The sequence below is a fragment of the Streptomyces sp. NPDC093510 genome, assembly GCF_040683555.1.
Lineage (GTDB): Bacteria > Actinomycetota > Actinomycetes > Streptomycetales > Streptomycetaceae > Streptomyces.
Genome location: NZ_JBFBEE010000001.1, coordinates 1 through 115343, shown reverse-complemented (window position 1 = coordinate 115343; position 115343 = coordinate 1). Strand labels below are relative to the sequence as shown.

The window sequence follows — 115343 nt, the reverse complement described above, 5'->3', positions numbered from 1 at the left end:
TGACCGCGACCTGGGGCGAACCGGTGCCCGACCCCCTGCTCCCCCCGGGGATCGCGCCGCCCTCGCACATCACGGGCAGGACCGGAACCCGGCAGGGGTGAGGCGGGTCAGGCGGGTCAGGGCAGTTTCGGGGTCTCGCAGCCGTGTGTCCGCGCCGAGCGGCGGGCGAACTCCGCCAGCGCGGCCCGCTCGTACGCCGGGTCGGCCGCGGCCGGCTTGGTGCGGCGCCTCTTGTACGCACCGGATCGCTCCGCCTCCCACGCCTCCCCGTCCCGCACCGTGAACAGTGCGGGGCCGCTCCCGTCCCGGCACGCCGCGCTCGCCCAGTGCCCGCCGCCCGCCAGGCGGCCCGCCGGGGCCTCGCCGGGGCCAGGCTTGTCGGTGTACTCACCGTGGCGGCGTTCGTAGGCGAGGCGCTCGATCTCCGCGTACGGGCCGTAGGACGCGACGAGGTGGTAGCGGCGCCCCCCGTCCGAAGGCTTCTTGTCCGGCAGCTCTGGCTGCTCGCCCGCCACGACGCACACTTCGACGGGAGCGTCGGAGCTCGCGCTCTCCCACACGCGGGACAGCCGCCCGCCCCGGCCGGGGCCCCGGCCGGGGACGCCCCGGCAGGTCCCGGCCGCGTCGGCGAGCCGCACGCTTTCGTCGGCGTTGACGGGGAGCGCCACCGCACGCGGCGGCTCGCCCGGTTCGGCGTCGCAGCCCCACTTCGCCGACGCCTTCGCGGCCGTCGCGGTGGCGATGCGCGCGAAGGCGGTGCGGCGGTGCGGGTCGTCCAGTGTGACGTCCTCGTCCTTCGCGGCGACGGTGACGAGGAGACTGCCGCGGTCCCGGGCGCAGTCGAGGAGCGTCACCGCGGTCGCCCCGCTGCCGTCGGAATCGCCGGAGAAGCCCTCGTCGGTCGTGAACATGCCCCGCCGGCCGCCGCCGAGCCCGACGGGCGGCAGCTCGGCCGAAAGGCGCGGGTACAGCGGGCCGTCGTCGTAGCCGCGGCCGGCCGCGCGGTCCACGTCGGCGCCGGTGTCGTCATCGCGCCGCTGCGGCACGCTCTGCACGGTCACCGTGACCTCGGCCTCGTTCGTGTTGCCGCCCGCCATGCGCACACCGTCGCCACTGACGCTGCACGTGACCCCGCGCACCTCGTCGCCCCCGTGTTCCTCGTCGCCCCCGTGGTCCCCGTGGTCCGAGGACCCGTCGTCGTCCGAGGCCCCGCCTGCCATGAGCACGTCCACTCGGCCGGGCCCCGTCTCGAACGGCCCCTCCCCGAGCACGTCCCGCATCTCGCGCGAGGGCAGCACGCCTTCGCACGCCTCGTCGAGCACCCGCTGTGCCACGCGGCGCTCGTGCGGGCCGCCCCACCAGTAGTAGCCGCCCGCGACGAGGGCCAGGGCGACGAGCGCCCCGCAGGACGACAGGATCACGCGTCCCGTCCTCGTCCGCCAGGTCAGTCCCGCTCGCGCCACTCCGCCACCTCTCCCACGATCTTCGTACTGCCGCAGTGCGAACGGCGGGGCCACCCGTCGGGCGCCGCCAGATAGCGGTCGAGCACAGCCCGTGCCTGCCGCGAGAGACGCCGCTGATCCTTCGGTTCGAGGACCACCTCGCCCTCCTCGGGCCCGTAGTCGAAGTCGAACTCGGGCGTCACCGTCACGCGGTGGTACGTCGGACCCGCGACGCACTCGGACCGGGCCCACAGGGCGAGCTGCGGGTCGTCACCCGACCGCTCGACCGTCACGGGCTCGTCGTACCGGGCCGGGGCCTCGGGATCGGGCACCAGCGACGTGTCCGCGTAGTCGTCGTAGGCGCCGCGGGCGAGGACGCCCGACCAGCTCTCCGCGCCCGCCGCCGTGACCGTGAGGTGGCCGGGGGAGCCCGCGCTGTCGTCCCGCCGACCGCCGCACGCGCCGCCGCGCCGGTTGTACGCCGAGTCGTTCCCGTCGAAGGTCCACTCGCCCGTCGACAGCCGCAGCGCCTCGGGGGAGAGCCACGCGCAGAGCTTCGGCGCCTTCTCCCGGGTGCCGCCGGGCTCGGTGGGCAGCGGCTCGCCGCCGCAGCCCTCCTTGCGGGACACCCAGTTGGTGACCTTCGCCGCCGTCCGCGCGGCGGCGATCCGGTCGGCCTCGGAGACGTCGTACTCGTCGGCCCCCTCGGACGGCAGCTCCACCGACACGCGCAGGTCCCGCGTCGTCGGGCCCCGCCCGTGCAGCCCCTTCGGGCAGTCGACGAGCAGCGCGGCCACCACGGCGCCGCCGTCCCAGCGGTCCGCGGAGCCCACGCCGCCCGTCGCGCCCGGCGGAAGGGGCAGGCCGAAGTCGCCGGTCACCGCCTCCGGCGACGTACGCCCCCGGACCGCCTCGGCCCGCACACGCACATCCGCTTCCGAGGTCTTGCCGCCGCCCCAGGCCAGCGTGCAGTCGAGCAGCGCGCGGCTCTCCTGCCGGGGCTGCAGCAGCGTCCCGTACTCGTCCAGCACACCCCGCTCGTCATCGGGCACGGAGGAGTACAGCTCCTCCCGGAGCAGGCCCGCGCAGCCCTGCGCCACCAGATTCCGGTTGGCGTCGAGACGGTCCTCCCGCTCCTCGGCCCGGGACACGGCGATCCAGGTCACCGAAGAGGCGGCCAGCAGGGTCACCACCACTGCGGCCGCCGGCCAGGTGCGCCCCCGCACCCTGCGCGGCGAGCCTCCCTCGGGCATGGTGCTCCCCCTTCCCCCGTGAACGGCACCAAGATCGGGAGGGACGCTATCAACCGCCCGGGGCACCACAGCGGCCCGGACCCTTGTAGGAGGTGGGGGCGTCTGCTTGACTCCGCACGCCCCCGCAACGCTTCCCTGTACGCCCCGCCGTCGTTGGAGGCCGCCATGGAGATCACCCGTAGACGCCTGCTGACCGCCCTGTCGGCCGCCGGTCTCCTGACGGTGGTCCCCGTGGACCGGATGTCCGCGGCCGCGAGCGAGGCGGGCCGCGCCCGGCTCCTCGCCAACACCGTCGCGGTCTTCGCCGGGACCGCCGCGTCCAACGCGCGACCCGAGACGGCCGCGAAGCTCGCCGCCGTCGAGCGGACCGCGCGGGCCCACCTGAAGGCGATGGACGAGGCGGGGGAGGGTGAGCTCTTCGCGGGCCTGGTGCTCGGCACCGACGAGACCAACCTGAACACCGCCTACCGCAAGCTGTACGAGACCGCCCTCGCCACCCGCACGCCGGGCCTCCCCGAGGACCTGTACGGCAGTGCGGCCGTGCGCCGCCGGGTCGTCGACGGCCTGGCCTGGCTGCACGAGCGCTACTACAGGGACCAGTCCAAGGGCTACTACGGCAACTGGTTCCACTGGGAGATCGGCATCTCCCAGCACATCAGCAAGACGCTCGTCCTGCTCGCCGACGAGGTGGCCGCCCAGCGCCCCGGCCTTCTGCCCGCCTACGTCGCCTCGATGGACGCCTATCTGCGCAACGGCACCGACGGCGACGTGGACCTCGACTCCCGCTTCCACACCGGGGCCAACCTCGCCGACATCACCACCAACCGCATTCTCCAGGGTGCCCTCCTGGGCGAGCCGGGCGAGGCCCGCATCCGGAAGGCCCTCACCGATCAGCTGACGGTGTTCCTCACCATCGACCCCTACCGGCTGCGGCACGGCGTGACCGACGGCCACTACGCGGACGGCTCCTTCATCCAGCACTCGTCCGTCGCGTACACCGGCTCGTACGGAAAGGGCCTGCTCACCCGCGTCGTACAGACCCTCAAGATCCTCGAAGGCACCGGCTTCGCACACGGTGAGGAACTCGTGCCGACCGTGTACGGCTGGGTGAAGAACGGTTTCGCCCCGCTGATCTTCGAGGGCTGGATGATGGAGATCGTCAAGGGCCGGGCGGTGTCGCGCCCCGACTCGGGGTACACCGACGTGGCGGTGGTCGTCGAGGCGGTCGTCGACCTCTCCTCGCTCGCCGCGGGCGACGAGGCGACCGCCCTCAAGAGCTACGTCAAATACCTCAGGGCCACCTCGCGCGCCGCCCTGGACCCGGCCCGCTTCGTCTCACCGGTCAGCGTCATGCGCTACGCCGACATCCTCGGCGACGCCGCCGTCCCGTCCGCCGACCTCAGCCCCGCCGCGCGCAGCGTCGCGTTCAACGCCATGGACAAGACGGTGCACCGCAGACCGGGCTACGCCTTCGCGCTCGCGCGAAGCTCCGACCGGATCAGCAAGTACGAGTACATGAGCGGCGAGAACCTCATGCCGTGGTTCCAGGGCGACGGCGCGCACTACCTCTACCTCGCCGGGCAGGACCAGACCCGGGCGTACGGCGTGGACTACTACACCACGGTCTCGCCGTACGGCCTCGCGGGCGTCACCGCGCCGGTGGAACAGCGGCGCACCGTACCGGAGTTGTACGGCAAGCCGTACTACGACAACCCCGGCCACCCACTCAATTTCACGCCGTCGTCCGAGTCGCAGAACAAGTACGTCTACTTCCCGCGCGGCACAAACCGGTACTCGGGCGGCGCCGTCCTCGGGGCGTACGGCGCCGCGGGCATGGTGCAGTCCAGCGACGCCGCGTACCACGACCGGGCGCTGCTGCCCGACGACTTCGTGGTGTACCGGGGGCCGACGGCCACGAAGTCGTGGTTCCTGCTGGACGAGGAGATCGTGGTGCTCGCCGCGGACGTCGGCGATGCAGCGCGGCGGGCCGTCACCACGACCGTCGACGCCCGCACCGCGGCCCCTGACGACCGGATCACGCTCACCGGCGTGCTCCGCGACGGCCGCCCCTGGACCGGCCCGGGCACTGCCGACCTGCGCCGGCTGCGCTACGCCAACGCCACGGAGGGCACCGCGGTCGGCTACGTCTTCCTCGACACGCCAAGGGTGCGCGTCTCTTTGGACGAGGTCACCCGCAGCCGCCGGGCCGTCCGCACCGCCAACCCCGATACGAAGGTGACGCGTTCGGTGTTCGGCGTCACCGTCGACGGGGCGGCGGGCGCCCCACCGGCCCGGCTGGCCTACGCGCTGGTGCCGAACGCCGACGACGACCACCTGCGGGCCCACCGCTACGGACCGCTCAAGGTCCTCGCCAACTCCCGCCACCTCCAAGCCATTTCACACACCGGTCTCGGCATCACGGCCGCCAACGCCTTCACGCGGGGGTGGCACGAGACCGTCGGCCTGCGCGTGCACGGGCCCGCCTCGGTCATCGTGCGCCGCCAGGCCGCGAAGGGGCGCCGCGGAACCGTCTCCGTCGCGGTGTCCGACCCGACGACGGACCGGGACACCGTGACGGTCCTGCTCCGCGGCCGCACCCTGCGGAAGGTCACCGCGGACCCGGAGGTCCGGGTGAGCAGGGCTTCCGGCGGCACCCGCGTCGAGGTCGACACGCACCACGCGTACGGCAGAAGCTTCACGGTCGAGCTGGCCGAATGAAGTTCCGTACGCAGAAGGCCGGGTGACGCCTGCTCACCTCTCCTCGACGCTGATGGCTTGTACCGGGCAAGTCCGCGCGGCCTCACGCACCAGCGGATCACCGCCGCCGTCCTGACGGCCGGGCAGCACCTCGCTGAGACCGTCGTCGTCCTGGGTGAAGACGCCCGGCGCGGTGAGCGCGCACATGCCCGCGCCCACGCACCGCTCCTTGTCGACGTGGATCGTCACGTGTTCCAGCTCCATGGCGCCCCTTACCAGGCGACGGGGAGTTCGAGCATCCCCTGGATCGTGTCGCCCGGCTTGAAGGGGATGTCCTCCGGGGGTGCCGCGAGGCGCAGCCCCGGCAGCCGCTCGAAGAGGGTTCCCAGCGCGACCTCCATCTCGGCGCGGGCGAGGTTCTGGCCCAGGCACTGGTGGATGCCGAAGCCGAAGGCCAGGTGGTGCCGGTCGGCGCGGTGCCAGTCCAGCTCCTGGGGCTCGTCGTAGACCGTGCCGTCGCGGTTGATGAGGGACGTGGCGAAGACGACGCCGTCGTGGGCGCGGATGGTGCCGCCCGGGATCTCGATGTCCGCCTCGGCCACCCGCAGCAGTCCGTCCGCGATGGACAGGAAGCGGAGCAGCTCCTCGACCGCGGCCGGCATCAGCGGCGGATCGGCGCGCAGTCCGGCCCGCAGCTCGTCGAGACGCCCGGGGTGCCGGAGCAGCGTGAACGTACCGAGGGAGATCATGTTGGCCGTGGTCTCGTGCCCGGCGATCAAGAGGATCGTCGCCAGCCTGACCAGTTCCTCCCTGTCCAGCGCGCCCGAGGCGAGCTGCTGGTGGATCAGCTCGTCGAGGAGCCCGTCGCCCGGGTGCTCCCGCTTGTGGTCGATCAACTCGTGGAAATACGCGTCCATCTCCTCCCGGGCCGCCCGGGTGTCGTCGGCGGTGGGTCCGCGCAGCAGCCGCCGCGACTGCTCCTCGAAGAACTCGTGGTCGCCGTAGGGCACGCCCAGCAGGGCGCAGATCACCATCGAGGGGAGGGGCAGCGCGAACGCGCTCACCAGTTCGGCGGGCGGTCCCTGTTCGACCATGGCGTCCAGGAGCAGGTCGACCGTCGCCTGGATCTGCGGTCGGAGGGCCGCGATGCGCTTGACGGAGAAGCTGGGGATCAGCATCCGGCGCTGCGTGTTGTGCTCCGGGTCGTCGACGCCGAGCAGGGCGATGCGGCGGTCGCGGAGTCCGGCGAAGCGTTCGGTGGGGATGGGGAAGGCGTCGTTCTCGCGGTCGGCGGAGAGCCGGGGGTCGACGAGCAGTTCCCGTGCCGCGGCCCGGCCGGTGACCAGCCACACGGAGCGGCCGTCGTACAGGCTGACGCGGGAGAACGGCGGGGCCTCGCCGAGCGGTGCGTAGCCGGTGGGCGGGTGGTACGGGCAGGTGCGGTCCTGGGGGAAGGTGATGGATTCGATCGGATTCGTTGTCTCCGCCATGTTCGTTGTCTCCGTCATGGAAGTACCTCGCAAGCGCAGTTCGTCCCTGATCTGCCCCCATTGGATGGCTGAGGCAACTAATTCGTCCACGACAAGACCGGCCACTTCCCCGGGGCGTCACATCTGTCCGGAACAGCCCCCTCCGCTCAACCCGCCTGCGTCCGGGTCGCCATGGGGCGCGTTCCGGCCGACCTGTGCGGCGTGCCCGGCATGCCTCCGTGCGAGGATCTGGGGAAACCGGGCGGCCACTGTGGAGGACGGGAATGTTCGCGATACCCCTGGGTGACGGAGCCGAACTGTGCCCGCTGGAGCCGTGGCAGGCCGAGGAGTTCCTCGCGCACATGGACCGCGGCCGCGACTTCATCGGCCGCTACGTCGGCCTCCCCGACATCACGGCCGACCTCGACTCCGCACGCGCCTGGCTCCAGGTGTACGCAGACAAGGCCGCCGCCGACACCGGCCGGCTGTACGGCATCCGGCTCGACGGACGACTCGTCGGCGGTGTCCTCCTGCGCGCTTTCGACGCGGCGGCGGGCACCTGCGAGGCCGGTTGCTGGCTGGAACCGGACGCCTCGGGCCGCGGCCTCGTCACCCGCGCGGTGCGCGTGATCGTCGACTGGGCGGTCGAGGCACGCGGCATCCACCGGGTGGAGTGGCTCGTGGCACCCGAGAACCGGCCGAGCGTCAACGTGGCCGTACGACTCGGCATGAGCCGAGAGGGCCTCCGGCGCGAGAACGATCCCTACCGGGGGGTGCGGCAGGACACCGAGGTCTGGTCGGTGCTGAGCCGCGCCGCGGGGGCCGGGGCCAGTCCAGCCGGACCGTGCGCTCAAATTCGGCCGAGGTCGGCGTAGAGAGCTATCTGGATCCCCAGGCCCACGAGAGCCGCACTCTCGACGAGGGAGAGAGTGATCAGCGGCCACGTGAGATGTCCATGGACCCAGAAGACCGTCAGGGCGGCCGCGGGGCTGACGCAGAAGGCCAGCAGGTCCACGGCCAGCTGAAGTCTTTTGCGGGTCCCGCGTCGGCGGTCACGGCGATGGGCGGATTCCCAGGCGAAGACGCCGTCGCCCGGGGCCACGGCGGCGGCCAGACGGGGGCCCAGCCCGGTCCGGATGTACTGCCCGATGGCCGAGATCTTCTCGTCGTTCACCAGATAGGTCCAGCCGAGCAGCACGGACAGGGGTGGCAGGAGCAGTAGCAGGGCCGTCCGGCTCGGGGACGGAATCGTGGCGGCGATCACCGCCGCGGTCGCGGCGAGCATCGCGTAGATGAGGTTGTCCCGGAGGGTGATGCGGCTCTTCTGCTCGGCCTTCAGCTGCTCGTACTCCACGAGGAGCACGCGCCCCAGAGTCACTTCTTCCGGCTCCGCCATCCCTCTCCCTCACGCGTGAGATGAGGCAGCAGCGAACTGAACACGTACGCCGCGTTCCGGCTGGCGATCTCATGGTGGCCGTCGTTCTTGCGCGAGTCTGCCGCGTCGGAGATACCGCGAACCACGAGCCAGGCCAGTGGGGCGTCGGATTCGCCAAGGGACGCGTGGACGGCCGTCGCCAGGCCCGCGCCCTCCGTCTCCACTGCCAGGACCTTCTCGTTGTACTCGCGCAGATAGCGGCGTTCGTCGGCGCTCACGTCCGCGAGTACGGCCTCACCGGAACCGATCAGGCCGCGCAGCGCGCGGTGGCCGGGGGACTCGGGCAGCTCCCAGGGTTCGCCGTGAGCCGTGAAGAAGCTGTTGACGGCGTGTTGAACCCCGGCCGTGACGGTGTGGCTGCGGCCGCGGCGTCTGGTGCCCTCCGGCGTCACCTTGCGCGGTTCGTAATGGATGACCTCCTGCGCGACGACGACGTCGCCCAGGCGCACATCCGGATGGATGGCCCCGGCGATTCCCACCAGGACGACCATGCGAGGGGCGTACTCCCTGCGCAGCTGCTCCACCGCGATGCCCGTCGAATGCTGCCCCGGGAGCAGTGACTGGGTGACGGTCACGCGCTCGGTCCGCGCGTCGGCTTCGCGGGCGAACTCGTGGAAGAGCACACCGTGCCGGGTCCGTGTTCCGGCGTGGCCGGCCCACTTCGAGAGTTCGTCGATCACGGCGCGGGTCTCCACGCTGAGTACAGTGACCACGCCCACGCCCCGGGCCGGCTCCGTGGTGCTCTGCTCTTCGGCCGGGGCCGGCGCCCGCACGGTTTCCTCCGCGCCGGAGCGGACTTCGTTGCTGTGCTGCGTCACGCGGGTTCCTTGGCCCATGGCGACCGGGCCGTTGAAGCTGACGTTCCCGGAGCCGCTGTTCTCGATCCCGTAATTGCTCATCCGGAATCTCTCCCCATGTCGCTCATGTCACTCGGGAATCCTGGTGTGTCATTTGGAGACGCTGGTCTGCTGCCCCATTGCCGTGTCGCCCAACTCGACATTTCCGGAGCCGGTGTTGATGATTCCATTGTTGAGGATGGCGGTCGCCCGCTGCAGGAATTCTGTGGTGTCGACGCCGTGTTCTTTGAGGAATTCCCCGACCGTGGCCAGCAGGCGCCGTTCGATGACCTTTGAATGCTTGGCGACATCGAATGTCTGGAAATAGCTTTCGTCCGCCTCGATGGAGGCGATTTCCCTGGCGCTGAGAGCGGCGCCGATGTTGTTCCCCCGCTTGAGGCTCGACGCCGTCGCGTCGGCAGCCGCGCCTACGGACCCGAGCAGCAGGGCGGCGGCACCGAGCAGACGGACAGGGGCCAGGGCGGCCGCCGGGAGACCCAGGAGACTGGTGAAGGCGGCCCGGACCACCGCCTTCCGCCCCGTTCTGCCCACGACATCGACCGCGTGATACTCCAGCCGGGTCGGAGCGAGCCCGCAGGTGGTGAACTCGATGTAGAGCGTGCGGCCCTGAAGGGACACATGGACGAAAATGGTCGTCACCAGGTCCCCGCCCCACGACTCCACCCGGCAGGTCAGATAGTGGCGCGCTGTCTCTGTGGGGCGGTCGAGCATGCGCCGCACGAGGTCGGCGTCCGGCGCGGCAGCCAGCTCACTCGCGTAACTCTGCGCGTAACGGCCCTCCACGAAAAGAGAATCGTTGACCAGGAGGCCGGGCAGCCGGGTCTCCGGATCGTCCTCCGTGCCCAACGCGGTGATGGCCCGCCGCAGTTCCTCCACGAGCTCCCAAGTCGGGAACGGCTTCTTCTCGAACTCGACGTCCTTCTCGACGCCGATACCTTTGGTCACCACGAGGCGTTGGGCGAAGGACCAGGTGCTCAGGCGCCTGCCGCTGCCTATGAACGGCTCGTCCGCCCCGTAGACCACCATCGGATGCCGCTGCTGGCCGTCGATGACGGACATCCGGCGACTGGTCCGCATGGGCCGGTTCGCCTCCAGGTGAGGACGTAGTCGGTTCAGGGCGAGCTGGCGCACTACCCCCGTCGTCGAGAGGACGACGCAGGGGGCCGCCCCGATCAGGGCGGCCGCCAAAAATCCTCCCGACCCGTCGTTCGTGAACAGCACGGCAAACGCGACGACGGTGGTCAGCGCCGCCAGGATTATCCCTCTCTCCCAGGACCTGGACCGGTCGGAGAAGTGTGCGACGAACATGCTCAGGAGCGCGAGGTCAATGAGCACCACCGTGGCGAAGAAGGCGGCGGCAGGGTGAATGACGTAGGCCGCACAGAAGACCACGAGGATCAGTGCGTCCGCGACCGTCGACAGCCACCAGGCGCGCCAGGCGTGCGCGAGTACGGGAACGAGGTCGTAGCCGTAGGAGGGGGCCACGCGGCGTTTGCGTGCGTTGTAGACATCCTGGATGACGGCGGTGCGGTATTGGGCGTCCAGATAGACGCCAGCGCACAAGCGTCGCGTCGCGGCTTGATCCTGTTTCCTCAACAGCCCCACGGGTGTCTCGGGTATCGCCATGTGATCCCCCATTGGGTTCCCGTTGTGCCCCCGTCCGGGAACGTGGCAGGCAGCGTAGCCATCTCCGGGGCGGGGTAACAGCTCAATGCCGGACTAATGCGCGGTGCCCGGTCGTCATTTCTATGAACAGGCACGCCGCATGTTGCGGCCGGGGCCTAGGACGCGGTCCGCCTCCTGGAAGTCGCGGCAGACCAGGATGTTGGCCCATACCGATTCGACGGCGAAATCCCCGGGTGACCAGGCCGAGCTGCCCGTCCAGTCGGGTGGCCAGGCGGAGTTGGGCCAGCACCTCGGCGGATACCGCGACGTGCATGAGTACTCGGCCGATCTCGGATCGATCCACGCTGCCGGGTGCGACAGGCAGGTCGGCGCCCGGACCGCACCCCGCGTCGAGCGCAGTCTGCCCCTGGCGCACCTCAAGCCGGTCGAGCAACTCCCGCTTGTGCGTGCGGCTCGCGGGGCCGGCTGTGGGGCGCAACATGTAGTCGGCCGGGTCGGATCGGGGCACACCGAAAGAAGTTGGCATGCGGGACAGCCAAACTTTCCGGTCGCCCGTGCCCGGGGTAGCGGAAAAGCAGTGGTGGCCAGGGCGGACGCACGGCTACTCTCTGCGTGTTGCCAGGTGGCCGGTCGGCTGTCCGGGACCGTTGAGCCGAGCAGGATTTGGAGGTGTAGACCGATGGCTGTCGTTGCGATGGGCGCTGCCCGCATCCGGAAGTTCGTCAAGTCCACCTCCGTGGCCGCCGGCTGACCTCAATCCTTCCGCGCCGACCGTGCGCGTGTGTGCCGGGGCCACCCCTGTGAAGGGTCACCCCTTGTCTTCCTCGTCTCCTTCTCCGACTTCTCCTTCTTCTTCTCCCTCCTCTCCTTCTCTTCCGTCCTCCTCTTCTGAGGGGGCGTCTCTTGAGGGAGCGAACCCCCTTGTCCCGTACGGCTGGGACGCCGGCTGGGAGGCCGAGTTCGCGCCGTACGCGGCGCGGGGTCTCGTGCCCGGGCGCGTCGTCCGCGTCGACCGTGGGCAGTGCGACGTCGTCACCGTCGACGGAACCGTGCGGGCCGACACCGAGTTCGTCACCCCGCGCGATCCGCTGAAGGTCGTGTGCACCGGTGACTGGGTCGCCGTGGACGCGGACGGCGGCGACCCCCGTTACGTACAGGCGTATCTGCCACGCCGTACGGCGTTCGTGCGCTCCACCTCGTCCAAGCGGTCCGAGGGGCAGGTCCTCGCGGCCAACGTCGACCACTCGATCATCGCCGTGCCGCTCGCCGTGGAGCTCGACCTCGCGCGGATCGAACGGTTCCTCGCGCTCGGCTGGGAGTCGGGCGGGCAGCCCGTGGTCGTGCTCACCAAGGCCGACCTCGTGCCGGACGCCGCCACCCTCGGCCATCTCGTCGAGGACGTGGAGACCGCGGCGCCCGGCGTGCAGGTCCTCACGGTCAGCTCCGCCACCGGTGACGGCGTCGACGTACTCGCCGCCGTCGTCTCCGGCGGTACGTCGGTCCTGCTCGGCCAGTCCGGCGCAGGCAAGTCGACGCTGGCCAACGCGCTCGCCGGGGCCGACATCATGGAGGTCCGGGCGATCAGGGACGTCGACGGCAAGGGCCGTCACACCACGACGACCCGCAACCTCATCCCGCTGCCCGGCGGCGGGGTCCTCATCGACACGCCGGGACTGCGCGGAGTGGGCCTGTGGGACGCCGAGAGTGGCGTCGGGCAGGTCTTCTCCGAGATCGAGGAACTGTCGGCCGACTGCCGGTTCCACGACTGCGCCCACGCCGCGGAGCCCGGCTGCGCGGTGCTCGCCGCCGTCGAGGACGGCACCCTGCCCGAACGCCGCCTCGACAGCTACCGCAAGCTGATCCGCGAGAACCAGCGCATCGTCGCCAAGACGGACGTGCGGGCCCGCGCGGAGATGCGGCGCCAGTGGCGGCTGCGGGGAGCGGAGGGGCGCGCGGCGCTGGACGCCAAGCGGGGGCGCTTGCGCTGAGCTTGGGCGGGGCGGGCCTCGCGGGGCGGGCCTCGCGGGGCGGGGCGGGTGGCTCGGGTTGCTCGGGCCGTGGGGAGCTGCGGGTGCGTCGTGGCCGGGCGCGCAGTTCCCCGCGCCCCTGGGGCTGCGCCCCTGGCCCCCCCGCCCCCGCGGCAGCCTCATGTCCGAATTCCGCCAGCCCACCCCGGCCCCACCGCTCCACAATGGACCTGTGATCGATGAAGAGACCAGGTACGAGGCCGTGCGCAGCAGGGACGCCCGCTTCGACGGGGAGTTCTTCTTCGCCGTCGAGACGACCGGCATCTACTGCCGTCCCAGCTGCCCCGCCGTCACCCCCAAGCGGCAGAACGTCCGCTACTACACCACCGCGGCCGCGGCCCAGACCTCCGGCTTCCGTGCCTGCCGCCGGTGCAGGCCGGACGCCGTGCCCGGCTCCGCCGACTGGAACGTGCGCGCCGACGTCGTGGGCCGCGCCATGCGCATGATCGGTGACGGCGTCGTCGACCGCGAGGGCGTCCCTGGACTCGCCGGACGTCTGGGCTACAGCGCCCGGCAGGTGCAGCGCCAGCTCACCGCCGAGCTGGGCGCGGGCCCCGTCGCCCTCGCGCGGGCGCAGCGCGCGCACACCGCCCGCGTGCTGCTCCAGACGACGGACCTGCCGATCACGGAGATCGCGTTCGCGGCCGGATTCGCCAGCGTCCGCCAGTTCAACGACACGATCAAGGCGGTGTACGCGCTGACGCCGACCGCCCTGCGAGCCGCCGCCCCCCGCCGCGGCACGGCCCGCGCCACACCCGCCGCCGGCATCCCGCTGCGCCTCGCCCACCGCGGCCCCTACCGCGCAGGCGCCGTCTTCGACCTGCTCGCCGACGAGGCGGTCACCGGGATCGAGGAGGTCACCGGCGAACGGGGCGCCCGCACCTACCGGCGTACGCTCCGGCTGCCGTACGGCACGGGCATCGTGGCCGTCGAGGAGGCGCACCACGACTCCACGACCGCCGTCGGCGGCGGGTCGGCCACCGGGGCCGTGCACCGGGGCGGCTGGCTCGACGCCCGGCTGCACCTGACCGACCTGCGCGACCTCACCACGGCCGTCCAGCGCCTGCGCCGCCTCTTCGACCTGGACGCCGACCCGTACGCCGTGGACGAGCGGCTCGGCGCCGATCCCCGGCTCGCCCCGCTCGTTGCGGCCCGCCCCGGACTGCGGTCGCCCGGCGCCGCCGACCCCGACGAGTTCGCCGTGCGCGCACTGGTGGGGCGGGCGGGGGCCGAGCGGCTCGTGGCCCGGTACGGCAAGGTGCTCGACGCGGCGTGCGGGCGGCTCACCCACGTCTTCCCCGTGCCGGCCGAGCTGGCCGCCGAGCCGGGCCCCTTGGGCGCGCTGGCCACCGCGCTCGCCGACGGCTCGCTACGCCTGGACGCGGGCGCCGACCGCGACGACGCCGAGGCGGCCCTGCGCGCCCTGCCCGGCCTGGGCGCGCGGACGGCCGCGCTCATCCGGATGCGGGCGCTCGGCGACCCCGACGTGGCCCTGCCCGGCGAACCGGAACCGGCCCTCGACGCCTGGCGCCCCTGGCGCTCCTACGCCCTGCGCCACCTGTCCCTCGCCGCTTCGTGAGAGAGACGCGGGAGAGGCGTGGGAGAGGCGTGGGAGAGACGTGAAAGAGGCGTGAGAGAGGGCGGGCGCAGTCAGCCCCAGATGAGCGCCCCGAGCCACGCCCCCAGGATCAGCAGGCACGCGAACAGCTCGGTCAGAACGCTGCTCCCGCCGCCCCGCATGGCCGTCCGCGTCGCCGTCACCGCCTCGCCGTGGCCGCCGAGCCGCAGCCGCTCACCGGCGTAGATCCCGCCGATGAAGCCGGGGATCGCCCCGATCACCGGCAGCACGCAGAATCCGAGCAGCGCGCCGGCCCCGGCGAAGACCCCCATCCGAGGGGTGGCGCCGCTCTCGCGCAGCCGTCGGGGCGGCAGCTGCCAGCGCACGGCCTGCGAAGCGAGCAGCACGAGCGTCGCGCCGACGAGGATGCCCCAGGCGAGGCGGTCCGGGTCCTGCAGCGTCCACCAGAGGACGGCCGCCCACACCAGCCACGACCCCGGCACTCCGGGCACCAGTACTCCGCACAGGCCGAGCAGCATGACCACGCCGACCAGCAGGAGTTCCCACGCTCCCATCTGCCCAGAGTGCAGGAGATCCGGCGAAACCGCAGGTCAGGTTTGCCCCGGGGGCCGGTTCGCGGGCGGCTGCGGGTGCCGCGCCACCCAGTCGCGCTCGTACGCGTGCCAGCCGAGCTGCAGCCGCGTCGTGACGCCCGCGAGCTCCATCAGGCGCTTCACACGGCGCTGCACCGTGCGCAGCCCGAGGTCCAGCTGCTTGGCGACGCTCGCGTCCGTCAGGCCGGCGAGGAGCAGCGACAGGATCTCCAGGTCGGTGCCGTCCGGGCCCTCGGGGGCGTCCTCGGTGAGCGTGCTGCCGTCCTCGCCGATGCGCAGCGGCAGCGCCTCCCGCCACACCGCTTCGAAGAGGCCCGTCAGCGACTCGAGGAGCCCGCTGGCGTGCACGACGAGCGCGGCGGGCTCCGAGGTGCGCGAGGTCAGCGGGACCATCGCGAGCGAGCCGTCGGCGATCACCAGTTTGGTGGGGACGCGGTCCACCACCCGTACCCGCTCGTCGCGGCCGATCGCCGTCGACAGCTCGACGAGCCCGGTCGGCAGGTCGAGGACCGTGCGCTCGACCACCACGCGGTAGCGCACGCCGCGGCCCGCGGCCTGTTCCTCGGCGCTGTTCTCCATGCCGGTGACGGCGACGGGGGTGCCGGTCACCAGCGCGCACACCTCGTGCGACGCGCCCAGTTGCAGCTGGAGGAAGCGCTGTGAGACGGCGGCCGCCCCGGTGACCACCTCCACCAGGTCGTGGACGGTCGGCTCGGTGGCCTGCGCGCGGTACTCCTCGGCGAGCAGGGTCGCCGCGAGCTCGGCCTTCTCCAGCTCGTGCCGCTGTTGCGTGAGGAGCGCGCCGAGCGCGACGCCGGGCGGTGCGGCCACCCAGCGGCCCGCCCTGCCGGACGCCTGCGCGGCGAGACCGTGCCGCTCCAGGCGGCGCAGGGCCCGCTCGGTCTCCGGCTCACCGAGCGTGAGCCTTCGCGCGAGATCCGCCACGTCGGCGGCGCCCACCGACACCAGCGCCCGGTACGCCGACTCGTGTGTCTCGTCCAGCCCGATCGCTGCCAGCATGCGGCGACGTCCCTCCCCAGAGCTCCGTTCCGACGGCGTCGTGGCGGGAAACAGCCACGGCGTAAACCCGCCCCAGGACATCATCCCCGCCCCACCCGTCTCTCTGCCAAGGTCACGGGAGGACGGACTCAAGACCCTGGCGGCGAAGGGCGGTCGGCGGATTGAACTCGCCGCGACCGGGAACGCGGGTTACGAGCCCGGTTCGCTCACAAAAGCGAATCTCTCGTACCCGTACTCGTAGTCGTACTCAGAAGCCAACTGACGGACGCTCACGGCAACTCCGTCACACAGACCGTGGCCCGCGCCAACGACGTGCGCCGGCCACACCGGCCCCGCCGGGCGGTCCTCCTGTGGGGGGTGGGTCCGCCCGGCGGTCTCCACAGTCCCCGGAATGGCCGGAATTTCCGGATGCACCGTTTTCGTACGGCCCCAGCGGTGGAAAATAAGGGCATGAGCCAGCAGGGGGACACACCCACCGGCCGCGACGACGACTGGTGGGGACAGCTGTACGACGACTCCGCGCCGGACACGGGCCCGGCGCCCGCGCCGGACACCCTGGACGACAGATTCGCGTCGGCGGCCGGCGCCCTGAAGGAGGGGGTCCCCGCCCCACGCGCCCCCACCGTCCCGGGCGGCTACTCCGCCCCGTCGACCGAGGAGCCCCGCGCCGGTGAGCCCGCCTCGCCCAGGCCGGAACCCCGCGACCCGTCCGCCCGCCCCGATGGGCTCCCTCCCGTCCCGGACGGGCTCCCCGTATCCGACCTGCCCTCCGCCCCCGACACGGGCGTCGGCCATGTGGGGGACGGGCCTCCCACCTACGAGGCCGAACCCACCGCCCTGCCCGCCGCGGACCCGGACGACCTCGGTGAACTCGTCGCCGACACCGTGCTCGACGGCGCGCGGTACGGGGCCAGTACGCTGCGCGCCGCCTCCGTGCGCGGTGACTCCGCGCGGTACAGGGGGGAGCCGCGCCGCGACGCCCTGCTCACCGCACGCTTCGGCACCGGCGAGGACGCCCTGGTGCTCGTCGCCATGGCCACCGGCGCCCGCGCCACCCCGGGCGCGCACCGCGCCGCCGCCGAGGCCTGCGAGTGGATCGGCAGGGCCGTGGGCCGCAGCCACCGGCGCCTCGCGGAGGACATCAGGGCCGCCCGGCGCGGCGACCTGAAGTCGGGCCTGCACCGCCTCACCGACCGCAGCCTCGGCAAGCTCCGCGCGCACGCCACCGACCTCGGCATGGAGCCGGAGGAGTACGCGGCATCCCTGCGCTGTCTCCTCCTGCCGGCCGACCCCCACTGCCGTACGCGCGTCTTCTTCGGTGTCGGTGGCGGCGGCCTCTTCCGGCTGCGCGACGGCGAGTGGCAGGACATCGAGCCCCGCGTCGCCGACGCCACCGGCGAGCCCGTCGTCGGCTTCGGCTCGCCCCCCGCACAGACCCCCGAGGGCGACCACCTCACCATGGACCTCGGCATCACCACCCCGCCCAGCCCCTACGAACCGGCCCCCGAACCGCCCCGCGACCCCTTCCGTTTCCGCGCCTCCGTCGCCCGCCCGGGTGACACGCTCGTCCTGTGCAGCGGAGGCCTCGCCGAGCCGCTGCGCGGCGAGCCCGAGCTGGCCGAACACCTCACCCGCAGATGGGAGAAGACAGGCCCGCCGGGCCTCGCCGCCTTCCTGGCCGACATCCAGGTCAGGGTCAAGGGGTACGCCGACGACCGGACGGCCGCCGCGGTCTGGGAGGCATGACCGCCGCACCTGTGACTTCATGGACCCGAGGAACCGGGACACCGTGTCGAGAGGTGCGTACAGCATGGCCAAGCAGAACGTCGCCGAGCAGTTCGTCGACATCCTCGTCCGCGCGGGCGTGCAGCGCCTGTACGGGGTCGTCGGCGACAGCCTCAACCCGGTCGTGGACGCCATCCGCCGCACCAAGGAGATCGACTGGGTCCAGGTGCGGCACGAGGAGACCGCGGCCTTCGCGGCCGGCGCCGAGGCCCAGATCACCGGAAGACTGGCGGCCTGCGCGGGCTCCTGCGGTCCCGGCAACCTCCACCTGATCAACGGCCTGTACGACGCGCACCGCTCCATGGCCCCGGTCCTCGCCCTCGCCTCACAGATCCCCTCCAGCGAGATCGGCCTGGGCTTCTTCCAGGAGACCCACCCCGACCGGCTCTTCCAGGAGTGCAGCCACTACAGCGAGCTGATCTCCAGCCCCAAGCAGATGCCCCGACTGCTCCAGACCGCCATCCAGCACGCCGTCGGGCAGAGCGGCGTCAGCGTCGTGTCGCTGCCCGGAGACGTGGCGTCCGAGGCCGCCCCGGAGAAGGCCGCGGAGACCGCGCTCGTGACGTCCCGCCCGACCGTGCGCCCCGGCGACGCGGAGATCGAGCGGCTCGCCGCGATGATCGACGAGGCCGACAAGGTCACCCTCTTCTGCGGCAGCGGCACGGCGGGCGCGCACGCCGAGGTGATGGAGTTCGCCGAGAAGATCAAGTCGCCGGTGGGCCACGCCCTGCGCGGCAAGGAGTGGATCCAGTACGACAACCCGTACGACGTCGGCATGAGCGGCCTGCTCGGCTACGGCGCCGCGTACGAGGCCACCCACGAGTGCGATCTGCTGATCCTGCTCGGCACGGACTTCCCGTACAACGCCTTCCTGCCGGACGACGTCAAGATCGCCCAGGTCGACGTGCGCCCCGAGAACCTCGGCCGCCGCTCGAAGCTGGACCTCGCCGTCTGGGGCGACGTGCGCGAGACCCTGCGCTGTCTGACCCCCCGCGTCTCGCCGAAGACGAACCGCAAGTTCCTCGACAAGATGCTCAAGAAGCACGCGGACGCCCTCGAAGGCGTCGTGAAGGCGTACACCCGCAAGGTCGACAAGCACATCCCGATCCACCCCGAGTACGTGGCCTCGGTCCTCGACGAGATCGCCGCCGACGACGCGGTGTTCACCGTCGACACCGGCATGTGCAACGTATGGGCGGCCCGCTACCTCACCCCGAACGGCAGGCGCCGCATCATCGGCTCCTTCAGCCACGGCTCGATGGCGAACGCCCTGCCGCAGGCGATCGGCGCCCAGTTCACCGACCGGAAGCGGCAGGTCGTCTCGATGTCCGGCGACGGCGGCTTCTCGATGCTGATGGGCGACTTCCTCAGCCTCGTCCAGCACGATCTGCCGGTGAAGGTCGTCCTGTTCAACAACTCCTCCCTGGGCATGGTGGAGTTGGAGATGCTGGTCGCGGGCCTCCCGTCGTACGGCACGGACAACCACAACCCCGACTTCGCCGCCGTCGCCCGCGCCTGCGGTGCCTACGGTGTCCGCGTGGAGAAGCCCAAGCAGCTCGCGGGCGCACTCAAGGACGCCTTCGCGCACAAGGGCCCCGCCCTCGTCGACATCGTGACCGACCCGAACGCCCTCTCCATCCCGCCCAAGATCAGTTCGGACATGGTGACCGGCTTCGCCCTCTCCGCCAGCAAGATCGTCCTGGACGGCGGCGTGGGCCGCATGCTGCAGATGGCCCGGTCCAACCTGCGGAACGTGCCGAGGCCGTGAGCGCCTGTGTCATGACCCCGGCCCCGGCACGCGGAAGCGTCAGGCAGGACGCAGCCGCAGCGTGACGATCTGGAACGGCCGCAGCGCGAGGGCCAGTCCCGCCTCGTCCGTCGCGGCCTCGTGCAGCGGCCGCTCCAGCAGATCCGTCACCTCGGCCCGCGCCACGGGGAACGACGTGCTGAGCGTGGCCGCGGCACGCCCGCCGCGCGACTCGTAGAGCCGTACGACGACATCGCCGCTACGGTCGTCCGCGAGCTTCACCGACTCGACGGTGACCGCCGGGTGGTCGACGCTCACCAGCGACGGCAGTACCGGCGCGTCGGCCACCCGCAGGGGCAGATTGAGGGCGAGCCCTTCCGCGACCGCGTCGCCGGTGTCCGCCCCGGGCAGCAGCGCGTACGTGAACCGGTGCGTGCCCTGGTCCGTCTCCGGGTCCGGACTGTGCGGGGCCCGCAGCAGCGTCAGCCGCACCGTGGTGCCGAGCGTGCCGTCGTGCTCCGCGCGCGTCACGTCGTGGCCGTACGTCGAGTCGTTGAGCACCGCGACGCCGTACCCCTCCTCGGCCACCCGCAGCCAGCGGTGCGCACAGATCTCGTAACGTGCCGCGTCCCAGCCGGTGTTGGCGTGGGTGGGCCGGTGCACGTGGCCGAACTGGATCTCGGCGGCGGACCGTTCGGCGTGCACGTCCAGCGGGAAGGCGGCCTTGAGCACCTTCTCCGACTCCCGCCAGTCGACGTCCGTGACGATCTCCAGACGCCGGCTGCCCGCCGCGAGCCGGATCTCCTGCGTGATCCGGGAGTCCCCGAAGGCCCGAACCACCCGCACCGCCACCCGCAGCGGCCCGTCCTCGACGAGTTCGACGGACTCGGCGTCCGTGAGGTCGGTGTGCCGGTTCCGGTAGTGCTTGTCGAGGTCCCAGGCGTCGTAGTGCGTGGGGTGGTCGGGGTGCAGCTGGAGGAGGTTTCCGGGGGCGGCGAGGACCTCGCGGGCCGCGTCCAGGTCCGTCACGGAGGTCAGCAGACCGGCCGCGTCGACGGTGACGCTCAGATGCTCGTTGGTGAGCAGGATCGTGTCGCCGGTCGTGTGCGCGACCGCTCCGGGCCCGGGGTCCCGCGCGGCGTCCAGACCCTGCGTGCCGAGTGCGGGGACGTCGACGCGCGCCAGGGTGCCGTCGCCCGGGTCGACGACCTCGCTGCGGGCGTACGGTGACGCGTTGAGCACTGTGGGCCCGCCCGCGCCGAGGGAACGCACGGCCGACGCCGTGATCTCGGCGAGCTCCGCAAGGACCCGCTCATAGGTGTCGCGCGCCTCCCTGTGCACCCAGGCGATCGACGAGCCCGGCAGGATGTCGTGGAACTGGTGCAGCAGCACGGTCTTCCACAGACGGTCGAGCGTGTCGTACGGATAGACGTACGCGGGATCGCGCACCGCGGCGACCGTGCACCACAACTCCGCCTCGCGCAAAGCGTGTTCACTGCGCCGATTGCCGCGCTTGGTGGCCGCCTGGGTGGTGTACGTGGCGCGGTGCAGCTCCAGATAGAGCTCGCCGGACCAGACGGGGGCCCGCGCGCCGTACTCCTCCTCGGCCGCCGCGAAGAACGCCGACGGCTTCTCGATCTCGACGCGCGGCGAGCCCTCCAGGGAACGCAGCCGACGGGCCCGCTCCATCATCTCGCGGGTGGGCCCGCCCCCGCCGTCGCCCCAGCCGAACGGCACCAGGGAGCGGGACGCGCGGCCCTTGTCGGCGAAGTTCCGCTCCGCGTGGGCCAGTTCGGCGCCGTGGAACTGCGAGTTGTAGGTGTCCACGGGCGGGAAGTGGGTGAAGACGCGGGTGCCGTCGATGCCCTCCCACCAGAAGGTGTGGTGCGGCATCTTGTTGGACTGGTTCCAGCTCAGCTTCTGGGTGAGGAACCAGCGGATGCCCGCGAGCTTCGCCAACTGCGGGAAGGCGGCGGTGTAACCGAAGGAGTCGGGCAGCCAGATCTCCTCCGTCTCGACCCCGAGCTCCTCGCGGAAGAACCGCGTGCCGTGCGTGATCTGCCGCGCCAGTGCCTCACCGCCCGGCATGTTGGCGTCCGACTCGACCCACATCGAGCCCACCGGCGCCCAGTTGCCGTCCGCCACCGCCTTCTTGATGCGCTCCCAGATGTGCGGCTGGTGCTCCTTCACCCAGGCGTACTGCTGGGCCTGCGAGCACGCGAAGACCAGCTCCGGATACTCCCCGGCCAGAGCCGTCACATTGGCAAAGGTCCGCGAAGCCTTGCGTACCGTCTCGCGCAGCGGCCACAGCCACGCCGAGTCGATATGCGCGTGTCCGGCTGCCGATACGCGGTGTGCGCTCGCGTGCGCGGGCCTCGCGAGGACCTCCGTCAGCTCGGCGCGGGCCGCGGCGGCCGTGCCCGCGACGTCGTGCAGATCGAGCGCGTCGAGCATGTCCTCCAGGGCCCGCAGGATCTCGTGCCGACGCGGACGTTCGGCGTCCAGTTCGCGCATCAGCTCGGAAAGGACCTCGATGTCCAGGGTCAGCTGCCATACGTCCTCGTCCAGTACGGCGAGATCGGCAGACACGAATCGGTAGATCGGGCTATTGCCTGCGGTCAGTACGTCGCCGAGGGGTGTCGGCACGAAGTCGTGCAGAACCGTGGGATTGGCCGCCGCCTCGAGAAGCAGGTGCACCGGTTCGCCGCCCTGAGCAGGGGAGGCCACCGGAATATGCCGATTGCGCGGGTGAACACCCTTGAGGGGAACGCCCGACGCGTCGTAGACCAGACCCTCCGCCTGGAAGCCGGGCCCGTCGCCGGTGAAGCCCGGGTCGATCACCACTTCGACGCGGCTTCCCCGCCACTCCTCGGGCACCTGCCCCTGAAGCCGGAACCAACTGGTCGACCAGGGGTTTCCCCACTCCGTGCCGGTCTCGAAGGGCTCGTACTCCGCTTCGAGCGCGGCCTCCACGGGCACCGGCTCGCCCGGCGCGTGCCAGACGGAGAGGGTCAGCGGGACGCGCCGCGCGTACTGGGCGGGACGGATGAACTGGCGCAGCGCCCGCTCCAGGCGGCCTTCCACCAGCAGTCTGTCGTCGTGCACTCGGGGGCTCCTCGAAACGCTCGGCGGTGGGGTCCACCGCTTCACTTCCCCCCAACCCTCCGGAGCATCCCCCGCCAAAGGTTGACGATTCGACAGGCGTGCCGCCACGGGCCCGGGGCATGCATCCCGTGAGGCTGTTCGAGCAGGGAGGCTGACACATCGCTTTGTGGGCGGGGGTCATGAGGAGGCAGTCACGAGGGGGCGGCTCCGGTTCGATCGGAGCCTCCTCACCGAACTTACGCGACGAGAGGACCGGTGAAGCGCCGGGCGAGCCCCACAGGGGGCAGCTCACGCGCAGGCTGGGGAGATCGGATCTGCGCGCGGTGCCCGAGGTCAGGAAGGCCCTGAGGGAGCTTTTGCGGCACTGGGGAAAACCGGGCAGGTCCGATGTGGCCGAACTCCTCACCAGCGAACTGGTCACGAACGCACTGGTGCATACCGACCACGACGCGATCGTCACCGCGACCGTGGGCCCGCGCGGCCTGCGCGTCGAGGTGCGCGACTTCGTGGGACGCCGCCCCGAGCCGCGCGTACCGACCGCCGACGACGGTACGAGCGGCAGGGGCCTGATCCTCGTGCAGTCCCTCGCGGACGCGTGGGGCGTACGGACGCACGGAGTCGGAAAGGCGGTGTGGTTCGAGCTGGACGGCGGCGGCGCGGCGTGAGCCCGCCGCCGCCCGGCCGCGGCCCCGGAGGCGGCACGGTCAGCCGAACTGCTGCTCCAGGTCCTTCAGCTTCTGCTCCAGCGAGTCGAGCCGGGGCAGGGTCTGCGTGTCGTCCTCCGCCGTCAGGTCGACGGTGACCGGGGCGGCGGGGTCGGCGGGATCGGCAGGGTCACGGCCGTCCCTGACGGCCTGGAGGGAGGGGCGGGGGCGTACCGGCAGCTGCTCCTGCGCCGCTATGGCAGGGTCCGCGCCGACCTGCGCGGACCCCGCGGCCGGTGCGACGGCCGGGACGTCGACCTGCCGGCCGCCGCCGCGGGCGTATCCCCGGTGGCCACGGCTGATCGCCTTGAGCTGAGCGCGCTCCAGCTTCTCCCTGTCACGCCTGTGCAGCCGCGTGCGCTCCTTCTCGCGGCGGTCCTCCCGGACCTCCTCGACGGCCTCGTCCAGGGTGCGTACGCCTTCGAGGAGCATCAGCGACCAGGCGCCGAAGGTCTCACGGGGCGCGCGCAGCCACCGCACGATGCGGATCTGCGGCAGCGGCCGCGGCACCAGACCCTGCTCGCGCAGTGCCGCCCGGCGGGTCTGCTTCAGCGCGCGGTCGAAGAGCACCGCCGCCGACAGCGACATCCCGGCGAAGAACTGCGGAGCCCCCGCGTGGCCCAGCCCCCGTGGCGCGTGCACCCAGTTGAACCAGGCGGCCGCGCCCGCGAACGTCCACACGAGGAGGCGCGAGCCGAGCGCCGCGTCACCGTGGCTGGCCTCGCGCACGGCGAGGACGGAACAGAACATCGCCGCGCCGTCGAGGCCGAACGGGACCAGGTACTCCCAGCCGCCGGTGAGGCTGAGGTTCTGCCGGCCGAAGCCGACCAGGCCGTGGAAGGAGAGCGCGGCGGCGACCGCTGCGCAGCAGAACAGCAGGACGTAGGACGCGGTTCCGTAGACCGCTTCCTTGCGTCTGCGGCGTTCCTCGCTGCGCTCCCACGAGTCGTCGCTCGCGGAACCTTTCGCTGCTTTGCCGTGGCCTCGCTTGCCGCGCGTGAGCACCGCCACCGCCACCAGCATGCCCAGGAGCAGGACGCCGCCGGGGAGCAGCCAGTCCAGCGATATGTCGGTCAGTCTCATCTGGGGGTCCCTTGCATCGCGGTAGGGCGTATCGGGCGCCATATTGACCCAACCGGAACGGCTCTCAAGGGGTTTCGGGGCAAGAGGACGCCAAGGGGGTGCGAGGGACCGCGTGCGGCGTACTTCTGCTCGAACTCGCGGCGGAATGCCGGGCGTTGAGTTCGATTAAACGTGCACGAAGGGGTGGTTCGAGCGGCGGCGGGGGCTCAGCTCGCCGCGGCGGTCGCGCTCAGCCGCGCGACGCGCTCCGCGTCGCAGGTGCGCGGGCAGGTGACACAGGTGTCGTCGGGGCGCAGCGTGTAGAACATGCAGCAGCTCGCCCGGTCGCGGGTCGGCAGCGACTCGCCGTTCGGTCCCGTCAGCTCACGGAAGCCGGCCGTGCCGACGTACGGCTTGGTGGCGCCGGGCAGGAGCCGCTCCAGCTCGGTCATCGCGCGCTGCTCCTCGCCGAAGAGGTGGGCGACGTACCAGAGGCCCTCGACGATCTCGTCGGTGGCGAGGCTCCACAGGGCGCGGGAGCGGCGCCGCATCCGGGGGCCGAAACCGTCCAGGAGCGGCCCCAGGTGCTCGGCGACCGCGGCCCGCACCTCCGCGCGCAGTGCTTCCTCGTCCGGTACGACGCGGGCGCCGGGCAGGGCCGCGGCCGGGTCGCCGGGGAGGCAGGCGAAACCTTCCGCGCGCACGGCCATGCGGCCCACCGTGCGCTGGAAGGAGACGTTGGCGACCGGGAAGCGGGGAACGCGGCGGTGCAGGAACCAGGGGACGGTGATGAGCAGGGTGGCCGGCCAGGCGTAGCGGTGCAGACCGAAGCTGGCCACCACGTCGGGGCGCGCCTGCGTTTCGTAGTCCTTCAGGATCTGCGCGTTGTCCCAGGCGAGGAACGCGTCGAGGTCGGCCCCGCCCTCCGCGAGCCGGGCGGCGGTGACCCAGCCGCCGCCCTGTGGAGCCTGGTCCTCGGGTCCGAGCTCGGTGACGAGCAGTCCGGAGTACACCTCGCCCAGGCGGGCGTAGGAGTCCGCTACGGCACTGGGGGCGCCCTGGGCGGGTGCGGCCAACGTGGGTACGGACATGCGGGGGACCACCGAATCGCGATCGATAGCAGGTAAGCCTTACCTTACCCGACGTGATCGAGGTTTCAACTCGGGTCGTGTCCGCCTATGGTGCCTCTCGTACCTTTCAGAACATTCACCAGCGGGGCGGGCGGACGTCGTGGAGCAGACCGGAGCACGCGAGGGGGAGTCCCTCGCCGGGGCGCCGCGCGTCCGGGTGCCGGAGCAGGCGGGCGCGGGGACGCGCGGGGCGCGGCGCGTGGTCCGGCGCAGTTCCGTACGCGGACAGATCCTCGACGCGCTGCGCGCCGCCCTCGTCGGCGGCGAGCTCACGCCCGGCGAGGTGTACTCGGCGCCGGCCCTCGGCGAGCGCTTCGGCGTCTCCGCGACGCCCGTCCGCGAGGCGATGCAGCGGCTGGCCACCGAGGGCGCCGTGGAGGTCGTCCCCAACCGCGGCTTCCGGGTCACCGAGCGCAGCACGCGCGAGCTGGCGGAGCTGGCCGAGGTGCGGGCGCTGATCGAGGTGCCGGTGATGCTGCGGCTCGCCCGCACGGTGCCCGCGGCGCGCTGGGCGGAGCTGCGGCCGCTGGCCGAGGCGACCGCGACGGCGGCGGCGGTCGGCGACCTCGCGCGCTACGCCGAATCGGACCGCGCCTTCCACGGCGCCGTGCTCGCCCTCTCGGGCAACCAGCAGCTGGTGCAGGTCGCGGACGATCTGCACCGGCGCTCCCAGTGGCCCCTGGCCAGCGGCCCCGTCGCGGGCCGCAGAGCGGACCTGGTGGCGGACGCGGCCGAACACATGGCCCTCCTCGACGCCCTGACCGCCCAGGACTTCTGCGTCGTCTCCTCCCTGGTCCGCGAACACTTCACGGGCGCCGACGGCTGACGGGGCGGCGCCCGTGAAGAGGGCGCTAGACCGCTGCCGCCGGGGGCTGCAGGTGCTGGGCGAGCCAGGACGGTACGCCGCCCAGGAGGCGGAAGAGGCGGGTGGCCTCGGCGCGCAGGCGGGTGGCCTCCGGTTCCGGTTCCGCGTCCGCGAGGGCGGCGAGCGCCGGGGCGGTGCCGACCAGATAGCCGAGCTCCTCGCGGATGCGCAGGGACTCCGCGAAGCCGTGCCGCGCCTCCGCCAACTCCCCGTCGCGCAGGGCGAGTCCGGCGAGGTGGCGCCAGGTGAAGGAGAGCAGCAGCGAGTCGGAGTGGGCGGTGGCGCCCGCGTGCGCCCTGCGGTACGCCGCCTTCGCCGACTGCGGCGAGTCCGCGATGTGCTCCGCGATCAGCCCCCGGCGGAAGTCGAGCAGCGGCCGGCCCGGGGCGTTCGGGGTGAGCAGCGCGGCCGCCCTGCCGAGCGCCGTGCGGGCCTCGTCGGCCCGGTCGCGTACACCCAGAACCGTTGACGCGTACGCCAGTTGGCCCCGCTCGCAGGCCGCGGCCCCCCGGTCGCCGTCGTCCTCGGCGAGCGCCTCCGCGGTCCGCAGGACGTCCTCGGCCTCACTCCAGCCGTCTCCGGTGAACAGGCACCGCTCGACGAGGAGCGCCGCCCTCTGGAGTGCCGCGGCGGCCCCCGCCCGTGAGGCGAGCAGCGCCGCAGCGTCGGTCCAGCAGCCGCGCGAGCGCAGCCGCCATACCGCGGTCTGGAGTGGATCGTGCTCTGCAGTCGTTCCGGTACCAGACATGGCGGTATGCGCCACGTTGCCCTCCCCGAGCACCCCATTGAGCTGTTGAGTCGTGGGCGAATCTCAGCATGGATCGCGGCGCCGGGCCAAGAGGTCGGGTGAAAGATTTCACAAAGGGCGGGCGGGGGGACGGGTTCGAGCCGGTCGGCGCCCCGTCGCCGCCGGCCGGATCACCGCCGGATTCCCTCAGCTCATCCGCAGGGCGAGGAAGAAATCGAGCTTGTCCTCCAGGCGCGAGAGGTCACGGCCCGTCAACTGCTCGATACGGCCCACCCGGTAGCGCAGCGTGTTGACGTGGAGGTGCAGCCGCGCGGCGCAGCGCGTCCACGAACCGTCGCAGTCGAGGAACGCCTCAAGCGTCGGGATGAGCTCGGCGCGGTGGCGCTGGTCGTACTCCCGCAGCGGGTCAAGGAGCCGCGCCGTGAACGCCCGCCGCACGTCGTCCGGCACGAAGGGCAGCAGAAGGACGTGCGAGGCCAGCTCCTGGTGCCCGGCCGCGCAGACCCGCCCCGGGCGGGCCGCCGCCACCCGGCGGGCGTGCCGCGCCTCCTCCAGGGCACCGCGCAGCCCCTCCGCCGAGTGCACGGACGCGCTGACGCCCAGCGTGAGGCGGCCGTCCCCGTCGAGGCCCGCCGACAGCGGGTCGTGGACGGACGCGAGGAGCGCGTCCGCGAGCAATCCCGTCTCCGGGCCGTCGTGCTCGCCGGAGACCGCGGGCAGCGGTACGAGGGCGATCGCCTCGTCACCCGTGTGCGCGACCGCGATCCGGTCGGACGGCTCGGGGCCCGCCGACCGGGGGTCGACGAGGATCTCCTCCAGGAGCGACTGGGCGACCGGGCCGCCGTCGACATCTCCGCCCTCCCACTCCACGCGGGCCACCACGACCTGCCAGTGCGGGGCCGTGCCGAGGCCCGGCAGCAGCACCGGGGCGGCGACGCGCAGCCGGGCCGCGATCTCCGCGGGGGCCGCGCCCGTCTGCACCAGCTCGAGGACCTCCTGGGCAAGGCGGCGGCGCACGGTGCGGGCCGCGTCGCGCCGGTCGCGCTCCACCGCGATCAGCTGCGTCACGCCCTGCAGCAGGTCGAGCCGCTCCTCGGGCCAGTCGCCCGCGTCGGCCTCCACCGCGAGGACCCAGTCGGAGAGCACCGACTCGCGCACGTCCCGCGCGGCGCCGGCCGTTCCGCGCCCACTGGTCCGAATGGGGAACAGCGAGTACGTGACCGAGTCCACCGTCACGCGGTGCGGGCCGCGCCGGCCCGTCCGGACGGCCGCCAGATGCTCCCCGGCGAGGCGCGCGCAGAGCGGCGCGGGCAGGGTGGTTCCGGCCGCGCCCGACCCGGCGATCACGCGCCCCGCGGGCGACAGGACCCAGGCCCGCAGGTCCAGGTCGGTGCCGAGCAGGTCGAGGACGACGTCGGGGCCGCCGCCCGCCGGGCCCGACGTCATCAGGCGGCGGTGCCGGTCGACGACGGCCGCGAGGTCCCCGGCGCGTTCGCCGGAGACCTGGCGCACGACGTGCTCGGTGATCGTCGCGAAGGCCACGGACTCGTTGACCGCGAAGAGCGGAAGCCGGTGCCGGGCGCAGGCCTGCACGATGTCGTCGGGAACGTCGCCGAGCTCGGCCTCACCGGCGGCCAGCGCGGCGACCCCGGCGCTCGCGAGAGTCCGTACGAAGGGTTCGGTGTCCGAGGCGTCTCGGCGCCAGGCGAGACCGGTGAGCACGAGCTCGCCGCCCGCCAGATAGCGGCTGGGGTCCCGCAGGTCCGTGGTCATCACACCGCGCACGGTGCGGTCCAGCTCGTCCTCGCCGCCGAGCAGCCGCAGGCCCAGCGCGTCGGTGTCAAGGAGTGCGCGCAGCCGCATGGTGTCGTCGCCGCCGATCTGTCTCGAATGGTGTGTACAAACATGTGCGCTCTGTAGCGCCGGGGCCCTGTGTCGCAGGACGACTCCGGTTTCCCGGGGGAATCCGCGAGGTTACGGGGGCCCGTTCTTCATACGAATCTACAAGACGCGCAGCTTGGCCAGCCAACTCCTTCATGGTTTCGGTGACTGACCCCATCGGACGAGCGGGCGGTGTACTTGGCCCACTCCGCGTTAACAGCACATGAACGAGCAGTCGAGGGACGAACGGCCCGAGTGGCCGGAACGGAATCCTCCCGTCCCCCGAAGCGAACGACCCTCGATACAAGAAGAGAGCCTCATGGACTTCCTTCGCCCCGCCAGCTGGGAGGAGGCGCTCGCCGCCAAGGCCGAGCACCCCACGGCTGTGCCGATTGCGGGTGGCACCGACGTGATGGTCGAGATCAACTTCGACCACCGCCGTCCCGAGTACCTGCTCGACCTCAACCGCGTCGCCGAGCTTCGCGAGTGGGAGGTGGGCGAGGAGACGGTCCGGCTGGGCGCCTCCGTCCCGTACACCCAGATCATGGAGGAGCTGCGTGCCGAGCTCCCCGCCCTGGCGCTCGCCTCGCACACGGTCGCCTCCCCGCAGATCCGCAACCGCGGCGGCGTCGGCGGCAACCTGGGCACCGCCTCCCCGGCCGGTGACGCCCACCCGGCCCTGCTGGCCGCCGGCTGCGAGGTCGAGGTGGAGTCCGTGCGGGGCTCCCGCCTCATCCCGATCGACGACTTCTACACCGGCGTGAAGCGCAACGCCCTCGCCGCGGACGAGCTGATCAGTGCCGTCCACATCAAGAAGGCGGACGGGCCGCAGCAGTACTCGAAGGTCGGCACCCGCAACGCCATGGTCATCGCCGTGTGCGCCTTCGGCATCGCGCTGCACCCCGAGACCCGGACCGTGCGGACCGGCATCGGGTCGGCCGCCCCCACCCCCATCCGGGCGAAGGCGGCCGAGGAGTTCCTGAACGCGGCTCTGGAAGAGGGCGGCTTCTGGGACAGCAGGAAGATCATCACCCCCTCGATCGCCAAGCAGTTCGCGGAGCTCGCCTCCGGGGCCGCCAACCCGATCGACGATGTGCGCGGCACGGCGAACTACCGCCGTCACGCCGTCGGCATCATGGCCCGCCGCACGCTCGGCTGGACCTGGGAGTCCTACCGCGGCAACGGCCGCAGCACTGAGGGAGTCGCATAATGCGCGTGAACTTCACGGTCAACGGCCGTCAGCAGGAAGCGGACGACGTGTGGGAGGGTGAGTCCCTTCTCTACGTGCTGCGTGAGCGCATGGGCCTGCCCGGCTCCAAGAACGCCTGCGAGCAGGGGGAGTGCGGTTCCTGCACTGTCCGGCTCGACGGCGTGCCGGTCTGTTCGTGTCTGGTCGCGGCCGGCCAGGTGGAGGGCCGCGAGGTCACCACCGTCGAGGGCCTCGCCGACTACGCCAAGCACCGCGCCGACGCCCACCCCGGCGGCGGCTGCGTCTCCGGCGCCTCCGGCGCCTGTGGCACCTCGCTCCAGGCCGCCCAGAACTGGAGCGCCAAGGGCCAGGACTCGCAGACCGGCGAGGGAGCCGAACTCTCCCCGATCCAGCAGGCGTTCATCGACGCCGGCGCCGTCCAGTGCGGCTTCTGCACCCCCGGTCTGCTCGTCGCGGCCGACGAGCTCCTGGAGCGCAACGACTCGCCGTCCGACGCGGACATCCGCGAGGCGCTCTCCGGCAACCTCTGCCGCTGCACCGGCTACGAGAAGATCCTGGACGCGGTCCGGCTGGCCGCGGCCCGTCAGGGAGAGGCGGTCTGATCATGGCTGGCACCACCACCGGCATCCCCGCCAACGTCACCCAGGGTTCGCAGACCAAGGGCGGCGTCGGCGAGTCGACGCTGCGCCCCGACGGCACCCTCAAGGTCACCGGCGAATTCGCCTACTCCTCGGACATGTGGCACGAGGAGATGATCTGGGGCCAGGTCCTGCGCTCCACGGTCGCCCACGCCGAGATCGTGTCCATCGACACCTCCGAGGCCGTGGCCCTGTCGGGCGTCTACGCCGTCCTGACGGCCGACGACCTGCCGGCCGCGAAGAACTACGGCATGGAGTACCAGGACACCCCGGTCCTCGCGTACGGCAAGGTCCGCCACCACGGTGAGCCGGTCGCCCTCGTGGCGGCCGACCACCCGGAGACCGCGCGCCGCGCCGCCGCGAAGATCAAGGTCGAGTACCGGGAGCTCCCGGTCGTCACGGACGAGGCGTCCGCGACCGCCCCCGACGCGATCCTGGTCCACGAGGACCGCGGCGACCACCACGCCGGGCACGTCCCGCACCCGAACATCGTGCACCGCCAGCCGATCATCCGCGGCAACGCGGCCGAGGCCGCCAAGAAGGCCGACGTCATCGTCAAGGGCGAGTACACGTTCGGCATGCAGGACCAGGCCTTCCTCGGCCCGGAGTCCGGCCTCGCGGTGCCCGCCGAGGACGGCGGCGTCGACCTCTACGTGGCCACCCAGTGGCTGCACTCGGACCTCAAGCAGATCGCCCCCTGCCTCGGTCTGCCCGAGGAGAAGGTCCGCATGACGATGGCGGGCATCGGCGGCGCGTTCGGCGGCCGCGAGGACATCTCGATGCAGATCCTCGCCTCTGTGCTCGCCCTGCGCACCGGCAAGCCCGTCAAGATGGTCTACAACCGGTACGAGTCCTTCTTCGGCCACGTCCACCGGCACCCGGCGAAGCTCTACTACGAGCACGGCGCCACCAAGGACGGCAAGATCACGCACATGAAGTGCAAGATCGTCCTGGACGGCGGCGCCTACATGTCGTCGACCCCGTCGGTCGTCGGCAACGCCTCGTCCCTCTCGGTCGGCCCGTACGTCATCGACGACGTGGAGATCGAGGCGATCGGCCTCTACACCAACAACCCGCCCTGCGGCGCCATGCGCGGCTTCGGCGCGGTCCAGGCGTGCTTCGCGTACGAGGCGCAGATGGACAAGGTCGCCGCGAAGCTGGGCATGGACCCCGTGGCGTTCCGGCAGAAGAACGCGATGGAGCAGGGCACGATCATGCCGACCGGACAGCCGGTCGACTCGCCCGCCCCCGTCGCCGAGCTGCTGCGCCGCGTCAAGGCACGCCCGATGCCGCCCGAGCGCCAGTGGGAGTCCAGCGAGGGCGCCGACGTCCGCGCGCTGCCCGGCGGCCTCTCCAACACCACGCACGGCGAAGGCGTCGTCCGCGGCGTCGGCTACGCGGTCGGCATCAAGAACGTCGGCTTCTCCGAGGGCTTCGACGACTACTCGACCGCGAAGATCCGCATCGAGGTCATCAACGGCGAGGCCGTGGCCACCGTGCACACCGCCGCGGCCGAGGTCGGCCAGGGCGGCGTCACCATCCACGCGCAGATCGCCCGCACCGAGCTCGGCGTCCAGCAGGTCACCATCGCCCCCGCCGACACCCAGGTGGGCTCGGCGGGCTCGACCTCCGCGGGCCGCCAGACGTACATGACCGGCGGCGCCATCAAGAACTCCTGCGAGATCGTCCGCGAGAAGGTCCTGGAGATCGGCCGGCGCAAGTTCGGCTCGTACCACCCGGCGTGGGCGGGCGCCGAACTCCTCCTGGAGGGCGGCAAGGTCGTCACCGACGGCGGCGAGGTCCTCACCACCCTCGTGGAGGTCCTGGAGGACGAGGCCGTGGAGGTGGAGGAGGAGTTCAGGCACCGCCCCACCGAGGCCTTCGACCTGCGCACGGGACAGGGCAACGGCCATGTGCAGTACGCCTTCGCCGCGCACCGCGCGGTGGTGGAGGTCGACACCGAGCTCGGCCTCGTCAAGGTCATCGAGCTGGCCTGCGCCCAGGACGTCGGCAAGGCGGTCAATCCGCTCTCCGTCATCGGCCAGATCCAGGGCGGCACCACGCAGGGCCTCGGCGTCGCGGTGATGGAGGAGATCATCGTCGACCCGAAGACCGCGAAGGTGAAGAACCCCTCCTTCACGGACTACCTGCTCCCGACCATCCTCGACACCCCGACCATCCCGGTCGACTACCTGGAGCTCGCCGACCCGAACGCGCCCTATGGCGTACGCGGCATCGGCGAGGCCCCGACCCTCTCCTCGACCCCGGCGGTCCTCGCGGCCATCCGCGCGGCCACGGGTCTGGAACTCAACAAGACGCCGGTACGGCCCGAACACCTCACCGGAACGTGATCCCTCCGCGGATCTCTCCGCGGAGCTGATCCCCCCGCTCGGGGATCAGTACAAGTTCTCCGAGCGGTGTGTGCCTCCCAGGAACGTCACACTTCCCGCCGCCCACACCGCTCGGAGCCCCAACTCCCCCTCTCCCCGAGGGAGATGTCGTTCGTCTCGGGCCGTCCCCCGGGTCGTGCAGCCAACGCACCATCCCAAATCCCGCAACTCCGCGGGTGCCCCTGTGAACCTTGGGAGTAGGCACCATGACCCAGTCGTCATTGGAGCCGAAGACCACCGCAGAGGACGCGGGCTCCGGCTCACGCGTCCCGGCCGGCAGGTCTTGGCTCGACCGGTACTTTCACATATCCCGGAGAGGATCCACGGTCGCGCGCGAGGTGCGCGGCGGAGTCACCACCTTCATGGCGATGGCGTACATCGTCCTGCTCAACCCCCTGATCCTGTCCGGCAAGGACGCGGCGGGGGACACCATGGGCCAGAAGGCCCTGATCACCGCGACGGCGCTCGCCGCGGCGGTCACCACGCTCCTCATGGGCTTCGTCGGCAAGGTGCCGCTGGCCCTGGCCGCCGGACTCTCCGTGTCCGGTGTGATCTCCTCGCAGGTCGCGCCCGAGATGACCTGGCCGCAGGCCATGGGCATGTGCGTGATGTACGGCGTGGTGATCATGCTTCTCGTGGTCACCGGGATGCGCGAAATGATCATGAACGCGATCCCGCTCGCCCTCAAGCACGGCATCACCATGGGCATCGGCCTGTTCATCGCCATCATCGGCCTCGTCAAGGGCGGCTTCGTGCACCCCGGCAAGGCCACCCCGCTCTCCCTCGGCCCCGCCGGTGAACTCTCCGGCTGGCCCGTGCTGATCTTCGCCTGCACCCTGCTCCTCATCTTCATGCTGCAGGCGCGCAACACCCCCGGCGCGATCCTGATCGGCATCGTCACCGGCACCGTGATCGCCGTCGTACTCAACGCACTCGACGTGATCGACCCCAAGCAGTGGGCGAACGGCGCCCCCGAACTGCACGGCAGCGCGGTCTCGTCGCCCGACTTCTCGCTCATCGGCGAGGTCGAGTTCGGCGGCTGGGGTGAGGTCGGCGCGATGACCGTCGGCATGATCGTCTTCACGCTCGTGCTCGCCGGGTTCTTCGACGCGATGGCCACCATCATCGGCGTCGGCACCGAGGCCAACCTCGCCGACGAGAAGGGCCGCATGCCCGGCCTGTCCAAGGCGCTGTTCATCGACGGCGCCGGTGGCGCCATCGGCGGCGTGGCGGGCGGCTCCGGCCAGACCGTCTTCGTCGAGTCCGCCACCGGAGTCGGCGAGGGCGCCCGCACCGGACTCGCCTCGGTCGTCACCGGCCTCTTCTTCGCGGCCTGCCTCTTCTTCACGCCGCTCACCGCGATCGTGCCCCAGGAGGTCGCCTCCGCCGCGCTCGTCGTCATCGGAGCGATGATGATGATGAATGCCCGGCACGTCGACTGGGCCGACCGCGCCACCGCCATCCCGGTCTTCCTGACCGTCGTGCTCATGCCCTTCACGTACACCATCACCACCGGTGTCGCGGCGGGCGTCATCTCCTGGGTCGCCATCAAGGTCGCCCAGGGCAAGGCCCGCGAGATCGGTGCCTTCATGTGGGGCCTGACGGTGATCTTCATCGTCTACTTCGCCCTCAACCCCATCGAGAGCTGGCTGGGCGTCCACTGAGGCGCCGGGCCCTCCGCACACCCGTAGAGCCTTGAGGAGGCCGAGATGCTGGACATCGCCGACGAGCTGAACCGGTGGGTCGAGCAGGGACGTGACTTCGCCGTCGCCACCGTGGTGGCGGTCGGCGGGAGCGCGCCCCGGCAGCCGGGCGCCGCGCTCGCCGTCGACAGCGAGGGCACGGCGATCGGCTCGGTCTCCGGCGGATGTGTGGAGGGCGCCGTCTACGAACTGTGCCGACAGTCCCTGGAGGACGGCGAGACCGTGCTCGAACGCTTCGGCTACAGCGACGACGACGCCTTCGCCGTGGGCCTGACCTGCGGCGGAATCATCGACATCCTCGTCACACCGGTCCGCGCGGACACCGCGTCCCGGCCGGTGTTCGCCGCGGCGCTGGCCGCCGCCTCGGCGGGGGAGGCGGCGGCGGTCGCCCGCGTCACGTCCGGGCCCGCCGAACTTCTCGGCCGCGCCCTCCTCGTACGCCCCACCGGGGAGTACGAGGGCGGGCTCGGCGGGCACCCGGAGCTGGACCGCACGGTGGCGGGGGAGGCCCGCGCCCTGCTCGACGCGGGCCGCACCGCGGCCGTGGAGATCGGCGAGGACGGCTCCCGGTGCGGCCGGCCCCTGGAGATCCTCGTCGAGTCCAGCGTCCCGCCGCCCCGCATGATCGTGTTCGGCGCGATCGACTTCGCCTCGGCGCTGGTGCGGATGGGCAAGTTCCTCGGCTACCACGTGACCGTGTGCGACGCGCGGCCCGTCTTCGCGACGGCCACGCGCTTCCCGGACGCCGACGACATCGTCGTCGACTGGCCGCACCGCTACCTGGAGCGTACCGAGGTCGACGGCCGCACCGTGCTCTGCGTCCTGACCCACGACGCCAAGTTCGACGTCCCCCTGCTGCGGCTCGCCCTGCGCCTCCCCGTCGCCTATGTGGGCGCGATGGGCTCGCGCCGCACGCACGAGGACCGCAACGCGCGCCTGCGCGAGGTCGGCGTCACCGAGCTGGAGCTGGCCCGCCTCCGGTCGCCCATCGGCCTGGACCTGGGCGCCCGTACGCCCGAGGAGACCGCCCTGTCGATCGCGTCGGAGATCGTCGCGAACCGGCGCGGTGGCAGCGGGACCTCCCTCACCGGGGCCCACACGCCCATCCACCACGACGGTTCGCGGCGGCCCTCCGGACGGATCGGTTCCGTCGCCTGAGGGACGGCTTCAGCGCGCCGCCGGGGCGGTGGCGAGGAGCCGGTCCACCGCGCGGCCGAACACCCGCCGGGACACGGACGACAGCACCCCGTCGCACAGCGCGGGCAGCCACCGCACGCGGAGGTCCTCGCGCCACACCACCGCGGAGCCGTCGGCGGCCGGAAAGACCTCGATCTCGGCCCAGCCCGTCATGAGGGTCCCCCGCTTCTCGAGACGGCACCGCCCCGGCGCGGCGCCGTCCGGCGGACACCAGCCGACGACCTCCATGACGTCGTCGAAGCCGACGGGGCCGAGCGAGCTCCGCGCGACGAACACCGTGCCCGCGTGCGTGGGCGGCGGAGTGCGGAAGCGGACGCGGGTGAGCGGCACGACGTCACCGTGCCGCTCCCAGTCGGTCAGCCGGCGCCACGTCTCGGCGGCTGACAGGGATGTGTCTCGGGTGATCTGGAAGATGGCCACACCCCGAGCGTGCCAGGCGGGCGGACGACGTGGCTTCCGGCGCAGGCCCCAGCGGTAGATCTTGGGCCCTAGCGGTAGATCTTGCCCGGCTCGGCCTTGCCCGGGGCGAGGAGCTGGGGGACCGTCACGAAGACGTATCCGCGCTTCTTGAGCTCCGTGATGACGCCGGGAACGGCCGGGACCGTGCCCTTGTAGATGTCGTGCAGCAGGATGATGCCGTCCCGCTTCGTCTGGTCGACGACCCGCTTCTGGATCAGCTTGGAGTCATTGGTCGTGTAGTCCTTCGCGGTGACGGTCCACAGCACCTCCGAGAGGCCGAGCTCCTTGGAGAGCTTGTTGACGTCGTCGTTGGTGCGGCCCTGCGGCGGGCGCATCAGCGTCGGCTTCTTGCCTATGAGCTTCTCGATCGCCTCGTTGGGGCGCTCCAGCTCACGGCGTGCCTCGTCCGCGTCGATCTTCGTCAGGATCTTGTGCGACCAGGTGTGGCTGGCCACCTCGTGCCCCTCGGCGTCCATCCGCTTCACGAGCTCGGGGTACTTCTCTATGTGGTTCTTGCCGAGCGTGAAGAAGGTGGCGGGAACGTGCTCCTTCTTGAGGATCTCCAGAAGTCTGGGCGTGTTCTCGCTGGGCCCCGCGTCGAAGGTCAGCGCCACACACTTGGCCTTGCGGCAGTCGACGGTGCCGAACTTCCCCTGGTCCGCGGCCTTCGCCTCGGCGCCGTCCTTGCGGACCGTGCTGGGTGACGTGGTGTCGAGCTTGGTGCACCCGGTCAGCGCGAGGGCGAGAGCCGCCCCCGCCGCGAGGACGGGGGCGGTGCGACGCAACCTCTTGGCCGAGCGCGTCGTCTTGATGGCGGAAGGCATGTTCACGGCAGGCATGCCTTCACTATACACAGGGCGTATACACTCCGTTTATAGCGGCCTCACGTGTGACAACTCACCGCGCGTGAGGGGCACCACCATTCCCGGCCGCGTGTCCATGAAGAAGTCGCGTTGGACCTCCTTGTCCGACAGCGGGATGCGCTGCCACTCCTCGTACGACTGGGGGGCGTGCGTGATGCCGGCGCCGCGCAGCCGCTCCCGCCACAGCGGGTTGAGCAGCACGGTGTTCACCATCTGCTGGAGACGGCGCAGGAGGACCGCGTCCTGGATCGCGTGCGGGATCTCGCTGTACAGCGTCTGGCAGACCCGCCGCAAGGGAGTCGGGGGTGCGGTGGCCGCACCGGCGGATGTCGCCGGGGCGGCCACCGCTCCTCCCCCGTTCCCGATGGGGCGTGCCGTGGCCGGCACGCCGCGTGGTCGTGGTGACAACCGGTCAGGAACTCGTGGCGTCGGACGGCGCGCAGCGGTAGAGGGTCTGGGCGGGCGCCGTCGGGCCCGCTTCGCCCTGGGGGCCTTCCTTCTGCGGACCTCGGTCCTGTGCCCCTTCGTCCCGTTGGCCGTCGCCGTCGCCGTCGCCGTCGCCGTCGCCGTCGCCGCCGTCCCCGCCGTACGCCCGCGGGTCGACCTCGGCGCAGGCCGACGCCACCCAGGCGCTGATCCTCGACGCCTTCGTGCGCTCGTCACTCACCAGCGCGAAACGGATGTCACCGGAGGCGACGAGTTCGCGGTACTCGGTGAGGGTGACGGAGTCCCCGTGCAGCCCGGCGAGCGGCAGGACGGACGCGCCTTCGGCATAGATGTACGGGGCGGAGGCCGCCCAACTACCGGTGGACAGGGTGTACTTCGCGGCTCCGGCGCGTTCCTGGACGTAGTCGAGCAGCCTGCTCTGGGCGGGCGTCGGCGTGGTGCGGACGCTGACGTCGGCGGCGCGTACGGTGCGTGACCCCGTCGCGATCCGGATGTCCTCGGCCGGTCCGGCGTGCGCGTCGACCACTGTTCCCCCGTACCGCTCGTTCAGTACGGACAGCGACCATGCCGTCGGAGCGGCGAACATCGCGACGCAGCCGGCGAGCAGTCCGGCCAGCCGGGTCCTGCGGGTGGTCGCCCGCAGCGGGCCGAGGACGAGGACGGCGCCGAGCGCGGCCACCACGACCAGCGGGACGAGCCAGGGGACGATGTCGGTGTGTTCGGACGCCAGATGGACCGTCCAGGCGGCCTCGGACACGATGACGGCGGGCAGGACCCAGGCACGCGTTCCCCCGGCCGCGGCGCGGTGGGCGCGCCACAGGGCGAGCGTCCCGGCGGCGGACAGGGCGACGAGCGGGGGCGCGAGGACGGCCACGTAGGCGGTGTGGGGGAGGTTGCCGAGGGCGCTGAGCACTGCGGCCGCCGTGACGAGCCAGGTGCCCCACATCAGATATCCGGCGCGGCCCTGATGGGTGCGGGCGGCCTTGCGGTGCCGTGCGAGGCCGATCGCCAGTGAGATCAGCGCGAGCGGGTACAGCCAGCCGATCTGGGGCGTCAGACGGGGGCTGCGGAGCAGCTTGAGCCAGAGGGACGTCTTGGACGGTGCTCCCGGGCCGGCCTGGGAGCCGGCGGGCGTGGCGGCTGCCTGCCCGTTCCGGCCGCCGTCCTGGGGCGGTGTGCCGGTGGACCCGCTCGACGGCGTGGCGGACGGCTTGTCGGGAGTCCCGTTGGGCGTCCCCTTGGACGGTCCGCCGGGGGTTCCGGCCGACGGCTTGCCCGACCGGGCGTCCGACGGCTTGCCCGGCCGACCGGCCGGCCGTCCGTCGGAAGGCCCGCCGGACGGGCCCCGCCCGCTGTCGGTGGCGGGCGGCTTGCCCGGCTGCCCGCCGCTGCCCCAGAGCCCGTTGCTGCTGACGGGAGCCGCACCGCCGATCAGCCCCGCGTGGAGCCGGTTGAAGCCGTTGTAGCCGAAGACCATGGCGGCCGCGCTGTTGTCGGTGGAGCCGTCCGCGTACGGGCGGTCGTTCTCCGGCGTGAAGGTCATCAGGGCCACCCACGACAGCGACACCGCGAACATCACCGCGCCCGCCACCGCCAGCCCGCCGATCCTGCGCCGCAGCCGGACCGGTGCCGCCACGAGATAGCCGACGAAGAGCGCGGGCACGATGATCCACGCCTCCATCATCTTCGCCTGGAAGCCGAGCCCGATCCACAGGGCGCTCAGCAGCAGCGACCGCAGCCGGGCGGTGTCCACCGCCTTCTGGTACTGGTCGGCGGCGAGCACGAGGCACATGATGAGCGAGCCGTCGAGCATCGCGTGGCCGAACATGGAGGCCACCACGGGCGTCACCGTCAGCAGCCCCGCGGCGAGCAGCCCGGCGGCGGGCCCCTGCCACCGGCGCACCATCCGGTACATCACCAGTACGGAGATGACGCCCATGACGCACTGCGGCAGCGTCAGCGCCCAGTCGTGGAAGCCGAAGATCCGCGCCGAGAGTGCCTGCGGCCACAGGAAGCCGCCGATCTTGTCCAGGGTGAGCGTGGCGGACGGATCGAGGCTGGTGAACAGGAACGCCTCCCAGCTCACCGACATGCTGCGCGCGGCCACCGAGTAGTAGGGCGCGAAGCCGCTGCTCGTGATGTTCCACGTGTAGAGCAGCGCGGCGAGCGCGGCGATGCCCAGGAGCGCGGGCCTGGCCCACCGGGGCTGACCGGCGGGGGAGCGCCAGAACAGCAGTCGGCGCCGTGGCGACGGGCCCGGGGAGGGGCGGGTCGTGCTGGTCGCGGTCGTCAGGGACGTCATGGCCATGCTTCTACCGGTACGGGGTTGTCCGGGGTCGGACGACGGGCACCGGACAACAGGTCCCGGACAACGGGTCCGGGCAACAGGTCCGGTCGGCAGACACCGGACAACGGGCCCGGACAATACGACTGCCCAGGTGGCGGCCGCGTCAGCGCACGCAAGCCCGTCGCGGCCACTCGCCGTCCGGTGCCTTGAGGTAGCGGTCGCGTTCCTGCGGGCTGAGGTCCCTGCGCAGGGAGCGGCAGATCCTGTCGACCGCCTCGTCCGCGTCCCGGAGCACACTCCACAGCCGCAGCGTGCCGTCCTCGCCGCCGCTGGCGACCGTGTGCCCGTCGGGGCTGAAGGTCACGGACCACACGGTGCCCTCGTGCCCGGACAGCACGGAGTTCCGCAGCCCCGTGGCCGTGTCCCAGAGCCGCACCGACCCGTCCCTGTCCCCGCCGGCCACCGTCCGGCCGTCGGGGCTGAACGCCACCGACTGCACACCGCGGCCCTTCCCGCTCAGCGTGGCGCGGGCCGCGCCCGTGGCCGTGTCCCACAGGCGCACCGTGCCGTCCCCGCTGCCGCCGGCGACGGTGCGCCCGTCGGGGCTGAACGCCACTGCTCGCACAGGTGACTTGGTGCCGGTGCGGACCGTACGCGTCTTCCCCGAGGCCGCGTCCCACAGCCGCAGAACCCCTCTGTCGCCGCCGATGGCGACGGTGTGACCGTCGGCGCCGAACGCCACGGACCAGACGCCGCCCGGGTGCTCCGACTCGCCGCGCGGCGCGCCGGTCGCGGCGTTCCACAGACGTACGACCCCGCCGCCGTCACCGACCGCACTGTCACCATCACCATCACCATCGCCACCACCGGCGACGGTGCGCCCGTCAGGGCTGAACCCCACCGACCGCACGGCACCCTGATGACCCGTCAGTACACCCTGCGCCTTTCCGGTCACCGCGTCCCAAAGCCGTACCGTCCCGTCGTCGCCACCACTGGCGACCGTCCGACCGTCAGGGCTGAACGCCACCGACCGCACCCGCCCCCGATGGCCCGTCAGCGTCTTCCGCGCCCTGCCGTTGGCCGCGTCCCACAGGCGTACGGTCCCGTCGCGGGCGGCACCGGCCACCGTGCGTCCGTCCGGACTGAACGCCACCGATCGCACGGCACCCTGCCGGCCGGGCACCGCGACGCGCTCCTTGCCGGTGGCCACCGACCACAGTCGTACCGTGCCGTCACGGCCGCCGCTGACCACCGTGCCGCCGTCCGGGCTGAACGCGGCGGCGGAGACGGTGCCCCGGTGCCCGGCCAGTACGGCGCGCAGCGAGCCGGTCGCCGCGTCCCACAGCCGTACGGTCCCGTCGTGCCCGCCGCTGAGGACCGTGCGGCGGTCGGGGCTGAACGCCACCGACTCGGCGTCCCTGCGGCGTTCGGCGAGCGTGCCGCGTTCCTCGCCGGTGGCCACCGTCCACACCCTGACCGTGCCGTCGCGGGTGCCGCCGGTCACCGTGCGGCCGTCGGGGCTGAACGCCACCGACTCCACGGCGCTGTGCCGCCCGGTCTCCGTGACGCGCGTCCCGCCGGTCCTCACGTTCCGCAGCCGTACGGTCCCGTCGTGGCCGCCACTGGCCACCGTGCGCCCGTCCGGGCTGAACGCCAGTGCCGTTACCGGTCCCTGATGGCCCGTCACTCCGCGACGCCCAGTCGTCGTGCGCCGCTCCTCGCCGGTCGCCGCCGACCACAGCCGTACGCTGCCGTCCCGCCCGCCGCCCGCCACCGTGCCGCCGTCCGGGCTGAACGCCACCGCCCCCACATCGCCCCGGTGTCCGGTCGCCATCACGCGCGACGACCCGGTGGCGGTGTTCCACAGGCGTACGGTTCCGTCCTCGCCGCCGCCCACGACGGAGTGGCCGTCCGGGCTGAACGCCACCGAGGACACGGGCCCTCGGTGGCCCCGCAGCACTTTCAGCTGCCTGCCGGTCACCGTGTTCCACAGGCGTACGGTGCCGTCCTGGCCGCCGCTGGCCACGGTCCGCCCGCCGGCGCCGAACGCCACCGCGTGCACGCCGCCCCGGTGCCCGGTCATGCGCTGCTGGAGGGGGAGCGAGGCCGCGGCGAAGAGGCCGGAGGTGGCCTCGGCGGTGGGGCGGAGCCGGTAGGCGTAGACCGCGAGGAGCGAGGCGAGGTCGGACTCCTCGGAGAGGAGCGCCGCCGACTGCGCCGCGAGCTGCCGGGAGAGGGCGCTGCGCTGCTCGGCGACGGCCTCGCGCCGGTGGTCCTCGCTGGTCCGGTACTGGTCCCAGGCGAATAGGACTGAGAGGAGCGCGAGCAGGAGCAGCACGGACAGGGCGAGGGTGAGCCGGCGCAGCCGCCGCGTGGTGCGGGCCTCGGCGAGCCGTTCGCGTGCGCGGGCCGCGGTGCTCGCCGCGAGGAACTCGCGCTCCAGCACGGTCAGTCCGCTTCCGGGAGCGGCGAAGGAGTCCTCGGCCGCGTCGAGCCGCGTGCCGCGGTACAGCGCCCCCGGGTCACGGCGTTCACGGTCCCACGCGGTCGCCGCGTCGCTGAGCCGCTGGCGTGTCAGCAGTCCCGCCCGGTCCTCGTCGATCCAGTGCCGCAGCCGCGGCCAGGCCTGTAACAGGGCCTCGTGGGTGAGTTCGACGGTGTCCGTGTCCAGTGTGATCAGGCGGGCCCTGGCCAGCGCGTCGAGGACCGTCTGCACGTCGGCGGGCCCGGTCCCCAGCGAGTCCAGGTCGCCGCGGGCGAGGCGGCGCCTGGTGGCGTCGGTGGCCTCGCCGATCACGACGAGGCGCAGCAGGAGGGTCCTGGCCAGGTGCCGCTGCCCTTCGTCGAGTCCGGCGTGGACGGCCTCCGCGGTCTGGGCGAGGGCGTGCCGGATGCCGCCCGCCGCCTCGTACCCGGACAGGGTGAGGGTGTTGCCGCGGCGGCGTCGCCAGGTCTCGCGCAGCGCGTGCGAGACGAGCGGCAGCACCGTGGCGCGGCCGGTGGCGTCGGCGATCACCCGGGCGAGGAGCGCCCCTTCGACGGTGCAGCCCGCGCGTGCGGCGGGCCGGCTGATCGCGCGGCGCAGCTCGTCGGTGGTCATCGGCCCCACCAGCAACTGGGCGTCGCGCAGCGCCTCGACGAGGTCGGGGTGGAGTGCGCAGCGTGCGTAGAAGTCGGCGCGTATGCCCAGCACGACGCGCGTGCGGCTGTTGGGCGCCCGGACCGCCGTGAGCAGCGCGGTGATGAACCGCGTACGCTCCCGGGCGTCGGAGCAGAGCGTGAAGATCTCCTCGAACTGGTCGACCACCAGGAGGAGTTCGGCGTCGGGTGGCCGGTCCGCCAGCGTCTTCAGAACAGTCAGGTGCAGGGCCCGCGGGTCTGTCGCGAGGTCCCTGCGCAGCGCGGTCGCCGAGCCGTCGGTCGCGGCGGCGAGCCGCGCGGCGCACTCCTCCAGAGGGTGGGCGCCGGGCGCGAACAGGACGGTGTCCCACCCGGCCGCAGCCTCGGCCCCCGCCCCGCCACCGCCCCCGGCGCCTTCGCGGACGCGCGGCAGCAGCCCGGCCCGCAGCAGCGAGGACTTCCCCGACCCGGAGGCGCCGAACACCGCGAGGAAGCGCCGGGCGCGCACCCGGCCGATCAAATCCTCGGTGAGCCGTTCCCGCCCGAAGAACCAGGCGGCGTCCTCCGGCTGGAACGCGGCGAGCCCCACATAGGGGCCGCGCCGGTCGCGGTCCTCGGCGCCGGGCTCCTCGTCGGCGCGGCCGGTGGACGCGAGCCGGGCACTGAGCGCGCGCCACCGGTCCTCCCACGCGGCCACGTCCCCGCCGCAGGCCCGCACATAGGCGAGCGTGACCGGCAGGCTCGGCAGCCTGCGCCCGGCAGCCGCGTCGGCCAGTGTCGTCGAGGAGTAGTGGGCGTCGCGGGCCAGCCTGCGGTACGGGGGGCTGCCCGCCTTCTCCCGCAACTGCCGCAAGTCGGCGGCGAATTCGGTCAGTACGCCACCGTCGTCCTCCAGCGGACGCTCGCCCCGCGGCACCGCCACCACCCCCGCCGTTCATTGTCCGGCCGCGCCGCCCGCCGCCGGGCCACCGGATCCGGACAACCCGGTGGCCGCACGCCCGTCAGGAGGCCCCGTCGATGACGAAGCTGGTGACCGACTCGGCGGGGACGGTGAACGGGGCGTGCCCGTCCGCGACCGGGACGGGGTCCCGCTCGTCGAGCGCGCCGTCCGCGCTGGTGACCACCGGCGTCATGGTGGCGTCCGGTGAGACGTCGGTGAACTCGGAGAGGTCCACCGTCACCGTCCTCTCCTCTGCGGTGGAGTTGACGTGGACGACGGTGGCGCCCTTCCCGTCGGCGCGGACGGCGGCGGCGCTGGAGGTGTCGTCCACGGTGACCAGGCGGTCGCCCGGCCGGATGGTGTGGGTGAAGTTGCGGGCGGTGTCGAACTTGGTGTTGGTCCTGATCGGGCAGGTCTTCAGGGTGTCCTTCGCGGTGCAGTCGAAGGGGAGCTGGATGCTGCCCCAGTTGCCGCCCTTCTCGCTCTCGCCGCCGGGCTTCATGTTGTTGTAGTCCTCGACGGGCTGCCAGAACAGCCAGGCTCTCGGCTCCAGTTCACGCAGGTCGTCGACCATGTGCTGAGCGAGCCCGAGGCCGGACTTCATATCGGTGAAGTCCTGCCCATCCGGGTCCCAGTCCCCGTCGACCTCGCTCATCCACAGCGGTTTCCTCGCCTCCTTCGCCAGGTCCCGCACGGCGGTGCGGCCTTCCGTGCCGTACGTGTGGACGTTGAGCCGCTCGACGAGGTCACGCACCCCGGCGGGGTAGGACTTCCAGTTCTCCGCGAACAGCGTGGGATTGGTCTCGTCCATCGCCGAGATCTTCGCGTCCGTGGGGGACTTCGCGAGCGCGGGGGCCAGCGCGCCGATCACCTTCTGCTGGAGGTCGGGGCCCATGTGTGCCCCTTCCTGCCGCCCGCCCACAGGCCGGCCGTCGGCGCCAAGCCGCGTGCTCCAGTAGTTGGTGTTGGGCTCGTTGAAGGGGGCGACCGTGTCGACCTTGATCCCGTGCGCCTTCTCCAGACGCGCGGTGGCGCCCGCCAGGTAGGCGGCGAAATCGTCGACGGACTCGGTCTTGAGCTGGTCCTCCGTGGCGTCGAAGCCACCGGATACGTAACCGCTCTTCGTCATGAACCAAGGCGGGGAGTTGCTGAACGTCTCCCAGTGGTCGATGTCGCCCTTGACGCGGTCGACCCACCACCGCTGCGCGCTGTCGGCGCGGTCGTCCCAGTCGGCCGGGTCGTCGGGGTCCCACCAGTCGGTGTCCTCGCGCGTGGTGCCGGCCGGCGCCTTCCACCAGCCCGGGACGGCCCCGCCGGGCCGGAGGTAGTCCGGGACGTCGGGGGCGTTGCCGCCGCCGATGTTGTAGCGGGCGATGTTGAGCCCCAGCCCGCTGTCCCCGAAGACGAGGTCGGCGAGCTTCTCGCGGATCTCGTCCGGGTAGCCGCCCGTGGCGTTGGCGAACCAGACGAGACTGGTGCCCCAGCCCTGGAACTCCTCCTGGGCCTGCGCGGGATCGGGCCGGACGGTGACGGAGGCGGCCGAACCGTCCTGCGCCGCGGCGGAGGACTGGTCAGGTGCCATCGCGAGAACGGTCGTGGTGGTCAGGGCCGTGGTGCCGAGGACCGTGAGCAGCCGCGTACGACGTGTGCGGTGTGCCATCGTGTTCCCTTCTGAGACGGTGTCACTTCACGGGAGTCATGCCGCGCGGCGCTCGAACCGCTGGCTGTCGCCGTCCCCGCAGGACGACTGGACGAGACGGGCGTCGTCCGATGCGGATTTGTCCGCCACGTCCAGGCACTTGCCGCTGTGCCGCGCCACCAGGCGGTAGGTGTCGTCGCCCCGCTCCTCGAACCGCCACTGCTGGTGGGCGCCGGAGGAGCAGCGGTACTGGTTCACGAAGGCGCCGTCGGCGGTCGACTCGTCCGCGACGTCCAGGCACTTGCCGCTGTGCTGACTGAGGACGCGGACGTAACCGCCGCCCGCGTCCTCGAACCGCCACTGCTGCTCGAGGCCGCTGTCGCAGCCGCGCTGGACGACCTCCGCGCCGTCGTCGGAGGACCCGTCGGCGACCTCGACGCACTTGCCGCTGTGCCGGGCGGCGAAGGTGTAGTGGGGGCCGCCGCCCACGCCGTCAAGGGTCCCGACGTCCGTGTCGACGGAGATCTGCGGGTACCACGGCAGGCTCAGGCTGGTCCTGGTCGGGAAGTCCAGCGGCAGCCACACGTACTGCGAGTCGTTGACCGTGCCGCCCATGGAGTTGCCCCAGCGGTCGCCCATGTAGAGGTACGAGGTGGCCGAGTCCCCTTGCACGGGCAGGACGAAGGTGGTCTGGGAGCCGTGGCCGTTGGCGTTGCCCGTGTCCTTCATCTCGCTCCACGGGCCGGTGAGGTTCTCGGCCGTGGCGTACTTCTGCTGGTTGGGGTCCCAGCCGGTGGCCCCCGAGGTCAGCATGAAGTAGACGCCGTCGCGCTTGAACAGGGCCGGTGCCTCCCGCCACTGGCCGGGCCAAGGGTTGGCGACCAGCTTCTCGTAGCCGGTGTAGTCGGCCTTCAACTTGTAGATGTGCAGGTCGGCGTTGTTCTCGGTGGACGTGATCTGGTACGCCGTGCCGTCGTCGTCCTGGAACAGCGTCTGGTCGCGGGAGGTGGTGCCGCTCGGCGGCCGGAAGCTGCCCTTCCAGGTGTAGTCGCCGTCGACGGTGTCGGAGACGGCGACGGCCGCGCGGGACTCGGTGTAGTCCTTTCCGTTCTCCTTGTGCATCCACATGACGAACTTGCGGGTGGTCTTGTTGTAGATCACCTTGGGCCGCTCGATGTTCGAGACGTCGAGCTCCGGGTCGCTCTTCTGGGTCAGTACGTCCTTCCTGAACTCCCAGTTCTTCAGGTCGGCCGACCGGTAGACGGAGACCGCCTTGAAGGTGTTGTCGGCGTGGCGGTTCTCGCCGAACCAGTAGTAGTACGAGCCGGCCTTGACGACGCCGCCGCCGTGGGCGTGGACGCCGTTGCCGCCGGTGTCGGCGAACTGCGTCCCGTTGGTCACGGTGACCGGTGCGGCGTGGGCGGTCGTCGACGCGGCGAGCAGGAGGAGCACACACGCGGATGCGGCGAGCATGGGCGTGAGGGCGCGTCTGAACATGGGCGGTTCCCTTTCAGGTGGGGGCGGAAGGGGGTGGCACGGCGGCGCGGCGCCGGGCTCAGGGCACGACGGGACCGAGGTCCGGGGTGTCCGTGAGCAGCGCCCGCACGGCGGAGGTGGCCTGCAGCTCCAGGAGGACGAGGTCGTTGGAGCCGGGGCGCAGGACGGGGGCGGGGACGTACAGGGTGCGCTGCGGCCCGCGGCTCCAGTAGCGGCCGAGGTGGAAGCCGTTGACCCAGGCCTGGCCCTTGGTCCAGCCCGGCAGGGCAAGGAAGGCGTCGGCCGGGGTGGTGACGTCGAAGGTGCCGTGGTGGAAGGCGGGCACCGAGTCGCTGGTGGCGTCGGAGGGGGTGAAGGGCACCGCGTCCAGGTCGTCGAGGGGCAGGGGGTGGCAGTCCCAGCCGCTCAGGACGGTGCCGTTGAGGTGAATCGGGCCGAACAGGCCCTTGGGCGCGCCGATCCTGGGCCCGTAGTTGACCCCGCCCATGTTCTCCACGAGCACGTCGAGGGCGGCTCCCGCGCGCGGTACCCGGACGGGCAGGTTCTCCTCGTGGCGCTCGCGTTCGAGTACGCCGACGGGTGCGCCGTCCAGGAAGACCTGGGCGCGGTCGCCGACACCGCCCGGGAAGTGCAGCAGACCGTCGCCCGCCGTGGGGACGGTGGTGCGGTAGAGCACGTACCCGGACCGCAGTCCGAGTTCGTCCATCGTCGCGGGCAGGTCCGACCGTACGGGCTCGGCCAGGGCGTGCGCGTACGGCAGCAGCGGCGCCCGGCGGGTCAACCCGACCGCGGTGAAGGGGAGTTTGGGTGCGGCCGAGGGGGCCGGCTCGTCGGGCACGGGCGCGTGGCGGGCGATGACCTCGCGGAACGCGTGGTACTTCGGGCCGGGGTCGCCGGACTCGGTGAGCGGCGCGTCGTAGTCGTAGGAGGTGACGATGGGGGAGTAGGCGTGGTCGTGGTTGGCGCCGCTGGTGAACGCGAAGTTGGTGCCGCCGTGGAACATGTAGATGTTGACGGAGGCGCCCGCCTCCAGCAGCTCGTCGAGGTCGGCGGCGGCGTCGGCCGCGTCCCGCACGTGGTGCGGCTCGCCCCAGTGGTCGAACCAGCCGATCCAGAACTCCGAGCACATCAGGGGCCCTTCGGGCTGGTGCTCACGGAGGCGGGCCAGGGACGGGGCGACGCGGCTGCCGAAGGTGCCGGTGGCGAGGGTGCCGGGCAGGGTGCCTGCCGACAGGTGCTCCCGGTCGGTCTGGTCGCAGGTGAACAGCAGCTCTTCGACGCCGCGCGAGCGCAGCGCCAGTTCGATGTGCTTCAGGTACGCGGTGTCGTTGCCGTAGGCCCCGTACTCGTTCTCCACCTGTACGGCGATCACGGGGCCGCCCGACGCCGCCATGTGCGGCGCGAGAGCGGGCAGCAGCAGGTCGAGGTAGCGGTCGAAGGCGTCCGTGAACCGGGGGTCGCTGCTGCGCAGCCTGATGTCCGGGTCCGCGGTGAGCCACGAGGGCAGCCCGCCGCCGTCCCATTCGGCGCAGATGAACGGGCCGGGGCGCAGCAGGACGTGCAGACCTTCGGCCTGGGCCAGCCGCAGATAGGCGGGCAGGTCGAGGAGGCCGTCGAGGACGAGCGGGCTGTCCGGGTGGGGCTGGTGGAGGTTCCACGGGACGTATGTCTCCACCGTGTTGAGGCCCATGAGGCGGGCCTTGCGCAGCCGGTCGGCCCACTGGTCGGGGTGGACGCGGAAGTAGTGCATCGCTCCGGAGACGATCCGGAACGGCTCGCCGTGCAGGAGGAAACCGTCGGACGTCGTGGTCAGTGCGGGCATGCGGGATCTTTCCTTCGGCTACGGGGGTGTTCGTGCGGGCCGGGAGTGGGGGGGGGAGGGCTACTCCTTGACGCTGCCCGCGGCAAGGCCGGACTGCCAGTACCGCTGGAGCAGCAGGAACGCGGCGATGAGCGGCAGGATGGTGATCAGCGAGCCGGTGATCACCAGGTGGAAGACGGGCTGGCCGCCGGCCGTCGCCGCCTGCGCGTTCCAGGCGCTGAGGCCCAGCGGCAGCGGGTACCAGTCCGGGTCCTTGATCATGATGAGTGGCAGGAAGTAGTTGTTCCAGGTGTGCACCATCGTGAACAGCAGGACCGTCACCATGCCGGGGGCCAGCTGCGGCACGCACACCTGGAAGAAGATGCGCAGCTCTCCGGCGCCGTCCATGCGGGCGGCCTCCATCAGCTCGGTGGGGATGGCCTCGGTGGCGAAGACCCACATCAGATAGAGGCCGAACGGCGAGATGAGGGACGGGATGATGACGGCCCAGGGCGTGTTGGTGAGGCCCATCTCGCTGAACATCAGGAAGGTGGGGATGGCGAGGGCGGTGCCGGGCACGGCGACGGCGCCGATGACGACGGCGAAGACGGCGCGCTTGCCGGGGAAGGCGAACTTGGCGAGGGCGTATCCGCCGAGCACCGCGAGGACGGTGGCGCCGCCCGCGCCGAGCACCACGTACAGGAGGGTGTTGAGCAGCCAGCGGGTGAAGACGCCGTCGTCGTAGGTGAACGTCTCGGTGATGTTGTCCCACAGGGCGAAGTCCCCGGCGAACCAGAGGCCGAAGGACGAGGCCAGGCCCTTCTGCGTCTTGGTGGCGCTGATCACCAGCCACACCAGGGGCAGCAGCGAGTACACCACCACGAGACCGGTGAGCGAGGTCAGCAGCAGGCTGCGGCGGGGCCGGGCGACGCTGTGCCGCCGCCGGGAGCGCAGCCGGGCGACGGGCGGCGCGCTGCGCGGACGCGGCGCGGGCGCGGCCTTGGAGGTGAGGGTGGCGGGGCCGGCGGTGCTGCCCATGGGTCACGCTGCCTTTCGCATGCCGCGCAGCTGGACGACGTAGGCGACCACCATGGTGATCAGGCCCATGACGATGGCGACGGTCGCGGCGTAGTTCTGCTGCTGCCCGTTGAACGACAGCGAGTACGTGTAGAGGTTGGGGGTGTACGAGGTGGTGATGGCGTTCGGCGCGAGGTTCTGCAGGATGCTCGGCTCGTTGAAGAGCTGGAAGCTGCCGATGATCGAGAAGATCGTGGCGATGGCCAACGCGCCCCGGATCGCGGGCAGTTTGATGGCGGTGATGACGCGCAGCTGTCCGGCGCCGTCGATCTCCGCGGCCTCGTACAGCGAGTGGGGGATCACGCGGAGCGCGGAGTAGAAGATGAGCATGTTGTAGCCCGCGAACTCCCACGTCACGATGTTGCCGATGGACGCGAGGACGAGGTCCGGTGAGAGCGGGTCGGGCAGGGTGCTGTCCAGGGCCTCGTTGAGGTCCCCGACCAGCCCGAAACGGGTGCCGTAGAGGAAGCCCCACATGAGCGCGGCGACCACCGCGGGCACGGCGTACGGCAGGAAGATCGCGATCCGGAAGAAGCTCTTGCCGTACAGCCGTCCGCTGTCCAGCGCGAGTGCCACCAGGAGTGCGAGGCCCAGCATGATCGGCACCTGCACGGCCAGGAACAGCCCCACGCGGCCGACGCCCTCCCAGAACTCCCCGTCCTGCAAGGCCCGTTCGTAGTTGTCGAGCCCCACGAAGGAGGTGCCGCCGATCAGCCGGTCCTGGAAGAGGCTCAGGTAGACCGAGTACGCGATGGGGGCGAGGAAGACGAGCGCGAAGACGAGGGCGAACGGGCCGATGAACCCCCAGCCGGTCCAGGAGCGTCGCGTCTTGCGCACGGGGAGCGTCTTGCCCGCGGGGGGCGGGCCCGCGGCCGCGGATTGCAGAGTCGCCATGGTGTGTGGTGTTTCCTCGGTTCGGCTGGCTGGGCTGGTCGTGGGGCTACTTGACGGTGAAGCCCTGTTCCTTGCCGTACTTGACCGACGCTTCCTGCCAGGACTTCAGGCCCTGCTGGAGGGAGGTGCCGCTGACGTACGCCTTGCCGACGGTGTCGTTGAAGACGCTGTTCGCGTAGACCTGGTAGGGCAGGTAGGACCAGCCCGGCACGACCTGCTTCGCGGACTCGGCGAGGACCTGGTTGATGCGCTGGCCGCCGAAGTAGGCGACCTTCTTGTTCCGGAAGGCCCGGGAGCCGAGGTGCTCGGTGGTGGCCGGGAACGTGCCCTGGTCGATGCGCGTCTGCACGCCCGCTTCGACGGTCGCGTACTTGAGGAAGGCGTACGCCAGGGTCTTCTTGTCGCTCGCCTGCGTGATGGCGAGCGAACTGCCGCCGTTCTCGGCGGACTTGGCGGCGCCGCTCTCCCACTGCGGCATGGGCGCCACGCGCCACTTGCCCGCCGCGGTCTTGACCCCGGACTGCAGGCTGGACGGCATCCAGGCGCCGATGACCAGGGTGGCGATGGAGCCGTCACCGAGGCCCTTGTACCACTCGTCGGCCCAGGACGTGACGGGCGCGAGGAGCTTGTCGTCGATGAGCCGCTGCCAGCCGGCGGCGAACTTCCTGCTGCCCGCGTCGGCGAAGTCCACGCCGACATCGGTGCCGTCGATGGTGTACGGCTTGCCGCCCGCCTGCCAGATCATGCTGGTGGTGAAGCCCGCGTCGCCCGTGTCGTTGGTGATGTACGCCTTGGGGTCCGCGGCGTGCAGTTTCTCGGCGGCGGCGAAGTACTCCTCCCAGGTCTCCGGCACCTTGATCTTGTGCTTGTCGAAGACCTCCTTGTTGTAGAACAGGGCCATCGGGCCCGAGTCCACCGGCAGTCCGTACACGCCGTCGGTCCCGGCACGCACCGCGTTCCAGGGGCCGGGTGTGAAGGCGCTCTTGAGCTTGTCCGCACCCAACTCGCTGAGGTCGGCCAGGGACTTGGCGAGGGTGAACTGCGGCAGCGCGTAGTACTCGATCATGGCGACGTCCGGGACGCCCTTGCCCGCCTTGATGGCGTTCTGCAGAGCGGTGTACTCGTCGGTGTTGGTGCCGGCGTTCACCAAGTCGACCTTCACCTTGGGGTACTTGGCCATGAAGTCCTCGGCGACCTGCTTCATCGGCTCGTTCCACGACCAGACCGTGATGCTGCCGCCCGCCTTCAGCGCGGCCCGCAGGTCGGCGTCGGACAACGGCTCGGCGCCCGAGCCGCCGTCGTCGGAGGAGCCGCAGGCGCCCGCGGTCAGCGAGACCGACAGGGCGGCGCCCATCAGCAGGGCCTGACGCCGGGATATGGACATGGTGGTGTTCCCTTTCGTACGCGTGCACAGTGCGGGGGAGACGCGGGTGGTCACGTGCGGGTGGTTACGTAAACATGGGCTGTGCGCACGAGCGGCCAGGCGAAATGTTTACGTAAACTTCGGTAGCGCGTACGGTGGCACCCGTCACATCGGTCGGTCAAGGTTTCTCGCACGTAAAGTTCCACGTGGTGTCCGCGGGGCGGAGGAGGAGTGGCGATGGGGCTGTACGAAGAGGGGAGCCCCCTCCCCGGTCACGCGGGCGCGCAGCGGGGCGGGTCGGGAATCCCCGGCGGGCGGCGCAAACAGCGTGTGTCCATGGCTGACGTCGCGAAGCGCGCGGGTGTCTCCTCGCAGACGGTCTCCCGCGTTTCCAACGGTCACCCCGGCGTGGTCGCGGCCACCCGCGAGCAGGTCCTGGAAGCCATGCGTGAACTCGGCTACCGGCCCAACAGCGCGGCCCGCGCCCTGCGTTACGGCCAGTTCAACACCATCGGCGTCATTCTCCTCAACCTGTCCGCGACGGGCCGCAGCCAGACGGTGGGAGCGATCTCCACCCACGCCGCCGCGGAGGGGTACGCCATCACGATGATCCCCATCGACGTGCCGACCCAGGACAACGTACTCGGCGCCTTCACGAGGATGGGCGAACTCGCGGTGGACGCCGTCATCGTCTTCATCGAGGTGCACCTGCTCGACGCGGGCACGGTGACCCTGCCGCCCGGCGTGCACGTCGTCGTGGTGGACACCGACTCCGGCGACCGCTACCGCGTCGTCGACACCGACCAGGTCGGCGGCGCCCGGCTAGCCGTCCGCCACCTGCTCGACCTCGGCCACGAGACCGTATGGCACGTGAGCGGGCCCGAGGAGTCGTTCGCCGCCCAGCGCCGCGCCCGGACCTGGCGCACCACCCTGGAAGAGGCAGGACGCCCGGTCCCCGAACCGGTGCGCGGCGACTGGTCGGCGGACTCCGGATACGCGGCGGGCCTCGCCCTCGCCGAAGTCCCGGGCTGCACCGCGGTGTTCGCCGCCAACGACCAGATGGCGCTCGGGCTCCTGCGCGCCTTCCACGAGAGGGGGAAGCCGGTCCCTCAGGACGTCAGCGTGGTCGGCTTCGACGACGTTCCCGACTCCGCCCACTTCATACCGCCCCTGACCACGGTGCACCAGGACTTCACCGAGGTGGGGCGCAGGAGCGCGGTGGAGGCGCTGCGCCAGATCCGCGAGCGGACCCCGGCGAGCCCCGGGACGGACCTGGTGCCGACGCGGCTCGTGGTGCGCCGGAGCACCGCGCCGCCACCGCGCCGGGACAGTCTCTGAAGGCTTCACGCGCCCGACAGCACATCGCACCGCCCGTTCCACGAGGAGGAAGATGTCACCGTCCCACCGGCCCCGGGCCGCTCTCGCCATGTCGCGGAAGGCGGCCGAAGCGGTCCTGGAGCCGTCGGCCCTCGACGTGCTCGCCCAGGTCTGCGCCCTCGAACCACCGCCCGTACTCCACGACTTCGGCACCGAACGCGCGAAGGCCGTGCTGGCAGGCACCGAACTCCTCGTCACCGGCTGGGGCTGCCCGCCCCTCACCGCCGAAGTGCTCGCGATCGCACCGGAGTTGCGTGCCGTCGTCCACACGGCGGGCTCCATCCGCGCGCACGTGACCGACGCGTGCTGGGAGCGCGGCATCGAGGTGTCCTCGGCCGCCGCGGCCAACGCGCTGCCCGTCGCCGAGTACACCGTCGCGATGATCCTGCTCACCGGCAAGCGCGTCCTGGAGAGCGCCCGCGACTTCCGCGCCACGCGCACGGAGGTCGACTGGCTGCGCACACCCCGCGACACCGGCAACTACCGCCGTACGGTGGGTATTCTCTCCGCCTCCCTCATCGGCCGCCGCGTCATCGAACTGCTGCGCCCCTACGACCTGCGGGTGCTGCTGCACGACCCGTACGTGTCGGCGGACGAGGCGGCCGCGCTGGGCGTGGAGCTCGTGCCTCTCGACGGACTCTTCGCGCGGAGCGACACCGTGAGCGTCCACACGCCGCTGCTGCCCGCCACCCGCGGCCTGGTCGGCCGCGAACTGCTCGCCGCCATGCGCCCCGACGCCGTGCTCATCAACACCGCACGCGGCGCGATCGTCGACCAGGACGCACTCACCGAGGCCCTCACCGCGGGCCGCGTCCGCGCCGTGCTCGACGTCACCGACCCCGAAACCCTGCCCCCCGACCACCCGTTGTGGGACGCCGACAACGCCCTGCTCACCCCGCACCTGGCGGGCTCCCAGGGCAACGAGTGGCGGCGCCTCGCGGAACTCGCCGTGGACGAGGTGCGCCGCTGGGCCGCGGGGGACGGATTCGCCCATCCCGTACGACGCGACAGGCTGGCGTACCTCGCATGAGCCGGAGAACGAGCCGGGACACGAAGCTGACGGCGTGGCAGCTGCTGCCCCGCGACCACCACCTGAGCCCGCGCACGGGGTACACGCGAGACCACTGGGAGGCCGCGGCCGACGGCCTGCTGCGGGCGGCCTGGCGGTGGGCCAGCCCCGGGTGCGCGCTGCTCGACCTGCCGGGCCGGCCTTCCGTGTCGGGCGTGCGCTCCGACGGTCTCGAGGGGTACGCCCGTACGTTCCTGGCCGCCGCGTTCCGCGTGGCGGGCGCCGACGGCCGGGACCCGCACGGCTGGCTGGACCGCTACGCGCGCGGCCTCACCTCGGGCACCCGCACGCCGGGCCGCCACGACGCCGAGTCCTGGCCGCTCATCCTCGACCACCACGTCCAGGGCCAGCCCATGGTCGAATCGGCCTCCGTCGCGCTCGGCCTGCGCCTGACCAGGCCGTGGCTGTGGGACAACCTCGACGAGACGGTCCAGGACCGGGCGGAGGCGTGGCTGCGCGGCGCCCTGCGGCACGTGCCCGCGCCCAACAACTGGTACCTCTTCCCCTACACCGTCGCCGCCTTCCTCGAAGCGGTCGGCCGGGGCGACGGCCGGACGCGGCGCGCACGGCAGCGGGCGCTGGAGCTCCTGGAGAGCTGGTACGTCGGCGGCGGCTGGTACTCCGACGGCGACGGCCGCGCCTTCGACCACTACAACGGCTGGGCCCTGCACCTGTACCCGCTCCTGGAGGCACAACTTGCAGGCGATGAGCAGCTGTTGGAGCGTTACGGCCCCAGGCTCAGATCGCACCTCGAAGGGCAGAGCCTCCTCTTCGGCGGCGACGGGGCGCCGATCCACTTCGGCCGCTCCCTGACCTACCGCTTCGCGGCCGGGGCGAGCGTGGCTCTCGGCGCGGTCACCGGCCACACCCCGCTGAGCCCCGGCGTCTCGCGGCGCCTGATCAGCGGGGTGCTGCGCTACTTCCTGGACCGTGGCGCGGCGGACGACGACGGCCTGCTGACCCTCGGCTGGCACGGTCCGCACGAGCCGACCGTCCAGCGCTACTCGGGCCCGGCATCGCCGTACTGGGCGTCGAAGGCGTTCGTGGCGCTGCTCGCCCCCGCGGACCACCCGCTGTGGACGGCGACGGAGGAGCCCGTCCCCGTCGAAACGGCCGACCACGTCATGACCCTGCCCGCACCGGGCCTCCTCCTGCAGACGACACACGCCGACGGGATAGCCCGCCTCCACAACCACGGCAGTGACGACGTGCGCCCGCACGAGGGGGAGTCGGCCGCGCAACAGGACCCGCTCTACGGCCGCCAGGCGTACTCCACGCACACAGGCCCCACGGCTCTCGGGAACATCCCGGACAACCACTTCGCCGTCGAGATCGCCGGCATACCCAGCGTCCGCCGCCGCATCCACCCCCTGGGCGGCGGCCCCGGCTGGGCGGCGTCCTGGCACCGCCCGGTCTTCACGGAGGGCCCGCCCATGGTGCCGGGCCTGCGCGTGGAGAGCGTCACGGTGGCCCGCGGCCCACACGAACTGAGGGTCCATCGGGTGACGGGCGCTCGGGGTGGTGCCCGCGCGATCCAGACGGGCTGGGCGACACCGGCACTCCGCGACGCCCCCGGCGTCCTGGACGTACCCGACAAGTTCCCGCTCAGCGCGCTGCACGCCCTCCACGGCTGGACGTCCTCGGACGAGGTCCGCGCCCCACAGGGCACGGCCTACGCGCTCTCGGCCCGGGTCCCGCGTCTGACGGCGGACATCGTGGGCCCCACCCTCTTCGCCGCCGCGGCCACGCTCACAGCCGAACCGGACCCGGCGCCGCTCCCCGAGGCGGTGAGCGTGCTGACGGCGACAACCGACAGCATCGAGGTCCGCTGGTCGGACGGATTCCGCACGCGGGTCGGCTTCGGCCCGCCGACCGTCGAACATGTCCCGGCCGGGGGAGAGCCGAATATGGCCGAATAGCGCCTTGCGTCAAATACTTGGAGGCCCATTTCGCCAACCGGTTAGGTTAGGCTAACCTCTGCCGCGTGCATGAAGGTGAAGAGACCGCCGCGGCCACGCGCCCCCAGGGTCATCAACTGTCGGCCACGGGCGTCACCGTGGCGTACGAAGGCGTCGACGTCGTCCACGACGCCTCGATGACGCTGCGGCCGGGCGACGTGACCGTCCTGGTGGGACCGAACGGCAGCGGCAAGTCGACCCTGCTGCGCACACTCGCGCGCCTGCAACGGCCCCGGACCGCCACCCTCGTCATCGACGACGACACCGACGGCCTCGCCCTGAGCCCCCGGGAGTTCTCCCGCCACGTCGCCCTGCTGACCCAGGGCCGCCCCACACCCAGCGGACTGACCGTCCGGGACGTGGTCGAATTCGGCCGCTACCCGCACCGGGGCCGCTGGGGCAAGGCCGACCCGGGCGGCCGGGTCGCCGTCGACCGCGCGCTCGCCCTGACGGGCGTCTCCGACCTCGCAGGACGCGGCGCCGAGCACCTGTCCGGAGGGCAGCTCCAGCGCGTCTGGCTCGCCGGCTGCCTCGCCCAGGAGACCGGCGTCCTCCTGCTCGACGAGCCGACGAACCACCTCGACCTCCGCTACCAGGTCGAACTCCTCGACCTCATGCGGGACCTGGCGGACGACCACGGGATCGCCGTCGGCGCCGTCCTGCACGACCTCGACCAGGCCGCGGCCGTCGCCGACCGGATCCTCCTGCTCGACGCGGGACGCGTCGTCGCGGACGGCGAACCCGCGGACGTACTGACGTCGCAGCGGCTCACCGACACGTACGGCATCCGTATCGAAGTCGACCCCGACCCCCTCACCGGCCGCCTGCGCACCCGCGCCATCGGCCGCCACCACTCGCGAAGCGAAAGGCTCAGCACCACCTCATGAGACGCCTCCTCCTCACCGCGGCGGCCGCCACCGCCGCGGCCCTCGCCCTGTCCTCCTGCGGCACCACCGAGCCCGCCGCCGACGACGCGAAGAAGAACGCCGAATCCTTCACCCTCACCGACGGCACCGGCGCGAAGGTGAAGCTGAACGGGCCCGCCAAGAAGGTCGTCGGCACCGAGTGGAACGCCGTCGAGAGCCTCATATCCCTGGGTGTGGACCCCACCGGCGTCGCCGACGTCAAGGGCTACAAGACCTGGGACACCGCCGTCCCGCTGAAGAACGACCCCAAGGACGTCGGCACGCGCGGCGAGCCGAGCATGGACACCATCGCGTCCCTGAAGCCCGACCTCATCATCGCCACCACCGACCTGCCGGCCGCCGCCGTGAAGCAGCTGCGCGACATCGCCCCGGTCCTGAACCTGCGCCCCGCCGACGCCGCGGACCCCATCGGCCAGATGACCGAGAACCTCGACCTCCTCGCCAAGGCCACCGGCACCACGGAGCAGGCCGAGAAGCTCAAGAAGGACTTCGAGGCGAAGCTCGCCGACGGCAGGAAGAAGCTCGCCGCCGCCGGCCACGCCGGTACGAAGTACGCCTTCGCCGACGGCTACGTCACCGGCAACCAGACCTCGATCCGGCCGTACACCAGCGGCTCGCTCATCGGCGCCGTCAACGAGAAGCTCGGCCTGAAGAACGACTGGAAGGTCAAGGGCGACAAGGCCTACGGCCTCGGCACCACCGACGTCGAGGGCCTCACCGAGCTCGACAAGGATGTGGAGTTCGCCTACATCGGCAACGACGAGGACAAGGGCAGCACGCCGTTCACCGGCGCCCTGGCCAAGGACAAGGTCTGGACGTCGCTGCCCTTCGTCAAGAAGGGCAACGTCCACCGGTTGCCCGACGGCGTCTGGATGTTCGGCGGCCCCGAGTCGATGAACCAGTACGTCGACTCCGTCGTCAAGGCCCTGAAGAAGTAAGGCCCCGAGAAGTAAGGCCCTGAAGAAGTAAGGCACTGAGAAGCAACGCCATGGCCGTCACCGCAACCACCCAGCCCGCCCGTCCGTCGACAGCCGCCTCCCGCACGGGCGCGGCCGCGGTGACGGCCGCACTGCTCCTCATCGTCGCCGCTCTCGCGGTCGTGGACATCACCCAAGGCACGGCCGCCGTCGGCCCGTCCGAGGTGTGGAAGGCCCTCACCGGCAGCGCCGACACCGCTGACGCGTCCGTCGTCATCGCCTCCCGGCTGCCGAGGATGACGGCGGCGCTGCTCGTCGGCGCCGTGCTCGGCGCGGCGGGCGCCGCCCTCCAGGCCATCAGCCGCAACGTCCTCGCCTCGCCCGACACCCTCGCCGTCAACGCCGGCTCCTACCTCGCCCTCGGTCTCGCCGCCGCCACCGGCATCTCGCTGCCGCTCCTCGCCTCCTCCGGCGTCGCGTTCGTCGGCGGACTCGCGGCGGCGGCCGTCGTCCTCGGCCTCTCCGGCCTGGGCGCGGGCACCGTGCGGCTCGTCCTCGCGGGCAGCGCCCTCACGTTCGGCCTCACCGCCGTCACCGAGGGCCTCCTCCTGTTGTTCCCGCGGGAGACGGAAGGCCTCTACAAGTGGAACCAGGGCAGCGTCGCGCAGAACGGCTTCGACGGCGTGCTGCAGATGGCGCCCATCGGTGTCGTCGGCCTCGTCGGTCTGGTGCTGCTCGCCCGCAGGGTCGACGTCCTGGCACTCGGCGACGACGCCGCACGCGGTGTCGGTGTCCCCGTCCGCGCCACCCGCGTCATCGCCGTCGTGCTCGCCGCGCTGCTCTCCACGTCCGCCGTCACCCTCGCCGGACCCATCGGCTTCGTCGGCCTGTGCGCCCCCGCCCTCGTCCGCCCGCTCGCCCGCAGGTTCCGCGCGTTCACGCGGTCGCGGGCGCGGCTGCCGTTCGCGGGCCTCGCGGGTGCGGCCCTGGTGCTCGGCTCCGACGTGCTGCTGCGCGCCGTGGTGCCTTCGGACCTGGCGGTCGCCGTGCCGACGGGCGTCGTCACCAGCCTCGTCGGCGCCCTCTTCCTCATCGTCATGGCCGCGCGGGTCCGGGACTCGGCGGGCGCCGCCCCGCCCGACAGGCTGCGCATCCGCAGCCGCGCCGTCTTCGTCACCACGACGGCCGTCCTCGTGCTCGTACTCGTCGGCCTGACCATCGCCGCCGTCCTCATCGGGGACAGCAAGCTGCTGCTCGGCGACGTGGTCAACTGGGCGCAGGGCAGGGCGGGCCAGACCGTCTCCTTCGTCCTCGACACCCGGCTGCCCCGCGTCCTCGCCGCCCTCCTCGCGGGCGCGGCGCTCGCCCTCGCAGGGACACTCATCCAGGCCGTGACCCGCAACCCCCTCGCCGACCCCGGCATCCTGGGCGTGACGAACGGTGCCGCGGTGGGCGCCGTCATCCTCGTGACGACGGTGCCCATGGCCGGGTCGTGGAGCATCGCCGCCGGCGCGTTCGCGGGCGCCGCGGTCAGCGCGGTCCTCGTGTTCGGTCTCGCGGCGAAGGGCGGATTCCAGCAGAACCGGCTGGTCCTCGTCGGATTCGGCGTCGCCACCGGGGCGGCGGCCGTCATCAGCCTGCTCATCATCCTCACCGACCCGTTCAACGCGACGAAGGCGCTGACCTGGCTCGCGGGATCGACCTACGGACGCACCCTGCCCGACGTGGTGCCCCTCGCGGCCGTCCTCGCCGTGGGCCTGGCCGTCACGGTCGTACGACGCGGCGAACTGGACCTCGTGTCGCTGGACGAGGACACCCCGAAGCTGCTCGGCCTGCGTCCGGGCCGCGCCCGCCTCGGCTTCCTCGTCCTCAGCGTCCTGCTGAGCGCCACCGCCGTGGCCGCGGCGGGCACGATCGGCTTCGTCGGACTCGTCGCGCCGCACGCGGCCCGCGCCCTCGTCGGCCGCCGGCACGTGCGTGTGGTGCCGGTCGCGATGCTGCTCGGGGCCGTGCTGGTGTGCACCGCCGACCTGGTGGGCCGCACGGTGATCGCACCGGCGCAGCTCGGTGCCGGGCTCATGACGGCCGTGATCGGCACGCCGTACTTCCTCTATCTGCTCGTACGCAGTCGTTAGGGGAGGGCGTCGAGGCGTTCGCGCAGCGTGCCGGCGAACTCCTCGGCCCGCGCCAGCTGCGTCCGCAGATCCGCCACCCGGTCCACGGCGGCCTGCTCGAAGTGCCGTACGCGATCCAGGAGTTCCTCGCGCTCGGCGCCCTCCGGCGCCGGGGACGCGTCGAGCCGGTCGGTGGCCGCCAGCAGGTCCCGCATCTGATCGAGGGTGAAACCCAGCGGCTTCATGCGGCGGATGACCATCAGGCGGGCGACGTCGCCCTCGGTGTAGAGGCGGAAACCGCCCTGCGACCGGGCCGAGGGGATGACGAGGCCCGTCTCCTCGTAGTGCCGGATGGTGCGCAGCGACAGCTCGGTCCGTGCGGCGACCTCGCCGATCTGCATGTGCTCGCTGCTCACGCGGGAGCCTTCCTGAATCCTGACGGCGGGGGCCGCAGCCATCTCTACCCTAACGTTAGGGTAGAGTAGGTGATCCTTGGGGCGGGCCCCGCGCCGCCCCCTGCGAAGACCGATGTCCGCGGGAGAGGGCGTGCGCCTGCCGCTCCCCGCGCCGCGGCCCGCAGCCCGTGGGCTTCGCGGACGGCCGCCCGGTCTCCGACGCCTTCCGCACGCCCCCACGACACCGGGCGTGCCCGAGCATGACAGGTACCCACTCTTGTCCACCTCCGCACTGTCCCCGGCCGCACGGCTGCGCGGTCTGAAGCCCGACTGGCTGTCCGACCCGAAGGTGTGGCGCACCGAGATCCTGGGCGGCCTCGTCGTCGCCCTGGCGCTGATCCCCGAGGCGATCTCGTTCTCGATCATCGCCGGGGTCGATCCCGCGATCGGCCTGTTCGCGTCCTTCACCATGGCCGTCACGATCTCGATCGTCGGCGGCCGCCGCGCGATGATCTCCGCCGCGACCGGCGCCGTCGCCCTGGTGATCGCCCCGCTCAACCGCGAGCACGGCCTCGGCTACCTCGTCGCCGCCGTCATCCTGGCGGGCGTCATCCAGATCGCGCTCGGCGCGCTCGGCGTCGCGAAGCTGATGCGGTTCGTGCCGCGCAGCGTGATGGTCGGCTTCGTCAACGCCCTCGCCATCCTGATCTTCACGGCCCAGGTGCCCGAGATGCACGACGTGCCCTGGCCCGTCTACCCGCTGCTCATCGGCGGTCTCGCGCTCATGGTGTTCTTCCCGAAGGTCACCACGGTGATCCCGGCACCGCTCGTGTCGATCACCGTCCTCACCGCGATCACGGTCGCCGCGGGGATCGCCGTGCCGACCGTCGGCGACAAGGGTGAGCTGCCCTCCTCGCTGCCGGTCCCCGGCCTGCCCGACGTGCCCTTCACGATGGACACCCTGACCACCATCGCCCCCTACGCGCTCGCCATGGCGCTGGTCGGCCTGATGGAGTCCCTGATGACGGCCAAGCTGGTCGACGACATCACCGACACCCACTCCTCCAAGACCCGCGAGTCCATCGGCCAGGGCATCGCCAACATCGTCACCGGCTTCTTCGGCGGCATGGGCGGCTGCGCCATGATCGGCCAGACGATGATCAACGTGAAGGTGTCCGGGGCCCGCACCCGTCTCTCCACGTTCCTCGCGGGCTCGTTCCTGATGGTGCTGTGCATCGTCTTCGGCCCGGTCGTCTCCGACATCCCGATGGCCGCGCTGGTCGCCGTGATGGTGATGGTGTGCTTCGCGACGTTCGACTGGCACTCCATCGCCCCGAAGACGCTCAGGCGGATGCCGGCAGGCGAGATCGCCGTCATGGTCATCACCGTGGCCTGCGTGGTCGCCACCCACAACCTCGCCGTCGGTGTCGTCGTCGGCTCCGTCACCGCCATGGTGATCTTCGCCAGGCGCGTCGCCCACCACGCCGACGTCACTTCCGTCACCGACCCCGACGGCACCGGCGTGGTCTACTCCGTGACCGGCGAGCTGTTCTTCGCCTCGTCGAACGACCTGGTCACGCGGTTCGACTACGCGGGCGACCCGGACCGGATCGTCATCGACCTCTCGTCCGCCCACATCTGGGACGCCTCCACGGTCGCCGCGCTCGACGCCGTCACCGCCAAGTACGGGCAGCGCGGCAAGACCGTCGAGATCATCGGTCTCAACCGGCCGAGTGCGGAGATCCACGAGAAGCTCAGCGGCGAACTCACCGGGGGCCACTGACGCGGTCAGCCGGCCGGTCTGCCCGGCTGGTCGTGCGTGGCGCAGTGGATGCCGCCGCCACCGGCGGCGATGGCGTCGATCCGGACCGGCACGACATCACGCCCGGGGAAGTGCTCCCGCAGGATGCTCCGGGCGCGGCTGTCGGCCCTGCGGTCGCCGAAGCGGGGCATGAACACGGAGTCGTTGGCGACGTAGAAGTTGGCGTACGTCGACACGAAGTCGTCGCCCTCGCCCGTGATCCGCGACAGGTCGGGCTGGGGCAGGTCGACGACCTGGAAGGGCCTGCCCCCGGCGTCCGTCGCCTCGCTCAGCACGGCCCTCGCCTGATCGGCCGCGCGTGACCACACGTCGGCGGGCGTGTCGGGGTGCGCCGTGTCCAGGAGCACCACGCCCGGCGCCGTGAACCGCACGAGGCTGTCCACGTGCGCGTCGGTGATGTCCTGGCCGCGCACTCCGGCCAGCCAGACCACCTTCCTGATCCCCAGGGTCCGTTTGAGCTCGGCCTCGATCCGGTCCCGGCTCTTCCAGGGGTTCCGGTTGTCGTTGACGACCGAGCTCTCGGTGACGAGCAGCGTGCCCTCGCCGTCCGTCTCCAGTGACCCGCCCTCGGCGGTCAGGGGCGCCTCCCTGCGGGGAATGCCGTACTCCGCCAGGAGTGCGCGGCCCACCCGGGCGTCGCGGGTGTGCTCCTGTTTGCCGCCCCACCCGTTGAAGTTGAGGTCGACGCCGGTCACTTTGCCGCCGTCCTCCACGAACACCGGCACCGTGTCGCGGGCCCACAGGTCGTCGACGGGCAGCGGAACGACCTCGACGCCGCGCCCGCACGCCTTTCGCGCGGCGGCCAGCTGCTCGGGCCCGGCCATCATCACGACGTGCTCGTACTCCGCGACGGCACGGGCCACCCGGGCGACATCCTCGCGTACGCGGCGCAGGTCCTCGCCCCACACGGAGTCCAGCGCGGGCCACGACATGAAGGTGCGCGCGTGGCTCTCCCACTCCGCTCCCGTGCGGGGCGTCCGGTCCGCCGCGTCCTCGCCGCCGTCTTCCTCTCCCTCGTCGGGGCCGCAGGCCGAGGCGCCGAGGGCGGTGGCGCCGATTCCGGCGAGCATGCGCAGTGCCGAGCGGCGGGGCGGCAGGTGGCGGGGCGGGAGGCGAGGGGGCACGGTGAGCTCCGGTCATGGGGCGGTGGGCCTTCGAAGCCGACTCTGACACGGACTGAAAATTCAGTCAAAGAGGTGGGCGGGCCGGGGCCTGAAGGCGTGGGGCGGGCCGATAGGGTTCCGAGCCATGGCGCCCCGCACCACCCAGATCCTCGAAGCCGCCGCACGGCTCATCGCCCGCCGTGGCGTCCGCGGCCTGCGCGTCGAAGAGCTCGCCGCCGAGGCGAACGTCTCGACCGGGCTCATCTACTACCACTTCAAGGACCGCACCGGCATCCTGCGTCACACGCTGGAGTTCATCAACGCCCGCGCCGAGCGCTACACGACCGCCCGCGACGCGGACGCCGCACCGCTCACGCCGCGGGAAGAGCTGGAGGAGATCCTCCTCCTGGAGCTTCAGGACACCCCGGAGGTCCGGGAGAACAGCTCCGCCTGGGGCGAGCTGCGGGCGAGTGCCGTCTTCGACGAGGTGCTGCGCGAGGACCTCGCCAGGGCGACCCTGGTCTGGGTGCAGGAGGTGGCCGCCCTCATCGGCCAGGTGCGGCCGACGGCTCCGGCCCCCGCCCTCACCGGGGCCGCCGAACGCCTCACCGCCCTCCTGGAGGGCCTCAGCATGCGCTGGCTCAGCGGCGGACTGCGGCTCGACCACGCACGCGACCTCATGCGCGACGCCCTCCGTGCCGAGCTCGCGCTCCTGAGTGGTGGTGTAGACCAATGACGCAAGTGCCTCCGTACGGGGCGTACGGGGGTGCGATTCCCACCCGTACCTCTGGCCACGCCTGATCAGACGTGGTATAGACGTATGAAAGAAGTAAGCGAAGCATCCGAAGAAGTGCTTCGCGGAAGTACCTCTCGGCCCGCCTCGGCCGACAGGCGGCGTACCGCCGGAAGGTCTGCTCCCGTGCATGCTCACGATCACGCTCCCGCCCCCGCCCCGGCCGCAGTGGCAACGCGGCACCCCCGCAGGAAGCTCCGCCTGCCGCACCCGGGCACGGCGCGCAGACTGCGGCGCGCGGGCATCGCGAAGGTGGTCGTCGCCGACTGCCTGGTCCGGGTGTCGCTGCGGGGCGAGATCACCGCACGCGAAGCCGACTCGCTCGCGGCGCAGCTGCGCACCCTGGTCCAGGACGGCTGCCGTCATCTGATCGTCGACCTGTCCGAGGTCACCTACCTGGCACGGGAGGGCGCGGGCGTCTTCCTCGGGACGCTGCGGGCCCTCAAGGCGGTGGAGGGCTCCCTCGCCGTACGAGGCGCCTGCCCCCGCTCCGCGGCCACGCTGCACTGCCTGGGCATGGGCCGCCTCGCGGAGTGACGCGGAGCCGCCCCCGCGGGGCACCGCCCCCGGATCAGGCGTCCGCCGCGTCCCGCCGCGTGAACCGGTGCCACCAGTGCCGTCGGCGAGGATGCACGGCCCGTCCCAGCCGGCGCCCCAGGACGAGGTAACCCAGCAGGGCCCCGGCCGTGTTGAGGATGACATCGTCGATGTCGAAGGTGCGCCCCGTCACGAACGCGCCCTGCGCCAGCTCGACGAGCACCATGGTCACCGCCGTGGCCAGCCCCACCCGCACGAACCCGCGGGTGCGGGGGAGCACCACGGGCAGCAGCAGCCCGAACGGCACGCCCAGCAGGATGTTCCCGCCGAGCTGCTTGACGGTGTCACGGAAGGCGGGCTGCGCGAGATAGTCGTCGATGGAGTCGCCCGGCGTGAAGTTGCTGTGGGTCAGCGCCTCGGAACCCGCGGACGGCTCCAGCGTCAGCCGGGCGAGCACCACGGCGAACGCGACCATGGCGGCGAAGGCCACCAGCATGGTCACCGCCCGCGCCATCGGCCGCAGGGGCGCCGCGCGTTGATCGGTGTCACCGGCTCGCGGGCCGGTCCTCTTCGAACGGTCTCTCCGTGCCATCAGTGCCTCCTGGCCTCATGGCCCTCTGGCGTTCCGGCCTCATGGGAAAGTCGTGCTCAGGTCGGTTCCGTGCGGCCGAACAGGCCCGCGTGACCCGGCGGCAGCTGGGTGAGGATGCGGCGCAGCAGCGCGTCGTCCGCGGCCCCCGCGAGAATGCCGAGCACGGCGGTGACGGAGCGCCGCGCCCCTGCGGTGTCCTCACCCGTCCTTGCGGCCACCGCGTCGACGAACCCTGCGGGCGGCAGCGGCTCACTGGCCGGCTCCGCGTCGGCCAGCAGCGTCCCGCACTCGGCGGGCAGCAGCCGGGCCAGATCGGTGCGGTCGTCGCCCACCAGATGACCGCCCAGGACGACGAGCACGTTCTCCATGGCTCCGGCCGCCTGCTGACGGCTGGTGAAGCCCCCGCGCTCCCGCACCTGGTCCAGCAGCGCCTCCAGGGATGTTTCCATGCTGAGCCCCTCTCGGCCCACGTGGTGGTCAACCGCTCACGAAGCGGCGTACGTTGTCGAGGTCGCCGCAGCACGCCCGCAACTGCCGGCAGCGCTCCTCGGCGAAAGCGGCGCCCAGCCGGACCCGCCGCGCCCGCGTGACGCTCTCGCGGGTGTCCACGAGGAGCGTCCCCTCCGTCTCCTGCGTGTACTCGGTCACCGACGTGACGAGCTCGTCGAGTCTGTCGTCCCAGGTGTGGGGGGCGCCCGCATGCGCCTCGATGAGGTCGAGCAGCGCCTCCGCGCCCTCCTCGTGCGCGACGACACCGCGTTCGATGACGTCCTGGTCGATGCCTTCGTAGCGGGTCAGTTCGGGGTAGACCTCGAACTCCTCGGCCCGCACATGGGCGACGTAGAGATCCGCGAACTCGTGCAGCGCGTGGGAGCGTACGGTCTCCGTGCCGCTGCGCATCTGACGGAGCAGATCTCCCGCGATCCGGTGGTCCTTGAGGATCAGCCCGACCACGTCCTGAGATGGTGACATCAGTGCCTGCCTCTCTGGTCCGTTCTGGCTCCGTTACCCGGACCGGGCGACCTGATGCGTGATGTGCGGGCGGGGAGTGACATGTCTTCCCGTGCGAGGCGTGCGCGCTCCACCTCCACGGTGTACTGCGCCCCGGCGAGCAGAGCGAGGTTGGACACCCACAGCCACACGAGGAAGACGACGACGCCCGCGAGGGAGCCGTAGAGCTTGCCGTACGTGCCGAAGACGGTCGCGTACAGCGTGAACAGGCCGGATGAGAGCAGCCACAGCAGCGCGGAGAGCAGCCCGCCGGGCAGAATGTGGCGCCAGCCGCGGGCCTCCGGTGGAGCGTTGCGGAAGAGGACGAGGACGAGCAGCAGCACCAGGCAGACCAGGGCCGGCCACTTCAGGACGGCCCAGGCGGTCTGCCCCGCGTCACCCAGACCGACGCGCCGCCCCACGTTCTCGGCGAGCGGGCCGGTGAGGACGAGCAGCAGCGCGCTGGCGACCAGCAGGGCGAGCAGCGTCAGCGCGGTCATGAGCACGCGGTGCGCCTTGCGCAGGGTGGGCCGGGCGTCCGCGACGCCGTGCATCGCGTGCAGCGCCCGCCGGAACACGGCCGCGTAACTGGAGGCGGACCAGAGCGCGCTGACCCCACCGGCGATCACCACCGTGACGGCCGCGGACCGCGCCTCCGCCATCTCGGTGAGCGCCGCGTGCAGGGAGGGGCCCGATTCCGCGGGCGCCCAGTCGGTGACCTCGGCGATGAGCGCCTGGGTCGTGCCGGGACTGACCAGACTGATGAGGCTGACGGTGACGAGCAGCGCGGGGAGCAGGGCGAGGATCGCGTAGTACGTCAACGCCGCCGCCCAGTCCGACAGGTCGTCGTTCCACATCGACACGGGGACGCGACGCAGGGCGCTGCGGCGCGGGGCCCACGACGACGGGGCGTGGGAGCGGCTGCCGGGCGGGGGCGGTGAACTGGAACGGGAAGTGTCCATGCGGGGCCGCTCTTTCTTGCGTGTCGGCGGCGGGACTGCCGCCTTCCGTTCTCTCCGGGGCCCGGGCAAGACGGAAGCCCCGGACTCCCACATGCGGAGTCCAGGGCTTCTCTTGAGCGCTGGGCAGGCCTTGCACCTGCATTTCCCCGCAGGAAGCGGGGCGTCTTTCCTTGGACGACCAACGCCGGTCCTTCGAGCCGGAAGTCCGGCGCGAGGAGGCGATAGTGATCTTATCCCATGACGGCCGGTGCTCTGTACCCCGGCCGCTCATGGCGCGGACGTCGCGGATGTATCGGATGCATCGGACGGCGCGGACGCGGAGGCGAGCGCGTCGGCTCCCAGCAGGCGGGTCATCGTCCCGGCGGCCCGCACGGCCGCGTCGGCGCAGCAGTTGTTGAACAGGACGTGGACGCGCTCGGCCCGCTCGGCGAGCGTACGCAACCGGGGCAGCCACTCGGCGAGTTCGTCGTCGGCGTACGCGTACCGGAAGCGGTCCTCCTTGCTCCCGCGCCCCCACGCGGCACTGCGGCCGTGGAACCGCACGACGGACAGCCGGGGCCGGGTGACCGGTGCGTACGGCGGCAGGGCGGACGGCAGCGACTGGTTCATGTCGACGGCGACGGCCGCCATGCCGTAGCCCGCCAGGAGCGCACGGGTGGCCTCGGCGTTCTCCCCGCGCCACCAGTCGGGATGCCTGAACTCCACCGCCACCGGCCACCCCCGGGTCCGCCGCGCGGTCGACGCGAGGAACTCCTCGGCACGCTCGCCGGGCCGCAGCCACGGAGGGAACTGGAACAGTACGCTGCCCAGCCGCCCGGCCCGCCGCAACGGCTCGACCCCGTGGGTGAACCGCGCCCACGCCTCGTCCAGGGCCGCCGGGTTCCGGCTGTCGGGGGGCAGCCCGACGGGCCAGTCGGCGGGCAGGGCGCGACGGGCGGTGGGGTGCCCGGTGAGCAGCGAGAACGCCTTCACGTCGAACGTGAAGCCGGCCGGCGTCCGCTCCACCCAGAGCCGGCTGTTGCGCTCGCCGGGCAGCGCGTAGTACGTCGAGTCGACCTCGACGACGGGAAACCGCTCGGCGTAGTACCGCAACCGCCCCGCCGCGTCCCGCCGCCCGCGCGGATACCAGCCGCTGCGCACCAGCGCCGGATCGGTCCACGAACAAGTGCCCACAAGGATGTTGCCCATAGGAGCCCGGTACCCATCGGCCGGGTGCCCACGCGAAGTGGCCTGTTGCCGAGCCATACGGGTCCCCGAGTAGGGTCGGGGACCCCCACATACAAAGAGCCGCGTTCGCGCGGCCGCAGATCAGGAGCACCAGTGCAGGGCACCCCCCACATAGCCGGCACACCGCACGACGGGCGACGGTCGTCCATACCGCCTGCCCGCGGGACGCGGGCGGCACCGCGGCAGCCCCATGCCGTCGTACCCCAAGGCCCCGTGTTCATCGACGAGTCGGGCCACCGCAGGCGGGCACTGCAGGTCCTCGCCGTGGTCGTGGGCTGCGTCTGCCTCGGATATCTGCTGTTCGCCGGCGCGCTGGTCAGCGGATTGCGGCAGCCCGTCGGCACGCACCCGCCGAGTACGGGCGGAGCGGCGCCCTCCGGCCCGGACAACGGCGAGGCGCCCACCGGCAGATCCGCACCACCGGCCGGAGCCCCCGGGCAGTGAGCCGGCGCGCCGCTGTCCGCCGCCCGCCGCGCGGACACTGGCTCGTACTCCTGCTCGCCCTGCTGGTGGTCGCCGTCACCCTCCTCTTCGAGGGCTGGACGACCTACCAGGTCGACGCGGCGCGCACCAAACCGCCGTGCACCCGGCCGATCCCGCGCGAGGCGGACGACGGGAAGCCGCTGCTGCGGTTCGGCCCGAAGGGAGTCACCACCGCGGCCATGCCACCGGGCACCGTCGCGCTCACCTTCGACGGCGGACCCGACCCCGTCTGGACGCCGCGCCTCCTCGACCTGCTGCGCAGGCACGACGCGCGGGCCACCTTCTTCGTCCACGGGAAGGACGCGGCCCGGCACCCGCGGCTGCTGCGCCGCATCCTGTACGAGGGACACGAGATCGGCTCGTACACCTACAGCGGCGGCGACCTCGGCGTCGCCTCACCGCTGCGCGCACGCCTCGAACTGTCGCTCACCCAGACCGCGCTCGCGGGCGCGGCCGGCATCAGCACCACCTTGCTGCGGCTGCCGCACACCACCGCCGCGGACACGCTCTGCGGCCCGCAGTGGCCGGCCGCCCGGCGCGCGGCCGCGCAGGGATACCTCGTGGTCGCGTCGGACCACAAGGCTCGCGAGCCCCGGCAAGGGGTGGTGACACAGCACAGCCAGACCGATCTCGGCTACCACGAGGCCCGGGACCTGCTGCGGGACCGCGGCGCGAAACGGTTCACCACCATCAGTGGTGGCCTCGGACGCCCCTCCTTCGTCGACCAGGTCCCGGTCGCCCAGGAGATCAAGGGCGAGGGCCTGCTCCGGTCGCAGCGGCTCGGCCGTGCCTTCCTCACCGTGATGGTGTGGACGCTGACCCTCGCGGGAGCGCTCGGCGTCCTGCGGATGCTCCTGTTCGCGCTGTTCGCCCGGCTCCACGTGCGCAGGCTGCACCGGTACCGGCCCGGCGCGCCGCGGCTGCGGGAGGTGCGGGACCCGGTGAGCGTCCTGGTGCCCGCGTACAACGAGGAGGCGGGCATCGCCTCCACCGTGTACTCGCTGCTGGCCTCCACCTATCCGCACTTCCAGATCATCGTCATCGACGACGGCTCGACCGACGCCACCGCCGACATCGCCGAGGACATCGACGACCCGCGGGTCACCGTCGTCCGGCAGCCCAACGGCGGCAAGCCCAGCGCCCTCAACACCGGCCTGGCGCACGCACGGTACGACATCGTCGTGATGGTCGACGCGGACACCGTCTTCGAACCCGAGGCGCTGGCCCGGCTCGTCCAGCCGCTCGCCCACCCGGCCGTCGGCGCCGTCAGCGGCAACACCAAGGTCGGCAACCGGCGCCGCCTGCTCGGCAAGTGGCAGCACCTGGAGTACGTACTCGGCTTCAACCTCGACCGGCGGATGTTCGAGGTCCTGGAGTGCATGCCGACCGTGCCCGGGGCGATCGGCGCGTTCCGCAGGGACGCCCTGATGGGCGTCGGCGGCGTCAGCGACGAGACGCTGGCCGAGGACACCGACCTCACGATGGCGCTCTGGCGGGCCGGCTGGCGCGTCGTCTACGAGGAGTCGGCGGTCGCCTGGACCGAAGTGCCCACCACCGTGCGGCAGTTGTGGCGCCAGCGCTACCGCTGGTGCTACGGCACCCTCCAGGCGATGTGGAAGCACCGGCACGCGGCCGTGGAGGTCGGCCCCGCCGGACGCTTCGGCCGTCGCGTCATGCTATACGTCACGCTGTTCCAGATCGTCCTCCCGCTGTGCGCACCGGTCGTGGACATGTTCGCCCTGTTCGGGGCGGTGTTCCGCGACCCCGTGGAGGCCGCCCTCGTCTGGTTCGGGTTCCTCTCCGTGCAGCTGGTCACCGCCGCGTACGCGCTGCGGCTCGACCGCGAACGGCTGCGCGTGCTGTGGGCGCTGCCGCTCCAGCAGTTCGTCTACCGGCAGCTGATGTACCTGGTGGTCATCCACTCCGTGGCCACGGCGCTGCTCGGCACCCGCCTCAAGTGGCACAGCATGAAGCGCGCCGGAACCGCCGACCCGTATCTGCCCGAAGCGCCGCGGGAAGAGCCGCGGCGGAGCCTGCAAGGGAGTCGACCATGACGGAACCCGTCGGGCGCGAGCGGTTCGCCGAACGCCCCAGCTCCCGCTACGGGCCCCGGCGGGCCCACGCACGCCGGCCGAAGAAGCACAGGAGACTGCGGCGGGCCGTACTCGTCCTGCTGACCGCCGTGGCCGTCGCGGCGGGCGGCACCTACGGCTGGGCCGAGACCCGGCTCCGGCGCGACGTCGACCTCGGCGCGTACGGCGACCGTCCGCCGCCCGGCGAGGGCACCAACTACCTCATCGTGGGCTCCGACAGCCGCGACGGGCTCTCCGAGGACGACGTGACGGACCTGCACGCCGGCGGTGGAGGCGGGCGGCGCACCGACTCGATGATGCTGCTGCACACCGGGGCCCACGGCACCAGCATGGTCAGCCTGCCGCGCGACTCCTGGGTCACCGTGCCCGGCCGCCTCGACCCGACGACGGGCAAGACCAGGCGGCCCGAGGGGGACAAACTGAACGCCGCGTTCGCCTACGGCGGCCCCGAACTCCTCGTGCACACCGTCGAGAGGAACACCGGGCTGCGCGTCGACCACTACGCGGAGATCGGCTTCGCCGGATTCGTGAACATCGTCGACGCCATCGGCGGCGTCCGCATGTGCCTCGACCGCGACATCAAGGACGAGAAGTCGGGCGCCGACCTGCGCAAGGGCTGTCAGACCCTCGACGGCAGGCAGGCGCTCGCCTTCGTCCGCCAGCGGCACCAGGAACAGGAGGGCGATCTGGGCCGCTCGAAGAACCAGCAGAAGTTCCTTGCGGCCCTCGCCCGGCAGGCCGCCCGGCCCGGCACCCTCTTCGACCCCCTGGAGATCGGCCCGGCCGCGCAGGCCGGACTCGACACGCTCATCGTCGACAAGGACATGAGCCTGCGCGACCTCAGCGGGATGTTCCGCGCCGTGCGGAGCGTCTCGGGCGGCCACGGCAGGCGGCTCAACGTGCCCGTGTCCGGCATCGGCGTCCCCACGCCCAAGGGCAACGTACTGAAGTGGGACCCCGAGCGGTCGGCCCGGCTCTTCGACGAGCTGCGCCACGACCGGCCGCCCGCCGGGTGACTCACACGAGCTCGGGCGCCGGCGGCTGGGGCCGGGACTCCGGCTGCGGTTCCGCCTGCCGTGGCAGCCGCACCGGCTCGGGCTCCGCGTCCCACACCCGGGTGGTCCGCAGGTAGAGGTGGATCACCGAGACCAACGCCAGCACGACGAGTGGCCCGGACGCCCACGGGTGTTCGGCCATCTCCACCGGCAGGTAGCGGTACGAGACGAGGAGCGCGGTGAAGACGGCGGTGCCGTACGCGACGAGGCGGACACCGGACCGGTCCCAGCCGCGGTCGAACGTGCGCAGGCCCGCCTCGACGGTGAGCGAGAAGACCACACCGGCGATGAGGTCCACGCCGTAGTGATAGCCGAAGCCGAGCGTCGCGCTGAGCGTCGCGACCAGCCAGAAGGTGCCCGCGTACCGCAGCAGGCGCGGCCCCTTGCGGGAGTGGATGAAGATCGCGGTGGCCCAGGCGGTGTGCAGGCTGGGCATGCAGTTGCGCGGGGTGATCCCGTCGTACGGCACCGGGTGCGGGGCGGCGATCTGCGGCGGTGTGTGCGGCCACAGGTCCGCCACCGCCCACTGGAGACCGCCGGTGCCGGAGGTGCCGGGGCCGTAGGCGAAGATCGGCCCGACCACCGGGAAGAGCATGTAGAAGGCGGGCCCGACGAGGCCGATCAGCAGGAAGGTGCGCACCAGGTGGTGGCGCGGGAAGCGGCCGTCGGCGGCCACGTTGCGCAGCTGGTACAGGGCCACGACGACCGCCGCGACCGCGAGCTGGGCGTAGACGAGGTCGGTCACATGCCGGACGACCGGACCACTGGCGTCGAGGAGCCGGCCCGCCACCCACGACGGGTTGCCCAGGGCGTGGTCGGCGACGGCCACGTACGGGTCGAGGACCGTCGGGCGGGTCTTCGCCGTGATCAGCAGCCAGGTGTCACCGGTCTTGCGGCCGGCGACCAGGAGCAGCCCGAGCCCGACGCCCTTCAGGAGCAGGACACGTTCCCGGCCGGTGCGGCGCGTGAGCGCGAAGACCGCGCAGCCCAGCATCGCCCAGAGCGCGCCGTTGCCGAAGAACTGGCCTTCGGGCACGTCGGCGTCGACCGCCCACCGCACCAGCACGAAGACGGCGTCGACGCCGATCGCGACACCTGCCGCGATGAACCGCTGCCGCCAGGTGAGCACCACCATCATCAGCGCCAGCCCGCCGTACAGCGGCCCCGGCTTGGGCGGCAGGGCCACCTCCCGCACCTGGTTGGTGATCGGCCCCGGTACGCCTCCGTAGTGCCGGGCGGCGATCTCCAGCGCGATGAGGAAGCCGAGCGCCACCGCGCCCGCCGCGGCCCACAGGATCGTCCGTGGCCTCCGCCACGCGGCGGACTCGGTCCCGCGGTCTATTCGTGAAAACACTCACGAACTATAGCCATTGTCTATTTGACGATTTGAGGGCGGGAGTGAAGGCGGAGGTCCTGGGCACTCGCAGGGACGGAAAGGAAAAGTCGAGGAAGGGTGTCAACCGTGTCGCAAGTCGAAGAGTCCGTGGAAGTCGACGTGCCGGTCAGCGCCGCGTACAACCAGTGGACCCAGTTCGAGACGTTCCCCGAGTTCATGGAGGGTGTGCAGCGGATCGAACAGCGCACCGACACACTCACCCACTGGGTGACGAAGGTCGACGGCGTGGAGCGCGAGTTCGACGCCGCGATCACCGAGCAGATCCCGGACGAGCGCGTCGCGTGGACCACGGTGGATGGGCAGGCCAAGCAGGCCGGCGTCGTCACCTTCCACCGCCTGGACGAATCGCGTACCAAGGTCATGCTGCAGATGCACTTCGACCCCGACGGCCTGGCCGAGACGGTCGGTGACAAGCTCGGCTTCGTCAAGCGGCAGGTCACCGGCGACCTGGGCCGGTTCAAGCGGTTCATCGAGAAGCGCGACGGCGTGGAGACCGGCGCCTGGCGCGGCGAAGTCTGACCCCAGGCACGCACGAGGAGCCTGCCCCCAGGCAGCAACAGGAAGGCCCGGACCGCTCGGTCCGGGCCTTCGTGCTTGACTCTCCCACCGTGTCAGGGCCTGCACTGGGGGAGTGATGTTCACCATCGGAGACTTCGCCGGACACGGCCGCGTGTCGGTCCGCATGCTGCGCCACTACGACGCGGTCGGGCTGCTGCGCCCGGCCCGTGTCGACCCGTCCACCGGCTACCGCTACTACGAGGCCGCCCAGCTCGCCCGGCTCAACCGCGTCATCGCCCTCAAGGACCTGGGCTTCACCCTGGACCAGGTCCGGTCGATCCTCGACGAGGAGATCGGCACCGAGGAGCTCCGCGGCATGCTGCGGCTGCGCCGGGCGGAACTACGGTCGGCCGCGGCGGAGGCGGCGGCACGGATGGCGCGGGTCGAGGCGAGGCTCCGGTCGATCGAGAGCGAGGGCACCATGCCTGCGGACGACGTCGTCGTCACTTCCCTGCCTCCTGTCCGGGTGGTCGAGCTGACCGCCACCGCGGCGACCTTCGAGCCACAGGACATCGGGCCGGTCGTCGGCCCGCTCTTCGCCGAACTGTGCCGCCGCCTCGACGAGGCGGGCGTCACCCCGGCGGGACCGGGCATCGCCCGCTACGAGCAGGAACCCGGCGAGGACCCGGTCACCGTGCGGGCCGCGATACCGGTGACCGGAGGGGCGGGCGGCCTGCCGACCGTGGAGGTCCCCGGCGTCCCGCTGGCGGCCACGGTCATCCACCACGGTCCGATGGACGGCGTCCTGGCCACCGCGCAGGCGCTCGACCAGTGGATCGACGCGCACGCCCACCGCCCCCTCGGGCTCGCCCGCGAAGTCACCCTGGACTGCCCCGAAGACCCCGCGGCGTGGGTCACGGAACTTCAGCAGCCCATCGAGCCCGTCACCACCACCTGACAGGCCGCGGACCCGACAGACCCCGGAGAGGACGACGGCCATGACGTACTACGCGGGCTCCGGCCCGTACTGCTATGCCCACTCCCTGGCCATGGTGCTCGGCGGGACGGCCCCGTCCGCCGCGGTCATCGAGGTGCTGACCGGTTCGCCGTTCGGCTTCCAGCTGATCGGCGGCACCCTGCCGCTGTTCGACCCCTACGGCTGGGACCCCGACCTCGGCTTGGACGCGGCCCTGACCCTGCTCGGCACCCGCTGTGAGCGGACCGCCGGAGGCACGCCGGAGGAGGCCGAGGACCGGCTGCGCGAGGCGTCCGCCCGCGGACCCGTCCTGGTCGGCCCCGTCGACATGGGTCTGCTGCTCCACCAGCCGGGCACCCCCACCGACGACGGCGGCGACCACTTCGTGGTCGTGCTGGAGGTGGACGGCGGCACGGTGGTCTTCCACGACCCGCACGGCCACCCGTACGCGACGCTGCCCGTGGCGGACTTCCTCATCGCGTGGGAGGCGAAGGCGGTCGACTACATCGACGCCCCTTACGTGATGCGCGCGGACTTCGTCCAGGAGCGGCAGGTCACGCAGGAGGAGGCGCTGCGGCGTTCCCTGCCCGACGCGGAACGCCGGCTCGCGGGCCGCGGGGGCCGGCCCGTGCCGCCGGGGACGCTCGGCGGGGCCGCCGGTGTGGAGGCCCTGGCCGCACGGGCGGACGGCGGACTCGACGAGCGGACGCGCGGGTTCATGGCCCACTTCGCCGTCCGGGTCGGCGCGCGCCGCGTCAACGACGCCGCACACTGCCTGGAGTCGCTCGGCCTCACCGGCGCGGCGGCGGTCGCCGCCGGACAGTCCCGGCTGATCGGTGGCCTCCAGCACCCGCTGGTCACCCGCGACGACCACACCCTCGCCGGCCGGCTCCGCCGACTCGCCCCGACCTACGAGCGGTTGCGCACCGCGCTCACGTCGGAGATCCGCGCCCTGGAGTGAGAGGGAGCGTCACTGATGCCGCCGGCCGAGGACACAGAACTCGTTGCTCTCGGGGCGCGCCTGTACGACCCACGACTGGTCGCCCCGACCGATGTCGACGCGCCGCGCGCCGTGAGCGACCAGGCGGGCCACCTCGGCGTCCTGGTCGTCGGAGGAGTGCACGACGACCCAGCCGAGGGCCTTAAGCGTCGGCGTCGCCGCGGTGCCGGGTCCCGGGCAGGAACTCCTGCACCTTGGCCTTGAACCCCTGCTTGATCACGGAGGCGCTGTCGCTGTCGCCCTTGAGGATGGCGGAGGCGGCGGCTTCGATCTGGTCCAGCGAGGCGTGCGGCGGGATCGGCGGGACGGCCGGGTCGGTGCGGAAGTCGATGACGAAGGGCCGGTCGGCGGCGAGTGCCTGGTCCCAGGCCGCCTCGACGTGCTTCGGCTTCTCCACCCGTACGCCTTCCAGCCCCATGGACCGCGCCATGTCGGCGTAGGGAAGGTCGGGCAGGTGCTGCGACTCCTCGAACTGGGGCGCGCCGGACATCGCCCGCATCTCCCAGGTGACCTGGTTGAGGTCGCCGTTGTTGAGCACGGCCACGATCAGGCGCGGGTCGGACCACTCGCGCCAGTACTTGGCCGCGGTCACCATTTCCATCATGCCGTTCATCTGCATGGCGCCGTCGCCGACGATGGCGATGGCGGGACGGTCCGGGTGGGCGAACTTCGCCCCGATGGCGTACGGCACACCGGGCCCCATCGTCGCCAGCGTGCCGGACAGGGAGCCGCGCATGTTGCCGCGCAGCCGCAGGTGGCGGGCGTACCAGTTGGCGGCGGAGCCGGAGTCGGCGGAGAGGATGACGTCGTCGGGCAGCCTGCTGTCCAGGGCGTGCACCACGTACTCGGGGTTGATGGGGTCGGCGGACACGGCGGCACGGCGCTGCATCACCTCCCACCAGCGGGCGACGTTCTTCTCGACGCCCTCGCGCCACTTGCGGTTCTCCTTGCGGTGCAGCCGCGGCAGCAGGCGTTGCAGCGTCTCGCGCGCGTCGCCCACCAGGTTCACCTCGAAGGGATACCGCAGCCCGATCATGTGCGGATCGATGTCGATCTGCACCGCCCGCGCCTGGTCGAGCTCCGGCAGGAACTGCGAGTAGGGGAAGCTGGAGCCGATCACCAGCAGGGTGTCGCACTCCTGCATCAGCTCGTACGACGGCCGGGTGCCCAGCAGCCCGATGGAACCGGTCACGTACGGCAGGTCGTCGGGCAGCGCGTCCTTGCCGAGGAGCGCCTTGGCGACCCCCGCGCCGAGCACGTCCGCGAGCCGCTCGACCTCGCCGCGGGCACCACGGGCCCCCTGGCCGATGAGGACGGCGACCTTCTCGCCGGCGTTCAGGACCTCCGCCGCCCGCTCCAGATCCGCGTCCGCGGGCACCGGCGCGTACCGGCCCATGCCGAGGCTCGAGGGCACCATCTTGAAATCGTGCGTCGGCGGGCTGTACTCCAGCTCCTGGACGTCGGCGGGCACGATGACCGCGGTGACCGTGCGCTTGGCGTACGCGGTGCGCATCGCCCGGTCGATCAGGTTCGGCAGCTGCTCGGGGACCATCGCGGTCTCGCAGAAGTCCGAGGCCACGTCCTTGTACAGGTTCTGCAGATCCACTTCCTGCTGGTACGAGCCGCCCATGGCGCTGCGGTTCGTCTGTCCGATCAGCGCCACCACGGGGACGTGGTCGAGCTTCGCGTCGTAGAGCCCGTTGAGCAGGTGGATCGCCCCCGGCCCCGAGGTGGCCGCGCAGACGCCCACCTTGCCGGAGAACTTGGCGTAGCCCACCGCCTGGAAGGCCGCCATCTCCTCGTGTCGCGCCTGCACGAACTTCGGCTTGTTGTCCGCCCGGCCCCACGCGGCGAGCAGACCGTTGATCCCGTCGCCGGCGTACGCGAACACGTGGTCCACCTCCCATTCGCGCAGCCGCTTGAGGATGTGATCGGACACTTTCATGCTGGCCATCGGCTCGACTCTCCGTTTTCGTGCTGGCGGTGACGGCAGGACATTTCATGAGTAACCGCCCGCATCGGATGGAAACGTCACTGAGGGGCGGCGATGAACCGTCTCTTGTGCCGTGTTCCCCGACCGCAGGAAAGGATCAATGTGTCAGCACAGACCAACAGCCCGGTCCTGGTGGCCGACGCGGGATCGTCGAGCCTGCGCCTGGCCGTGTTCGGCGACGACGGAGAGGTCCTCGCCGAGCACCACAGCGACGCCCCGCCCGGCAAGGACGCCTCGGGCCCGCTGCGAAAGCTCCTGGACGACGCGCCCGCACCGGCGGCCGTCGGCCACCGCATCGTCCACGGCGGACCCGACCTGCGCGCCCACACCGTCGTCGACGACGAGGTCCGCGCCCGTCTGGACCGGGCGGCCGACCTCGCGCCGCTCCACGTCCCGCCGGCGCTCACCGTCCTGGACGCGGCCCGGGACCTGCTGCCCGACGCCCCGCACGTCGCCTGCTTCGACACCGTCTTCCATGCCGGCCTGCCCGCCGCCGCACGGGAGTACGCGGTGCCCGCCGCCTGGCGTCAGGAGTACGGCCTGCGCCGCTACGGCTTCCACGGACTGTCCTACGCCTGGGCCCTGGACCGGGCCGCCGAACTCCTCGGCCGCCGCCCCGGACAGCTCCACGTGGTGATCGCGCACCTCGGCGGCGGCTGCTCGGCCTGCGCCGTACGCGACGGGCGCAGCGTCGACACGACCATGGGGTTCACGCCGCTGGAGGGGCTGGTGATGAGCCACCGCAGCGGCAGCGTCGACCCCGGCGCCCTGACCTGGCTGCAGACCCGCCACCACCTGTCCGCGCACGACATCGAGCACGCGCTGAACCACGACTCCGGACTGCTCGCCCTCTCCGGCACCTCGGACGACACGCGCGACCTCGTCCGCGACCGGGCGGCGGGGGACGAGCGCGCCGCCCTCGCCCTGGACGTCTTCACCCACCACTGCCGCCGCGGCATCGCCCAGATGGCCGCGTCCCTGGACCGGCTCGACGCCCTGGTCTTCACCGGGGAGATCGGCGAGGACCAGCCGGAGGTCCGCGAGGAGGTGTGTGCCCGGCTGCCGACGCTCGGCCTCACGGGCGGTCTGCGGCCGGTCGTCGCCGAGCGCCCCGAGATCGTCAGCGGGCCCGGCGCGCGGGTCCCGGTCCTCGTCGTCCCGACCGGCGAGGCCCGGCAGATCGACCGCGAGGCCCGAGCACTCGTCTCCCACCGCGACGGGCCCGGCCGCTGAGGCGGAGCCACGTCACGTCGCAGAGAAAGGCAGACGCACATCATGCGATTCCGCGATCGCCGCGAGGCGGGCCGGGAACTGGGTCTCCGGCTCATGGAGTGGCTGTCCGACGGCGAGCTCCCCCGTCCTGTCGTCCTCGCGCTGCCGCGCGGCGGCGTACCGGTCGCCGCCGAGGTGGCCCGGGCCCTCGACGCGCCCCTGGACGTACTCGTCGCCCGGAAGATCGGACTCCCCGGCCGCCCCGAGACGGGCATCGGCGCGATCGTCGGCGACGACCCGCCGCTCTTCGACCGGCGGGCACTGGAGATGCTCGGCCTCACCGAGGACCGTCTCCGCGACGACGTGGACCGGGAACGCGCGGAGCTGCGGCGCCGCGAGCTGGTCTACCGCGGCGACCGCTCCGCGCCCGACGTCGAGGGCCGCGCGGTGGTCCTCGTCGACGACGGCCTGGCCACCGGCGTCACCGCACGCGCCGCCCTCCGCCACCTCCGCGGCCAGGAACCCGCCCGGCTGGTCCTCGCCGTCCCCGTCGGCGCTCCCCGGACCGTCGAGGGGATGCGCGCGGAGGCCGACGACGTCGTCTGCCTCCGGCAGCCCCCGGACTTCGGGGCGGTGGGCCTCTGGTACGACGACTTCGAGCAGGTGGGCGACGACGAGGTCATCGGACTCCTGGACGAGGCGGAACCGCGGCGGAGCGGCGGTCACGGCACCGGGTCGTGAACGGGTTCCCCGCCTCCGGGGACCAGCGGGTCGGGGGCGTCCTGAGACGTGCGGTAGCCGTCCTGGAAGACGGCGGTGTACTCGTCGTCGCCGAGGGCAAGCCGGGCCTGCTCCTCGCAGGACCGCCGGGCGGCGGTCCATTCGGAGACCCCAAGCTGCGGTGTGCCGAGGGTGTCCCACAACTGCTGGGCGAGGCCCAGCAGATGGGCGGTCCGCCGGGCGTCACCGGCCGCGGCCGCGGCCGCGCCGAGGACGTCCAGGGCGACCGCCATCCCGAGCGGGTCGTCGAGGCGACGCTTGGTGACCCAGGAGGCCCGGCCGTGCGCGAACGCGGCCGCCACCCGGCCGCGCGCCAGCTCGGCGCGGGCGCACATGTAGTCGGCGAAGGCACGCGACCACAGCTCGCCGTGCCGCTCGCAGTCGGCCCGTACGTGTTCCAGTACGGCGACGGCCTCGTCGATGCGGCCTTCGATGATGTACGCCTGGCCGCGTACACAACCGGCCGACTGCGTGGGCTGGGCCATCGGGCTGCACCGGTGCCGGTCGAGGACGGCTTGGGAGAGGGCGGCGGCGTGCGCGTGGTCGCCGAGCATCACCGCCGCGATCGACGCCAGGGTGTCGGCACGGTCGGCCGTCGCGGCGCAGCCGAACCGGGCGGCGGTCGCGGCGATTTCAGGGGCCCGCGCCCCGGCCGCCGCCGGCTCGCCCAGCGTCACGAGCACCATGCCCTCGGCCCACAGTGCCTTGCCGCGCTCCAGGCAGGGCTCACGGTCCGCGGCGAGGGCCTGTGACAGGTAGTACTGACCTTCCCTCGGGAACCCGCAGGCGTGCCAGAAGAACCAGAGGTTCCCCGCCAGCTCCAGGGCGGCGTGGCCTTCGGGTCGCAGCAGGCTGAGGTCCAGGGCGGCGTGCAGGTTGGTGCGCTCCGCGGCCGTACGCGCGTACCAGTCGAGCTGCTCGGGGCCGAGCCATTCGCGGTCGGCGCGGCGGGCGAACGCGCGGTAGTGCTCCAGGTGCCGGTGGCGCAGGCGGTCCTCCTCGCCCAGCTCGCGCAGCCAGTCCGCGCCGTACTCCCGGAGGGTGTCCAGCATCCGGAACCGGTCCGAACCCCCGGGCCCCGGCAGCCAGTTGGTGACGGAGTTGTCGACCAGTACGCCGAGCAGCCGGGGGATGTCCTCCTCGGGCAGGTGCTCGTCGGCACAGACCGCGACGGCCGCCTCGGCGCCGAAGGACCCGGCGAACACCGACAGCCGCGCCCACAGCAGCCGTTCGGCCGGTGTGCACAGCTCATGGCTCCAGCCGATCGTGGTGCGCAGCGCCCGGTGCCAGGGCGGCGGGGCCTCGGCGTCCCGCGTCCGGTCCGTGCCCCGCGTCCGGTCCGCGTCCCTCGTCCGGCCCGCGTCCTGAAGGACGCCGAAGCGGTCCGGCAGCCGCTTGACCAGTTCGCCGACGGGCATCTCGCCCAGCCGGGCCGCGGCGAGTTCGATGGCGAGGGGCAACCCTTCGAGGAGCTGGGAGAGGCGTACGACATCGGCCTTGTCGGCGGCCGGCACGGTGAAACCGGGCACCGTCTCCGCGGCCCGTTCCACCAGCAGTGTCACGGCGTCCGAGTCGTCCATGTCCTCCTGGCCCCGGGGCACCCGCAACGGTTCAAGGGTGAGCACCTCCTCCGCCATGAGGCCGAGGCGGCGACGGCTGGTGGCCATGATCCGCAGCCCCGGCGCGGCGCGCAGCAGGGCCTCGACGGCCATGGCGCACGCGTCGGTCAGGTGTTCGCAGGTGTCGAGCACCAGCAGCAGCTGCCGGTCGGCGAGGTGGTCGGCCACCACGTCGAGCATGGGCCGGGTGGACTGGTCGGCCAGGGGGAGGGCTTCGGCGATCGAGTAGGCGAGCAGCTCGCCCTCCTTCAGCCCGGTCAGCTCCACCCACCACACGCCGTCCGCGAAGAGGGGCCGCAGTCCGGCGGCCGCCCGCCGGGCGAGTCTGCTCTTGCCCACGCCGCCCACACCGGTCAGCGTGACCAGCCGGGACCGGCCGCACAGCCGCCCCAGCTCCTTCAGCTCGGGGCGGCGTCCGACCATGCTGGTCGTCTCCGGCGGCAGGTTTCCCGGCCGCTGCTCAGCGGGCTCCATCGAGGCGCCTCCGTGGCTGCGGGTTCACGGACCGCTCACGCGGCCGACGGTCTGCGGGCTTCGCGCTGCGGGGCTCGCACATGATCAGGGCCAGGTCGTCCTGGAGCGAGCCGCCGGCGTGCGCGGTCGCCAGGGAGAGCAACGCGTCGAGGCACTCCTCCAGTTGGGGGCGGCACGCGGCGTCCCTGACCCGGTCGTCCAGGGGGAGCATCGCCCCTTTCGCGTCGCGTGCCTCGCTCAGGCCGTCGGTGTAGAGCAGCAGCCGTTCGCCGGTGCCGAGCCTGGCCCGTTGCAACTGCGGGCGGGGGCCGAGTCCCAGCGGAGCCGATGGCCGGCTCGGTACCAGCGGCTCGGCCCGCGGGCCGATGCGGAGCGGGGCCGGATGCCCGCAGTTCACCAGCCGCACCTCGCCGGGCACGAACTCGGCGAGCAGCACGGTGACGAAGTCCTCCGGGCCGAGCTCGCCGCTGATCCGGGCGTCGAGGTGGGCGGCCAGGTCCGCCAGCGCGGGCATGGTGCAGGCACCTTCGCGGAACGCGCCCACCGTGGCAGCGCACAGCACGGCGGCCTCCGGCCCGTGTCCCCGCACGTCACCGATCAGGACGCGTGGCCCGTACGGCGACTGGGCGAGGTCGTACAGATCGCCGCCGAGGCCGATTCCCGAGACCGTGCGGTACAGGGAGGAGAAGCCGACCCCGTCGGCCTCCGCCGCCAGCGGACGCAGCACCGCGTCCCGCGAGCGCTGTGCGACGCGGATCAGCCCGGCTTCCCGCGCGACGCGACGGCGCGCGCCATGAACGGCCGCCGCACCGCCGGTGATCAGCAGCAGGCAGTCGAGCACGGCGGCGGCCGGGGAGGGGCCGCCGCCGTACAGTCCGGCACAGAACGACAGCACGAGGTACATCGCGACGGCCCAGGCCACGACGCCCGCGGTGGCCTTCGGCCCGCTGCGGGCACTGACCAGGACGGGGCCGATGAGGAGCACACCGGGTGCCAGGCGCCATCCCGCGACGGCGTCGTGCGATGTCAGGGCACCATCGGCGAGGAACCTCCACACCTCCGGAGCCCACCGCATCACTTGCCGTTCCGGCCGAGCCGCAATTCCCCCGCCCCCTCACAGTGCCGTGAGCGGGAGGTTAGTCCGATCTCTGCCAGAGCCGTCGGCGTCGCCCGGAGGTGCCATGAATCGACGGTTCCTGACCGAACTCGCCGCAATATGTCACGGCATACGCAGGGCGCGTGACCATGTGATCGTCGGCACAGCTGGGGCATTGACCAGCGGAGTCATGGATTCCACGCATAGCGTGAAAAACGTGATCACCAGCAAGAGTGCCGCCGCGCCAGGCTCCCGACCGGCCGAGCCGGTCGCGGCGGTGACGGCGGTGACCGTGCGGTATGGCGCCACGGTCGCCCTCGACGACGTGTCCCTCGCCTTCCCCTCCGGCGTCACCGGGCTGCTCGGACCCAACGGAGCGGGAAAGAGCACCCTGTTGTCCCTCCTGAGCACGGCACGCAGACCGAGGTCCGGAGCGGTCACCCTCCTCGGCGACGAGGCGCCGGGGCGGGCACGGGTGCGGCGCGTCCGGGAGCGGATCGGGGTGCTGCCGCAGTCCTTCGGGTGCTACCCCCGCTTCACCGTCCTGGAGTTCACCGAATACGCGGCATGGCTGCGCAAGGTGCCGGCCGCCCGACGGCGCGAGCGGGCCCTGGACGCGCTGCGCCTCGTACAGATGGAGAAGCACGCCGACCGCAGGATGGGCGCCCTGTCCGGCGGCATGCTGCGCCGCGTCGGCATCGCCCAGGCCGTGGTCAACGAACCGGCCCTGGTGCTCCTCGACGAGCCGACCGCCGGCCTCGACCCGGCCCAGCGCGTCGGATTCCGCTCCCTGATAAGGGAGTTGGGCGAGCGGTCCGCCGTGGTGATGAGCACCCACCTCGCCGAGGACGTGGCCCATGTGTGCGACCGCGTCGCCGTCCTCCTCGAAGGCTCGGTCCGCTTCACGGGGACGGTCGCCGAGCTGTGCGCGCTGCCGGACACGGGCACCGGGGGCGGAACTCCTCCCTCGGGCACGGAAGTTGACGGGAGCGCGGTGGAGGCCGGGTACCTGCACCTGGCCGGGGCGGAAGCGGTGGCGACGTGACGCGCGTGCTGCTGACCGAGATGCGGCGCGGCGAGGCCAAGTGGGCCGCCGCGCTCATGGGCGCGATCGGCGTCTACTACTTCACCGCCGAGAGCCCCGCCGAGAGCGACTGGATCGGCTGGTGGACCCAGACCAGCCTCCAGGTCCAGCTCTACGCGGTGATCGTGCTGGGCTCGGTGATGAGCGCGGCGGCCGCCTGGGGAGCGGGCCGCGCCTTCCGGCACCGCACCAGGGTCTGGGCGGACACCGCGGCACGCGGCGGCTGGGCACAGGCGCTGCTGCTGTGGCTCGCGGTGTGGCTGTGGGCGCTGCTCGCGTACGCGGTGCTCGTGGCCGTCGCGTTCGCACGGACCGCGGGGGTGAGCGACGTCAGCGAGCCCGCCTGGGCGCCGCTGCTGCTCGGCGCCGCGATGATGGGCCTGGAGATCGCCGTGGGGGTCGCGATCGGCTCGGCACTGCCGTCCCGTGCGGTCGCCCCCTTCGCCGGGATCTTCTGGTACGCGCTCTTCGTCTTCGTCGCGTTCGTACCGGACACCCCGGTGGCCAAGCTGTTCCCGGCGATAGACGAGTTCTGGAGCTCGGAGTTCGAGCCGAACACCGCGCGCATGCTGATCGCCGCCGCCTGGTGCCTGGCCCTCGGCCTGCTGCTGACCGCACTGCCCGCGCTGCGGCGCCGCGCGTCGCTCGCCCCGCGGCCGGCCGCGCTCGGGGCGCTCGTGGTGGCCGCCGCGGTCGCGGGCGGCGCGCTGGTCGCCTTCCGCACGCCGGCGCCCGACTCGTTCTGGGCGGTCCACAAGGCCCAGCCTGCGCGGCAGCTCTGCGCCGCCAGCGGCCGCACGAAGGTCTGCCTGTGGCCGGACGACCGCCACATGCTGCCCGGGGCTCGGGCCGCGGTGCGGACCGTCGACGCGCGGCTCGGCTCCCTGAAGGGGCTCAATCGCGCCTTCTACGCGAGCGGCCTCGACCGCCCCGCGGGCCGCACCGCCGAACTGTCCCTGATGACGCCCGCGCAGACGCAGGCCGACCTGACGGACGCCCTGTACGCGGCCGCCCTGCCGCAGCCCGACTCCACCGACTGCGCGCCCCACGTACTGGAGGAGACCGGCGGCTACCCCGACACGTTCCTCTTCGAAGCCGTCGTCCGCGCCCGCGCCGGAACACCCGGCGAGTACTACGGAGAGAAGTTCGGCCGCGCGCTCGCCCGGATCACCGGAGCCCCGGCCGCGCAGCGGGACGCGTGGATCGGGGCGGCGGCCGAGAACATCCGTGCCTGCCGCCCAGTTCCGGAGCTTGCGCAGCTTCCGGAGCTTCCGGGAATCTCGAAGGGTTCAGAGATCGCGAAGGGTTCGGAGACGCCGCGGTGAGCGCCCTGCTCGCTTTCGTACGCTGCCGTGGCCTGCCCCGGGCCGCGGGCGCCGCGCTCCTGGTCGCCCTCGCGGCGACCGCGTTCGCGGGGCAGCGGGTGGCGGTGCCCGAGTTCCGCCACCTGGTCGACTTCAGTGTGCCGGTGGCGGAGGTCGTGCCGCTCGCCCACGCGATGGTCCTGGCCACCACGCTGTTCTCACCGATGGCGGACCTGGAGCAGACGGCGGCGCAACCGATGGGCCGCCTGAGGGGCGGGTACGTGATGGTCCTGCTCGCCCTGGCGCTCGGCCTGAGCGCGTTGCCGCTGCTCACCGGGGCGACCGCGGAGGTGTACGGCTCGGCGGCCCGCAACGTCGTGGGCTTCCTCGGCCTCGCCATGATCAGCGCCCGCCTCTTCGGCAGCGGGCTCGCCTGGCTGCTGCCGCTCGGCATGTTCGGTCCCACGTTGCTGCTCGGCGTGGGCAGGGACAACGCCCCGGAGCCGTGGGCCTGGTCGCTGCACGCGTCCTCCAGCACGCCGGCCGCACTCGTGGCCGTGGCGCTGTGGCTGACCGGCGCGGTCGCTGCCGCCACGGGCCGCCCTCGGCAGACGGAACGGGCGGAGCAGTAGGAGCAGTAGGAGCAGCAGGAGGGGAGCGGGGAAGCCGGGGAGCCGGGGCCGGGGGAGCGGAGGAATACGCGCGTACGCCCCGGCGCCACCGCGGCGGGCGGCCCTAGCGTGCGGCGAGCCGCTCCAGCAGTGCGGCGCTCCGCGCCAGCAACACCCGCTCCTCGTCGGTGAGCTCGGCGTCGATGGCCTGCGCGAGCCAGCCGGCCCTGCGGCCGCGCTCCGCTTCGAGCGCGGCCCGGCCGGCGTCCGACAGCTCGACCAGTGACTTGCGGCCGTCCGTCGGGTGCGCCCGGCGCGTGATCAGGCCCTGTTCCATGAGCAGCCCCACGGCACGGGCCATCGACTGGGGGCGTACGCGCTGGTCGGTGGCGAGGTCGCTGGTGGTCATGGCGCCGTTGCGGTCGAGTGCGCCGAGCACGGCGGCCTGGCCCAGCGGGATGCTGTCCTCGTGCTTGACACGCCGGGTGAGCTTGCCCATCGCGGTGCGCAGTTCGGCGGCGATGGCGGCGGCTTCCGAGGAGGGCATAGGGCACTTTATCCCGCCGGTCGGTGAAGCGGCCCACCTGACCTGCACGGTCGCGCCCCACAGCCACCCTGCGAAGCAACACTGCCCCACGAAACTACCCAGCCAATCTGCACAGCGATACTGCGCAGCCAAACTGCACAGCATTGCTGTAGTGTTTGGTGTGGTCGGGCTCAGCGCCAGCGTTGTCGCAGCCGGGGCCCCGGCACACGACAACGGGAAGGAACTCCCATGTCCGCAAAGATCGAGACCGTCACCGCTCGCCGGATCATCGACAGCCGGGGCAACCCCACGGTCGAGGTTGACGTCGTCCTGGCGGACGGATCGCTGGGGCGCGCGGCCGTCCCGTCCGGTGCCTCCACCGGCGCCCGGGAGGCCGTGGAACTGCGCGACGGGGACCCCGCACGCTGGCACGGCAAGGGCGTCGACCGCGCGGTGGCCCACGTCAACGGCGAGATCGCGGCATCCGTACGCGGCCGGGACGCGGCGGACCAGGCGGGTCTCGACGCCGCGCTGGCCGCCCTCGACGGGACCGCCACGAAGTCCCGGCTCGGCGCCAACGCGATCCTCGGTGTCTCCCTCGCCGCCGCCAAGGCGGCCGCGGCGGCCCGCCGCCAGCCCCTCTACCGTTACCTCGGCGGCGCCGACGCCCACCTCCTGCCGCTGCCGATGATGAACATCGTCAACGGCGGCGCCCACGCCGACAATCCGCTGGACTTCCAGGAGTTCATGATCGTGCCGGTGGGCGCGGACACCTTCGCCGAAGCGGTACGCATGGGCAGCGAGGTCTTCCACACCCTGCGCCGCGACCTGCTGGCGGCCGGGCACTCCACTGGCGTCGGCGACGAGGGCGGCTTCGCGCCCGCGCTGCGTACCGCCGAGGAGGCGCTCGACTTCGTGATGGCCGCCATCGAGCGCACCGGATACCGCCCCGGCGGGGACATCGGTCTCGTCATGGACCCGGCGTCGTCGGAGTTCTTCCGCGACGGCGTGTACGACTACGCGGGCGAGGGCGTGCGGCGCACCCCCTCCGAGAACGCCGACTATCTGGCCGAGCTCATCGACGCCTACCCGGTCGTCTCCATCGAGGACCCGATGGCGGAGAACGACTGGGAGGGCTGGCGCGAGCTGACCGCTCGTGTCGGCGACCGCTGCCAGCTCACCGGAGACGACGTGTTCTGCACGAACGAGACGCTGCTGCGCGAGGGCATCCGCACCGGCGTCGGCAACTCGGTCCTGGTCAAGGTCAACCAGATCGGGACCCTGACCGAAGCGCTGGCCACGGTGGCCACGGCCCACCGGGCGGGCTGGACGGCCGTCATGTCCCACCGCTCGGGCGAGACGGAGGACACCACCATCGCGGACCTGGCGGTGGCGACGGGCTGCGGTCAGATCAAGACTGGTTCGCTCTCCCGCTCCGACCGCACGGCGAAGTACAACCAACTGATCCGTATCGAGGAGGAGTTGGGTGACGCGGCGCGCTTCGCGGGCCACTTGGTGCTGCGCCGGGCGCGAAGGGTGGCCTAGGGGCACCGGCACCCTCCCTCGCTCCCTCCCCGCCCGGCGAGGCACGTCTCGTTCAGTACAAGTGGCGGACGAACACGTCCGACTTTCCGTTGGTGTCGCCGGGCACGATGTCGTCGGCCGTGGAGTGGAAGACGACGTCGCGTCCGTCGGTGCTGACCGCGTCGGTGCCGGCCGAGGCGGGCTGGTCCGAGATGATCTGGTCGGTGTCCGTCCGCAGGTCGCGCAGCGTGAGCGACGGCCCGTTCGTGTCGTGCGGGGCGTACAGGAGATGGGTGCCGGTGGGATCGATGGTCACGCCGCGCACGTCCGGCACCTGTTGGGCGGTGCCCGAGCTCACGTCGTGGACGTAGGTGTCGGAGCCCGAGAGGTAGACGACCTTGCTGCCGTCCTCGCTGAGATGGACGAGTGCCGCGTCCTTGGCCGGGCCCTCGATCGGGCCGGAGGTGGTGCCGTCGGTCCTGTCGCGTACGAAGATGTCCTTCGCATTGCCGTCCTGGTAAGCGACATAGCGGCCGTCACCGCTGATGGACGGCCGGGACGGGGCGGTGTGGCCGAAGGTGGCGACGGTCTCGACGGTGCCGGTGGTCCAGTCCTCGATCTGCACGCGCTGGCCGTACGTCTGTTGCCTGTAGGAGATGCTGGCATAGGCGGTGAAGCGGCCGTTCGCGCTCAGCGACGGCTGGTTGCAGGTGAAGAGCGAGCAACTGCCGGTGACCGTCCTTCCCGTGCTCACCTGGTAGTGGCGGATCCGCTCGTTGTTCATCCACTGCACCGGATAGGCGACGTACCCCCCGTCGGCGCTGATCACCGGGGCCTGGACCGGGGGTAGGTGCCCCATCCGCTGCGTCTGCGTCGTCCCCTGGTCGCGGACGTACACCTTGTCGCCCTCCGACGGGGTGTCGGACGTGAGGTTCTTCGCCGCCGACGAGAAGACGACGCGGCGGCCGTCGGGCGTGATCGAGGCGCCGGCGGAGTTGTCGTCGGCCTGGCTGCCGTCGGCGGCGACACTGATCCTCTCGACGCCGACTTCCTGGCCGCCCGCCCCGTCTGCCCCGTCCGCTGCGGCCCCGGGTCGGGCCGAGGCGGCGCCGGGCAGCGCCACCGTGACCGCGCAGACCGCGACCGCCACGCTCAAGGCGGTCCGCACGCGTCGTCTGCCGACGGGTCTGCCGGTACTCCGGTTCACGTTTCCGCTCATTTTCCCCCCAGATGGAACACGGTTTCTCCTCCGGCCCCCCACCGGAGGACCACAGATATGCAACCGTGATGGCGTTGTGGGGTCAATGCGTCACATGGCGTATAGAGAGGCGCATTTTTGGTCAAGTGGGAGCAGACACCGGCATCATGAGCACCGGCGACCCATCTTCGCCGACCTCCGGTCGGCACCCTTGGTGTCCCACCACTCCTCCAGAAGGGCACGCACGAGCTGGACCAGTTGGCGAAGCCGCTCAGGGTCAGGGGCGGGCGAAGTGAGCACGTCCAGAAAGGACTTGTCGCTCCATGGCAGCGTGAAGACCCAGCACTCGTCGTCGTACCCCTTCCGCCCGACGGCGAGCCGGTACGTCAACGTCGCGCTGCGGTCGGCATGGTGATCCACCGTCAGCTCGGTCACATCGAACCTGACCGTGCCGTCGCCGCTGGTGTATGAGCGGGCCAGGGCGTGCTCAGCAGGCGTACGGGTCGTCATGTGCACCTCTCCTTCTCGGTTGTTGCTGTGGTGCGACCGCGGGGGCCTTCCAGGCCGAGGGCAGAGACCGCCGCCCCCAGAACCACCATGACCACCGGGACGTCGACCGCCGAGCCGAACTGGTGAACGTGTACAACAGCCCGCCAGCCAGGCCCTGTTCCTCCTCGACCACGCTGTCGGTCGCCGCGATGGTGAGCGGCCCGTACGCGAGGGCGAAGCCGATGCCCGCGATGATCAGGCTCGGGAACATCGCCGCGTACGACCAGCCCGCCCCGACCGGTAGGAAGAGCCGGCATCGCGGCGGCGGCGCAGGCCGCGCCGGGCAGGTCGTAGCCGTGCCGGGCGGGCTCGGGGCGGGCCTCCGGCGGCAGCAGCCCGAGCGCCGCGAGCAGGAGGGCGCCGGCCAGGAACACCGGGGCGAAGAACACCCAGCGCCGGCCGAGTTCGGTCAGCAGCCCGCCGATGACGAGGCCCAGCGAGAAGCCGCCCGCGCCGACCCCGGCGAAGACCAGAAGTGCCTTGTCGCGTCGCGGCCCCTCCGGGTACGAGGTCGTGATGATCGACATGGCGGCGGGGGTCATGAAGGCCGCCGCCACGCCGGTGACGAACCGGGCCACGACCAGCGTCCGGCCATCGGTCGCGAAGCCGCCCGGCGTGGAGAAGACCAGGAAGACGCTCAGCCAGGTGAGGAACATCCGCCGCCTGCCCAGCAGATCGGCTGCTCGGCCGCCGAGCAGGGTGAAACCGGCGTAGCCGAGTACGTAGCCGCTCATCACCCACGCCGCGGTGCCGGTGGTCAGGCCGAGGTCAACGCGGAGGGTGGGGACGGCGACGGCCGGCATCGCGACGTCGCTGGCCCTCGAGGAAGATCGTGCCGCACAGCACGAGCAGCACGGCCCAGGAGCGTCCGCTGTCGCGACCCGCAGAGGCGGGGAGGCAGGGGACACAGAGGCGCTCTTCAAGTGCTGCGTCGCCCGGACGCTCCCGCCCCGGGCCCACCGGTGACGGACCCGCACACCGAACCGTTCATCTCGGAGCCACCACGATCGCCATGGCCGCGACCGTACCGACCGGCCGACGACCGAGGCCACACCTTTTCTCCCGGGTGGTCACGGTCCGCACCTCCCTGGGCGCGCTTCACGCGTCCGGGCCGCCCCCTCCGGCCCCCGCCGCACCCGCACGGGCCCCTGACGGACCAAATGATCATCGTTGCTACGATCAGCGCCTTATGACGGACAAGCGCGACTACGCCAAACTCTGGGTGAGCACGGGAATATCGGCCCTGGGAGACGGCGTCACGCTGGCCGCGGGACCGCTGCTCATGGCGACCATCACCCGCGATCCGGCGTTGATCGCCGGCGCGGTCTTCGCCCAGCAACTGCCCTGGCTGTTGTTCTCCCTCTTCAGTGGTGCCTTCGTCGACCGTGTCGACCGGCGGGTCCTGGTCGGCGTCGTCGACACCACACGCGGCCTGGTGATAGCGGCCCTGGCCCTACTGGTCTGGTACGACCGCGTGAGCGTCCCGGCCGTGTACGGCGCCGTCTTCCTGATGGGCGTCGGATCCACCCTGGCGGACAACGCCGCCCAGGCACTCGTCCCGAGCGTGGTCGGCACGGAGGACCTCCCCAAGGCGAACGCCTGGCTGTCCGGGGCCCGGATGCTCTGCAGCCAGTTCGCCGGACCGCCCCTGGGCGGCTGGCTCTTCGCCGCCGGGGCGGCACTGCCGTTCGGCGTGGACGCGGCCACCTTCCTCCTCGCGGCCGTGCTCGTCTTCGCCATCCGCCCCGGCGCGCACACCGGCCGGGCAGCCACGGACCCAGGCCGCCCGATCGCCGAACGCACATCCGTCCGGCGGGACATCGGCGAGGGTTTCCGCTGGCTGTGGAGCCACCGCGCCCTACGGGTGCTCGCCGTCGTCGCGGGCCTGATGAACCTCACCTTCGGTGGCGCGTTCGCCTCGTACGTGCTGTTCGCGAAGGAACGCCTGGGGCTGACCGAGGTCGGCTACGGGTTCCTGCTGTCGGCGACCGCCGTCGGCGGCGTGGTGGGAACCCTCACGGTCGCCCGCCTGGACGCCCGTTTCGGAGCCGCGCCCCTGCTCCGCGCCGGACTGATCGTGGAGACCCTCGCCCACCTCGTGTTCGCCGTGACCCGCTCACCCTGGGTCGCGGCCGTCACCCTGGTGATCTTCGGCGCCCACACCACCATCTGGGGCGTCGTCGCCGACACCTACCGCCAACGGGCCACCCCGGCCCGGCTGCTGGGCCGGGCCAACAGCGTCTACCTGCTCTTCAGCATGGGCGGCTTCGCACTCGGCTCCCTCCTCGGCGGGTTCGTCGCCAAGGCGTTCGGCATCACCGCGCCGTTCTGGGTGGCGTTCGCGGCCATGACGGCCCTGACCGCACTCGTCTGGCGGGTGGTGACACCCTCCGTGTTCACGAGTGCGGCACCGGAGCGGCAGCAGCCCGTCTCCGCCTGACCCCGGTGCAGGACGCCTGACCCCGGCGCAGGCCGCCCGGCCCCGGCGCAGGCCGCCCGGCCCCGGTGAAGGCCGCCCGGCCCCGACCCAGGGCAGGCCGTCTCACATGTCGCGTGCCAGCTCGTACGACCGCGGGTCGCGATCGGCCGCGTCGTCCCAGCTCATCGGCGAACCGAAGTGGTGCTCCACCCAACTCGGGTCGTACACCGTGTCGAGATAGCGCTCGCCCTGGTCGGGGGCGATGGCCACCGTGGTGAGGGCGGCGGCGTCCTCGCGCCCGGCCAGCCAGCGCAGGGCGCCGCTGACCACCGTGCCCGTCGAACCACCGAACAGGAAACCCCGCCGGGCCAGCGCGTGGCAGCTCTGCAGGGTGTCCTGCTCGGGAACCATCACCACGTCGTCCACCAGGCTGGAGTCGAGGAGCGGAGGCCGCACCCCCGCCCCGAGGCCGGGAATCAACCGGGGAAGTGCCGGGCCGCCGAAGGTCACCGAGCCGACGCTGTCGACGGCCACGATGGTCACGTGCCGGTCCTGCTCCCGGAACCAGCGGGCGCAGCCCATCAGCGTGCCGCCGGTGCCCGCTCCGACGAAGAGGACGTCCAGTTCGGGGAACTCGGCCGCCACGGCCGGGGCCGTACTGCGGTAGTGGGCCTGCCAGTTGTTCGGGTTCGCGTACTGGTTGAGCCAGACGTACCGCGGGTCCTCCTCACACAGGGCGTGCACCATGTCGAGCCGGGCGCCCAGCAGGCCCCGTTCCCCGGCGGGCTGCGTCACCACCCGCACCTCGGCACCGAACGACTCCATCAGGCGGCGGGCGGCCCGGTTGCAGCGGGAGTCGGTCACACACAGGAAGCCGTATCCCCGATGCGCCGCGATCATGCTCAGCGCTATGCCGAGGTTGCCCGACGACGATTCGACGATGACGGAGCCAGGAGTGAGGAGGCCGTCCCGCTCGGCGGCGCGCACCATCTCCAGAGCGGCCTTCAGTTTGACGGAGCCCGCGAGGTTGAACCCCTCGCACTTGAGATGCAGCGGCACTCCGAAGACGTCCTGGAGATCCACGAACACGTCGTCGGCGTTGATCTCGTAGGGGGCGGACACGACCGGCATTTCATCACCCCTTTCGTTACGGGCGCCGACTAGGCGCCGGTGCGTCCATAGCGGTCCAGTTCGTGGAAGAAGCCGTCCACGACGCCGAGTCGGCCCGCCTCCCGCAGTCGGTCGTGCACATGTCGGCCCAGGGCGATGTCGAGCACGCCGAGACCGAACGGCGAGAAGATGACCGGCCGGTCCCTGGGCACGTCGGCCCGGCCCTCCAGGACGTCACAGAGCGTGCCGTCGATGAAGTCGCGGTTGCCCGTGCGCTGTTCGGTCAGGTGGACCGACGTGTCGGCCTTCAGGCAGTGCTCCACGTCGTCGACGAAGTTCGCCGAGGCCAGCACCACTTCGGGGCTCACGTCGCGCAGCGACACGTTCAGCACCAGCGGGCAGTGCGAGAACCACGAGGGCTCGTGGATGTGCGGGGCGCCCGCGACGGTGGCGAACACCACCAGGTCGCTCGACCGGATGAGCTCCTCGGCGGAGTCGTGGACGACGACGGGCGCGGTGTCCGGGCGGCTCTGGAGGTAACCGGCGAACGACTGGGCGTGCTCGTCGGAGAGGTCGTGCACGCCCAGTTCGTCGAAGGTCCAGCCGGTGGCCTCGAAGTAGCGGTGGATGTATCGGGCGATGAGCCCGGTGCCGATGAAGCCGATGCGGCGCGGCCGTTCGTCCGCGCTCAGCCGCTCGGCCGCTAGCACGGCCGACGCGGCGGTCCTGGACGCGCTGATGATCGAGCTCTCCAGGCAGGCGAACGGGTAGCCCGTGCCGGGGTCGTTGAGTATCAGGACCGCGGAGGCCCGGGGGATGCCCGCGGCGACGTTCTCCGGGAAGCTGGATATCCACTTCAGCCCGTCCGTGGCCTCCTCACCGCCCACCGACGCGGGCAGCGCGATGATGCGCGAACTCGGCCGGTCGGGGAAGCGCAGGAAGTACGAAGGCGGGTTGACCGTGGATCCCCGGCCGTGCAACCGGTAGACATCCTCGGTCAGAGCCACCACCTGCCGTTCGTCACCCGTGAGGACCTGGTCGACCTGTTCGCCGGTGATCACGGCGAACGACGGCACGAGAGGGTTTCGGGACAAGAGGGGGCTCCATCCGTGAGGTAGAGGTAGAGGTAGAGGTAGAGGTACGTGTCGGGAAGAGGGAGTCGGAAGCCGGAAGCCGGAAGCCGGAAGCCGGAAGCCGGAAGTCGGAAGTCGGCGGTGCGGCTTCTCAGACGCCTTCGGGCGCCTTGACAGCCGGGAGCTGCACCGGGTCGCCGAGGACGACGGCGATCTCGCGAGGGCCCGTGTACGGCTCGCGGCTGTGGGCCATCCGCAGGTTGTCGACGATCATGAGGTCGCCGGACCGCCACGCCTCGCGGAGCGTGTGCTTCTCGTACACCTCGTTGATCGTGCGCACGGTGGACTCGTCGATGGCGGCGCCGCTGCCGTAGCGGGTGTTGAACGGCAGGCCGTCCTCGCCGAACTCGAACTTCAGGTACTCGCGGACCGCCGGGTCGAGGGTCCATTCGCTCAGGAACGCCACCTGGTTGAACCAGCCGCGACGGCCCGTCACCGGATGGGTCAGCACGGAGGCGGCCCGCTGACGCGTCCGCAGGCCGCCGTCCCCGGACCAGGTGGTCTCGATGCCCCGGGCGGCGCAGTACGCGTCCACGTGCGCGCGGTCCCCGCTGCCGAACGCCGCGGCGAGGCTGATCCCCGTCAGATCGGTGTAGGCGCGCTCGAGCAGCCAGCCCTCGGCCTCGAAGCGGGACACCGCTCCGGCGGGGAGCGCCTCCAGGACGTCGTGCGAGTCGGCCACGGCGGTCGTGCCGCCCGAGGCGGGTTCCGTCAGGCAGGCGAACAGCAGGGTGCCCGGCACCTCACGGGCGTAGCTCAGTTCGTGGTGCATGCACATCGGCTGGTCCGCGGGCCACTCCGAGGACGAGTACACACCCTCGGCCAGGGGCTGCCGCACCGCGAAGCCCTCGCGCTCGCCCATCACCTCGTCGAGGAGCTCCCGGCCCACCCGTCCGACCGTCTCCGCGTCCCGCAGGCCGAGCCCGCGGACCAGCAGCGCTCCGTGCCGCGAGACGGTCGCCCGCAGACGGCCGCGGTTCTCCGCCACCCAGGCGACGGGGTCCGCGGACACGGCGGCCGGGTCCAGGCCGAGCACGGCGGGAGAGGCCTCGGTCCGCACCACTTCGAAGGGGGCGTCCGGGGCCGGCGGCGGCGTGGTCGGTGTTGCCGGTGTTGTCGTCATGGGGAGTTTGCTTTCTTCGCTTCGGGTGCTCTCGATCTCACCGGGTACGGACTCGTCGGCCGACGCGGCGGCCAGCCGTTCGGCGAGCCCGGCCAGCGTGGGGTTCTTGTGCACGTCCCGCAGGACGACCGACCGCTCCATCCGGATCACGAGGCGCACGGCAGAGAGCGAGGTGCCGCCCAGGTCGAAGAAGTTGTCCTGCCGGCCGATGTCCTCGGCGGGGATTCCCAGCACGGCCGCCCAGGCCTCGGCGAGCCTGCGCTCGTCCTCCGTGCGGGGCGCGTCGCGGTGGTCGTCCCCCGCGGTGACGAGTTCGCCCGCGAGCGTGCGCAGGGCCCGTCGGTCGGTCTTGCCGTTGGAGGTCAGGGGGAGCGCGTCCACCTGGAAGATCCGGCGCGGCACCATGTACGCGGGCAGGCTGCGGGCCAGTCCCTCCCGCAGTTCCTCGGCGGACAGCCCGGACCCGGTCTGGAAGCCGACCAGTTCCCGCACTCCGCCGGGGCCCTCGATGACGACGACGGCGCCGTCACGGACATCCGGCAGCCGCAGCAGCTGGTTCTCGATCTCGCCGATCTCGATGCGGAAGCCGCGGATCTTGATCTGTGCGTCGCGCCGCCCGAGGAACTCCAGGGAGCCCTCGGGCAGCCAGCGGCCGAAGTCGCCCGAGCGGTAGAGGCGTTGCCCCGGCCGGTGCGGGTCCGTACCGAAGGCGGCAGCGGTGCGTTCGGGATCGTTGACGTAGCCACGGCCCACGCACACGCCGGAGAAGACGATCTCACCCGGCGCGCCGAGGGGCACAGGACGCAGCTGCTCGTCGACGACGTACACCGTCACATTGCGGACCGGCGGGCCGAGCGGCACCGACTCCCGCTCCGGGACCCCGGTCATCACCTCGTGGTTGGTGTCGTCGGACGTCTCCGTGAGTCCGTACGCGTTGACCAGGGCGATGTGCGGGAACCTGGCGAACCAGCGCGCCGTCAGTTCCTTCTTCAACGCCTCCCCGGTCACCGACACCACACGCAGTCGGCCGAGCCGTCCGGGAGAGTCCCGCAGCCGGGCGAGGAGCACGTCGAGGTAGGACGGCACGACCTGGAGGACGGTGACGCCGCCCTGCTCGGCCGTCTCCAGGAAGCGGTCGACATCGAGGATCGCGTCCTGCTCGATGATCAGGGTGCGCCCGCCGACGACCAGGGCCGCCACGAGCTGCCACAGCGAGATGTCGAAGGACTGCGGCGCGGTCTGGGCGACCACCTGGTCGGCGTCGATCCCGAGGTCGTCGATCTTCGCGTAGAGATGGTTGACGAATCCGGCGTGTTCGCACATCGCGCCCTTGGGCTCGCCGGTGGAGCCCGAGGTGAAGTACAGATAGGCCAGCTGGTCCGGACCGACGGGGAGCGCGGGGTTCTCCGCGGAGCGCCCTTCGGCCAAGGCGTCGGCGACGGTGAGGAATTCGGGGCCCGTGGGCGCGGCTCCCGCCGGGCGGCCGGGGCCGCCGTCCTCGGTCAGCACGAGCCGGCAGCCGCTCCGCTCCAGGGTGCGCGCGATCCGCTCGGCGGGCAGTCCCGGTTCGATGGGCAGATAGGCGGCGCCGGCCTTGAAGACGCCGATCACCGCCGCCTGCCAGTCGAGGTGGCGGTCCGTGGCGACGGCCACCACGGCCTCCGGGCCGAGATTCCTGGCGATCAGCGCGTGGGCGATGCGGTTGGCCGCGGCGTTGAGTTCGGCGTAGGTCCAGCTGGTGCCCCGGTACATGGCCGCGACGGCGTCCGGCCTGAGCGCCACCTGCTCCTCGAAGAGCTCGTGGAACCGGCGGTCGGGCACCTCGCGGTCCGGACCCGCCATGCCGTGGATCTGAAGGCGCAGTTCGTCCTCGGAGAGCAGACCGGCCCCGCGGGCCGGTGCGTCCGGCGCGTCGGCCATCTGCTCCCACGCGCTCAGGTAGTACCCGGCGACGAGGCCGGCGGCCGAGGCGTCGAGAACGTCGGTGCGGTAGCGCAGTCGGAGTTCGAGGCCCTCGGGGCCCTGGCGCAGGGCGGTCACCAGTACGGCTTCCGCGCCTTGGTGGGGGGTGCCGGGGCCCAGGTCGAGCACGGTCTCGAAGGCGCCGTCGACCGCACGTCCCGCGGCCTGCGCACAGGTGCCGAGCAGTTCCCTCCAGCTCTCGTCGCCGAGGGTGAGGGCGCGGGGCAGGGGCTCGGGCGCCGGGGATCCGGCGGCGGGAGGGGCGTCCTCGGCCGACGGGGCGACATAGCCCGACAGGACGGCCCGCTCACCGCTGAGCGCTGAGAGTACGGCGGTGTGTGCGGCGAGGGCCGCCGTCTCCCAGCCGGCCCCGGACCGCCGCGCGAGCAGCCGGAGCCGGGCGGCGAGCCGTCGCGGGATCACCCGGGAAATCTCCGCGTGCCCGTTACGGGCGTCGGAGAGCGGAACCCTGCGCGGTACGAGCCGCTGCGGTGCTCCCGTCATCGTCATCGCTTCCTCCTGTGGAGCCGGAAACCGGCGGGGGAGGTGTGAACGGGCAGCGGACACGAGCACAAGAAAGTACGTGACACCCCGTCGCGCGGCTGCCAATTCGGGCTCGGCCCGAACTCCCCCTGAACTCGTCGCAGCTGCAGACGATCAAACGTTACCTCACGGTGGAATAGCCATCGCGAGGTGAGCGGCAGGGGCCCCGGAACGGCGAACTGACGGTAAGTCCGCTGTAAGTTTCTGCTGTGTACGGGGATTTGGCCTGCGGTCGGGTGGCGTGGCAGTGTTGCCGGGGTCAGTACCTGACCGGCGATCAGTTGTTTACGTATCAACAAGGTTTGACCGGCATTCCGGGGCAGTGACTAACCTCACGACCCCATGGACTCCCGGTGAGGTGCGGGGCAGAATTCAGGCGGAGCCGAGGCCGGGAGAGCCAAGGCTGCGCGAACGGGGGAACGGGGGAAGTGCAATGGAATTTGGGCTTTCGACAGGTGCTCTGCACCCGAAGTCGAGCAGAGGGCCGGGAACGCGATGAGCGACGTCCCTCCGCGGCGGAAGTCGTCGCGAGGCGACGTCGACAAAGAGTGGCCGACCGTGCGCTCCCCGTTCACCTTGCAGTCTATTGCGAAATTTCTGGTACATGCCTAGCAACAGCGATGTCAGATCGCCCGACCGCTGGTTCCGGCCGATAACCGGCACGGGCGGGAGCCCGCGCGTCCGTCTCCTCTGCTTCCCGCACGCCGGAGGCACCGCGAGCTACTTCCGTGACTGGGCACGGCTCGTCCCGCCCGACATCGAGGTGTGGGCCGTCCGGTACCCCGGACGCGAGGACCGGGTCACGGACCCGTTCGCGGAGACCATGACCGAACTGGTCGACGACATCAGCCGGAGCGTCCGGCGGTTCTTCGACCGCCCGTTGGCGTTCTTCGGACACAGCATGGGCGCCTCCGTCGCGTACGAGGTCGCCGTCGCCCTGCGGACGCGGGCTCCCGGTGGCGCAGGGTCCCCCGAGGGTGCCGGGCCCCCCGAGGGCGCGTCGCCGCGTACCGCCGAGCCTCTGACCTCCCTGTTCGTCTCGGGGCGTGAGGGTCCCGGACACGAGACGGTGGGTGAACTCGCACGGACCGACGACGAGCTCATGGCCGCCGTCGTCCGGATGGGCGGTACCGAAGCGCACGCCTTCGCCGATCCCGAGCTGCGCTCCCTGGTACTTCCCCCCATCCGTGCCGACTTCAGCCTGGTGCGGCGGTACGGGAACCGACGTCCGGCGGGCGCCCCGATCGACCTCCCCGTCCACGCCTACTACGGCGAAGAGGACGGCGAACTCACCGCGGAAGCCGTCGCCGGCTGGTCGGCGGTGACGCGGGGACCGTTCGCCGCCCGCGGCTTCCGAGGCGGTCACTTCTACCTCGCCCAGCAGGCCGGGGAACTCGTCGAGGACATCGTCGGCCACCTGCGAACCGTCCAGGCCCCAGCGGCGCACTGAGCACCCCACGGCCCTTGCGCCCGCCACCTCGACCCGGTGGCCGTTCCCGCCCGAGTCGGTGCCGCCCCGGCGACCCCGACCCTCTCCCGTCCTGCCAAGGGCGTCCCTGGCGTCCGGAAAGCCGGACTGCCATGACTTCACCACCACAGGAGAAAACAATGACCAACCCGTTCGAGGATGCAGACGGCACCTACTTCGTCCTGGTCAATGACGAGGGCCAGCACTCCCTCTGGCCCGCATTCATCGAAGTGCCCGCGGGATGGACGACCGCATTCGGTGAGGCCGGACGCGCGGAGTGCCTGGAGTTCATCGAGCAGTCCTGGACCGACATGCGTCCGAAGAGCCTCGTCGCTGCCATGGAAAAGGGCGAAGACGCCGCCGGCTAAAAGCGACCGTCCTGCCGGTTTATCCGTCGCCGTGACACGGCGACGGATCACATTCTCACGACCGTACGAGCCCGGAAAGCACAAGCCCCGACCAGCGGGCCGCCGGACTTCCACACGGTCGAACCAGTTCCGGACACGGGGCGCGTCAGCGCTGCCCGCTGCCCGAGTGCTTTCCGAATAGATCGATCTAGGGGTGTTGTTGTGTCCAAAGCGGACGGCGTCTTCCACGAGCTGATGGCTGCGCAGCTGGGCATCTGGACAGCCCAGAACCTGCACCCCGACAACCCGATCTACAACGTCGGCGAATACATGGAAATCACCGGCGAGCTGGACGTCGAACTCTTCGAACGGGCCCTGCGCGCCGCGTTGAGCGAAGCCGACGTCCTGCACGCCCGCTTCGTCGGCGACGGTGACACGCTGCGGCAGCACATCGAGGCGCACGACGACTGGCCCTTCCACCGGATCGACCTCAGCGGTGAGCCCGACCCGCGCGCACGCGCCGAGGAGTGGATGCGGACGGACATGCGCCGCCCGGTCGACCTGCGCACGGGCCCCCTGTTCACCCAGGCGATGCTCCGCCTCGGACCGGACCACGTCTACTGGTACCAGCGCTGCCACCACATCATCGGCGACGGCTTCTCCGGCCCCCTCGTCAACGCCCGCATCGCCCAGATCTACGCGGCCCTCCTGGAGGACCGGCCCTACGACGAGGGCGCCCTGGCCCCGCTGTCCAACCTGCTCGACGCCGACAGCGCCTACCGCGCCTCGACGGACCGGGAAGAGGACCGCGCGTACTGGGGTGACATCTTCTCCGACGTGCCCACCCCGGTCAGCCTCAGCGGCCGACTGCCCTCGGGAACCCCGCACTTCCTCCGCCGCGGCGCGGCAGACGTGAGCCCCGAGGACGCCACCCGTCTGCGTACGACCGCACGAAGCCTGCGCACCAGCATCTCCGGCGTCGCCATCGCGGCGGCCGCCGTCTACCTCAACCGGGCCACCGGCGCCGAGGACGTCGTCGTGGGCGTCCCCGTCTTCGGCCGGGCCGGCAGCGCCCAGCGCAGGACGCCGGGCATGGCGACCAACCTCGTGCCGGTCCGGTTGTCCGTCCGGCCCTCGATGACCGTGGAAGAGCTCGTACGCCAGGTCTCCGGCAGGGTCCGCAGCGCCCTGCGGCACCAGCGGTACCGGTACGAGGACATCCTCCGCGACCTCCGCCTCATCGGCCGCGGCAGCCTCGCCAGCATGGTCGTCAACGTCGTCCCCTACGCCTACGACTTCGCGTTCGGCGACTGCGAGGTCCGCGCCCACGCCCTGAGCAGCGGCCACTTCCCCGACGTGGCGTTCTGCGTGTACGACCGTTCCGCGGACGGCCGCATCGAGATCGCCCTGGACTCCAACCCCGAGCTGTACACGGACGACGAGACCCAGCTGCACACCGAGCGGCTGCACGACGTCATGACCTGGCTCGCCGCCGCCTCACCGGAAGAACCGGTCGGCCGCGTCGAGATCCTGGACGAGAAGGAACGCCGCCGGCTCCTGCACGACTGGAACGGCACCGAACGCCCCGTCCCGGACACCACGCTGACCGCACAGCTGGAGGCGCAGGCGGCACGCACCCCCGAGGCCGTCGCCGTCACCTCGCAGGGCACGGAGCTCACGTACGCCGAACTCGACCGGCGGACCAACCGCCTCGCCCGGCTGCTGATGTCGCGCGGCGTGGGCCCGGAGTCGCTGGTCGCCGTCTGCATGGAGCGGTCGGCTGACCTCGTGGTGGCTCTGCTGGCGGTCCTGAAGGCCGGCGGCGCGTACGTACCGGTCGACCCGGAGTACCCGGCCGACCGCATCGCCTACATGCTCGACGACGCACGCCCCGCCCTGGTCGTCACCAGCGACTCGATCGGCTCCGTCCTGCCGCAGGAGGGCTGCCCGGACCGCGTCGTCCTCGACGACCCGCAGACCGTCGACGCACTCCAGCGGCTGGACGCCGACGCCGTCGATGACACCGAGCGGCACAGCCACCTGCTCCCCTCCCACCCCGCCTACATCATCTACACCTCGGGCTCCACCGGCCGCCCCAAGGGCGTGGTGATCACCCACCAGAACCTGGTCAACTACGTGACCCGCTGCGTGGAGGCATATCCCGACCTCCACGGAACGACCCTGCTGCACGCCTCCATCTCCTTCGACGCCGGCGTCACCGGCCTGTACGGCGCTCTGACCTGCGGCGGCCGCGTCATCGTCGAAGGCCTCGACGAACATTTGCCGAGCGCCCTGCACGGCCAGGAACTGACCTTCCTCAAGGCCACGCCCAGCCACCTCGCGTACATGGACGGCTTCGACGACAACTGCGCCCCCTCGGGGCAGCTGATGGTCGGCGGCGAGGCGGTCGGTGGAACCCAGATGCGCGAGTGGCGCCGCCGCCACCCCTCCGTGTCGGTCGTCAACCACTACGGACCCACTGAGGTCACCGTCGGCTGCACCGACTACCCGTTGAGCGCGGGCGACGACTCCGAGACCGGCGTCCTGCCCATCGGCCGCCCGATGTGGAACACCCGGGTGTACGTACTGGACGCGGCACTGCAGCCCGTGCCCGTCGGCTCCGAGGGTGAACTGTACGTGGCAGGAGCCCAGTTGGCGCGAGGCTACCTCGGCCGCCCCGGACTGTCGGCGGAGCGCTTCGTGGCGTGCCCGTTCGGTGCCGCGGGTGAGCGCATGTACCGCACAGGCGACGTGGTGCGGTGGCGTGCGGACGGGGTCCTGGAGTTCCTGGGCCGCGCGGACGACCAGGTGAAGCTGCGCGGTTACCGCATCGAGCTGGGCGAGATCGACGCCGCCCTGACCTCGCACCCGCAGGCCGCCCAGGCCTCCGTGATCCTGCGTGAGGACGTACCGGGTGACAAGCGCCTCGTGGCGTACGTCGTGGCGGCCGGTGACGAGCCGGTGGACGTGGCACGGCTGCGGACGCATGTGGCGGGCCTGGTGCCGGAGTACATGGTGCCGTCGGCCTTCGTGGTCCTGGACGCGCTGCCGCTGACGGTGAACGGAAAGCTCGACCGTCGTGCGCTGCCGGCCCCCGACTTCGGAGCCGCGGTGTCGGGCCGCGCCCCGTCGACCGTCCAGGAGGAGATCCTGTGCGCGGCGTTCGCGGAGGTCCTGGGCCTGCCGCAGGTCGGCGTCGACGACAACTTCTTCGAGCTGGGCGGGCATTCACTCCTGGCGGTCAAGCTCGTCGAGCAGCTGCGGGTGCTGGGTCTGCCGGTGAGCGTGCGGACGTTGTTCGCCTCGCCGACGGCGGCGGGGCTGGCGGCGGAGGTCGCCGCGGGGCAGCACGCCGTCTCGGTGCCGGAGAACCTGATCCCGGCGGGCGCGGAGGTGATTGTCCCGGAGATGCTGCCGTTGGTGGAGCTGACTCCGGAGGAGATCGAGCGGGTCGTGGCGGCGGTACCGGGTGGCGCGGCGAACATCGCCGACATCTACCCGCTGGCCCCGCTCCAGGAGGGCATCTTCTTCCACCACCTGATGGGTGGCGAGGACGGCGCGGACGTATATGTCCTGCCGACCGTGCTCGGCTTCGACTCCCGCCAGCGCCTCGACCAGTTCCTCGGTGCGCTGCAGGCCGTGGTGGACCGCCACGACATCCTGCGGACCGGTTTCGTGTGGGAGGGCCTGCGCGAGCCCGTCCAGGTCGTGGCACGCCGCGCCGAGATCCCAGTACGCGAAGTGGACCTCGGCGACTCGATGGTCACGGACTCCCCGGTCGACCGCCTGCTCGCCGCGTGCGACCCGACGATGGACATCAGGCAGGCACCCCTGCTGCGCGCCACCATCGCCGGTGAACCCGCCGACGACCGCTGGCTGCTCGCCCTCCAGAGCCACCACCTGATACGCGACCACACGACCCTCGACGTGCTGCTCGGCGAGGTCCGTGCGCTGCTGGAGGACGGCCGGGAACTGTCCGAGCCGGTGCCGTTCCGTGAGTTCGTGGCGCAGGCGCGCCTGGGTGTCTCGCGCGGCGAGCACGAGCGGTTCTTCGGCGAGCTGCTGAGCGGTGTCGACGAGCCGACGGCGCCTTATGGGCTGCTGGATGTGCACGGTGACGGTTCGGAGGTCGTCGAGGCGACGGCCGTGCTGGATTCCGGCCTGGCTGCCCGTCTGCGGGTGCAGGCACGCCGGTTGGGCGTGAGCCCGGCGACGTTGTTCCACCTGGTGTGGGCACGGGTCGCCGCGGTGACCTCGGGCCGTGACGATGTGGTGTTCGGCAGTGTCATGTTCGGCCGTATGCAGGCGGGCGCGGGCGCGGACCGTACGCCGGGCCTGTTCATCAACACCCTTCCCGTACGTGTCCCCACGGGCCGTATCGCGGTGACGGACGCGGTACGCGGCATGCAGAAGCAGCTCGCGGACCTCCTCGTCCACGAACACGCACCCCTGGGCCTGGCCCAGCAGGCCGCCGACCTCGCGGCGGAGGCCCCTCTCTTCACCTCACTCCTCAACTACCGCCACAGCGCCGGCGCGCCCGGGGACGCGCCGAGCATCGGCCTGGAGGGCGTGGAGCTGCTCTCGGTCCGTGAGCGGACGAACTACCCGCTGACGGTGTCGGTGGACGACTCGGGTGCGGGTTTTGGTGTCACCGTTCAGGCGTCGCTGCCCATCGACGCAGGCGCGGTATGCGGCTTGGTCGGTGTCGCGGCTGAGGGCGTGGTCTCGGCGCTGGAGAGCGAGGCGACCGATGAGCTGCTGAGCAGTGTCCCGGTGCTGGGTGCCGAGGAGCGTGGCCGGGTTCTGCGGGAGTGGAACGCGGCGGGCGTGGAGGTGCCGGATGCGACGTTGACGGAGTTGCTGGCGGCGCAGGTGATGCGTTCGCCGAAGGCGGTCGCGGTCTCGTTCGAGGGCGCCGAGCTGTCGTATGCGGAGTTGGACGGTCGGTCGAACCGCCTTGCGCGGCTGCTGATGTCGCGTGGTGTGGGTCCGGAGTCGCTGGTCGCGGTGTGCATGGAGCGCTCGGCGGATCTGGTGGTGGCTCTGCTGGCGGTGTTGAAGGCCGGCGGCGCGTACGTACCGGTGGACCCGGAGTATCCGGCCGAGCGCATCGCGTACGTACTGGAGGACGCGCGACCGGTCCTGGTCCTCACTGATTCGGCGTCGCAGTCGGCTCTTTCCTCTCTTGCCTCGCAGAACGCACCGGTGTGTGTCGTGCTCGATGCTGCGGAGACCGTGGCGGAAATCGGTGCGCTGGACGCGGGCGTGGTCGGGGATTCCGAGCGGAGTGGACGCATTCTGCCTTCGCATCCTGCGTATGTGATTTATACGTCGGGTTCGACGGGGCGTCCTAAGGGTGTGGTGGTTCCGCACGCGAATGTGGTGCGGTTGTTCGGTGGTACGGACGGTTGGTTCGGGTTCGGTGCTGCTGATGTGTGGGCGTGGTTCCATTCGTTCGCGTTCGACTTCTCGGTGTGGGAGTTGTGGGGTGCGTTGCTTCATGGTGGGCGGCTGGTGGTCGTGCCGCGTGGGGTGTCGCGTTCGCCGGGTGAGTTCTTGGAGTTGTTGGTTCGGGAGCGTGTGACGGTTCTGAATCAGACGCCTTCGGCGTTCTACCAGTTGATGGCTGCGGATGAGCGTGAGCCGTTGCTGGGTGAGCGGTTGGCGTTGCGGTGGGTGGTGTTCGGTGGTGAGGCGCTGGACCTGTCCCGGTTGCGTGGTTGGTATGCGCGGCGTGGGGCGGCCGGGAATGGCCCGGTGCTGGTGAACATGTATGGGATCACTGAGACGACGGTGCATGTGAGTCATGTGGCGTTGGATGAGGCTGCGGTGGCGGGTAGTGCGTCGTCGGGCAGTCTGATCGGTGGGGGGATTCCGAATCTGCGGCTGTTCGTGCTGGATGCCGGTTTGGAGCCGGTGCCGGTGGGTGTCGCGGGTGAGTTGTATGTCGCGGGTGGGCAGTTGGCGCGTGGCTATCTGGGTCGTGCGGGGTTGTCGGCGGAGCGTTTTGTGGCGTGTCCGTTCGGCGCGGCGGGTGAGCGCATGTATCGCACGGGTGATGTGGTGCGCTGGCGTGCTGACGGGAACCTGGAATTCGTCGGTCGTGCCGACGATCAGGTGAAGGTGCGTGGTTTCCGTATCGAATTGGGTGAAGTCGAGTCGGCGGTGCTTTCGCATGCCTCGGTCGCCCAGGTTTCTGTGCTGGCTCGTGAGGATGTTCCGGGCGATACGCGTCTGGTGGCGTATGTGGTCGCGGCCGGTGACGAGCCGGTGGACGTGGCACGGCTGCGGACGCATGTGGCGGGCCTGGTACCGGAGTACATGGTGCCGTCGGCGTTCGTGGCGCTGGATGCGCTGCCGTTGACGGTGAACGGAAAGCTCGACCGGCGTGCGCTGCCCGCCCCCGATTACGCGCCTTCGGGTTCGGGTTCGGGCCGTGCTCCCTCGACCGTCCAGGAAGAGGTCCTGTGCGCCGCGTTCGCGGAGGTTCTGGGCCTGTCGCAGGTCGGCGTGGACGACAACTTCTTCGAGCTGGGCGGGCATTCGCTGCTGGCCGTGAAGTTGGTGGAGCACCTGCGGCTTCGTGGGGTTCCGGTGAGTGTGCGGACGTTGTTCGCCTCGCCGACGGTGGCGGGGCTGGCGGCGGAGGTTGCCGCGGGGCAGCACGCCGTGTCGGTTCCGGAGAACCTGATCCCGGCAGGCGCGGAGGTGATTACTCCGGAGATGCTGCCGTTGGTGGAGCTGTCTTCGGAGGAGATCGCGCGGGTCGTGGCGGCGGTACCGGGTGGCGCGGCGAACATCGCCGACATCTACCCGCTGGCCCCGCTCCAGGAGGGCATCTTCTTCCACCACCTGATGGGTGGTGAGGATGGCGCGGACGTATACGTCCTGCCGACCGTGCTCGGCTTCGAGTCGCGTGAGCGTCGTGACCAGTTCCTGGACGTGCTGCAGAAGGTCGTGGACCGCCATGACATTCTGCGGACCGGTTTCGTGTGGGAGGGCTTGCGGGAGCCCGTCCAGGTCGTGGCACGGACGGCGAAGATCTCAGTGGAGGAGACGGCCCTCGCCCCCCGGGCCGACGGGGACGCGGTCCAGCGTCTGCTCGCCGCCTGCGCGCCCACGATGGACGTGGGCCGTGCCCCGCTCCTGCGTGCCACCGTCACCGCGGAGCCGGCCGACGACCGCTGGCTGCTCGCTCTTCAGGTCCACCACCTGGTCCAGGACCACACGGCTCTGGCCGTCCTCCTGGGCGAGGTACGAGCGTTGCTCGCCGGCAACGAAGAGCACCTTACGGAGCCGGTGCCGTTCCGTGAGTTCGTGGCGCAGGCGCGCCTGGGTGTCCCGCGCGGCGAGCACGAGCGGTTCTTCGGCGAGCTGCTGAGCGGTGTCGACGAGCCGACGGCGCCTTATGGGCTGCTGGATGTGCACGGTGACGGTTCGGAGGTCGTCGAGGCGACGGCTGTGCTGGATTCGGACCTGGCGGCTCGTCTGCGGGTGCAGGCGCGCCGGTTGGGTGTGAGCCCGGCGACGTTGTTCCACCTGGTGTGGGCACGGGTCGCCGCGGTGACGTCGGGCCGTGACGATGTGGTGTTCGGCAGTGTCATGTTCGGCCGTATGCAGGCGGGTGCGGGCGCGGACCGTACGCCGGGTCTGTTCATCAACACGCTGCCGGTACGCGTTCCCACGGGCCGCATCACCGTGACGGACGCGGTACGCGGCATGCAGAAGCAGCTCGCGGACCTCCTCGTCCACGAACACGCCCCGCTCACCATCGCCCAGCAGGCAAGCGGCCTACCGGCGGAGGCCCCTCTCTTCACCTCGCTCCTCAACTACCGTCACAACGAACGTCCCGGTGAGGACATGGGCGTCGACATCGACGGCCTCGATCTCCTCCACACACGTGAGCGGACGAACTACCCGTTGACGGTGTCGGTGGACGACTCGGGTGTGGGCTTTGGTGTCACGGTTCAGGCCTCGCTGCCGATTGACGCAGGTGCGGTGTGTGGCCTGGTCGGTGTCGCGGCTGAGGGCGTGGTGTCGGCGCTGGAGGACGAGGCGACGGATCAACTGCTGGCCTCTGTCCCGGTGTTGGATGACACGACTCGTACTCGGGTTCTGCGGGAGTGGAACGCGACCGGTGTCGAGGTGCCGGATGTGACGTTGACGGAGTTGCTGGCGGCGCAGGTGGTGCGTTCGCCGGAGGCGGTCGCGGTCTCGTTCGAGGGTGCTGAGCTGTCGTATGCGGAGTTGGACGCGCGGTCCAACCGCCTTGCGCGGTTGCTGATGTCGCGTGGTGTGGGTCCGGAGTCGCTGGTCGCGGTGTGCATGGAGCGGTCGGCCGACCTGGTGGTGGCCCTGCTGGCGGTGTTGAAGGCCGGCGGCGCGTACGTACCGGTGGACCCGGAGTACCCGGCCGAGCGCATCGCGTACGTACTGGACGACGCGCGACCGGTCCTGGTCCTCACTGATTCGGCGTCGCAGTCGGCTCTTTCCTCTCTTGCCTCGCAGAACGTACCGGTGTGCGTCGTGCTCGATGCTGCGGAGACCGTGGCGGAAATCGGTGCGCTGGACGCGGGTGTGATCGGGGATTCCGAGCGGCGTGGACGCATTCTGTCTTCGCATCCTGCGTATGTGATTTATACGTCGGGTTCGACGGGGCGTCCTAAGGGTGTGGTGGTTCCGCATCGTGGCGTGGTGAATCGTCTGTTGTGGATGCAGGGTGTGTTCGGTCTGGGTGGTTCGGACCGGGTGTTGCAGAAGACGCCGTTTGGTTTCGATGTTTCGGTGTGGGAGTTCTTCTGGCCGCTGGTCTCGGGTGCGGGGCTGGTGGTGGCTCGTGCGGGGGGTCATCGGGATGCGGCGTATTTGGCGGAGTTGATTCGTCGTGAGGGTGTGACGGTCGCGCATTTCGTGCCGTCGATGCTGCGGGTGTTTGTGGCTGAGCCCGGTGCGGCCTTGTGCGGGGGTCTGCGGTGGGTGGTGTGCAGTGGTGAGGCGTTGCCGGTTGATTTGAGGGACCGGTTCTTCGAGGTGCTGGGGGGTGTGGGTCTGCACAATTTGTATGGGCCCACGGAGGCGTCGGTCGATGTGACGGCGTGGGTGTGTGATGCCGGTGATGGTGGTGTGGTGCCGATCGGGCGTCCGGTGTGGAACACGGGTGTGTTCGTGCTGGATGCCGGCCTTGCGCCGGTGCCGGTGGGTGTCGTGGGTGAGTTGTATCTGTCGGGTGTGCAGTTGGCCCGTGGGTATGTGGGTCGTGCGGGGTTGTCGGCGGAGCGTTTCGTGGCATGCCCGTTCGGTGCTGCGGGTGAGCGCATGTATCGCACGGGTGATGTGGTGCGTTGGCGTGCTGATGGGGCGCTGGAGTTCATCGGCCGTGCTGACGACCAGGTGAAGGTGCGGGGTTTCCGTATCGAGCTGGGTGAGATCGAGTCGGTGCTGATGGCGCATGGCTCGGTGTCGGCGGTGTCGGTGATCGCGCGTGAGGACGTGCCGGGCGATATGCGTCTGGTGGCGTATGTCGTCGCGGCCGACGGCGAGCCGGTCGATGTGGCCGGGCTGCGGGCGCACGTGGCGGGGATGTTGCCCGAATACATGGTTCCCTCGGCGTTCCTCGTCCTGGACGCGCTGCCGCTGACGGTGAACGGAAAGCTCGACCGCCGTGCCCTGCCCGTGCCGGAACGCCCGGTTGTGCTGTCGGGCCGTGCTCCCTCGACCGTGCAGGAGGAGATTCTCTGCGCCGCGTTCGCGGAGGTTCTGGGTCTGCCGCAGGTCGGGGTGGACGACAACTTCTTTGAACTGGGTGGGCATTCGCTGTTGGCGGTGCGTCTGGTGAGCCGGATTCGTTCGGTGCTGGGTGTCGAAGTTGGTGTGCGGGCGTTGTTCGAGGCGCCTTCGGTGGCGTTGTTGGCGGAGCGGTTGTCGGGTGCTGTGGGTGCGCGTCCGGCGTTGGTGTCGCGGGTGCGTCCTGAGTTGGTTCCGTTGTCGTTCGCGCAGCAGCGTCTTTGGTTCCTGGGGGAGTTGGAGGGGCCGAACGCGACGTACAACATTCCGGCTGGTATCCGGTTGTCGGGTCCGGTGGATGTGGTGGCGCTGGAAGGTGCGCTGCGGGATGTGGTGGAGCGGCACGAGGTGCTGCGGACCGTGTTCCCCACGGTCGAAGGCACCCCCCGCCAGCACATTCTCGACGCTGCGGAGATCGACCTTCCCTTCGTTGCGGCTCAGGTCACCGAGGACGAACTCCCCGGGGCCATCGACCGTGCGATGACCCAGGCGTTCGATCTGTCGGTGGATGTTCCGATCCGGGCGTGGTTGTTGTCCGTGGGTGCGCAGGAGCATGTGCTGGTGCTTGTGTTGCATCACGTGGCGGGTGACGGATGGTCGATGGCTCCGTTGGCGCGTGATGTGTCGCAGGCGTATGCGGCACGTTGTGCGGGCGTTGCCCCGGATTGGGCTGCGTTGCCGGTGCAGTACGCGGATTACACGTTGTGGCAGCGGGAGCTGCTGGGTGAGGAGAGCGACCCGGAGAGTCTGATGTCACGTCAGGTGGCGTACTGGCGTGAGGCGTTGGCGGGTGTGCCGGATGAGCTGGTGTTGCCGGTGGACCGGGCGCGTCCTGCGGTGGCCTCGCACGAGGGTGCGTCGGTGCGGCTGGAGGTTCCTGCTGGTGTGCATGAGCGGCTGGTGGAGGTTGCCCGTGCGCATGGGGTGACGGTCTTCATGGTGTTGCAGGCCGGTCTGGCGGCGTTGTTGAGCCGGCTGGGTGCGGGTGAGGATGTGCCGGTGGGTGTGCCGGTGGCGGGGCGCTCGGACGAGGCGTTGGAGGACCTGGTCGGGTTCTTCGTCAATACGCTGGTGATGCGGACCGACGTCAGCGGTGACCCGTCGTTCTCGGAGCTGCTTGAGCGGGTACGGGAGTCCTCCCTCGGCGCGTACGCGCACCAGGACGTGCCCTTCGAGCGGCTGGTCGAAGACCTCGCCCCCACCCGCTCCATGGCCAGGCACCCCCTCTTCCAGATCATGCTGGGACTGGACAACCACGCCGAAGCTGTCGTCACGCTGTCCGGAATCGACGCGGAGGTCATGCCCGGCGGCCAGGCCCCCGCCAAGTTCGACCTGGACCTGAACATCCGGGAGCGCTTCGACGCCTCGGCCGAGCCCGCCGGTCTGGACGGCACGGTCGTCTACGCCACGGACCTCTTCGACCGGGAGACGGTCGTGGAGCTCATGGAACGTTACGTACGCGTCCTCGCAGCCGTCGGAGCCGACCCGCGGCAGCCGGTGAGCCGCATCGAGGTTCTCGGCGACGCCGAACGCGAGCGGATACTCTCCGACTGGAGCCTTTCGCCGCGCGGCGTGCCGGCCCATGTGCTGTCCGTCCCGGCCTTCGCCCAGGGACCCCGCGTTTTCGTCCTGGACGCGGCGCTGCGGCCGGTTCCCGTGGGTGTCGTGGGCGACCTGTACGTCGCCGGGGGACCGGTTGAGCAGGGCTCCGCCGATCTTTCGGGGCTGCCCGTGGAGCGGGTGGTGGCCTGTCCGTTCGGCGCGCCCGGTGAGGGTATGTACCGGACCGGAGACGCGGTGCGGTGGCGTGCCGACGGCAGCCTGGAACTCGTCTCGGCCGTGGCCGGGGGAGAGGACGACCCGGCGACGCCCGACGGCGCGCTTGCCGCCGGGGGCCGCGGACCGTCGTCGGTGCAGGAGGAGATCCTGTGTGCCGTGTTCGCCGAGATGCTGGACGTCCCGCACGTCGGTGTGGACGACAACTTCTTCGAGCTCGGCGGCCACTCGCTCATGGCGGTGAAGCTCGTCGTACGGCTGCGCGAACTGGGTCTGCCGGTGAGCGTGCGGGCCCTGTTCGCCTCCCCGACGGTGGCCGGACTGGCCGCTGCTGTGGGTGGGGATGGGCCGGGCACGGTGCAGGTTCCAGAGAACCTGATCCCGGCGGGCGCGGAGGCGATCACTCCGGAGATGCTGCCGTTGGTGGAGCTGTCTTCGGAGGAGATCGCGCGGATCGTGGCGGCGGTACCGGGTGGCGCGGCGAACATCGCGGACATCTACCCGCTGGCCCCGCTCCAGGAGGGCCTGTTCTTCCACCACTTGATGGGTGGCGAGGACGGCGCGGACGTATACGTCCTGCCGACGGTGCTCGGCTTCGACTCCCGCGAACGCCTCGACCTGTTCCTCGACGTGTTGCAGAAGGTCGTGGACCGTCACGACACCCTGCGGACCGGTTTCGCGTGGGAGGGCCTGCGCGAGCCCGTCCAGGTCGTGGCACGCCGGGTCGACATACCCGTACGTGAAGTGGACCTCGGCGACGCGGTGGGCACGGATGATGCCCCGGTCGACCGGCTGCTCGCCGCGTGCGACCCGTCGATGGACATCAGGCAGGCACCCCTGCTGCGCGCCACCATCGCGGCGGAGCCCGGAAGCGACCGTTGGCTCGCCGTCGTCCAGACCCACCACTTGGTCCAGGACCACACCGCGATGGGCGTCCTGTTCGGCGAGATCCGTGCGCTGCTGGAGGGCGGCCAGGAACTGCCGGAGCCGGTGCCGTTCCGTGAGTTCGTGGCGCAGGCGCGCCTGGGCGTCTCGCGCGGCGAGCACGAGCGGTTCTTCGGCGAGCTCCTGAGCGGCGTCGACGAGCCGACCGCGCCCTACGGGCTGCTCGATGTCCAGGGCGACGGGACCGATATCGCAGAGGCGACCGTCGAGCTGGACGCGTCCGTGGCCGCCCGTCTGCGGGTGCAGGCACGCCGGTTGGGTGTGAGCCCGGCGACGTTGTTCCACCTGGTGTGGGCACGGGTCGCCGCGGTCACGTCGGGCCGGGATGACGTGGTGTTCGGCAGTGTCATGTTCGGCCGTATGCAGGGGGGTGCGAGTGCGGACCGTACGCCGGGCCTGTTCATCAACACCCTGCCCGTACGTGTCCCCACCGGCCGCGTCACCGTGACCGACGCGGTACGCGGCATGCAGAAGCAGCTCGCGGACCTCCTCGTCCACGAGCACGCCCCGCTGACGCTGGCCCGGCAGGCGGCCGATCTGGACGCCGGAGCGCCGCTGTTCACGTCGCTGCTGAACTTCCGCCAGAACGCACGGCCCGCCGAGCAGGACGACACGTCGATCGCGGAGCTCAGCCTCGGGCTCGCCGGTGTGGAACTGCTCTCCGCCCGTGAGCGGACGAACTACCCGTTGACGGTGTCGGTGGACGACTCGGGTGCGGGCTTCGGCGTGACGGTGCAGGCATCGATGCCGATTGACGCGGGTGCGGTGTGTGGCCTGGTCGGTGTCGCGGCTGAGGGTGTGGTGTCGGCGCTGGAGAGCGAGGCGACCGGTCAACTGCTGGCCTCTGTCCCGGTGTTGGATGACACGACTCGTACTCGGGTTCTGCGGGAGTGGAACGCGGCGGGCGTGGAGGTGCCGGATGCGACGTTGACGGAGTTGCTGGCGGCGCAGGTGATGCGTTCGCCGGAGGCGGTCGCGGTCTCGTTCGAGGGCGCTGAGCTCTCCTATGCGGAGTTGGACGCGCGGTCCAACCGTCTTGCGCGGCTGTTGATGTCGCGTGGTGTGGGTCCGGAGTCGCTGGTCGCGGTGTGCATGGAGCGGTCGGCCGACCTGGTGGTGGCCCTGCTGGCGGTGTTGAAGGCCGGCGGCGCGTACGTACCGGTGGACCCGGAGTACCCGGCCGACCGCATCGCGTACGTACTGGACGACGCACGGCCGGTCCTGGCGCTGGCCCGTCAGGACACGCGGGCCGCCCTGGCCGATGCCGGGAATTCCCTTCCGGTCGTGGTCGTGGACGACTCGCAGATCGCCGCTGAATTGACGGCCGCAGCCGACGGCCCCATTCAGGACGTCGTGATCTCGCCTTCGCATCCTGCGTATGTGATTTATACGTCGGGTTCGACGGGGCGTCCTAAGGGTGTGGTGGTTCCGCACGTGAATGTGGTGCGGTTGTTCGGTGGTACGGACGGTTGGTTCGGGTTCGGTGCTGCTGATGTGTGGGCGTGGTTCCATTCGTTTGCGTTCGACTTCTCGGTGTGGGAGTTGTGGGGTGCGTTGCTTCATGGTGGGCGGCTTGTGGTCGTGCCGCGTGGGGTGTCGCGTTCGCCGGGTGAGTTCTTGGAGTTGTTGGTTCGGGAGCGTGTGACGGTTCTGAATCAGACGCCTTCGGCGTTCTACCAGTTGATGGCTGCGGATGAGCGTGAGCCGTTGCTGGGTGAGCGGTTGGCGTTGCGGTGGGTGGTGTTCGGTGGTGAGGCGCTGGACCTGTCCCGGTTGCGTGGCTGGTATGCGCGGCGTGGGGCTGCCGAGAACGGCCCGGTGCTGGTGAACATGTACGGGATCACTGAGACGACGGTGCATGTGAGTCATGTGGCGTTGGATGAGGCTGCGGTGGCGGGTAGTGCGTCGTCGGGCAGTCTGATCGGTGGGGG

Annotated in this window: 81 protein-coding genes and 2 pseudogenes (1 of these 83 running past the window's edge); 39 read left to right on the top strand and 44 right to left on the bottom strand. The window is 71.6% G+C overall.

Annotation, left to right across the window (positions count from 1 at the left end; genetic code table 11):
* A protein-coding gene (locus AB0N81_RS00415; protein ID WP_365354817.1) for a pyridoxamine 5'-phosphate oxidase family protein crosses the window boundary here: on the top strand, positions 1 to 101 show its end. It extends 553 nt beyond the left edge of the window; the window shows 101 of its 654 coding nt (coding positions 554-654); the start codon falls outside the window, past its left edge; the stop codon is at positions 99 to 101.
* Positions 102 to 116: 15 nt separating this feature from the next.
* On the opposite strand, the gene AB0N81_RS00410 is transcribed toward AB0N81_RS00415, so the two are convergent.
* Entirely contained in the window at positions 117 to 1421 is a 1305-nt protein-coding gene (locus tag AB0N81_RS00410) for a hypothetical protein (RefSeq protein WP_365354317.1), read from the bottom strand.
* Between the two features lie 23 nt (positions 1422 to 1444).
* A complete protein-coding gene (locus AB0N81_RS00405) occupies positions 1445 to 2695 on the bottom strand; it encodes a hypothetical protein (protein ID WP_365354315.1) in 1251 nt (416 codons plus the stop codon).
* A gap of 165 nt (positions 2696 to 2860) precedes the next feature.
* On the opposite strand from AB0N81_RS00405, the gene AB0N81_RS00400 reads away from it, so the two are divergent.
* Positions 2861 to 5413: a polysaccharide lyase family 8 super-sandwich domain-containing protein gene (locus AB0N81_RS00400; protein ID WP_365354314.1), complete on the top strand. Its 2553-nt coding sequence runs from the start codon at positions 2861 to 2863 to the stop codon at positions 5411 to 5413.
* Positions 5414 to 5446: 33 nt separating this feature from the next.
* Here AB0N81_RS00400 and AB0N81_RS00395 read toward each other — a convergent pair whose 3' ends face one another.
* Positions 5447 to 5641, bottom strand: coding sequence for a ferredoxin (locus AB0N81_RS00395; RefSeq protein ID WP_365354815.1), 195 nt, complete (start codon positions 5639 to 5641; stop codon positions 5447 to 5449).
* Positions 5642 to 5664: 23 nt separating this feature from the next.
* Positions 5665 to 6900, bottom strand: coding sequence for a cytochrome P450 (locus tag AB0N81_RS00390; RefSeq protein WP_365354312.1), 1236 nt, complete (start codon positions 6898 to 6900; stop codon positions 5665 to 5667).
* A gap of 245 nt (positions 6901 to 7145) precedes the next feature.
* Between AB0N81_RS00390 and AB0N81_RS00385 the strand changes: the two genes are divergently transcribed.
* Positions 7146 to 7736, top strand: a complete 591-nt coding sequence (locus tag AB0N81_RS00385; protein ID WP_365354311.1) for a GNAT family protein — start codon at positions 7146 to 7148, stop codon at positions 7734 to 7736.
* On the opposite strand, the gene AB0N81_RS00380 is transcribed toward AB0N81_RS00385, so the two are convergent.
* The 3 genes from AB0N81_RS00380 to AB0N81_RS00370 are packed head-to-tail and all read right to left on the bottom strand — an operon-like array spanning position 7712 to position 10779.
* Positions 7712 to 8257: a hypothetical protein gene (locus tag AB0N81_RS00380; RefSeq protein WP_365354309.1), complete on the bottom strand. Its 546-nt coding sequence runs from the start codon at positions 8255 to 8257 to the stop codon at positions 7712 to 7714. The genes AB0N81_RS00385 and AB0N81_RS00380 overlap by 25 nt on opposite strands.
* Positions 8236 to 9195 carry a hypothetical protein gene (locus tag AB0N81_RS00375; RefSeq protein WP_365354308.1) on the bottom strand — a complete coding sequence of 320 codons (960 nt, stop codon included), beginning with the start codon at positions 9193 to 9195 and terminating at the stop codon, positions 8236 to 8238. The genes AB0N81_RS00380 and AB0N81_RS00375 overlap by 22 nt, the downstream gene beginning before the upstream one ends.
* Before the next feature lie 48 nt (positions 9196 to 9243).
* A complete protein-coding gene (locus AB0N81_RS00370; protein WP_365354306.1) occupies positions 9244 to 10779 on the bottom strand; it encodes a hypothetical protein in 1536 nt (511 codons plus the stop codon).
* An 815-nt stretch (positions 10780 to 11594) separates the two neighbouring features.
* Between AB0N81_RS00370 and rsgA the strand changes: the two genes are divergently transcribed.
* Positions 11595 to 12767, top strand: a complete 1173-nt coding sequence (gene rsgA, locus AB0N81_RS00365) for a ribosome small subunit-dependent GTPase A (RefSeq protein WP_365354305.1) — start codon at positions 11595 to 11597, stop codon at positions 12765 to 12767.
* A gap of 214 nt (positions 12768 to 12981) precedes the next feature.
* Complete coding sequence (locus tag AB0N81_RS00360; protein WP_365354813.1) at positions 12982 to 14385, top strand: AlkA N-terminal domain-containing protein; 1404 nt, start codon at positions 12982 to 12984, stop codon at positions 14383 to 14385.
* Between the two features lie 71 nt (positions 14386 to 14456).
* On the opposite strand, the gene AB0N81_RS00355 is transcribed toward AB0N81_RS00360, so the two are convergent.
* The gene (locus AB0N81_RS00355; protein ID WP_365354304.1) at positions 14457 to 14939 is read right to left on the bottom strand and encodes a DUF456 domain-containing protein; all 483 of its coding nucleotides are present in this window, start codon (positions 14937 to 14939) and stop codon (positions 14457 to 14459) included.
* 36 nt (positions 14940 to 14975) lie between these two features.
* On the bottom strand, positions 14976 to 15998 hold the full coding sequence (locus AB0N81_RS00350; protein WP_365354303.1) for a helix-turn-helix domain-containing protein: 1023 nt from the start codon (positions 15996 to 15998) through the stop codon (positions 14976 to 14978).
* Positions 15999 to 16448: 450 nt separating this feature from the next.
* Here AB0N81_RS00350 and AB0N81_RS00345 point away from each other — a divergent pair, with 450 nt between their 5' ends.
* Positions 16449 to 17744, top strand: a complete 1296-nt coding sequence (locus tag AB0N81_RS00345; RefSeq protein ID WP_365354302.1) for a protein phosphatase 2C domain-containing protein — start codon at positions 16449 to 16451, stop codon at positions 17742 to 17744.
* 64 nt (positions 17745 to 17808) lie between these two features.
* Positions 17809 to 19551, top strand: coding sequence for a pyruvate dehydrogenase (locus tag AB0N81_RS00340; RefSeq protein WP_365354300.1), 1743 nt, complete (start codon positions 17809 to 17811; stop codon positions 19549 to 19551).
* A gap of 39 nt (positions 19552 to 19590) precedes the next feature.
* Here the strand turns inward: AB0N81_RS00340 and AB0N81_RS00335 are convergent, their stop codons facing one another.
* Positions 19591 to 22635 carry a glycoside hydrolase family 38 C-terminal domain-containing protein gene (locus tag AB0N81_RS00335; protein WP_365354299.1) on the bottom strand — a complete coding sequence of 1015 codons (3045 nt, stop codon included), beginning with the start codon at positions 22633 to 22635 and terminating at the stop codon, positions 19591 to 19593.
* 179 nt (positions 22636 to 22814) lie between these two features.
* Between AB0N81_RS00335 and AB0N81_RS00330 the strand changes: the two genes are divergently transcribed.
* Positions 22815 to 23300 (top strand): ATP-binding protein, encoded by a 486-nt coding sequence (locus AB0N81_RS00330; protein ID WP_365354298.1) that lies wholly within the window; start codon positions 22815 to 22817, stop codon positions 23298 to 23300.
* A 39-nt stretch (positions 23301 to 23339) separates the two neighbouring features.
* Here AB0N81_RS00330 and AB0N81_RS00325 read toward each other — a convergent pair whose 3' ends face one another.
* The gene (locus AB0N81_RS00325; protein WP_365354296.1) at positions 23340 to 24422 is read right to left on the bottom strand and encodes a DUF2637 domain-containing protein; all 1083 of its coding nucleotides are present in this window, start codon (positions 24420 to 24422) and stop codon (positions 23340 to 23342) included.
* A gap of 206 nt (positions 24423 to 24628) precedes the next feature.
* Complete coding sequence (locus tag AB0N81_RS00320; RefSeq protein ID WP_365354294.1) at positions 24629 to 25492, bottom strand: (2Fe-2S)-binding protein; 864 nt, start codon at positions 25490 to 25492, stop codon at positions 24629 to 24631.
* A gap of 196 nt (positions 25493 to 25688) precedes the next feature.
* Here AB0N81_RS00320 and AB0N81_RS00315 point away from each other — a divergent pair, with 196 nt between their 5' ends.
* Positions 25689 to 26357 (top strand): GntR family transcriptional regulator, encoded by a 669-nt coding sequence (locus AB0N81_RS00315; RefSeq protein ID WP_365354812.1) that lies wholly within the window; start codon positions 25689 to 25691, stop codon positions 26355 to 26357.
* Between the two features lie 25 nt (positions 26358 to 26382).
* Here AB0N81_RS00315 and AB0N81_RS00310 read toward each other — a convergent pair whose 3' ends face one another.
* Entirely contained in the window at positions 26383 to 27144 is a 762-nt protein-coding gene (locus AB0N81_RS00310; protein ID WP_365354293.1) for a hypothetical protein, read from the bottom strand.
* Between the two features lie 186 nt (positions 27145 to 27330).
* Positions 27331 to 29007 (bottom strand): PucR family transcriptional regulator ligand-binding domain-containing protein, encoded by a 1677-nt coding sequence (locus tag AB0N81_RS00305; RefSeq protein ID WP_365354292.1) that lies wholly within the window; start codon positions 29005 to 29007, stop codon positions 27331 to 27333.
* Positions 29008 to 29344: 337 nt separating this feature from the next.
* Here AB0N81_RS00305 and AB0N81_RS00300 point away from each other — a divergent pair, with 337 nt between their 5' ends.
* The 5 genes from AB0N81_RS00300 to AB0N81_RS00280 all read left to right on the top strand — a co-directional run bounded on the left by AB0N81_RS00300 (position 29345) and on the right by AB0N81_RS00280 (position 36124).
* Positions 29345 to 30235, top strand: coding sequence for a xanthine dehydrogenase family protein subunit M (locus AB0N81_RS00300; protein WP_365354290.1), 891 nt, complete (start codon positions 29345 to 29347; stop codon positions 30233 to 30235).
* The gene (locus AB0N81_RS00295; RefSeq protein ID WP_365354289.1) at positions 30235 to 30837 is read left to right on the top strand and encodes a (2Fe-2S)-binding protein; all 603 of its coding nucleotides are present in this window, start codon (positions 30235 to 30237) and stop codon (positions 30835 to 30837) included. The genes AB0N81_RS00300 and AB0N81_RS00295 overlap by 1 nt, the downstream gene beginning before the upstream one ends.
* 2 nt (positions 30838 to 30839) lie before the next feature.
* On the top strand, positions 30840 to 33224 hold the full coding sequence (locus AB0N81_RS00290) for a molybdopterin cofactor-binding domain-containing protein (RefSeq protein WP_365354288.1): 2385 nt from the start codon (positions 30840 to 30842) through the stop codon (positions 33222 to 33224).
* 245 nt (positions 33225 to 33469) lie between these two features.
* Positions 33470 to 34927, top strand: coding sequence for an NCS2 family permease (locus AB0N81_RS00285; RefSeq protein WP_365354287.1), 1458 nt, complete (start codon positions 33470 to 33472; stop codon positions 34925 to 34927).
* A 45-nt stretch (positions 34928 to 34972) separates the two neighbouring features.
* Positions 34973 to 36124 (top strand): XdhC/CoxI family protein, encoded by a 1152-nt coding sequence (locus AB0N81_RS00280; protein WP_365354285.1) that lies wholly within the window; start codon positions 34973 to 34975, stop codon positions 36122 to 36124.
* A gap of 9 nt (positions 36125 to 36133) precedes the next feature.
* Here AB0N81_RS00280 and AB0N81_RS00275 read toward each other — a convergent pair whose 3' ends face one another.
* From AB0N81_RS00275 to AB0N81_RS00225, 11 genes are all read right to left on the bottom strand, one after another.
* Positions 36134 to 36583: an SRPBCC family protein gene (locus tag AB0N81_RS00275; protein ID WP_365354283.1), complete on the bottom strand. Its 450-nt coding sequence runs from the start codon at positions 36581 to 36583 to the stop codon at positions 36134 to 36136.
* A 68-nt stretch (positions 36584 to 36651) separates the two neighbouring features.
* The gene (locus AB0N81_RS00270; RefSeq protein ID WP_365354810.1) at positions 36652 to 37446 is read right to left on the bottom strand and encodes a polysaccharide deacetylase family protein; all 795 of its coding nucleotides are present in this window, start codon (positions 37444 to 37446) and stop codon (positions 36652 to 36654) included.
* Positions 37447 to 37494: 48 nt separating this feature from the next.
* Positions 37495 to 37830 carry a hypothetical protein gene (locus AB0N81_RS00265; RefSeq protein WP_365354281.1) on the bottom strand — a complete coding sequence of 112 codons (336 nt, stop codon included), beginning with the start codon at positions 37828 to 37830 and terminating at the stop codon, positions 37495 to 37497.
* A 67-nt stretch (positions 37831 to 37897) separates the two neighbouring features.
* On the bottom strand, positions 37898 to 40234 hold the full coding sequence (locus AB0N81_RS00260; RefSeq protein WP_365354280.1) for a glycosyltransferase family 39 protein: 2337 nt from the start codon (positions 40232 to 40234) through the stop codon (positions 37898 to 37900).
* Between the two features lie 148 nt (positions 40235 to 40382).
* Positions 40383 to 44261 (bottom strand): hypothetical protein, encoded by a 3879-nt coding sequence (locus AB0N81_RS00255; protein ID WP_365354279.1) that lies wholly within the window; start codon positions 44259 to 44261, stop codon positions 40383 to 40385.
* Between the two features lie 79 nt (positions 44262 to 44340).
* A complete protein-coding gene (locus tag AB0N81_RS00250) occupies positions 44341 to 45939 on the bottom strand; it encodes a glycoside hydrolase (protein WP_365354277.1) in 1599 nt (532 codons plus the stop codon).
* Positions 45940 to 45975: 36 nt separating this feature from the next.
* A complete protein-coding gene (locus tag AB0N81_RS00245) occupies positions 45976 to 47415 on the bottom strand; it encodes an RICIN domain-containing protein (RefSeq protein WP_365354275.1) in 1440 nt (479 codons plus the stop codon).
* Between the two features lie 58 nt (positions 47416 to 47473).
* Positions 47474 to 49237 carry a beta-galactosidase family protein gene (locus tag AB0N81_RS00240; protein WP_365354274.1) on the bottom strand — a complete coding sequence of 588 codons (1764 nt, stop codon included), beginning with the start codon at positions 49235 to 49237 and terminating at the stop codon, positions 47474 to 47476.
* Between the two features lie 60 nt (positions 49238 to 49297).
* Positions 49298 to 50254 carry a carbohydrate ABC transporter permease gene (locus AB0N81_RS00235; RefSeq protein WP_365354272.1) on the bottom strand — a complete coding sequence of 319 codons (957 nt, stop codon included), beginning with the start codon at positions 50252 to 50254 and terminating at the stop codon, positions 49298 to 49300.
* A 3-nt stretch (positions 50255 to 50257) separates the two neighbouring features.
* Positions 50258 to 51187, bottom strand: coding sequence for a sugar ABC transporter permease (locus tag AB0N81_RS00230; protein ID WP_365354270.1), 930 nt, complete (start codon positions 51185 to 51187; stop codon positions 50258 to 50260).
* A 46-nt stretch (positions 51188 to 51233) separates the two neighbouring features.
* Positions 51234 to 52571 (bottom strand): sugar ABC transporter substrate-binding protein, encoded by a 1338-nt coding sequence (locus AB0N81_RS00225; protein WP_365354268.1) that lies wholly within the window; start codon positions 52569 to 52571, stop codon positions 51234 to 51236.
* 315 nt (positions 52572 to 52886) lie between these two features.
* Between AB0N81_RS00225 and AB0N81_RS00220 the strand changes: the two genes are divergently transcribed.
* The 6 genes from AB0N81_RS00220 to AB0N81_RS00195 all read left to right on the top strand — a co-directional run bounded on the left by AB0N81_RS00220 (position 52887) and on the right by AB0N81_RS00195 (position 60932).
* Positions 52887 to 53888 (top strand): LacI family DNA-binding transcriptional regulator, encoded by a 1002-nt coding sequence (locus tag AB0N81_RS00220; protein ID WP_365354267.1) that lies wholly within the window; start codon positions 52887 to 52889, stop codon positions 53886 to 53888.
* Positions 53889 to 53940: 52 nt separating this feature from the next.
* On the top strand, positions 53941 to 54957 hold the full coding sequence (locus tag AB0N81_RS00215; protein ID WP_365354265.1) for a hydroxyacid dehydrogenase: 1017 nt from the start codon (positions 53941 to 53943) through the stop codon (positions 54955 to 54957).
* On the top strand, positions 54954 to 56915 hold the full coding sequence (locus tag AB0N81_RS00210) for a DUF2264 domain-containing protein (RefSeq protein ID WP_365354264.1): 1962 nt from the start codon (positions 54954 to 54956) through the stop codon (positions 56913 to 56915). Before AB0N81_RS00215 ends, AB0N81_RS00210 begins: the two co-directional genes overlap by 4 nt.
* 65 nt (positions 56916 to 56980) lie before the next feature.
* Positions 56981 to 57841: an ABC transporter ATP-binding protein gene (locus tag AB0N81_RS00205; RefSeq protein WP_365354262.1), complete on the top strand. Its 861-nt coding sequence runs from the start codon at positions 56981 to 56983 to the stop codon at positions 57839 to 57841.
* Positions 57838 to 58818 (top strand): iron-siderophore ABC transporter substrate-binding protein, encoded by a 981-nt coding sequence (locus tag AB0N81_RS00200; protein ID WP_365354260.1) that lies wholly within the window; start codon positions 57838 to 57840, stop codon positions 58816 to 58818. The genes AB0N81_RS00205 and AB0N81_RS00200 overlap by 4 nt, the downstream gene beginning before the upstream one ends.
* 50 nt (positions 58819 to 58868) lie before the next feature.
* Positions 58869 to 60932, top strand: coding sequence for an iron ABC transporter permease (locus AB0N81_RS00195; protein WP_365354259.1), 2064 nt, complete (start codon positions 58869 to 58871; stop codon positions 60930 to 60932).
* Here AB0N81_RS00195 and AB0N81_RS00190 read toward each other — a convergent pair.
* On the bottom strand, positions 60929 to 61327 hold the full coding sequence (locus AB0N81_RS00190) for a MerR family transcriptional regulator (RefSeq protein WP_365354257.1): 399 nt from the start codon (positions 61325 to 61327) through the stop codon (positions 60929 to 60931). The genes AB0N81_RS00195 and AB0N81_RS00190 overlap by 4 nt on opposite strands.
* A 271-nt stretch (positions 61328 to 61598) precedes the next feature.
* Between AB0N81_RS00190 and AB0N81_RS00185 the strand changes: the two genes are divergently transcribed.
* Positions 61599 to 63089: a SulP family inorganic anion transporter gene (locus tag AB0N81_RS00185; RefSeq protein WP_365354809.1), complete on the top strand. Its 1491-nt coding sequence runs from the start codon at positions 61599 to 61601 to the stop codon at positions 63087 to 63089.
* A 5-nt stretch (positions 63090 to 63094) separates the two neighbouring features.
* Here AB0N81_RS00185 and AB0N81_RS00180 read toward each other — a convergent pair whose 3' ends face one another.
* Complete coding sequence (locus AB0N81_RS00180) at positions 63095 to 64198, bottom strand: agmatine deiminase family protein (RefSeq protein ID WP_365354808.1); 1104 nt, start codon at positions 64196 to 64198, stop codon at positions 63095 to 63097.
* Between the two features lie 178 nt (positions 64199 to 64376).
* Between AB0N81_RS00180 and AB0N81_RS00175 the strand changes: the two genes are divergently transcribed.
* Together AB0N81_RS00175 and AB0N81_RS00170 are read left to right on the top strand one after the other, a co-directional pair.
* Positions 64377 to 64967, top strand: coding sequence for a TetR/AcrR family transcriptional regulator (locus AB0N81_RS00175; protein WP_365354256.1), 591 nt, complete (start codon positions 64377 to 64379; stop codon positions 64965 to 64967).
* A gap of 183 nt (positions 64968 to 65150) precedes the next feature.
* Positions 65151 to 65561 (top strand): STAS domain-containing protein, encoded by a 411-nt coding sequence (locus tag AB0N81_RS00170; RefSeq protein ID WP_365354255.1) that lies wholly within the window; start codon positions 65151 to 65153, stop codon positions 65559 to 65561.
* Positions 65562 to 65595: 34 nt separating this feature from the next.
* Here the strand turns inward: AB0N81_RS00170 and AB0N81_RS00165 are convergent, their stop codons facing one another.
* From AB0N81_RS00165 to AB0N81_RS00145, 5 genes are all read right to left on the bottom strand, one after another.
* A complete protein-coding gene (locus AB0N81_RS00165) occupies positions 65596 to 66153 on the bottom strand; it encodes a VanZ family protein (protein ID WP_365354253.1) in 558 nt (185 codons plus the stop codon).
* A 56-nt stretch (positions 66154 to 66209) separates the two neighbouring features.
* Positions 66210 to 66602 (bottom strand): DUF2267 domain-containing protein, encoded by a 393-nt coding sequence (locus AB0N81_RS00160; RefSeq protein WP_365354252.1) that lies wholly within the window; start codon positions 66600 to 66602, stop codon positions 66210 to 66212.
* Positions 66603 to 66630: 28 nt separating this feature from the next.
* Positions 66631 to 67125, bottom strand: a complete 495-nt coding sequence (locus AB0N81_RS00155) for a hemerythrin domain-containing protein (protein WP_365354251.1) — start codon at positions 67123 to 67125, stop codon at positions 66631 to 66633.
* Complete coding sequence (locus AB0N81_RS00150; RefSeq protein ID WP_365354249.1) at positions 67125 to 68105, bottom strand: YihY/virulence factor BrkB family protein; 981 nt, start codon at positions 68103 to 68105, stop codon at positions 67125 to 67127. Before AB0N81_RS00150 ends, AB0N81_RS00155 begins: the two co-directional genes overlap by 1 nt.
* A 267-nt stretch (positions 68106 to 68372) precedes the next feature.
* Positions 68373 to 69293, bottom strand: coding sequence for a DUF72 domain-containing protein (locus AB0N81_RS00145; RefSeq protein ID WP_365354248.1), 921 nt, complete (start codon positions 69291 to 69293; stop codon positions 68373 to 68375).
* Between the two features lie 252 nt (positions 69294 to 69545).
* Here AB0N81_RS00145 and AB0N81_RS00140 point away from each other — a divergent pair, with 252 nt between their 5' ends.
* From AB0N81_RS00140 to AB0N81_RS00130, 3 genes are read left to right on the top strand one after another with little or no spacing between them, the layout of a single operon-like run.
* The gene (locus tag AB0N81_RS00140; protein WP_365354246.1) at positions 69546 to 69776 is read left to right on the top strand and encodes a hypothetical protein; all 231 of its coding nucleotides are present in this window, start codon (positions 69546 to 69548) and stop codon (positions 69774 to 69776) included.
* On the top strand, positions 69773 to 71869 hold the full coding sequence (locus AB0N81_RS00135) for a bifunctional polysaccharide deacetylase/glycosyltransferase family 2 protein (protein WP_365354244.1): 2097 nt from the start codon (positions 69773 to 69775) through the stop codon (positions 71867 to 71869). Before AB0N81_RS00140 ends, AB0N81_RS00135 begins: the two co-directional genes overlap by 4 nt.
* On the top strand, positions 71866 to 72924 hold the full coding sequence (locus AB0N81_RS00130; protein ID WP_365354243.1) for an LCP family protein: 1059 nt from the start codon (positions 71866 to 71868) through the stop codon (positions 72922 to 72924). Before AB0N81_RS00135 ends, AB0N81_RS00130 begins: the two co-directional genes overlap by 4 nt.
* Before the next feature lies 1 nt (position 72925).
* Here AB0N81_RS00130 and AB0N81_RS00125 read toward each other — a convergent pair whose 3' ends face one another.
* Complete coding sequence (locus AB0N81_RS00125; RefSeq protein ID WP_365354806.1) at positions 72926 to 74260, bottom strand: phosphatase PAP2 family protein; 1335 nt, start codon at positions 74258 to 74260, stop codon at positions 72926 to 72928.
* Between the two features lie 165 nt (positions 74261 to 74425).
* Here AB0N81_RS00125 and AB0N81_RS00120 point away from each other — a divergent pair, with 165 nt between their 5' ends.
* From AB0N81_RS00120 to AB0N81_RS00110, 3 genes are all read left to right on the top strand, one after another.
* Positions 74426 to 74878 carry an SRPBCC family protein gene (locus AB0N81_RS00120; RefSeq protein ID WP_365354241.1) on the top strand — a complete coding sequence of 151 codons (453 nt, stop codon included), beginning with the start codon at positions 74426 to 74428 and terminating at the stop codon, positions 74876 to 74878.
* A gap of 115 nt (positions 74879 to 74993) precedes the next feature.
* Positions 74994 to 75815: a MerR family transcriptional regulator gene (locus AB0N81_RS00115; RefSeq protein WP_365354240.1), complete on the top strand. Its 822-nt coding sequence runs from the start codon at positions 74994 to 74996 to the stop codon at positions 75813 to 75815.
* Positions 75816 to 75855: 40 nt separating this feature from the next.
* A complete protein-coding gene (locus tag AB0N81_RS00110) occupies positions 75856 to 76794 on the top strand; it encodes a hypothetical protein (protein WP_365354238.1) in 939 nt (312 codons plus the stop codon).
* Positions 76795 to 76803: 9 nt separating this feature from the next.
* On the opposite strand, the pseudogene AB0N81_RS00105 reads toward AB0N81_RS00110, so the two are convergent.
* Together AB0N81_RS00105 and AB0N81_RS00100 are read right to left on the bottom strand one after the other, a co-directional pair.
* Positions 76804 to 76944 (bottom strand): annotated as a pseudogene (locus tag AB0N81_RS00105) (VOC family protein); the annotation flags it as partial.
* Positions 76945 to 76975: 31 nt separating this feature from the next.
* Positions 76976 to 78778, bottom strand: coding sequence for a thiamine pyrophosphate-requiring protein (locus AB0N81_RS00100; protein ID WP_365354805.1), 1803 nt, complete (start codon positions 78776 to 78778; stop codon positions 76976 to 76978).
* A 150-nt stretch (positions 78779 to 78928) separates the two neighbouring features.
* Between AB0N81_RS00100 and AB0N81_RS00095 the strand changes: the two genes are divergently transcribed.
* Positions 78929 to 80059, top strand: a complete 1131-nt coding sequence (locus AB0N81_RS00095) for an acetate/propionate family kinase (RefSeq protein ID WP_365354236.1) — start codon at positions 78929 to 78931, stop codon at positions 80057 to 80059.
* Positions 80060 to 80101: 42 nt separating this feature from the next.
* Positions 80102 to 80779, top strand: coding sequence for a phosphoribosyltransferase family protein (locus tag AB0N81_RS00090; protein ID WP_365354234.1), 678 nt, complete (start codon positions 80102 to 80104; stop codon positions 80777 to 80779).
* On the opposite strand, the gene AB0N81_RS00085 is transcribed toward AB0N81_RS00090, so the two are convergent.
* The gene (locus AB0N81_RS00085; RefSeq protein WP_365354233.1) at positions 80761 to 82911 is read right to left on the bottom strand and encodes a hypothetical protein; all 2151 of its coding nucleotides are present in this window, start codon (positions 82909 to 82911) and stop codon (positions 80761 to 80763) included. The genes AB0N81_RS00090 and AB0N81_RS00085 overlap by 19 nt on opposite strands.
* Positions 82898 to 83986 carry a PP2C family protein-serine/threonine phosphatase gene (locus tag AB0N81_RS00080; protein ID WP_365354232.1) on the bottom strand — a complete coding sequence of 363 codons (1089 nt, stop codon included), beginning with the start codon at positions 83984 to 83986 and terminating at the stop codon, positions 82898 to 82900. The genes AB0N81_RS00085 and AB0N81_RS00080 overlap by 14 nt, the downstream gene beginning before the upstream one ends.
* A 238-nt stretch (positions 83987 to 84224) precedes the next feature.
* Between AB0N81_RS00080 and AB0N81_RS00075 the strand changes: the two genes are divergently transcribed.
* From AB0N81_RS00075 to AB0N81_RS00065, 3 genes are read left to right on the top strand one after another with little or no spacing between them, the layout of a single operon-like run.
* Positions 84225 to 85052, top strand: coding sequence for an ATP-binding cassette domain-containing protein (locus AB0N81_RS00075; RefSeq protein ID WP_365354231.1), 828 nt, complete (start codon positions 84225 to 84227; stop codon positions 85050 to 85052).
* Positions 85049 to 86416, top strand: coding sequence for a hypothetical protein (locus AB0N81_RS00070; protein WP_365354229.1), 1368 nt, complete (start codon positions 85049 to 85051; stop codon positions 86414 to 86416). Before AB0N81_RS00075 ends, AB0N81_RS00070 begins: the two co-directional genes overlap by 4 nt.
* Positions 86413 to 87027, top strand: coding sequence for a hypothetical protein (locus AB0N81_RS00065; protein ID WP_365354228.1), 615 nt, complete (start codon positions 86413 to 86415; stop codon positions 87025 to 87027). Before AB0N81_RS00070 ends, AB0N81_RS00065 begins: the two co-directional genes overlap by 4 nt.
* Positions 87028 to 87130: 103 nt before the next feature.
* On the opposite strand, the gene AB0N81_RS00060 is transcribed toward AB0N81_RS00065, so the two are convergent.
* The gene (locus AB0N81_RS00060) at positions 87131 to 87553 is read right to left on the bottom strand and encodes a MarR family transcriptional regulator (protein WP_365354226.1); all 423 of its coding nucleotides are present in this window, start codon (positions 87551 to 87553) and stop codon (positions 87131 to 87133) included.
* 228 nt (positions 87554 to 87781) lie between these two features.
* Here AB0N81_RS00060 and eno point away from each other — a divergent pair, with 228 nt between their 5' ends.
* On the top strand, positions 87782 to 89077 hold the full coding sequence (eno, locus tag AB0N81_RS00055) for a phosphopyruvate hydratase (RefSeq protein ID WP_365354225.1): 1296 nt from the start codon (positions 87782 to 87784) through the stop codon (positions 89075 to 89077).
* Between the two features lie 52 nt (positions 89078 to 89129).
* On the opposite strand, the gene AB0N81_RS00050 is transcribed toward eno, so the two are convergent.
* The 3 genes and pseudogenes from AB0N81_RS00050 to AB0N81_RS00040 form a co-directional block, all read right to left on the bottom strand.
* Complete coding sequence (locus AB0N81_RS00050) at positions 89130 to 90263, bottom strand: hypothetical protein (protein ID WP_365354223.1); 1134 nt, start codon at positions 90261 to 90263, stop codon at positions 89130 to 89132.
* A 156-nt stretch (positions 90264 to 90419) separates the two neighbouring features.
* On the bottom strand, positions 90420 to 90764 hold the full coding sequence (locus AB0N81_RS00045) for a hypothetical protein (RefSeq protein ID WP_365354222.1): 345 nt from the start codon (positions 90762 to 90764) through the stop codon (positions 90420 to 90422).
* Positions 90761 to 91658, bottom strand: a pseudogene (locus tag AB0N81_RS00040) (MFS transporter). Before AB0N81_RS00040 ends, AB0N81_RS00045 begins: the two are co-directional and overlap by 4 nt.
* A 334-nt stretch (positions 91659 to 91992) precedes the next feature.
* Here AB0N81_RS00040 and AB0N81_RS00035 point away from each other — a divergent pair.
* Complete coding sequence (locus tag AB0N81_RS00035) at positions 91993 to 93243, top strand: MFS transporter (protein WP_365354220.1); 1251 nt, start codon at positions 91993 to 91995, stop codon at positions 93241 to 93243.
* 102 nt (positions 93244 to 93345) lie between these two features.
* Here AB0N81_RS00035 and sbnA read toward each other — a convergent pair whose 3' ends face one another.
* The 3 genes from sbnA to AB0N81_RS00020 form a co-directional block, all read right to left on the bottom strand.
* A complete protein-coding gene (sbnA, locus tag AB0N81_RS00030) occupies positions 93346 to 94353 on the bottom strand; it encodes a 2,3-diaminopropionate biosynthesis protein SbnA (protein WP_365354219.1) in 1008 nt (335 codons plus the stop codon).
* A 29-nt stretch (positions 94354 to 94382) separates the two neighbouring features.
* Positions 94383 to 95426, bottom strand: coding sequence for a 2,3-diaminopropionate biosynthesis protein SbnB (gene sbnB, locus AB0N81_RS00025; RefSeq protein WP_365354217.1), 1044 nt, complete (start codon positions 95424 to 95426; stop codon positions 94383 to 94385).
* 130 nt (positions 95427 to 95556) lie between these two features.
* Complete coding sequence (locus AB0N81_RS00020; protein WP_365354215.1) at positions 95557 to 99060, bottom strand: amino acid adenylation domain-containing protein; 3504 nt, start codon at positions 99058 to 99060, stop codon at positions 95557 to 95559.
* Positions 99061 to 99697: 637 nt separating this feature from the next.
* Here AB0N81_RS00020 and AB0N81_RS00015 point away from each other — a divergent pair.
* The 3 genes from AB0N81_RS00015 to AB0N81_RS00005 all read left to right on the top strand — a co-directional run.
* Complete coding sequence (locus tag AB0N81_RS00015; RefSeq protein WP_365354213.1) at positions 99698 to 100543, top strand: alpha/beta fold hydrolase; 846 nt, start codon at positions 99698 to 99700, stop codon at positions 100541 to 100543.
* 158 nt (positions 100544 to 100701) lie between these two features.
* Positions 100702 to 100929, top strand: coding sequence for an MbtH family protein (locus AB0N81_RS00010; RefSeq protein ID WP_365354211.1), 228 nt, complete (start codon positions 100702 to 100704; stop codon positions 100927 to 100929).
* A 201-nt stretch (positions 100930 to 101130) separates the two neighbouring features.
* On the top strand, positions 101131 to 115343 hold a 14213-nt coding region (locus AB0N81_RS00005), incomplete at its 3' end, for an amino acid adenylation domain-containing protein (protein WP_365354209.1).

What these genes read in the sequence shown, in the direction of transcription:
- AB0N81_RS00405 (WP_365354315.1), bottom strand. Translation starts at nt 2,695, where the DNA reads ATGCCCGAGGGAGGCTCGCCGCGCAGGGTGCGGGGGCGCACCTGGCCG.
- AB0N81_RS00400 (WP_365354314.1), top strand. Translation starts at nt 2,861, where the DNA reads ATGGAGATCACCCGTAGACGCCTGCTGACCGCCCTGTCGGCCGCCGGT.
- AB0N81_RS00390 (WP_365354312.1), bottom strand. Translation starts at nt 6,900, where the DNA reads ATGACGGAGACAACGAACATGGCGGAGACAACGAATCCGATCGAATCC.
- AB0N81_RS00385 (WP_365354311.1), top strand. Translation starts at nt 7,146, where the DNA reads ATGTTCGCGATACCCCTGGGTGACGGAGCCGAACTGTGCCCGCTGGAG.
- AB0N81_RS00380 (WP_365354309.1), bottom strand. Translation starts at nt 8,257, where the DNA reads ATGGCGGAGCCGGAAGAAGTGACTCTGGGGCGCGTGCTCCTCGTGGAG.
- AB0N81_RS00375 (WP_365354308.1), bottom strand. Translation starts at nt 9,195, where the DNA reads ATGAGCAATTACGGGATCGAGAACAGCGGCTCCGGGAACGTCAGCTTC.
- AB0N81_RS00370 (WP_365354306.1), bottom strand. Translation starts at nt 10,779, where the DNA reads ATGGCGATACCCGAGACACCCGTGGGGCTGTTGAGGAAACAGGATCAA.
- AB0N81_RS00355 (WP_365354304.1), bottom strand. Translation starts at nt 14,939, where the DNA reads ATGGGAGCGTGGGAACTCCTGCTGGTCGGCGTGGTCATGCTGCTCGGC.
- AB0N81_RS00350 (WP_365354303.1), bottom strand. Translation starts at nt 15,998, where the DNA reads ATGCTGGCAGCGATCGGGCTGGACGAGACACACGAGTCGGCGTACCGG.
- AB0N81_RS00345 (WP_365354302.1), top strand. Translation starts at nt 16,449, where the DNA reads ATGAGCCAGCAGGGGGACACACCCACCGGCCGCGACGACGACTGGTGG.
- AB0N81_RS00340 (WP_365354300.1), top strand. Translation starts at nt 17,809, where the DNA reads ATGGCCAAGCAGAACGTCGCCGAGCAGTTCGTCGACATCCTCGTCCGC.
- AB0N81_RS00330 (WP_365354298.1), top strand. Translation starts at nt 22,815, where the DNA reads ATGAGGAGGCAGTCACGAGGGGGCGGCTCCGGTTCGATCGGAGCCTCC.
- AB0N81_RS00325 (WP_365354296.1), bottom strand. Translation starts at nt 24,422, where the DNA reads ATGAGACTGACCGACATATCGCTGGACTGGCTGCTCCCCGGCGGCGTC.
- AB0N81_RS00320 (WP_365354294.1), bottom strand. Translation starts at nt 25,492, where the DNA reads ATGTCCGTACCCACGTTGGCCGCACCCGCCCAGGGCGCCCCCAGTGCC.
- AB0N81_RS00310 (WP_365354293.1), bottom strand. Translation starts at nt 27,144, where the DNA reads ATGTCTGGTACCGGAACGACTGCAGAGCACGATCCACTCCAGACCGCG.
- AB0N81_RS00305 (WP_365354292.1), bottom strand. Translation starts at nt 29,007, where the DNA reads ATGCGGCTGCGCGCACTCCTTGACACCGACGCGCTGGGCCTGCGGCTG.
- AB0N81_RS00300 (WP_365354290.1), top strand. Translation starts at nt 29,345, where the DNA reads ATGGACTTCCTTCGCCCCGCCAGCTGGGAGGAGGCGCTCGCCGCCAAG.
- AB0N81_RS00295 (WP_365354289.1), top strand. Translation starts at nt 30,235, where the DNA reads ATGCGCGTGAACTTCACGGTCAACGGCCGTCAGCAGGAAGCGGACGAC.
- AB0N81_RS00290 (WP_365354288.1), top strand. Translation starts at nt 30,840, where the DNA reads ATGGCTGGCACCACCACCGGCATCCCCGCCAACGTCACCCAGGGTTCG.
- AB0N81_RS00285 (WP_365354287.1), top strand. Translation starts at nt 33,470, where the DNA reads ATGACCCAGTCGTCATTGGAGCCGAAGACCACCGCAGAGGACGCGGGC.
- AB0N81_RS00280 (WP_365354285.1), top strand. Translation starts at nt 34,973, where the DNA reads ATGCTGGACATCGCCGACGAGCTGAACCGGTGGGTCGAGCAGGGACGT.
- AB0N81_RS00270 (WP_365354810.1), bottom strand. Translation starts at nt 37,446, where the DNA reads ATGCCTTCCGCCATCAAGACGACGCGCTCGGCCAAGAGGTTGCGTCGC.
- AB0N81_RS00260 (WP_365354280.1), bottom strand. Translation starts at nt 40,234, where the DNA reads ATGACGTCCCTGACGACCGCGACCAGCACGACCCGCCCCTCCCCGGGC.
- AB0N81_RS00250 (WP_365354277.1), bottom strand. Translation starts at nt 45,939, where the DNA reads ATGGCACACCGCACACGTCGTACGCGGCTGCTCACGGTCCTCGGCACC.
- AB0N81_RS00245 (WP_365354275.1), bottom strand. Translation starts at nt 47,415, where the DNA reads ATGTTCAGACGCGCCCTCACGCCCATGCTCGCCGCATCCGCGTGTGTG.
- AB0N81_RS00240 (WP_365354274.1), bottom strand. Translation starts at nt 49,237, where the DNA reads ATGCCCGCACTGACCACGACGTCCGACGGTTTCCTCCTGCACGGCGAG.
- AB0N81_RS00235 (WP_365354272.1), bottom strand. Translation starts at nt 50,254, where the DNA reads ATGGGCAGCACCGCCGGCCCCGCCACCCTCACCTCCAAGGCCGCGCCC.
- AB0N81_RS00230 (WP_365354270.1), bottom strand. Translation starts at nt 51,187, where the DNA reads ATGGCGACTCTGCAATCCGCGGCCGCGGGCCCGCCCCCCGCGGGCAAG.
- AB0N81_RS00225 (WP_365354268.1), bottom strand. Translation starts at nt 52,571, where the DNA reads ATGTCCATATCCCGGCGTCAGGCCCTGCTGATGGGCGCCGCCCTGTCG.
- AB0N81_RS00220 (WP_365354267.1), top strand. Translation starts at nt 52,887, where the DNA reads ATGGCTGACGTCGCGAAGCGCGCGGGTGTCTCCTCGCAGACGGTCTCC.
- AB0N81_RS00215 (WP_365354265.1), top strand. Translation starts at nt 53,941, where the DNA reads ATGTCACCGTCCCACCGGCCCCGGGCCGCTCTCGCCATGTCGCGGAAG.
- AB0N81_RS00210 (WP_365354264.1), top strand. Translation starts at nt 54,954, where the DNA reads ATGAGCCGGAGAACGAGCCGGGACACGAAGCTGACGGCGTGGCAGCTG.
- AB0N81_RS00200 (WP_365354260.1), top strand. Translation starts at nt 57,838, where the DNA reads ATGAGACGCCTCCTCCTCACCGCGGCGGCCGCCACCGCCGCGGCCCTC.
- AB0N81_RS00195 (WP_365354259.1), top strand. Translation starts at nt 58,869, where the DNA reads ATGGCCGTCACCGCAACCACCCAGCCCGCCCGTCCGTCGACAGCCGCC.
- AB0N81_RS00180 (WP_365354808.1), bottom strand. Translation starts at nt 64,198, where the DNA reads ATGCTCGCCGGAATCGGCGCCACCGCCCTCGGCGCCTCGGCCTGCGGC.
- AB0N81_RS00175 (WP_365354256.1), top strand. Translation starts at nt 64,377, where the DNA reads ATGGCGCCCCGCACCACCCAGATCCTCGAAGCCGCCGCACGGCTCATC.
- AB0N81_RS00165 (WP_365354253.1), bottom strand. Translation starts at nt 66,153, where the DNA reads ATGGCACGGAGAGACCGTTCGAAGAGGACCGGCCCGCGAGCCGGTGAC.
- AB0N81_RS00160 (WP_365354252.1), bottom strand. Translation starts at nt 66,602, where the DNA reads ATGGAAACATCCCTGGAGGCGCTGCTGGACCAGGTGCGGGAGCGCGGG.
- AB0N81_RS00155 (WP_365354251.1), bottom strand. Translation starts at nt 67,125, where the DNA reads ATGTCACCATCTCAGGACGTGGTCGGGCTGATCCTCAAGGACCACCGG.
- AB0N81_RS00150 (WP_365354249.1), bottom strand. Translation starts at nt 68,105, where the DNA reads ATGGACACTTCCCGTTCCAGTTCACCGCCCCCGCCCGGCAGCCGCTCC.
- AB0N81_RS00145 (WP_365354248.1), bottom strand. Translation starts at nt 69,293, where the DNA reads ATGGGCAACATCCTTGTGGGCACTTGTTCGTGGACCGATCCGGCGCTG.
- AB0N81_RS00130 (WP_365354243.1), top strand. Translation starts at nt 71,866, where the DNA reads ATGACGGAACCCGTCGGGCGCGAGCGGTTCGCCGAACGCCCCAGCTCC.
- AB0N81_RS00115 (WP_365354240.1), top strand. Translation starts at nt 74,994, where the DNA reads ATGTTCACCATCGGAGACTTCGCCGGACACGGCCGCGTGTCGGTCCGC.
- AB0N81_RS00110 (WP_365354238.1), top strand. Translation starts at nt 75,856, where the DNA reads ATGACGTACTACGCGGGCTCCGGCCCGTACTGCTATGCCCACTCCCTG.
- AB0N81_RS00100 (WP_365354805.1), bottom strand. Translation starts at nt 78,778, where the DNA reads ATGAAAGTGTCCGATCACATCCTCAAGCGGCTGCGCGAATGGGAGGTG.
- AB0N81_RS00090 (WP_365354234.1), top strand. Translation starts at nt 80,102, where the DNA reads ATGCGATTCCGCGATCGCCGCGAGGCGGGCCGGGAACTGGGTCTCCGG.
- AB0N81_RS00085 (WP_365354233.1), bottom strand. Translation starts at nt 82,911, where the DNA reads ATGGAGCCCGCTGAGCAGCGGCCGGGAAACCTGCCGCCGGAGACGACC.
- AB0N81_RS00080 (WP_365354232.1), bottom strand. Translation starts at nt 83,986, where the DNA reads ATGCGGTGGGCTCCGGAGGTGTGGAGGTTCCTCGCCGATGGTGCCCTG.
- AB0N81_RS00060 (WP_365354226.1), bottom strand. Translation starts at nt 87,553, where the DNA reads ATGCCCTCCTCGGAAGCCGCCGCCATCGCCGCCGAACTGCGCACCGCG.
- eno (WP_365354225.1), top strand. Translation starts at nt 87,782, where the DNA reads ATGTCCGCAAAGATCGAGACCGTCACCGCTCGCCGGATCATCGACAGC.
- AB0N81_RS00045 (WP_365354222.1), bottom strand. Translation starts at nt 90,764, where the DNA reads ATGACGACCCGTACGCCTGCTGAGCACGCCCTGGCCCGCTCATACACC.
- AB0N81_RS00035 (WP_365354220.1), top strand. Translation starts at nt 91,993, where the DNA reads ATGACGGACAAGCGCGACTACGCCAAACTCTGGGTGAGCACGGGAATA.
- sbnA (WP_365354219.1), bottom strand. Translation starts at nt 94,353, where the DNA reads ATGCCGGTCGTGTCCGCCCCCTACGAGATCAACGCCGACGACGTGTTC.
- AB0N81_RS00020 (WP_365354215.1), bottom strand. Translation starts at nt 99,060, where the DNA reads ATGACGATGACGGGAGCACCGCAGCGGCTCGTACCGCGCAGGGTTCCG.
- AB0N81_RS00015 (WP_365354213.1), top strand. Translation starts at nt 99,698, where the DNA reads ATGCCTAGCAACAGCGATGTCAGATCGCCCGACCGCTGGTTCCGGCCG.
- AB0N81_RS00010 (WP_365354211.1), top strand. Translation starts at nt 100,702, where the DNA reads ATGACCAACCCGTTCGAGGATGCAGACGGCACCTACTTCGTCCTGGTC.